Here is a 115343-nt window from a genome sequence, read left to right as displayed (position 1 = left end):
GTTGGGCTTGCTGCCTGCCGAGAGTTGAAACGTCGCGTTATTGAACCGTGGTGATTCTGGAGCGGACTGATGCCAATCTATTACTGTAACAAGTGCGATTGCGAAACGGAAACAACCTCGCCGTGGGTGTCGTGTAGTCAATGTAAAAGTAAACAGTTTCTCGTTGTGATATCCAGAGAAAAACAAGCGCTGAACACGAGTCGACGTGAGGCGGCCGAGAGAGAAGCTAACCGGCTGAAGGAGGTTGCAGAGGCTAACCGGGAACACAATAAATTGCAGCCAATCGGACAATTGCCAGATCACCTTCTGGAGATGATTTTCGATTTTTTTGACGAGCGAGCGCTGGCGTTGCTGACTCTGGTCTGCCATCGTTGGCCGCCCATCATCGAGCTTATCCGGCAGAGATACATTCCCATGATACGGGCGTATGGATCAACCTCCGGTACGCTCAAGGATGTACTGATCGGGCAAGCGGGTCTTTTGCGGGACAAGACGTCGCTCCAGATGGCGGTTGATCAATTTCCTTATCCTGCCAGTTATAAAGGAAGTATTCTGAAATTCATTCTTGATACAAAAATGAAGGTCAGGCTTTCGTTAGGCACGGAAGACTCGCGAACGATCGCGATTCTATCGAAGAAGGAGAATCAGGCGAAGCTGGTTCGTGGTTTCGATAAAATGCATAATAAAATATGGATTCTGGATGGAAAGGAGATCATCCTGGGATCACCCAATGTCAGCTTTTCCGGGCTGGAAGGCGGGAATCTGGAAAGCTTTATTCTAATCAAAAGCGCTCGTCTGGGAGCGCTGTTCGGCCGATATCTAAAAATGCTGAACGATTCGACGAAAGCTTCCGGGGTGCCTCGTGAATTATTTAATGAAGTTCGTCGGGATTTAGGCATCTACAATAGCGAGCCGCATGGACTGAAAGTTGCGCTGGCGCCGATAATCAATATTACGGATTTTGTGGTTGAGCAATTGTCAGGTGCGACAAAAATTACCGTGCGGCAGTTCCTCATAAGTCATAAGCACTGGAAAGATAGAACGGACTCTTACGATATTGTCGACGCGCTTGCTGATATGGCAAGAAGTGGTGTTGATATAGATATTGTTATTGATGAGGGTTCATTCGACAAGCAGCCATTCGTCAGGCAGGCTGCGCGCACCTTGTATAAGGCAGGGTGCAATGTCTACGTTCAGCAGCCCGTTGCAACGGTTGCTACTCGCGAAACATTGATGCACGATAAATTGATTCTGGCTGAAATGAGTGGCGGCGTAAAAAGAACCTTGATCGGCAGTGCTGGCTTCACTACCAGTGTTATAGAAAACACCAACGCTGAATCATTTGTATCGATTGATTTCGATCACGTCTTTGAAGATCTTATGAAACATCATCGACGCGCAGACGAACTCTACCCAATGAAGCAAATTACATGGACTGCATAAAAGCGTCCGCCGACAACGCTGTGGCTGACCGTGTGTGCCCCGGGCAGTTGTTAGTCGACCATGACTGGCGTTCCCGCTCGAAGGTGCGCCTGAGCTTTCTTTTTCTTCGCGCACTTCCCACGAATGGAGCCGAATTTTTGGTCATCGCCAAAATTTCGGCGACGAATTCAGAAGAGGGCGCCGAGGACACGGCGATCCTCAGCGTGGTCGATCTGTTGCACTCAGCCGTGTTGCCTGGGTTGCGGCATCCTTGCCAGCCGCAATACGATCAGAAAACCTATGAACATCATCACGCCGCCAGCCACCAGGCTCGCGCCGATTGCGGCCCGATAGACCTCCACGATCGAGGCTTGCTGAGCGTGCGGCAACGCGGCAATCGCGCTCAGTCCGTGATCGAGAAAAGCGCGCACATCGAATGTCGTTCCCAGCGTCGCCAGCTTCGCGTTCAGCACGAAGGCCATCACACCGCCCGAAACGGCCGCGCCCAACGAGGCGCCCAGCGAGCGCACGAAGGACATCGTCGCTGTCGCGGAACCGCGGACCGCTTCGGTCACTGAATTCTGCACGATCACGGTTGCGGTGGACATCCCCATGCCCATTCCCGATCCGAGCACTCCCATCGTCAGGAGAAAATAGCCGACTCCGGCGCCCCTGTGTGCGAAGAGGGCAAGCAATACGAGTCCCGCACATTCAAGGCCCACGCCGATCACCAGAATCGAGTTGAGACGTTTGCTGCTACTGGCGAAGCTGCCGCCGAGAATCGACGTCAGCATCATCATGGCGACTTGCGGAAGCGTCATGGCGCCGGATTGAGTGGGCGTTTCGCCCAGCACGAGCTGGTAATAGAGCGGCATAAAGACGAGCGACCCCATCATTGCGAACGACATGATGCCGGATGCGGAAACACAGGCCGCGTACGGCACGATGCGAAAGAGCTTTAGATCGATGATGGGTTGGCGCGCGCGGCGCTCGACAAGGAAAAGCAACGCAAATGCGCCGATTGCTGCCACACCCAGCGCCGCGCGCGCCAGAGAGCTGCCAAAGGCTGCGATATCCGACGCGTTGAACAGCAGCAAGAGCGCAGAGGTAGCGGCGGTGATCAGCGCCGCGCCGGCGTAATCGACCGTGGCGTCGCTTGCGCGAGCGGCGCGCGGCAAGGCGCCGAGCACGAGCAAAATCGACACGATACCCAATGGCAGATTCATCAGGAAAATCCAGCGCCACGACAGGTGCGTCGTGATAGCGCCGCCGAGCAGCGGCCCAGCGACACTGCTGACCGCAAACGTGCCGGTAAAAAAGCCCTGATAACGCGGGCGGTCACGCGCCGGCACGATGCTGGAGACGAGCGTCTGCGAAAGCGTCATCAGTCCGCCCGCGCCGATTCCCTGCAAACCGCGCGCGAGCACGAGCGCGATCATCGAGTGAGCGACGCCGCAGAGCAGCGAAGCGCCCACGAACAGCACGACACTCAGCGCAAAAAAGGGCTTGCGCCCGTACAGGTCGGACAGCTTGCCCAGCAGTGGCGCACTGACCGTCGAGGTCAGCATGAACGCCGTGACGACCCAGGTGAGGTGGGCGAGTCCGCCCAGCTCGGTCGTAATGACGGGTAGGGCGGTCGCAACGATGCTTTGGTCGAGCGCGCCCAGAAACATGGCGAGCAGCAGGCCGATAAAGACACGCCGACGACCGGCAGGTGGCAGAGGCGCGGCTACTGCTGGCGCCTCCAGATTTGTGTGACTGGATTTAGATGATTGCGATGACATCGATATGGGCAGACGACATGGAGTTGGGACTTTAACGCAACCGCCTTCAGACTCGTTCATTCCAGGTGATCGGCCACGCTGGTGTCGCTCGAATCAGGTAAGCAAATGAAAGGAATGAGTTCGGTTTTTGGCACGCGCCGTGCTCCCACAGTTGGTGACGTTAGCGGGAACTTGACGTCGACTGGCAACGCGTTTTTCTTCAAGGGAAATTCAATGAAACGAATTCTGACGGCATTGGGACTCGTGCTCGGCATGGCCTGTCTCCACGTGAGCGCTTTCGCGCAAGAGGCACCACCGCACGATGCGCCACCCCCACCTCATCCTCCCGCGCATCATCATCGCCACCATCATTCGCCGCCACCACCGCCACCGCCGTCGCACCACGATTAACCGGCTGGGCGCTGAAGGGCGCACTTTAGCGCCCAGCCTTCACATGGAAAATTTTTCTGGTCACCTCAATTAAAGGAGCCATCATGCGACCTTTAACCTTGCTTTTCCTTCTTTTTGTCACGTTAATTTCAGGCTGTGCGGCTTATCGAACACATGAAGCCCGCAGAGATACCGGCGAGTTGATTGGATCGAACGTTCTCGACATCATCGCTGCCGTTGGCATTCCTGATAAAACAATGAAACTCGTGAATGCCAATTCACCGGGCGACCGCATGGTGTTGCAATGGAACTTTTCCAATTCGGATTCTGCTTTCGAGATGAACGTGATCGTGCTGGATCTAAAACTCGGTGGGGCAGGTAAATGCAGTATGACGGCCACCGTGGATCGCTGGGGCGGAAAGGTTCTGTCGGTGAACTTCCCGCAGGCACACTCCGACAGCATCAATTCCGACTACAGCGCCTGCGAGCCGCTGGTCGCGGAGGCGCTATCGCATCGGGGCCATACGCCCATCGATTCTCGCTTCGATTCGTTCAAACTGGTGGACGCCTCGAAATGAGCGCTGCAGGGTAACGAGGTCGGCCAGTGATGGAGTTGCAGCAGCGCAAGGCTTGTGACCGCGTGTCGGGCCGCTCGTGTACTGTGGACATGATCGGCTTGCCCCGTGCTGCTGTCTGGGCGCGTCGAGACGAGACTCCCGCGTTACAGTGAAGGGAAAGGCGCAGGCATTCGCCCGCTAGATCGCATTGACGCAATGCTCTTCGACCCAACCCTTTGCGCGCTCACGCGCAAATGAAAGCGCTTCGTTCTCGTCGATGAAATTTTCGTCGAGACAGAGTTCGTGGACATCGTCATCAAACGAACCGTCCGACGCAGGGCTGAAGATCCTCGCGTTCGCGATGATTCTACCGTCTTCGATACTCGCGCACGTGCTGATCAGGCAGGAATGGAACATGAATTGCATGGCGGTCTCCGTAGCGTCGATCGTTCGACGACATCCGCGTGAGCAATTGCCATGCCGGGTGCGTCGCTACACGCAATATGGCCCTGTTCCCGTCGGACTTTGCGCTTTGTCCGCCTGATCAGGTTGCCAAGGTCGACAAGCAGGTTTTTCGTGGAGCGTAGTGATGGTGTCAGCGCGTGATCCAGCATCCCGTCGTTTATCTGGCTACAGGGACCGGCGAGATTTCGATGTCACCCCTGAGCCGCCTGCGTCAGCTGAAGGCGCGAGCGCGCACGATGCGCCGCGCTTTGTCATCCAGAAGCATTGGGCGAGCCGCCTGCATTACGATTTCCGTCTCGAACTCGATGGCATCCTGCTTTCCTGGGCCGTGCCCAAAGGACCGTGCTACGACCCGACGGTCAAGCGGATGGCCGTGCATGTCGAGGACCATCCAGCGGACTACGCCGGTTTTGAAGGCAGGATTCCGGCGAAACAATACGGCGCAGGCGATGTGATTGTGTGGGACCGCGGAACGTGGGAGCCGGTTGGCGATGCGCGCAACGGCATGGAGACGGGCAAGCTGGTCTTCCGCCTTCACGGGGAAAAGCTCGCCGGGCTGTGGGAGCTGGTGCGCATAGCGAAACCTGGCGAGAAGCAGGACCAATGGATTCTGTTCAAGAAACGCGACGAGTGGGCGAGGCCGCTTGCCGAATACGACGTCATCAAGGCAATGCCGGACAGCGTCGTCTCGCACCCGCTCGGGCTTGTGGAGGAACGTGAGCCGAGGGCGGCGCCCACTGTACGTCGCGGTGAACAAGCATTTGATCTGTCGGCCGCCGTGCGCGCGCCAATGCCCCAAAAGTTCGAACCGCAACTCGCGACGCTTGCGCCATCACTGCCACCCAGCGGCGACTGGATAACGGAAGCCAAGCTCGACGGCTATCGGTTGCTGGCGCGTGTCGAGAAGGGCCGTGTGCGACTTGTCACGCGCGGCGGCAACGATTGGACGGCGAAATTCCCGGCGCTCGCGCAGGAGGTCGAGGCACTGGCCATCAAGAGCGCGTGGCTGGACGGAGAAATCGTCGTGCTCAAGGAGGGAATACCGAGCTTCGCCGCGCTCCAGGACGCGATAGAGGGACGCGCCAACCAGGAGATCGTCTATTTCCTCTTCGACCTGATGTATCTCGACGGATTGGACCTCACCAAGGTGCCCTTGTGGGCACGTCGCGCACGGCTCGCGCAACTCGTAGCGAATGCAGGTGAGCGGCTGCGGTTCAGCCAGGATTTCGCGGCGCCGCCGGCTCAGGTGTTCGAAGCGGCTTCGGGCCTTGGACTCGAAGGTTTGATGCTCAAGCGGCGCGATGCGCCTTATGAATCCGGGCGGACGCAGACCTGGCTGAAGGCGAAGTCGCGGCTGCGTCAGGAACTGGTTATCTGCGGGTTCACTGCGCGCGGGGGCAAGGACGGCGAAGTGGGCAGTCTCCTGCTGGGCTACTACGCCCATGATGGTCTGCACGATGCCGGCAGCGTAGGAACCGGCTGGGATTCGCGCACGGCACAGGACCTCTGGAAGCGGCTCATCCCACTGGAAGTGGATGTGCAGCCATTCGATATCACCGTCGCCAGGTCGCGGCGCTGGCCTCGGCGCGCGGCGGGCAGCGAGCGATGGGTCAAGCCAACCCTCGTCGCCGAAGTCGAGTTCGCAGCATGGACGACGGATGGTGTGATCCGGCAGGCGTCGTTCAAGGGGCTGCGCCTCGACAAGCCGGCGAAAAGTGTCGTGCGCGAAGGCGCCACGGCGCACCCCCCAGCGGTACGCCCACAGCTGAAAATCACGCATCCGGAACGCGTCATCGATGCGAGCGCCGGCATCACGAAGGCTGACCTCGTTCGCTACTATGCGAGCGTCGCCGAACGCATGCTGCCACACCTCAAGGACCGACCCGTCGCACTGGCCCGCGCACCTTCAGGCATCACGGGCGAACTGTTTTTCCAGAAACATGCCGAGCGCACGGGCATGCCAGGACTCACGATTCATGACCACAAACTCTGGACGAATCATCCGCCGCTATTGAGCGTCGATACCGTCGACGCGTTGCTGTCAGCGGCGCAGATGAATGCGGTCGAGTTTCATACGTGGAATTCGATCGTGCGTCGCCTGGAAAAGCCTGACCGGCTGATCTTCGACCTTGATCCCGGTGAGGGCGTGAAGTGGAAACGGGTTCAGGAGGCGGCACTGCTGGTTCAAACGCTGCTTTCGGAGCTGAAATTGCGGGCCTGGTTGAAGACGAGTGGAGGGAAGGGGCTGCACGTCGTCGTTCCACTGACGCCGCGACTGGGATATGAACCGGTCAAGACGTTCTCACGGGCTTTCGTCCGACATATTGCGAAAACCATTCCAGAGCGTTTCTCGGCAATATCCGGACCTAAAAACCGCATTGGCAAGGTCTACGTAGACTACCTGCGCAATGGCATGGGGCAGACGACCGCCGCAGCGTTTTCTGCGCGCGCCCGGCCCGGTATGGGGGTTTCGATGCCGGTGGCGTGGGAACAGCTAGGCGAGCTCAAAAGCGGGGCGCAATGGAGCGTTCAAACGGCACGCGAATATCTCAGCTTTCAGTCGCAGGACCCGTGGGCGGATTACTGGTCAGCGCGGCAGTCGTTGGCAGACGCGATAAAGCTCCTAAAATAAATGGACCTGCGCTGCCGCGAGGGCACGCATCTTGCGCCGTAATCCGCTAATCGTTCGCGAGGAGATGGTCATGCCGGCCCGTTCAATCGCCTCCCTGTCCCTTTCCTTCGGGCTCGTCTCCATTCCGGTGAAGCTCTACACGGCCACGGAGAGTTCATCCGAGGTCCGCTTCCACATGCTCGCGCCTGACGGGTCTCGCGTGAAGCAGCAATATGTGTCGGAGAAGACGGGCGCGGTTGTTGACCGTTCGTCCATGAACAAGGGCTACGAGTTCGAAAAGGACCGCTTTGTCGTCTTCACCACGGACGAATTAAAGGCGCTCGAAGACGGCGCCAGTCATGTCGTGGAGATAATGGCTTTCATCCCGGAGAAAGCGATCAATCCGGTGTTCTACGACAAGGCCTATTTCATCGCGCCCGACAAGCGCGGTGGCAAGCCTTACAGCCTGCTCCAGAAAGCGTTGGCTGAAAGCGGACGCTGTGCGCTCGCCAAGTGGGCATCGAAGGGCAGGACCCGGATCGTGCAGGTGCGCCCGGAAGAGGATGGCCTCGTCTTCCAGCAACTGCTTTACGCGGACGAGGTCAGGTCGCTGGCGGACCTCCATATCGAGCGCGTCGAGATCTCCGCCTCCGAACTCAAACTCGCGCTGCAGATAATCGAGCAGGGCGCAGAGGACAATTACGATCCCGCTGCGTACGAGGACGAAGAGAAGAAACGCGTCCTCGCGGCCATCGACGAGAAGATTGAAGGCAAGCAGGTCGTCACGCACGAGCCGGCGGACGAGAGCGCCGCCGGTGGCCAGGTCATCGACCTCATGGATGCCCTGCGTGCAAGTCTGAAGGGCACGGCAAAGACAAAAGCCTCCACGGCGACGGCGCCGAAGCGCAAGCCAGCGGAACCGGTCAGCGATATCTCCGCTGCGACGCCACGCACGCGCAAACCCGCAGCACGCGCGGCTAAGGCGCCCGCTGAAACCCCTGCCAAGGTGCGAGCGCGCAAGTGATGCCAAACGCAGTTCCGAGGGAGATTTCGACGCGCGAGTTGCAGTCCATGCTCGGCGTTTCGCGCCACGTCGTGGCGGGACTGGTCGCTGCGGGGTTCGTGACGCCTTCGCGCGGGCCGCGCCGGCAATACCGGTTTACCTTCCAGGATGTGGTGCTGCTGCGCACCGCGCTGCGTTTGCGTGCTGCGAGCATTCCACCGCGTAAGGTCGCCCAGGCATTGTCGCGGCTGAGGGCCGAATTGCCGGATGAGCTTCCCTTAAGTGGTATTCGCGTTTCGGCAGTTGGTAATGACGTGGCTGTGAGAACCGGCCCGGCGCAATGGGATGCGATTACCGGTCAGATGCTGCTCGATTTCGAGGTCGCCGAAATCAAAGGCGACGTTGTGTTTCTCGACACGGCGCCCGCGCCGCAAGACCTTGCCCAGCAGGCGCAGGAATGGTACGACCTCGGTGAGCAGCTCAGGGAATCCGATCTCGACGGCGCCGAGCGCGCCTACCGGAAAGCCATCGTCCTGTCGCCGCAGCCGTTTTACGCTGCTTACATGGACCTCGGTGCACTCCTGTGCGAGCGTGAGGGTCGATGCGCCGATGCGCTGGATGTGTTCGACAAAGCGCTGACGCATTTTCCCGAGGATGCAGCACTCCATTTCAATCGCGCCATTGCCTATGAAGATCTGGGGCGACTCGATGCGGCGGAAGATAGCTACAGACGATGCCTGGCCATCGAACCTTCCTATGCCGACGCCCACCATAATCTGGCCATCCTGCTGGAAAATCGCGGCGACAAACAGGGATTGGTGCGCCACTTCAACGCCTATCGGCGACTGACGACGTGAGCGCGGAACCTGATCGGAAGGAGAAGAGAGCACCGGCGTGCCGATGCTCCGCGCAACGTTTTGGCCTCAAGGGACGTTATTTCGCGATCCGAATTAGTTTGTGACGTATCCGGTAGCGCATTCGTCGTGCCGCGCGAGTGCGAATGCCGAAATGGCGACGGGTTGAAATCCGCATGTCATGGACGCTTGCGCCACAGCGGGTGATTGATCGCCCATTGCAGCGGCGCACCGGCCCAGCATGCTGTCAAAGCCGGTGCGCGAGGCGAGCATCACTTCGAATGCTTTTTCGGTATCTTCGCTCCCGATTTGCGCGCCTCATTCAGCGCAATCGCCACCGCCTGCTTTTGCGGTTTGCCATGCTTCATTTCTGTTTTGATGTTCTTCGAGATGGCCTCTCGTGATTTCCCTTTACTAAGTGGCATGATCAGTCTCCAGTTGAGCAACGCCATCTTTAGCGCAGGGCACATACCCGCCAGGCTGGCTCCCAAGGGTAGAATGGCCCGGCGATGCACGCCCGACGCGTGGCACCGACACTACTGATACCAAGCGGAGACACGATGAGCCAACTGGACTGGTACTTGACAGCCAATTTGAAGGCGCGGCATCTGAGACTGATCGTTGCAGTCAACGATTTTCGCAATCTGAGCCAGGTTGCATCGAACTCTTTCATTACCGTTCCTGCGGTATCCAAGTCGCTGAGCGAAATTGAAAATGCACTCGGTGTGAAGCTGTTCGAGCGTACGGCAAACGGATTGCGGCCCACGGCGTATGGCGAGTGCGTCGTGCGTCACGCACGCACCGTGCTGAGCAATCTCAATCGCGTGGCCGAGGAAATCAAGGCACTACAGACGGGGCAGGCAGGCAAGATTCATATCGGCGTGCTGCCCAGACTGATCGCAACGTTATTGCCGCAGGCGCTCGCGCGTCTGAAACAGGATTCGCCGCACACCAACGTGTCCATTGCCGAAGGCAGAATGACGACGCTGATTCAGGATCTACGTCGTGGCGACCTCGATCTCATCGTTGGCCGCTTGCCGAATCAGTCGGTGATGGTCGGGCTCGAAGAGAAAGTGCTGATGAACGCCCGCGTCAAACTGGTCACCGGCCCCAACCATCCACTGGCCGCAAAGCGCACCGTGACATGGGACGATCTCGCTGGTTTTCCATGGGTGCTGCCGCCTCCCGGATCGTTGCTCAGGGAGCCGATCGAAAGCCTATTCGCGCGCAACGGTCTGCCGATGCCATTGAATTACATCGAGACATTGTCGACGCATCTCATTCGCGCCTACATTCAATCCAACGACGCCATCGCGCTCTACACGGCGGATATTCAATATCCGTACGCCGCTGCCAACCCGATCCACGTCTTGCCGCTCGAATTGAGTTTCGGCAGGCGCCCGCTGGGTGTCATCTGGAGAGCCGACAAGCCGCTCGTACCTAGCGCAATGTTCCTGCTGCGCAGTCTCGAAGAGGTCGCTCCGTCTCTCGTTTCCATCGAAGTGCCGGACGCAGCGAAAGGTATGGACGCCGCGCTGAATTAACTCGTCCGCATGATCCATGCGGGACGCCGGCTCGCTGGCGTGAGCGCCCATCCCGCCCAGAATGCGCCTTGACCCCGATTTTTCGGCTGTAGATCGCGCATCTCGTCTCCCACTATCCCCGCTGGATTTCCTCATCGAATCCCCCCATCAGTGGGCATGCCGGCTTCGGCGTGCCCGCACGATCGCGGTTTCGAAGCCCGCCGTACCTTTACCGGTTGGTTAAGGCAGACACGAATTTACTCAATCGACTGACGCAGGTCCCACTGGCAAGATCGCAACTCAACAGGCAGTCAAGCAGGGGAGACAAGTCACACTCGATGATGCCCGGTCGCCAGGCCTTCCGGGCGCGCTCCCCTTTGACGCGCGTTGCCAGCGCCCGCTTGCGCGCCGGCATCGCCGCTGCTCGCCTTTCGTTGGCCAATCATCAGGAGAGAAAATATATGTCCGGAAAAGTCCACCTCAAGATCGCTATCGCCGAGCATCCGCATACGGCCGCGATCCGCAACGGTTCGATTCCCATCGAGGGCGTCGATGCGGAATTCATCACGGTGCACCCCCAGATCGGTGCGTTCCGGCGCATGGTTCGCGACCTCGAATTCGACGTCTGCGAACTGGCGCCGACGACTTATATCATCGCGCGCGCATACGGCGCCCCTTTCGTCGCGCTGCCAATATTCGTCGTGCGGCGTTTTCACCATGCCGGTTTGCTGGTTCGGCCCGATGCGGGCATCAATACGCCGAAGGATCTCGAAGGCAAGAAGGTGGGCGTACGCGCGTACTCGGTGACCACCGGCGCGTGGACCCGTCAGGTGTTGATCGACGAATTCGGCGTGGACGTGTCGAAAGTGACCTGGGTCGTCGACGACGAGGAACATGTCACGCAACTGAAGCTGCCGCCGAACGTCATTCATGCGCCAGCCGGCACGTCGCTTGCCGACATGATGGCCTCGGGTGAACTGGTTGCGGGCTTCGGTGCGAATGCCGGGATCGGGCGCACCGGCGACCCGACGGGCGGCTGGAAGGAGGTCGAGGCGAACTATCCGGACCTCATGCCGAATGCCGCCGAACTGGAAGCGGACTACTACGCGCGCACGGGCGTCTATCCGATGCATGGCACGATCGTCGTAAAGGACTCGGTGCTCGCGGAACATCCCTGGATTGCCCGTTCGATTTACGAAGCATTCGATCGGGCGAAGCAGGAATGGCTGAGCCGTCTCGATGCGGGCGACGTGGGGCCAAAGGACAAAAAATATCTCGCGCTGCGCAAGATTGTCGGTCACGACCCGCTGCCGTACGGCATCGAGGAAAACCGCAAGACGATCGAGGCGCTCGAAGCGACCGCATTCAAACAGGGCCTCACGCCGCGACGCATGAGTATGGATGAATTGTTCGTCGATCCCCGCGTCTGAAACCTGCACGGAAGTCCAACATGATTATCGATTGTCATGGTCATTTCACGACCGTTCCGGCTTCATTTCGCGCATGGCGCGCGAAACAGATTGAATTTGCGGACGCCCCACTGAGCGCGCCGCCGCGCTCGGACGCACAGGTGAGCGACGACGAAATCCGCGAAGGCGTCGGCAATGGGCAATTGCGCTTGCAGAAGGAGCGCGGCGGGGACCTGACGTTGTTCTCGCCCATCGCGGGTCTGATGAGTCATCACCTCGGCAACGAGCGAACGAGTCTCGAATGGGCCGAAATCTCGAACGATCTGGTGCGGCGCGTGTGCGACCTTTACCCGGAGAACTTCGTGCCGGTTTGCCAGCTTCCCCAGTCGCCGCTTGCGCCACCCAGCCATAGCGTGCCGGAATTGCGGCGCTGCGTGGAGGAAATGGGTTTTGTCGGCTGCAATCTGAATCCCGATCCGAGCGGCGGCTATTGGCGCGGAACGCCGGTGACGGACCGCGAGTGGTATCCACTTTACGAAGCCCTGTGCGACCTCGACGTGCCCGCGATGATCCACGTTGCAGCATCGTGCAACCCGTGCCATCACGGCACGGGCGCGCATTATCTGAACGCCGATACCTCGGTCTTCATGCAACTGCTCCAGAGCGATCTGTTCAAGGATTTCCCCACGCTGCGCCTGGTTATTCCGCATGGTGGCGGGGCCGTGCCGTATCACTGGGGCCGCTACCGCGGAATGTCGCTGGAACTTGCGGAGCGTCCGCTGGAAGGACTGTTCAACAACATCTTCTTCGATACCTGCGTCTATCACCAGCCCGGCGTCGAACTGCTCACCAAGGTCATTCCCACGAGCAATGTGCTGTTCGGGTCGGAGATGATCGGCGCAGTACGCGGGCGCGATCCGGATACTGGCGAATATTTCGACGACACCCGACGCTATATCGAAGCCTGCCCGGCATTGACCGATACGGATCGGCAAGCGATTTTCGAAGACAATGCGCGCCGCGTTTACCCACGACTCGACCAGCACCTGAAACGCAAAGGTCTGTGACCGGGAGGACGACAATGAAACTCATCGACATTCATCCGCATATCATTTCGGATGACGAATCAAGCTATCCGCCGGCACCACTGTTTGGCAAGCGCTCCGAGTGGTCGCAGGAACGCCCGAATACGGTCGATTCGCTGATCGAGGCCATGAACGCGGCGGGTGTGGAGAAGGCCGCTGTCGTGCATTCCTCGACGACCTATGGATTCGACAACCGTTACGTCGTCGATAGCTGCCGGCGGTATCGCGACCGGCTCGTAGCTGTGGGTTCCGTCGACATGCTGGCCGACGATGTCACGAGCGTGATCGGCAAGTGGGCCGATGCGGGCCTCGCGGGCTTGCGCATCTTCACCGGCGGATCGACAAAGGACTTCGATCCAGGCGAACTGGAGAATCCGAAATCGTTCCGGGCGTGGGACATCCTCGCGGAGCTGAAACTGCCGATGTGCATCCAGACGGGCCCCATCGGACTGCCGCAGGTTCGCATGCTCGCCAGGAAATACCCGGGCGTCGACATCGTGCTCGATCATCTCGCGCGGCCCGATGTGCTCGACGGCGCGCCGTACGCGAATGCAGCAAGTCTCTTTGCGCTGGCCGATCTCCCCAACATCTATCTAAAACTCACGCCGCGCATTTTCGGCGACGTGAAGAAGGGCAACGCACGCGCGGAGACTTTCTTTCCTCGAGTCGTAGAGGCGTTCGGTGCGCAGCGTATGGCGTGGGGCTCGAACTTTCCGACCTCGCCCGGCACGCTGACGGAGATCGTCGCAGAAGCGTTGCAGGGGCTCGATTGCCTGAGCGAAGACGATCGCGCGTGGGTGTTTGGCAAGACCGCACAAAAGCTCTATCCCGCATTGGGTTGATTGCGCATGAATTCCATACGAAGAGAGATTGAACGATGAGCCACACCCGTCTGAACAGCATCATTGGGGCGTTCGAAACCGGCAAGCCGGCTTTCACCGCATTCTCCAAACTCGACAAGCAGAATGCGATCGAGATGAGCGACGCGCCTTACGACGGCATTGTGTTCGAAATGGAACACAACCCGTACGACGTTTCGGCCCTGGGCGACGCGCTTCAATACATGCTCAACCGCAAGCAGATCGCAGAGTCGGCTTCGGTCGCGCCGCGTGTGACCCCCATCGCCCGCATTCCGGCGAACGGCATCGAGATGAATCAGGCCTTCGCCAAGCAGGTGCTGGATCGCGGTGCCTACGGTGTCGTCTGGCCGCATGTCGCGAGCGTCGAACAAGCCTATAACGCCGTGGCGTCGTGTCGCTACGCGCGACCGAAACATGCGCCGCTTTACGAACCGAAGGGCGTGCGCGGTGACGGTCCGGCGACGGCGGCGCGCTACTGGGGCCTCTCGATGGCCGACTACTATCGCAAGGCCGATGTCTGGCCGCTCGCGCCGGAGGGAGAACTCCTCGTGGGGCTGATGTGCGAGAGTACCCAGGCGATCGACAATCTCGACGACATGCTGTCGAATGTGCCCGGCATCGGCTTCATCCTGATCGGCGAAGGCGACCTGAGTCAGGAACTCGGCTTGCCGCGCCAGTACGAGCACCCCGAAGTGCTCGATGCGATGCGCAAGATCGTCGCCACGTGCAGGAAGCATGACGTCGTGGTCGGCCATCCGCACGTCACGAGCAAAAATTACCGGCGGCTGCTGGAGGAGGGCTATCGCTTCCTCATGTCCGCGCCGTCACGCAGCTATGGCGTGGTTGGCGAGGCGCGCGAACTGGCTGGCTATTGAACTCAGGCCAATGAATCTGGACATAAGGAATGGCATCGATGTCTACGACACTTTCCGGTGTGCCGGTGTTGCGCACCAATCTGGCTGACTATCCGGTCACGAAGGCGTTGCGAGAAGGTCGCATTGCATCGGACCTCATGAAGCTCGACTTCTGTGGACCGACGCCCGCGCACAACGGCTTTAAGGCCATGGTGCGCGAAAGCGCCTTTGACGCCGGCGAACTGGCGATCGTGACCTTCCTGCAGGCGAAAGCATACGGCAAGCCTTACGTGCTGCTGCCCGCGCCCATTTCCGGCCGCTTCCAGCACCATTGCGCGGGCTACAACCTCGACTTCGGCCATCTCGATCCGAAGGATATCGAAGGAAAGCGTGTGGGTGTTCGCACCTACACGCAGACGACGGCGCTGTGGATTCGCGGCATTCTTCGCCACGAATACGACGTGGACCTGGACCGGGTCACCTGGATGACACTTGGCGACGGGCATCTCGCGGAGTACACCGATCCCGTCAACTGCGAGCGCTTGCCCAAGGGTTCGTCGATCCCGCAGATGATGCTCGACGGTGAACTGGCGGCTGCGCTGCTTGGCGAAGATATGCCGAAAGACCCGCGCGTTCGCACGCTGGTGCCCGATGCCCAGCAAGCTGCAAAGGACTGGTTTGCCAGGGAGGGCGTGGTCCCCATCAATCACATGTTCGTCGTGCATCGCGATTTGTCGCGCACGCGGCCGGACATCGTGCGTGAACTGTACGCAATGATCGCCGACAGCCGCGCTGCCGCCGAGGGCGTACCCGCGGTGTTTCCACCACTGGGGCTGGAAGCCAACCGCAAAGGCATTCAACTCGCCATCGACTGGGCACTCGATCAGAAGATCATTCCGCACCGCTTGAGCGTCGATGAATTGTTCGACGATGTAACGGGCAGCCTTGCCTGATGCCAATGCGGCCTCGTTTCTCAACGAGGCCGCATTGGCGAAACGATCCGGCAGACATTCGGCCCGCTTGATCAAGAAGTACACGAAAGACAACGTGATTGCCTGACGAAACAGATCCGCTTCGAAAATCGCGGACTTCGGCAATCGCGTCATACAAAATGGAGACTGCTGCGGCTATGAAATTCAGGAGCGTTATCTGCGCCGGCCTGGCGCTGACGTGCGGTACGCCCGTTTGGGCACAGAGTTCGGTCACGCTATATGGCTTGATCGATCAGGGTATCGAGTTCGTGAACCACGCAACGAAGGGGCAGGGTGAGGGATACCGGATGGGCGACGGTACGGCGACTTCGTTCTTTGGCATGCGCGGGACCGAGGGTCTGGGCGGCGGACTCAAGACGATCTGGGACTTGCAGGGCGGCTTCTCTCCGTCGACGGGCGTCTCGCGCCAGGGGCCACGCCTGTTTGGCCGGCAGGCATACGTCGGTCTCGATGGCCGCTTTGGTCGCCTGACGTTCGGGCGGCAATACACCATGCGGTTTTTCGGCACGTCCTTTATCAATCCATTTGGCACCGGTGCACAGGGGCTGACCACGCTGGACAATGGCGTCGCCAACGCGCGGGCCGATAATTCGATCAGCTACCGTTATTTTCTCGGTAGCTTCGAGGCCGGCGTCAATTACAGTTTCGGCCGCGATGGCGTCAATGGCGACAGCAGCGTCGCCACCAATTGTCCGGGACAGGCCGGCGACTGGAAGGCGTGCAAGGAGTGGTCCCTGCTGCTCAAATACGACGCCCATACGTGGGGCGTTGCCAGTTCCTATGAGCGCGACTACGGTGGCCCTTCAGTCACGTATGGCGGCCTGACGTCGGCCAGTCTGACCGATAGCCGTTTCACGCTGGGCGGATATGTGCAACTCTTCGGGGCGAAATTCGGCCTGGGCTGGCTCGAACGTATCAATGAGGCCATTTCGACTCCGCGCAGCAATCTGGTCTGGTTGACCGGAACCGTACCAGTCGGGCCGGCCTTTTCTATCGACGGCATGCTCGCGCAGATCAAATACGAGCATTCGCCGAACAAGGCGGTAGCGATCGTCCTGCGCGGCGAATACTTTCTTTCGAAGAGCACCTTCCTCTACGTGACCGGCGAACACATCAGCAATGGCGGAACGCTCGCCTTTGCCGCGACGACGCTCACGCCCGTGCCCACGCCGGCTCCCGGCGGCTCGCAGATTTCGGTCATCGCGGGCATCAGGCATACATTCTGAGCGCGACACGAAGGCGTCCATAACGAGAAGCGCAGGGCAGGCGGGGACATGCTGATGCCCCCGCTCTGGCGCGTTCAATCAGGCCAGTGCGCGGCGGCATGCGCCGCAGACATATCGGCTAACTCGTCGAAAGGCTGCTTGCGGCCGAGCGTGCCCAGACCGACGTACATGTCCTGCAAATAGTTCACGTCTTCATGACTCAAGGCGAGATTCCGGGACCAGGGGCGCTGCTGCTGGTTGAATGTCCAGACCGCCTCGGCCGATGCGGGTTGAAAAGGCTTTTGTGCCTGTGCTTGCGCTTGTTTGCGCGCCGCGAAGAACGCGTCGCGCGATTCGGCTGTCATCAGGAAATCGTACAGCGCCCCATACGCGGCCATGACGGCAACCAGTTGATCGTGTTGTTGTGCAATCGCGTAGGTCGATGCATAGGCGGTCTGATACACGCACTGGGGTAGCGCCTGCCACATGGCCGATTCGGGTATCGGCACGAGACCGCCGGCGGCATCGAGATGCGAAATGCTCGCGCAGCAGGCGTCGGCCTCGCCACGCACGACGGCGTCGTAGCACTCATCGTTGCTGCCTTTGTCGACGAAGCGAATGCGCTGTGCGTCGATGCGTTTTTCCTTGAGCAGTTGCAGGACCAACGTGTTCAACAAACCCATTCGTGGCCCAACGGCGACGACCTTTCCCTCCAGCCCGGCGAGATCGACGATTGCGTTTGGCTTCGCAAACAGCGTGAGATCGATCTTTCTCATGCCCGCACCAATGAGCTTGAGCGGGGCGCCTCGCTCGATGCGCTGTAGCACGAGGTTGTAGGCGGACACCATGCAGACATCGGCTTCTCCCGCAACGATCGCGTCGAATGGCCCCGCGGCGCCCGGCGCTTCGACAATGGTCGCGTGTGCGCCGAAGCGGCTGAAATAGCCTTGCTGCGTCATTATCGTGTTGAGCGTGGCGTTCTCGAGCCCGGGATTGCTGGCAATGCGGATTGCCTTCGTGGAGGCGCGAGCGACAGAAGGCGCTGCCACGGCGCCAGCCGCGAGGCCGAGGCCGACCAGACCGGCGCCGCACAGGAAACGCCGGCGAGCGTTGGGTGAATTCATGCGTTGTCTCCATGCGCCGTCATGTCGGCGCTCTTGTGTAATGGGCGGGTGAACGGGTTGGCGAACAGCCGTTCGCGACGATCTTGCCAGCGCGACGATCGGCGGTCGATTGAGTAAAACGGCATCGCACTTAACGAATCGGTCAACCCTGGCACTCGAGCGGTGTCGGAGCGTCTTAACCGTTTGCTCAAAGGGCGAGCCATTTTTCTCAATTGACCGAAATCTGTACGCTGGCAAAATTCAGTTCAAGACGTTCGACAAACACACGGAGACGACGTGATCCTCGATCGATTCGACTGGCGGCCCGATGTCGTCACGAAGCAGATCGCAAAGCGGATCGCGTAGCACTATCTGGAGATGTAAGCGCTCATGAATCGCAGAACCGCACTATGCACCCTGGCCGCCCTGGCGGGCGTGGCCACAACCGCGGTCGCCGGAACGTCATCGGCATCGGCTCAGACGGTCGAAGGGTTCTACCGTGACAAGACACTCACGCTGCTCGTCAGCGCAGACGCAGGCACACCAACGGATATCATCGCGCGCCAGTTCGCACGCTTTTTCGTGAAGTACATTCCGGGCCAGCCGCGCGCCGTGGTGATGAACGTGATCGGCGCGGGAGGCATGGTCGCGGCGGCGTCGCTGCAGTCACGCCAGCCGAACGACGGCACGGTGATCGGCTTTCTTCAACGCAACAACCTGTATCTTCCATTGCTCGATGAGCGCCAGAACCGCTTCGATCCGCGCAAGGTACGCTGGCTCGGCAGCCTCGACAAGGTCGAATACTGCATCGTCGCGATGACGCGCGCCGGGGCGACCCGCAGCGCCGATCTGTTCAAAAAGAAGCTGTATATCGGCGCAACCGGTTATGCCAACGAGGACCGCACGCTGCCCGAGCTCCTCAACACCTGGCTGGGTACGAAGCTGAGCATCGTGCCCGGCTACACGGGCCGAGGCGAGGTGTATCTCGCGATGCAGCGGGGCGAACTGGACGGCTGGGCTTCGACGATAGACGGGTTGCAACAGGGCGAACCGGCGCGCTTGCTCGCCGAAGGCAAGATGAAAGTGTTGCTGCATCTTGGCTGGACGAGTCCGGCGCCATTCGCCGACGTGCCGAATCTCAGCGCCTATATCACGCGGCCAGACGTCAAGGCGCTGTTCGATCTCTTTCTCGCACCGTTTGCGGCCGGACGGCCGCTCGCCGTGCCTGGTGACGTTCCTGCGGACCGGCTGGCCGCTTTGCGCTCCGCATTCGCCAAAACGATCGTGGACCCTGATTTCATCGACGTCATGACGCGCACGGGATATCCGATCGATCCGATCGACGGCAGCGCGGTCGAGCAAATCGTGACGCGGCTCTATGCGACGCCCCAGGCGCAAATCGTGAGCGCCCGCCAGATCATTTTTAGCGGCGGCTAGCAGGGTATAGCCGGCTTTTAGCCGGGCATCAGACGCGCGCGCCCGCGCGCGTATTCGACTCGTTTGAATTCCATACAGAACGTCTTTTACCTGACGTGGCTGCGTCACGTCTATTCGTCGCGAGGTTAATGCAATATGAAGCCCGAAATCATCGATATTCATCCCCACATTATTTCCACCGATACCGAGCGCTACCCGATCGCACCGCAACATGGCCATCGCTCGAACTGGTCGGCGAAGCGTCCCGTGACGTTCGAGCAATTGAGCGCCGAAATGGACGAGGCCGGCGTAGCCAAAGCGGCCATCGTGCATTCATCCACGACGTACGGGCACAACAACGCCTACGTGGCCGATTGCGTTGCGCAGCAACCCGGGCGATTCACCGGCGTCTATTCGTTCGACCTGTTGGCGGCCGACGCGCTAAAAACCTTCGACTACTGGCTGGCTCACGGCATGGGCGGGATTCGCCTCTTCACGGGTGGCGCAACGCATCAGGGAGACGGGAGCTGGCTCGTCAATCCCGCTACGTTCCCTGTCTGGGAGCGCTGCGCCGAAATCGGCATGACGATGGCGGTGCAGACCACGCCCGCCGGACTCTCGATGGTGGCGGAGCTCGCCCAGCGCTTTCCTGGCGTGAGTATCGTGCTCGATCACTGCGCGCGGCCGGTGATCGAAGATGGGCCGCCGTACGAAGCCTGCGCCGCGCTATTCGCGCTGTCGGCCTTCGATAACGTGTATATGAAAATCACGCCGCGCACCTTCGATCTGGCGCAGGCCGCGCCGGGCGGCGCCGAGCCCTTTTTTGCGCGCCTCGTCGAGGTGTTTGGCGCCGATCATCTCGCCTTTGGTTCGAACTATCCGGCATCGGCCGGGCCGCTCAAGACGCTGGTCGATCAAGGGCACGCATGCTTCGCCGGACTCAGCGACGAAGCGCGCCGCTGGATCTGGGGAGGGACAGCGCTACGCCTTTATCCCATGCTGGCTGAATCGACACCGCAAAGAATCAGCGCGGCTGCGCGGTGATCGTGCATGATGTGAGGCAAGAGCGTTTGTCGTAGTCGATAGCAGGTAAGAATGTGAACCTGCTGAGGTTGCCAGCTAATCAGGATGACTTATGGATTTTTTCAACGATGCAACACTGACGGCGGCGGGTCATGCGCTTACGACCCTTCTGCAGTTCAACCGGCTGATATTTCTCTGGTTCGGTGTGGCAGTCGGGCTCGCAATCGGACTGTTGCCGGGCATCGGCGGCCTCACCGGGTTTGCACTGCTGGTTCCTTTCACTTACACGATGGATCCTTACGCGGCGTTTGCGATGCTGCTCGGCATGGCGTCGGTCATCACGACCTCGGACGTCATCCCGGCTGTGCTGTTCGGCGTGCCCGGGCACGCCGCATCGCAGGCAACCGTACTCGACGGGCTGCCGATGACCCGGCGCGGCGAGGCCGCGCGCGCGTTGAGCGCGTGCTATACCTCATCGTTGTTCGGCGGCCTGATCGGCGCGCTCATTCTTGCCGTCTCGCTGCCGCTCGTGAGGCCATTCGTGCTGTCGATCGGCACGCCGGAAATGTTGGGCCTGACGATCTTCGGCATCTCGATGGTAGCGGCGCTGTCCGGTAATGCGCCGTTGAAAGGACTGGTCGCCGCGAGCTTCGGCATTCTGGTGGGCATGATCGGCACCAATGTCGAAACCGGGCAGATGCGCTGGACGGGCGGCCTGCTGTATCTGCAGGACGGTATTCCGATTGTGCCGATCATCCTCGGAATCTTCGCGTTGCCCGAACTATGCGAACTGGCAATTCGTCGTACTGCGATCGCCGAGGGCGTGCGCTTCAGTTCGCGCGAGGGCATGCGCCAGGGTTTCGTCGATAGCCTGAAGAACTGGTTCCTCGTGCTGCGTTGCGGCGGGCTGGGCGCCATTCTCGGCGCCATTCCGGGCATCACAGGCGCGGTCACCGACTGGATCGCCTACGGTCACGCGCTGCAGACCTCTAAAGGCGCGAAAGACACGTTCACGAAGGGGGATGTGCGTGGCGTCATCGCACCGGAGGCGGCCAACAACGCGCGCGAAGGCGGCAGTCTGGTGCCCATGCTGTCGTTTGGCGTGCCCGGCGGCGCGGCGCAGGCCATCCTGCTCGGCGCCATGATGGTTCACGGCTTCATTCCCGGCCCGGACATGTTGACCCGACATCTCGATGTGACTTATTCGATGGTGTGGTCGATCGCGCTCGCCAATATCTTCGGGGCCGGCCTGTGTTTTCTGCTCAGCGGTCAATTCGCGAAGGTCTCGACGTTGCGTTATACGCTGATTCTCCCCGTGATCATGCCGGTGATCTACGTCGGTGCGTTTCAGGGCTCGCGTAGCTGGGGAGATCTGATCGTATTGTTGATTGCGGGGCTGATCGGCTGGACCATGAAGCGCCTCAAGTGGACACGGCCGCCGCTGATTCTGGGTCTGGTGCTCGGCGTGCTGATGGAGCGCTATATGTCGATCTCCTTCATGCGCTATGGGGCGCATTGGCTCGCCCGGCCGGTCGTGATCGTATTGCTGTCGCTTGCCGCGATGGTCTTTCTCAAACCGCTGTTCAAACTCCTGCGTCAAGGCGGCCTGGCGCACTTGCGTCCGAGTGGGCGAGTCGTGTTCAAGACAGAAGACCTGGTGTATGTGTTTTTCATCGGCATAGGTCTTTATATGCTGGTGACGGCGCAGGGATGGATGTTGATGGCACGAATCGGGCCGACAGTTGTCGCAAGCATTCTCGTCCTCGCGGGGAGCCTGAGCCTTGCCTATAAAGTGCTGGTGCTATCGGCGGAAAACGGCGTGGTACAAGCGGGCGGCATTCATATGGATATCTCCAGCGATCACGGCGATCCCTTGCCGAATCGACTGGTCTTGTTGCGCGCGCTAGGATTCTTCGGCTGGTTCCTCGGCTTTCTCGCGTCGATGTCCTTGATCGGCATGATCCCGACGGTGCCCATCATGATTGTCGCGTTCATGCGGGTGGAAGGCCGCGAATCGTGGCGGCTGAGCCTGATTCTCGCCGCGTGCGTGACGGTATTTCTGTTTGTCGTGTTCGACCAGATCATTCACATTCCCTGGCCGAGTAGCTTCCTCGGTCAATGGTTTCCCGCACTGGACGCCTGAAGCAATAACACCTTCCGCTGTCCAGTCGGCATCCAACCCGGCGCGCCCCGCTTGATTCGCTGTACGCAGCGCAGGTCGCGTCGCGTTTTTATCGCGCAGAAGCCATGGCTTCGTGCCGTCTGCGCTCATTTCATACCAAGGAAATTCAATGAGTGAGAATCGACTCGAACCGGTCGACGCCAACAAGGCGACCGATGCACAAAAAACCGTCATCGCACAACTTGGCGAGGGACGGGGGCGTATTCCCACGCCTTTCAACATCTGGTTGCACAACCCGCAACTGGCGAAGGGAATGGAAATCATCGGCACACACGTCGATCGTTCGCCGGTGCTCAGCGAAGCCGAAAGCGAGGTGGCGATTCTGGCGACAGCCGTATTCTGGAATGCGCAATACGTGATCGGCAATCATCGTCGTCATGCGTTGAAGGCCGGGGTGCCGCAAGCCGTCGTCGACGCGATCCTTGGAAAGCAGCGGCCTGCGCTACAGGAAGGACGATTGGGGACGGTCTGCGACGCGGTGCATGACATTCTTGCGGGCGCCATTGTGGGCGATGACGCGTTCGCGCATTATGTTGCTTCGTTGGGCCGTGCGACGATTGCGGAATTGCTCGTTACCGTGGGATATTTCACCTCCGTTTCGCTCGCGATGAACCTGCACGCGTTAGCGCCTAAAGATAAGCGCGATGACCATTAACCTCGGTCGCGATATGCGCAGCGCACGTGAGCTGGTGGAGCGTCGCGCAAAGCTGCCACGCGAGGTGCTGGTCGATCCACAGCAGACGTTGCGTGCGCTGGCAAAGGCCGCAATCTGAAACCCGGCGAAGCGTCCACCGGTACAAGCGTCGTGCGCGCCGACCCGTCTAAGCGACGCCAATGCGCCATTGACCGCCAGGCAGCGTGCCGTTCACCGCGAACTCGCCGACGATACGGTCCTTATAGATGCGCGGATTGTGCGAGGTGATCGTGCGCGCGTTGCGCCAGTGGCGATCGAGCGCTTGCGGCCGGAGCGTGGCCGAGGCGCCCAGCGCGTCGAACACGTTCGCGGTCGCATCGAGCACGAGTTGCGACACCACGGTCTGGGCCTGCCAGATCTCGATCTCGGCTTCTGCAATCGCGGCGCTTGCGTGCGCGTCGCCCACCGCGCGTTCGGCGCGTTCGAGCGCGCGCGCCGCCTGAGCGACTGCGGCGGCAGCCGTCCACGCGCGCGCGCGAATGCGGCCTACGACTTGCAACACCTGGGCGTCGTCGGCGGGCCGTGCGGCCGGCGCGTGGCTGTAGCTGCGCTTGCGCGACGCGACCAGCGCCGCCGCTTCATTCGCCGCGGCGCGGTTGATGCCCGCGAGCGTCGCCAGATGGACAAGCTGATAGAAGCCTTCCGAATAGTCGAAGGGCGCACGGCCCGCGACGATCTCGCGCTCGTCCACGGGCACGTCCGTGAAGCGGCTCGTACCGCTGGCCGTCAGGCGCTGGCCCATGCCGTCCCAGTCGTCGATCACCTCGACGCCATTTGCGCGCCGGTCGATCGTGAGCGAGATCGCCTCGCCGTTTTCGTCGCTCGCGCCCACGTGAATCCAGTCCGCGAACAGCGAACCCGTCGTATAGAACTTCGTGCCGTTCAACTGCCAGCCGTCGTTGGAACGCGTGAGGCGCGTCGAAAACTGCGCCTGTTTCGCCTCGCCGGTTTCGGACCACGCGGCGCCCACGATCGCGCCGTTCGCGAGCCGCTCGAACCAGACGGCCTGACGCTCGGGCGCGCTCGCGAGAATATGTTCGACGAAACCAAAATGCGCGCGCAGCGCCTGGGTGAGATTCGACTCCGCTGCCGACAATTCAATCAGCAGTTCGAAGAATTCGGGCAGGCTCAAACCCAGGCCACCGTGTTCACGGGGCACGCGTGCGGCGGTGAGGCGCGCGTCGCGCAGCCATTCGATTTCTTCGAAAGGCAGGGTGCGTTCGATTTCGCGTGCGGCAGCGCGCGCGTGAATGCGAGTGAAGAGCGGCCGAAACGAAGCGACCGTTTGCGCGCCATCGGCCGAAAGAGGTTCGCCCCAGGCGGGGCCGGTAACAATCCCGGGCGGTAACGACGTGGTGCGTTGCTGGCTCATGTCGATGCATTCCTTCAGTAGTTCGCGGGGGTTATACGTTGGACGCAGTGGCCGTCGCGGCCCAGGGGCGCAGACGCCGCGCCGGATGCCGGTCAGGCAGATGCGCGCCGTCGCGGAACAGCTTTTCGCGCAGCGTGCCCGGTGCGTACTCGCGCTGCATCAGGCCGCGCTTTTGCAGCAAGGGCACCACGTGATCGACGAACTCGCTCCACCAGCCGAGGGTCGTGACCGGCACGACATTGAATCCCGCGACACCCGCGGCGGCCCAGCGTTCGACTTCGTCGGCGATCTGCTCGGGCGTGCCCGCGAACTGCGCGGAAATGGTCTTGCGCAGGGCGTCGGCGAACGTGACCACGCCTTGCGGCGCGGCGTCGATGAACGCTCGCACACTGCCGCGCGTGCCGTTGCGCTCGCGCAGTTCGGTGAGCGGCGTGGCCGGGTCGATGGTGGTCAGATCGACGCCGATGCTGCCGCTCCAGAACGCTGCGAGCGCATCCAGGCTGAACGAATCGAGGATCTCGGCGCGGCGTGCCTTCGCTTCGGCTTCGGTGCTGCCGATCACGGGCGAGAGCATGACGATCGCGCGGATATCGTCGGCATGGCGACCGGCCGCCACCGCGCGGCGGCGCAGATCGGCGAGGTCGTTGGCGGCACTCTCGGGCGTGCGCGAGGGCAGGAAGGTGACTTCGGCGTGACGCGCGGCGAAATCTCGGCCCGCCTCGGACGAGCCCGCCTGGAACAGCACCGGCGTGCGTTGCGGCGAGGTGCGCACGAGATGCGGTCCCGCGACGCGATAGCGCGCGCCCGCGTGGTCGATCGCATGCAGGCGCGCCGGATCGACCAGCGTGTCGCGCGCGGCGTCCGCGACCCACGCGCCGTCCTCCCAGCTCGCTTCCCAGAGCTTGTAGACGACCTCGGTGTATTCCTCACCCCACACATAGCGCTCGTCGTGCGGCGGCAACTGGTCAAAGCCATAGTTGCGCGCGGTGTTGTCGAGATAGGACGTGACGATGTTCCAGGCCACGCGGCCTTCGCTCAGATGATCGAGCGTCGAGAGCTTGCGCGCAAAGCTGAACGGATGCTCCTGGATCACCGAACTCGTGACCGCGAAGCCGATGTCGCGCGTGGCGGCCGCGAGCGCGGAAACGAGCGTGGCCGGATCGTGCGACGGAAACTGCATGCCGGTGCGCACGGCCTGCTGCCATTGACCGTTCGAGGTCTCGTAGATGCCCGCGACATCGGCGAGAAACACCACGTCGAAGCAGCCGCGCTCAGCCGTCTTCGCGAGTTCGATCCACGGCCCGAGCTTGTGGAAGTCGAGTTGATGCTCACCTTGCGGATGCCGCCAGAAACCGTGGCTATGGTGATTGGGCGTAACGTGCGCGAACGCGTTGTAGATCAGCGGGCGTCGCGCGCTGTCCGAGTGTCGGTAGTGGCTCATTTTCCGGTCGCCTCCGCGATCTGTTGATGGTTCCAGGCTTGAACCGGCGTCTTTTGCCAGGCGCTGTATGGCACCGGTTCATCGACGACTTCGTGGCCGTTCTGAACGTGGCCCGCGTAAGCCCAGATGTTTTCCTGACGCGGCATACCTTCGACCGGCGCCACTGCCGTGAAGTCGATCGGATGCAGCACGTCGGTGGTGAACTGTTTGTCGTTCGCCACGTAGTCGCGGAAGCTGTCCACCGTCACGGCCGGCAGCTTGCGGGCGATCTGGGCGAAGGTCCACACGGCGAGCCAGTCGGTTGTGGTGGAACCGTCCGTCGGGCCTTTCACGTCGTGATTCGGGTCGTATTTCGCGAGCTGACGCTCATATTCGGCCCACGTCGGAAAGCGCTTCGCGTCTTCGCCTTTTTCGAGCGCGAGCGAGTTCGGGAACGGTGCCTTGCTCAGCGCGGCGATGGTTGCGTCCTCAATCACGTTGTTGCTGCTCACGAACGGAATCGTCACGCCTTGCTGCGCGGCGGCCTCGACCAGCAAGGTCTGCTGCTCGGGCGGATAGAGCATGCCGCCCCAGACGTCGGGCTTGAGCGCCTTGATCTTCGCGATGTAGGGCGCGAAGTCCGTGGTCGCGGGCGGCACCTCGACGATCTGCACGTCGGTCACGCCCGCCTGCGCGTAGCCGAAGCGCGCCGTCTGCTGATAGGTCTTGTTGCCGAGCATCGAGACATACACGGCGCGCTTCGCGCCGAAGCGTTTTGCGCCCAGATAGGTGCCTTGCGCCGCGCCCGCCGCGTTGAGCGCGGTGATAAACGAAAGCGGGTTGCGTACGTCGGACGGGTCGCTGCCCATCGGGAACCACGCGGCCATTTTCTTCGCGCGCAGGATCTTGTCGACGCCGTTCGCGCTGCTGCCGCCGATCAGCGTGACCGCGCCTTCGTCGGCGAGACGGCGCGCGCAGGCGAGGCTCGCGGCGGGCTGGCCCTTGGTGTCGCAGATTTCGACCACGAGCTTGCGCCCATTGATGCCGCCCTGATCGTTGACGGCGCGCGCGGCGATCTGGGCGACGCGGCCCGGGTCGGTGACCGCGAACGGCGAGCCGCTTTGCGCGATGATGAAGCCGACCAGCACGGGCGGTTGATCGGCGGCGCGGGCCGTGTCGATGGACGCGCCGAGCGTGGCGGTGGCGAGGCTCAAGGCGAGCGCGAGCGCGCGGCGGCGCAAAGGTCGTGATTTCATGCGGGCAAGAGCGGTAAAAGAGTGGACGGATGGACGGGAGGGCTCAGACATCGACGGCGTGCCCGAGATAGATCGCCTCGATTTCCTCGGCGCGTGCGAGCAATTCGTCGCGGCGCAGATGGAGTTTCACGACGCCCTCGGCGACGATGGCCGCGTGCGTCGCCATGCGTTCGGCGATATGGATGTGCTGTTCGACGGCGAGTACGGCGGTGCCATCCTGGCGCGCGCGCTCGACCACAGCATCGACGAGCCGCTTCGCCATCGCCGGGCTCAGGCCAAAGGTAAGTTCGTCGAGCAGCACCACGCGCGGGCGGCGCAGCAGCGCGCGCGCCACGGCGACCATCTGCTGTTCGCCGCCGCTGAGCTGACCGGCGCGCACGTGCAGGCGAGCTTCGAGTTCCGGGAAGATCTCCAGCAGGGCGGCGGGTTCGAGATCGGCGAGCCGCAGGTTCTGCGCCACCGTGAGCGAGGCGAACAGGCTGCGTCCCTTGATGACGAGGCCGGTGCCGCGCCGCGCGCGGGTATGGGGCGCGCCTGTGAGCGGCTGGCCGTCGAGCAGGATCTCGCCTTCGACCTGCGGCAGAAAGCCCGCGACGGCGAGCAGCGTCGTGGACTTGCCCGCGCCGTTGCGCCCCAGCAGGGCGACGATCTGGCCCGCGTGTACATCGAGCGTGACGTCGCGCAGGATCTGGCGGCGGCCATAGCCCGCGCGCAGTCCGCGCAGACTCAGAACAGGCGGGCTCATGCGAGGGCTCCTTTGTGCGTTGCGTGGTTGGCGTACGGAGCGCTCGTTGCCGTGGCCGCGACTTCGGCGCTTTCGTCAGCGTCGAGCGGATCGCCCAGATAGGCGCGCCGCACGGCGGGCAGACGCAGCACCTCGGCAGGCGTGCCGCGCGCGATCACGCGGCCCGCGTCCATGACGATGGCCGCGTCGCAGGTGGCCAGCACCACGTCGATGTTGTGTTCGACGAGCAGGATCGCCACGCCCAGCTCGCGCGCCGCGCGCCGGATCACGCCGATCGCGTGCTGACGCGCCTCGGGACTCAGCGCGGCGGCCGGCTCGTCCAGACAGAGCACGCGGGGCCGCGCAGCGAGCGCACGGGCGAGCGTCACGCGGGCCTGCCAGCCGAGCGAGAGCGTGTCGGCGGCGGCGTCGAGATGCTGGAGGACGCCCGCGACCTGCGCGCCCGCGTGCACGGCGTCGAGCGCGCGATGCGGCGCGAGGCCGAATGGCGCGGCGAGCCAGGCCCAGCCGTCCTTCGGCTCGGCGGCGGTCTCGAGGTTTTCGCGCACCGAGAGGTCTTCGAACAACAGATGATCCTGAAACGTGCGCGTGAGGCCGAGCGCCACGCGCCGATGCGGTGCGAGCCCGGTCACGTCGACGCCGTCCACGTGCACGCGGCCCGCGCGCGCCGGCACGAAACCGGTCAGGGCATCGACGAGACTGCTCTTGCCCGCGCCGTTCGCGCCGAGCACGCCCAGCACTTCACCCGGTGCGATCCGCAGGCTCACGCCGTCGACCACGACGGTTTCGCCGTAGGCGACGCGAAGGCCGTCGACTTCGAGCGCGGCGCGGGTGTTCGGGCTGGCATCGGCCAGTGCACTGGCACGCGTGTTCCCCAGATGTTCACGTAGCGCCCTTACATCGAGCGCGGGCAGAGAAGATGACTTGCGCGGCCATTGCACGAGTGCCCGCAGCGGTTTGCGCAATGCCTCGGGCAGATGCGTGACGCCGCGCAGAATCTGCGCGACTACGCCGTCCGGCTCGCTGATCAGCACGAACACGAGATTGAGCGCGAGCACGAGCGCGACCCAGTCGTTGATCGTGCCGCCGAAGGAGAGCAGTTGCGCGAGCGCGCCGCCTGGCGCGAACACGCCCGCGAGCACGCCGCCGAACAGATAGCCCGCGCCGGAGAGCACAGCCATGCTGAGCACCGCGAGCGAATCGGCCCATGCGTAGCCTTCGCCAAAACGCTGGCCACCCACCGTGCCGCTTTGCGCGGCCAGCAATGCACCCGCGAGTCCGGCAAGCGCCGCCGACATCACGAAGGCCGCGATCTTCGCGTGCGGCACGGCCACGCCGCACGCGGCGGCTGCGCGCTCATTGGAGCGCATCGCCAGGATGCGGCGGCCCGCGCGACTGCGGCGCAGCGCGGCCACCGCCAGCGCGGCGAGCGCCGTCACGGCCCAGGCGAGCAGGGCGAAGCGGCGCGGCGTGAGCGCGTTGTCGAACGAGAAGCCGAAGAGCGAGACATCGCCCACGCTCCAGCCCTGCACGCCGTTGACGAAGCGATCCGAGGTGAAGACCCAGGTTTCGAGGATGGCGGCAATCGCGAGCGTCGCGATCGTCAGGCCGATGCCGCGCAGACGCGCGCTCGGCAAGCCGATGGCAAAACCGGCCGCGCCCGCCGCCAGGGCGGTGCCCGCGAGCACCGCGCCGAACGGCGCACCGTGCTGGCCGAGCCAGCCCGCGAACAGCACCGATGCGCCGGCTATGCCGAGCGGCAGCAGGCTCACTTGACCCGCGTAGCCCGTCGAGACCACGACGGCGAGACCGATCAGCGCGAAGATTGCCGTGAGCGCGAGCGTGTCGGACCAGTAATCGGGCAGCGCGTAAGTGAGCACGGCGACCGTGAGCGCGCCGAGCGCGAGGCCGAACGGACTCACGCGGCCGCTGCCGACCCGAAAGAGGCGGGGCGTGTCGAAGGTGCCGCGCCCCGGCAGATTGCGTCCGCTCACCACGAGCGCGACGAGCGTGACGAGATAGGGGATCGACTTGCCCAGTCCTGGCTCGATCGACAAACCGATCGCCAGCGATTCCACCACGCCCGCCGCGACGGCCACCGCAAGCGCCACGCCGAAGCGTCGGAAGCCCGCGATCAGCGCCGCGCCTAACGCGGGAATCACGAGGCTGCTGAGCGAATTCGGACTCAGGGCCGTGATCGGCGAAAGCAGGATGCCCGCAAGCGCCGCCAGCAGTCCGCTGATGCCCCATGCGGCCGCGCCCCACGGATGCGGCGAATACCCAAGCGCCTGCGCGCCGAGCGGGCTGTCCTGCAACGCCGTGGTGGCGTGACCGAAACGCGTGCGCTCGAACAGCAGCGTGAGCAGGACCGTGAGGACGAGCGCCACGCCTATCAGCACGAGCGCGAGATATTGCACGTGCGCGCCGAACAGCGTCGTGCCGCCCGAGACGAGAAAGCTGTCCACGCGCTCCTGCTGATTGGTCCAGACGATGCGCACGCCCGCTTCCATCATCAGCAAGAGGCCGAGCGTGACGAGCGTTTTCGTGGTGGTCGATGCGCCCACGAGACGCCGCCCGACGAAGCCATAAAACGCGATGCTGATCGCCACACCCGCCGCGATGCCAAGGCCGATCGCCGGCCACAGCGGCACGCCGGCATGCGCATACAGTTTCCAGAATGCGTAGGCGGACACCATGCCGATGCCGCCTTGCGCAAAGTTGACGACGCCGGTGCCGCGATACACCGCGACCAGCCCGAGTGCGACGAGCGCATAGGCGCCGCCAGTGCTCAGTCCGAGCAGCGCGTAGTCGATGAGGGTAATGAGCGATTGCATGATCAACGCGCCAATGGAGCAGGTCGCGCGTTATCGATCACGACGGGACTATCCGCTTGCATGTCGAAATCTCCAGGTCAGCGCCGGAAGCGGCAGATTGAACGGCGTATTGCATGACATCTAAGCCGTGATGCCCGGCGGATCAGTCATTATGTTCAGCAAACGATTAATTACGAACCGTCGATTTCTGGGAAGCTAAAGACAGATCCACGCTTGGCCTGCGTTGCGGATTTGTGATAACGCGCGCAGGCATTGCACGGGCGAGGGCGCAGAGAAACGTCGTGTAATAAAAAAATCGCTGCATTTTCAGCGTCGGAATCGTGTGGCGTCACGGAGGAATTCGTGTATTGGCGAATCAATGTTCCGCTATAGAAGGCGCATGGTGTGTTTGAGCTTGCGTATCGCGCGTTTGAAATCAGAAGCAAAAATTCCTTCATTTGCATCGTAGATTTATTGATTTGGTCTGGGTCTTTTTTCCAATAACAATCCTGTCGTTTTTCCGGTTCATCAAACGAAACACATTGAACGATAGACAGGAGTGCTGGATTTGAAGCGAGCGATTTGGTGGGCTGCGTCGTTGACGACGCTGATGGCGGCAAGCGCCGCTCAGGCGCAAAGCAGCGTGACCTTGTATGGCCGCTTGGACACGGGCATCGAATACATGAATGGCGTGCCGACTAACAGCGGTAGCGCGTCGCGCTGGCGCGCCGAGAACGGCGACTGGAGCGCGAGCATGTGGGGGCTCAAGGGCAGCGAAGACCTGGGCGGCGGGCTGAAGGCGCTATTCCAGCTTGAAGGCAGTCTGGACGTCACGGATGGCGCAGGTGCCGGTGACGGCGAGTTGTTCAACCGGCTCGCATTCGTGGGGCTGGCCAGCGAGCGCTACGGCACGCTGTTGCTGGGCCGCCAGTTCTTTATCGCCAATGGCGTGTGGGATTTCGATCCGTTCGGCCAGTCGGCGTGGTCGTCGGGCTCGCTCGTGCGCGGCAGAAACTGGCCGTCGTCGAGCAATACGGTTTCCTACCAGTCGCCGAAATTCTCGGGCTTCGACTTTTACGGCCAATACGCACTGTCCAATGCCACCAACTGGAATGGCAACGGCACGACCGCGCAAGGCCGCGAAGCGGGCGCGCAAGTCACGTATACGGCGGCGCTCTTCCAGGTGCGCGGCATTTATGACGAGATTCGCGATCCGGCGAATGGTCAGTTTGACGATCCGTTCACGGCTTCGCGTGAATACACGGCGGCGCTCAATGTGTTCCTCGGGCCGTTCAAGATTCAGGGCGCGTATCAGGCGATTCGCACCTCGGGCGGCAGCGCGACGGCGGGCGTCTCGCCCACCACGCTCGATCACGAATGGGGCGGCGTGACGTGGCGCATTACGCCGGCAGCCGCGCTCATCGCGGCCGTCTATCACGTCAATGCCAACAAGGGCGGCGGCAATGCGACGATTTATACGGTAGGCGGTTCGTACAACCTCTCGACCCGCACGCTGCTCGATTTTCAGGTGGCTAGCGTGCACAACAGCAGCGGCGCGAACTTCTCAATCAATGCCAACGCGGCGGGCACCGGCGCCGCAAGCGGCAATCCAGCGGCAGGCGCTTCGCAGAGCGGCGTTTATGCGGGTATTCAGCACGTTTTTTGAGGGCGGTGCTGGCGGGTCGATGACTGCGCCGCAGTCAGTAAGCGCCAAACAATCGATCGAGCGCGGCAGTGATTCGCGCTTGATCGTTCTTGAGCGAACTGATCACCTGATCGTATCGCGTTCGAGCGGCAAACCATCACGTTCGATGCGCGTGTTCATCTCAGCGATGAAATCCTCGTGTGCTTGCGCCCATACCCGAGCCTCGGCTTCCTGGACCTCTTCACGCAAGCCTCGCTCACACGCCAGAGAGATATCGACTTTCAGTTCTTTTGCGCGCTCCAGCAGGTCTAATGGCAGTGAAACATGGGTGGGTTTTCGCGTTGACGTCGATCGAGGGTGTGCATGTGACATGTGCATCTCCTATGCGCATATTTTTTCAGTAGCCTATCAGACATGGATGCACCTCCCGGTCTGTTCCTGCCTGTGGTTGATGGAGTGTGGTACGCAGGCGCAGCGCATGTGCTGCAAAAACGAAACCCGCTGCATATTCGCATCGCCAGAAATCGGAGGATAGCGGCAGAACGCGGGCATCGTGCAGATCAATCAGGCCGTCGCGCAAATGGACCAGGTCACGCAACAGAACGCGGCGCTCGTCGAACAGGCCGCTGCTGCTGCCGCGTCGATGAGCGACCAGGCGAAAGCGCTGCGCGAAGTCGTGGGGGTGTTCCAGCTACGTAGTTAAGCGAGGTTGAGCGCAGTTGAGGACCTGCACCCGGCAACGCGGCATCGTGTCCGCGTAGCCGGGTGCACCTGCGTTAGTCCACGTGTGAGACGAGGCTGCGCAAAACGGTTTCCAGTTCTACTTCGACCTTGACGATGTCGGCGTCCTTGCCATCGAAGGTAATCCCCCCGTCCTAATTTCTTGCGAATTTGATTTGCATAATGCCGCAATCGGGCGTGGACCGCGCTCTTGGCATTGGGGCTTTCATTATGCAAATCCGGCTTTCGGCGCGTTGTCGCACGAGCGTCCTGTTTCTGGCTTGCACGCTGGCAGCGTGTTCGCACGACCCAAAGAGCGTGCAGAAAAAAGTACAGACCGTGTCCGTGGAAACGGTCAAAACCGTACCCTTCGCACAGTCTGTATCGATGCCGGGGCGCGCGACGTCGTTCCTCACGTCGCCGGTCACGCCGCAAGTGACCGGCGTGATCCAGAAGCGTTTGTTCAGCGAAGGCAGCGTGGTGCACGAAGGTCAGGTGCTGTATCAGATCGATCCCGCGCCGTATCAGGCGACCTACGACGCCGATAAGGCCGACCTCGAAAAAGCCCAGGCCGCGCTGTTGTCCGCACAACCCATTGCGGAGCGCGACCGCTCGCTCGCGGCCATCGACGCAATCAGCAAGGAAGCGCTCGAAGAGGCCGAAGCAACCCTCAAGCAGGACGAGGCGACGATCGACGCCGATAAAGCCGCGCTGGAAAGCGCGCGCATCAATCTCAACTACACGCGCGTGACTGCGCCCGTGACGGGCACGATCAGCGCCTCGGCGTATACGCCCGGCGCGCTGGTGACAGCGGACCAGACCACGGCGCTCGCGACGATCTACGCCTACGACCCGATGTATCTGGACGTCACGGAATCCAGCACGGACGCGCTCGCGCTGCGCAAGAAATTCGCGAGCGGCGCGTTCAAGACCGATGCCAACGGCAACGCCCAGGTCAAGATCACGCTGGAGGACGGCACGACCTACGCGCACGACGGCGCACTGCAATTCGCGGGTGTCGGCGTCGATCAGACCACGGGCACCATCACGCTGCGCGTCATCGTGCCCAACCCGGAGAAGCTGCTGCTGCCGGGCGAATATCTGCACGCCGTCATCGATCAAGGCATCGACGTGAACGCGATTCTCGTGCCGCAGCAGGCGGTCGCGCACGATCAGCGTGGCGACGCGACCGCGCTGGTCGTCGACGCCCAGAACAAGATCGAGCAACGCACGCTGACGCTCGGCGGCACTGCGCACAACAACGAGTGGATCGTGACCGGCGGCCTCGCGAGCGGCGAGCGCATCGTCGTGGCCGGATCGCAGTTCGTGAGCGTCGGCGAGACCGTGAAGGCCGTCGAAGCGTCCGGGCAGGAGGCCGTCGCCGATAACGCGGCGTCCGATGCATCGCCCTCGGCGAACTGAGGAGCGCCCGCATGCGTATTGCTCATTTCTTTATCGATCGCCCGGTTTTTGCGTGGGTGCTGGCGATTCTGGTGTCCTTGATGGGCGCGTTCGCCATCACGCAACTGCCGCTCGACCAGTATCCCGACATCGCGCCGCCGACCATCCAGATCACCGCGACCTATAACGGCGCGTCCGCACAGACCAATCAGGACGCGGTCGTGCAGGTCATCGAGCAGCAGATGGTCGGCCTCGACAATCTGATGTACATGTCCTCGTCGGCCAACTCCGAGGGCAATATCTCGATCAAGCTGACGTTCTCGGCGGGCACCAATCCCGACACCGCCCAGGTGCAGGTGCAGGATCAGTTGCAATCGGCCAACGCGCTGCTGCCCGAAGAGGTGCAGGAAAGCGGCGTGACCGTGCGCAAGGCTTCGCCGGACACGTTCCTCGTCTTCAACCTCGTGTCCGAGGACGGCAAGATGAGCAAGTCGGCCATCGCCGACTATCTCTACAGCAATCTGGAAGAGCAGATCGAGCGCCTGCCGGGCGTGGGCCAGGCGCAGCAATTCGGCTACGAATACGCGATGCGGATCTGGCTCGATCCGAACAAGCTCCAGAAGTACGCGCTGATGCCTTCCGACGTCGTCACCGCGATCGACGCGCAGAACACCGATGTCGCGGCGGGTGAAGTCGGCAACACGCCCGCGGTCAAGGGGCAGGAACTCGATGCAACGATCACGGCGCGCAGCCGCCTGACGACCGCGCAGCAGTTCCGCGACATCGTGCTCAAGACCGAGACCAATGGCTCGCAGGTGCTGCTCGGCGACGTCGCGCGGGTGGCGCTCGGTCCTCAGGCCTATACGGTCGAGACCAACTTCAATAACAAGCCTGCGTCGGGCCTGGGGCTGCAACTCGCGCCGGGCGCGAACGAGGTGCAGGTCGACAAGGAAGTGCACGACTTCCTGAACAAGCGCGCGGCGAGCTTTCCGGCCGGGCTGAAGGTCGAATATCCCTACGAGATGGTGCCGTTCATCAAGACCTCCATCGAGGAGGTGGTGAAGACACTGGCCGAGGCGATCGTGCTGGTGGTCGCGATCATGTTCCTGTTCCTGCAGAACCTGCGCACCACGCTGATTCCGGCGATTGCCGTGCCCGTCGTGCTGCTGGGCACCTTCGGGATTCTCGATGTGTTCGGCTACTCGATCAACATGCTGACCATGTTCGGCGTGGTGCTCGCGATCGGCCTGCTGGTCGACGATGCGATCGTGGTGGTCGAGAACGTCGAGCGGCTGATGACCGAGGAGCATCTGTCGCCGCGCGAGGCCACGAAGAAGTCGATGACGGAAATCAGCAGTGCGCTGGTCGCCATTGCGATGGTGCTCTCGGCGGTACTGCTGCCGATGGCGTTCTTCGGCGGCTCGACCGGCATCATCTATCGCCAGTTCTCGGTGTCCGTGGTGTCAGCGATGGCGCTCTCTGTGGTCGTGGCGCTGACGTTCACGCCCGCGCTGTGCGCGACGATCCTCAAGGACGGCCACGAGAAACCCAAGGGCTGGTTCTTCAGCCGCTTCAATCGCGGCTTCGATGCCTCGACGGGCAAGTATCGCCGCGCCATCGACAAGATGCTCCATCATCGCAAGCCCGCGATCATCGTCTACGCGTTGCTCGTGGTGGGCGCGGGGCTGCTGTTCATGCGCCTGCCCACGTCGTTCCTGCCCACCGAAGATCAGGGCGTGCTGATGGTGACGGTGACCGCACCGGTCGGCGCGACGCGCGAGCGCACCGAAGCGACGATGGCGAAGGTCGAGGACTATCTGCTCAAGCAGCCCGCCGTGTCCGAGGTGTTCAACGTCGCGGGTTATGCGGTCGGCAGTAACGGCCAGAACGTCGGCATGATGTGGGTGAAGCTCAAGGACTGGAGCCAGCGCACCGCCGTCAACGACACCGCGCAGGGATTCGTCGCGAAGGCGTCGCGCGATCTCGCGCAGCAGGTGCGCGACGCCAAGGTGTTCGTGCTGCAACCGCCGACGGTGCGCGGTCTCGGCATCAGTTCGGGCTTCGACATGCAGCTCGTCGATGAAGGCAGTCTCGGCCACACGGCGCTCGCCGCCGCGCGCGACAAGCTGATCGCGATGGCCAATCAGAGCGGGATCGTGCGTCAGGTGCGCTTCAATGGCCTGAGCGATACGCCGCAACTGTCGCTCGATATCGACGACCGCAAGGCGAGCGCGATGGGGCTCACGCTCAGCGATGTCAACTCGACCGTCGAAGACGCGCTCGGCGGCGAATACGTCGACGAGTTCCTCGACAACCAGCGCATCAAGAAGGTCTACGTGCAAGGCGACGCGCCGTTCCGCATGACGCCGGAGGCGCTGGAGCAATGGTATGTGCGCAATGCCTCGGGCACGATGGTGCCGTTCTCGGCGTTCGCGACCTCGCACTGGACCTTCGGGCCGCCCGAGCTCGACCGCTACAACGCCGAGTCGTCGTTCGAGATCGTGGGCGATCCCGCGCCGGGCGTGAGTTCGGGCCAGGCGATGGATACCATGGCGCAACTGGTCGCGAAGCTGCCCAAGGGCATCAGCTACGCGTGGACGGGGTTGTCTTATCAGGAGCAGCTCTCGGGCGGCCAGGCGCCGTATCTCTACGCCGTTTCGGTGCTGTTCGTGTTCCTGTGTCTCGCGGCGCTCTATGAAAGCTGGTCGGTGCCGCTGGCGGTGATCCTGATCGTGCCGCTCGGCGTGTTCGGCGCGGCGCTGGGCACCACGTTGCGCGGCCTGTCGAACGACGTCTACTTCCAGGTGGGGCTGCTGGTCACGGTGGGCCTCTCGTCGAAGAACGCCATCCTGATCGTTGAGTTTGCAACGATGCTGGAGAAGCAGGGCGCGAGTACGCTCAAGGCGATCGAGCAGGCCGTTGCGCTGCGCATCCGGCCGATCATCATGACGTCGCTGGCGTTCCTGCTGGGCGTCGCGCCGCTGGTCGTGGCGAGCGGTGCGGGCGCGGCCGCGCGGCAGTCGATCGGCACGGGGGTGTTCGGCGGCACGCTGGTGGGCACCGTGCTCAGCATTTTCTTCACGCCGCTGTCGTATTTCCTCGTGCGCAAGCTCAGTGGCAAGGGTGGCTCGTCTGGCGGCCCCGATGGGCGCGGCGGAGCCGATGCGCCCGAGGACGATTCGGGTTCGACGGGTGCGCAAGCGCAGGCAAATGTCCCCGAGCACGCGGCGCAGGAAACCGAAGAAGGCGCAGCGTATGCCTTGTCGGCGAACGGAGGTGAAGCATGAAGCGCATCGTCAACTGGATGCTGGCCGGAGCAGCCGTTACGGCGCTGAGCGCCTGTATCGACCTGTCGCCGAACTATCAGCAGCCCGCGGCCCCGGTGCCGGCATCGTGGCCAGATGCGGCTTCGGTGACGGGGGCGGCGGGTGGGGCGGCCGCAGCGAACACGCAGGCGTCGGGCACGCTCGCCGCCGATATCGGCTGGCACAGCTTTTTCGTCGATCCGCGGCTGCAACGCACCATCGCGCTCGCGCTGTCGAACAGTCGCGATCTGCGTATCGCGATCCTCGACATCGAAAAAGAGCGCGCGGAGTACCGCATCGAACGCGCTTCGCTGTTCCCCGAAATCGACCTCGGCGGCTCGCAGGACGCGGGCCGTACGCCCACTTCGGTGAGCCGCGCGGAGGCGGGCGAATCCGCGACCACGACCGGCGCGACCGGCCATACCTCGCAAATCTACAGCGCGAGTCTGGGCTTTACGTCGTACGAACTCGATCTGTTCGGGCACGTGCGCAATCTGAGCAAGGCGGCGCTCGAGACCTATCTTTCGACGATCGAGACGCGTCGCAGCACGCAGATCAGCCTCGTGTCCGATGTGGCGAGCGACTGGCTCACGCTTGCTTCGGACAAACGTCTGCTGGTGATCGCGCAGGAAACCCAGGCGAGCCAGCAGCAAACCTTCGATCTGGTGGAGCGCGAACACGCGCTCGGCGCAGCGAGCGCGCTCGATGTCGAGCAGGCGCAGGCGAGTCTGCAGTCCGCGCGCAACGACGTTGCGCAGGCGCAGACCACGGCCGCGCAGGCGCGCAACGCGCTCGAACTGGTGGTGGGCGCGCCCGTGCCCGATGCCGACCTGCCCGATGCGCAGGTCGATCCGGTCACGAGCATCACGACGATACCGGCGGGCATTCCGTCGAGCGTTCTGCAACGCCGCCCCGACGTGCTCGCCGCCGAACACACGCTGAAAGCCGACAATGCGGACATCGGCGCGGCGCGCGCGAACTTTTTCCCGACCATCAGCCTGACTGCCGCGCTGGGCTTCGAAAGTCCCGCGCTCGCGCAACTGTTCACGGGCGCCAATCGCAGCTGGGAGTTCGAGCCGTCGGCGACGATTCCGATCTTCACGGCCGGCCAGAATCGCGCCACGCTGGACGCCGCGAAGGTGACGCTCAAAATCGACGTGGCGACTTACGAGAAGACCATTCAGACGGCTTTCGAAGAAGTGGCGAATGCGCTGGCGACGCGCGCGACCATCGACGAGCAGCTCGATGCACAGACGCGCACCGTGCAGGCCGATCAGCACGCCTACGATCTGACGATGGCGCTTTACAAGCAGGGCAGCGACAGCCTGCTCGATGCATTGACGGAACAACGCCTGCTCTATTCGGCGCAGCAGTCGCTGGTTTCGACGCAATTGTCGGCGCAAACGAGTCTTGTCACGCTGTATGCGGCGCTGGGCGGCGGCGTCGATCCCGCCACCCCGGACGAGACCACGGCCTCGGCGGGCAAGCACTGACCGGCCGGGGCGTCGCCGGGCCAGGTATCATGGTTGTCCGATGATTGTTCGTGGTTCGTGCGGCCCGAAAGCGCGGATTCAAAAACAAGGAAGGTAAGCAGGCCATGTTTGCGGAAACGACGCCATGCCAGACGTGCTGAAACGGGCGATGCGCGGGATTCGTCGCGCAAGCCTCACCGGCAAGCTGTTTGCGGCGATGCTCGTCGTCAACGTGCTCGTGATCGGCGCGATGGCGCTTGGCGCGCGCCTGAGTTTCGAGCGCGGCTTCATCGGCTACCTCGAGCAGCAGGAAGTGAAGCGGCTGGAGTCGAGCGTCGGGCCGCTGGCGATGGCGTATCGCGACCACGGCAGCTGGAATTTTCTGTTGCAGAATCGCAGCCTCTGGCACGAGATCATGCGGCCCTATGCACCGGCGTCGTATCCCGTCTCGAGCCGCGCGCCATTGCCGCGCTTGCCGGTGTCGTCGCTGATCGGCACCAACACGCGCTTCACGCTGCTCGATGCGAACGGCGCCTATGTGTTCGGCAATCCGTCGTTCGCGGCCACCTCGCCGCGCAGGCCCATCGTGGTCGACGGCAAGACGGTCGGCTGGTTGTTAATGGTGCCGTTCGAGCGCGCCGCCGAAACGGGCGATCTGCGCTTCCAGAAGACCCAGCGCGAATCGAGCTGGATCATCACGATCGCGGCCACGCTGCTGGCGATACTCACGACCTTGTGGATGGCGCGCGCGCTCGCATCACCGCTGCGCCGGATCGCCAGCGCGACGCACGCGCTGGCGGGCGGCGACCTGGGCACACGGGTCCCGGCGGTCTCCAGCGGCGACATCGGCCAGCTCGAACACGATTTCAACCACCTTGCGCAAGCGCTGGAGAGCACCGAGCGCATGCGCTCAGCGCTCGTTGCCGACATCTCGCACGAACTGCGCACGCCGCTCGCGGTGATGAGCGGCGAAATCGAGGCGATCGAAGTGGGCTTGCGTCCCGCCAATGTGGAGGCGGTTCGCTCGCTCGGCGGGGAAGTGAAGCGCTTGAGCCGGCTGGTCGACGATCTCTACGATCTCTCGCTCGCCGACGTGGGCGCGCTGCGCTATCACCACTCGCAGATCGACGTGTGCGAAACGCTGCGCTCGGCGCTGCGCCGCAGCGCGCGGCGGCTTGGCGATGCCGGCCTCACGCTGCAAACCGATTTGCCCGATACGCCGCTGTGGGTACGCGGCGACGAGCGGCGCCTTCAGCAGGTGTTCACCAATGTTCTCGAAAACGCGCTGCGCTATGTGGATGCGGGGGCCGTCGTGCGCGTGGCGGCGCGCGAGGATGCGCGCTCGGTGCGCATCGACTTCGACGATAGCGGGGCGGGCGTGCCCGACGCGATGTTGCCGTCGCTCTTCGAGCGCTTCTATCGCGTCGAGGCATCGCGCAGCCGCGCGACCGGCGGCGCGGGTCTGGGCCTGCCGATCTGCCGCGGCATCGTCGAGGCGCATGACGGCCACATCCACGCCGCGCGCGCGCCGCTGGGCGGCCTGCGCATCGCTATCGAACTGCCGCGCAGCGAGGCAACCCCAACAGGCCGCCCGGAGGCGGCGCAATCATGAGTAACCTGCGAGTCGGACATGAGTGACGAAGTACCCATCGACATTTTGATCGTCGAGGACGAGCCCAAGCTGGCGAGCGTAATGGCGGAATTTTTGCGCGCGGCGGGTTTCACGACGCGCTGCGTGGCCGACGGACGCGAAGTGGCGAGCGAGGTGGAACGGCAGATGCCAGGGCTGATCGTGCTCGACCTGATGCTGCCCGGCCGTGACGGACGCGATATCTGCCGTGATCTGCGGACCTTCAGCGACGTGCCGATCATCATGGTAACGGCGCAGGTCGAAGAGGTGGATCGCCTGATCGGCCTCGAACTCGGCGCGGACGACTACATCTGCAAGCCGTTCAGTCTGCTGGAACTGGTCGCGCGCGTGAAGGCGATCCTGCGTCGCGCGCGCTTCGAACGCTTTCCCGAGAGCGCGCCGCTCAAACTCGACGAAGAAAAATTTCAGGCGACCTTTCGCGGCGTGACGATCGAATTCACACCGATCGAATTTCGCTTGCTCAAGACGCTCGTGATGCGCCCGGGCAGGGTGTTTTCACGCGATGTCCTGATGGACCGGTTGTACCCCGATGGTCGCATCGTCGAGGACCGCACGATCGACAGCCACGTCAAGAAAATCCGCCGCAAGTTCGAGGCGGTGGCACCCGATGAAGATGTGATCCAGTCCGTGTACGGGGCGGGTTTCCGGCTGGCTTTGTAGGTTCATTCGACGGCGTCGTGCACCGTCTCGTGCCTGCGCCCGTCAACTTCCCATTCCTTAATAATCATTACCCACACCTTCCGGGCACATCTGGCCCGCGACTCCCTTTGCCATTCGGCCATATTCAATGGGCGCCACGAATCGGCAACGAATTAGATTCGATATCGTTATTTTGAGCAATGGAATTTTTAAATGAAATCATTCCATTTGACTGGATTATGCCCGCCTAAATATAGTCGTTGGTTTGAGTAGTTGCCTACGCATCTTTCCAGAGAAACATACTACTCATCGTTATAGCATTTTTGACATCCGTAATTGCATCCGCCATTCCGTTACCGGCGGACTGCACGTAGAAGTTTAACGATTGACACAGGATGAACGTCGAAAGAATGGGTAGTAATCGAGTGCGATGACGTGCGATCAACCAGTCTCATGGATGCCTGAAGCGGCTGTATCGTTTTTCTGAACTGTCAAAACACACGATCACTGCTGCAAACGGGACGCGTTCATATAAAAACGATGGCCGAGGCGACTTTCCCGACCTCATTGACCTACTTGCGTCCCGCCACGGCGAAGGACGAAGATCTCGTGGCGCGCTTTCAGCCGGTATTCGATCGCATCGCCGAAGGCAATCTCGAACGCGAGCGCAAGCGTACCTTTCCTTTCGAGCAGGTCCAGTGGCTCAAGGATGCGGACTTTGCGCTGCTGCGCGTGCCCAACGAGTTCGGCGGATGGGGGGCGTCGCTCGAACAGACGTACTACCTGCTGGCCTTGCTCGCGGAGGCCGATCCCAACGTCGCTCACGTCTGGCGCAATCACCTGGCTTTCGTCGAAGATCGCCTCAACGCGAAGCCGTCGTCTGCCAACGACCGCTGGCTCCAGCGCTTCCGCGACCGTGAGTTTGTCGGTGGAGGCTGGACGGAGGCCAACAACGGCACGTATGCCACGATCAAGACCACGGTGACGCGCGAGGGCGACCGCTACAAGGTCAATGGCGCGAAGTTCTATGCGACCGGCAGCCTCTACGCAGACTGGCTGGATGTGATCGGCAAGGGCGAGGACGGTTCGCTCGTCACAACCCTCGTGAGTCGTGACCAACCGGGCGTGGTACTGAACGACGATTGGCCCGGCTTCGGGCAATGCACCACGGCCAGTGGCAGTGCCACTTACCGTGACGCCATCGTGCATCAGGGCGACGTTTTTCCGGCCAGCGAACGCGTAGTCTACCAGGGCCACTTCTACCAGACGGCGCTGCTGGCCGTGCTGACTGGCATCACGCGCGCAATCCTGCGTGACGGCATCGCGGCGCTCAAGACGCGCGGGCGCAACTACCCGCAAGGACTCGATCCGGTGCCGGCGCTCGACCCGCAATTGCTACAGGTGATCGGCGAAGTATCGGTACGTGTTTTCTCGACCGAGGCTGCGCTGCGTCGCGCCGCGCACTCGCTCGATCTCATCGCTGCGGCCCAGGCGGCAGGCGATGTCGAACTGCGCGACAAGCGCGCTCTCGCCGGAGAAGTGGCCGTGTCTCAGGCGCAGCTCACGATTATCGACGGCGTCCTGTATGCGGCCACCCATATCTTCAACGCGCTCGGCGCGTCCGCCACCTCGCAGGAAACCGCGCTTGATCGCCATTGGCGCAATGCGCGTACGCTTGCGTCGCATAACCCCGTCGCATACAAAGCTCGCATCCTCGGCGACTACCTGGTCAATGGCAAGTCGCCGGTGTCGAGCATCGACCGGTTAAGCCGTGGCGGCCAGGGCAATTAAGGAGACCGCACGATGGCAGCGCCTTACCTCGCCCTTGGCCTCGCAGGGCCGCACCTGCTGGAACTCACCACGAACCGCGCGCTGCTGGCTCGCTGGGACGGCTTGCCAGTCGCGTTTACCGTGCTGGGAATCGACCGCATCGATGGCAGCGCGCCTGCGGCCGCCACGCTGGCGAGCAGCGCCGCCGCCGCCACATTGGCGGGCGCGACGAAAGGCGGTCGCTTCTTCGTTACGGCAACGCCACAGCGCGATCACCCCTATAACATCGCGCGCCGCACAGCCTCCCTGGGGCACCTGTCGCACGGTCGCAGCGGCCTGTTGATTGGCGTGCGCGATGCCTATGCGCCGCCAAGCCCGACGCAAACGCTCGCCTGGGAAGACACGAAGCGCGGCGGCCGCACGCCGCTCAACGCCCAGACGGCCTTCGATGCGGCCCGCGCGGTGCGCGCACTGGAGCAAAGCTGGCCGTACGATTCCATCATCGGCGACCGGGACACGGGCATCCTCGTGCAGTCGAACCGCATCGTGCATGTCGATATCGAGACGAGCTTCTCGATCGCCGGCCCCCTGAACGCGCCTGAGCCGGCAACGGGCGCATCGGTGATCGCCTGGTACGCGGCGACGGTTGCCGATGCGCCGCCCGCGCACGCTGACAATCCGGTCGATCTCGTCCTCGGCGCCGCCGGTCCGGTGCCGGTGGTGAGGTTGGGCCAGGAGCCGCCGCCAGGTGCACACACGGGCGTCGTGCTGCGCGCCGGCCTCGACCAGTCAGTGAGCGAACTGCTCGACACCGCACAGCGGTGGCTTGCCGACGGCTTCGCTGCCGTCGCGCCCGGCGCATCGCTACGCGCCGCGCTTGATCTGCCTGCGCCGAAACCGTTGCCGTCCACCGCGCGGGCCGCCTTTCCTGTGCCACAGCCGCACGTCTCGCCTTAGTCAGGAAGATCCCCACCCATGACGAACAAACGATCTGGTCACGTGCTCCTCGGCATTAACGTATTGATCCTGGGTTATCTGCCGGCGGCATGGAAAACGCCGCTGCTGAAGAAGGATGCATTCATCGATCCGGAATACTGGACGAACCTGGGCAAGACCGCCGAGCGGGGCACGCTCGACGCGCTGTTTCTCGCCGACAGCCCCTTGCTTGGCGACCCAGCTTACGACGCGAATCCGATCCGCCTCGACCCCACGGTGCACTGGGGCCAGGTGGCGACGGCAACCTCGCGGGTGGGTCTGGTCGCCACCGCCTCGTCGACCTTCAACGATCCTTTTGAGCTGGCCGAGCGCCTTCTCTCGTGGGACCACCAGACCGGGGGACGCGCGGCATGGAACTGCGTCACCACGCGCAACGTGCCCGCAGCGCGCAATTTCGGCATGTCCGACATCCCAACGCGCGACGACCGCTACGAACGCGCTAGCGAGTTCGTCGATGTCGTGCGCGCGCTGTGGGAATCGGGGGCCACGGGTCGCGACGTGCATCACCACGGCGACTTCTTCGACATCGACGGCCGACTGCGCGTGCCGCCGTCGAAGCAGGGCAGGCCGATCATCTTTCAGGCGGGCGGCTCGCCTCAGGGGCGTGCGCTCGCGGGCCGCGTGGCCGAGGGCGTCTTTGCCGCCGAGCTCACCCGTGACCAGGCGATCGAGCACTATCGCCTGGTGAAAGGCGTTGCTCGCAGTCATGGCCGCTCGCCCGACGACGTCAAGGTCCTCCCGGGCCTGTTGCTGAGCCTCGGCAGCACCGAGGAAGAAGCGCGTCGCCGTAGTGATGAGCTTCATGACGCTGGCCCGGCTTCGTATTCGATTGGATGGCTATCGCAAGCGATCGGCTATGACGCTTCCACGCTTGAGCTCGACGCGCCATTTCCTGAAGAAGTCCTTGGCCCTGTCAAGGACACCAAACGATTTCTCGGCAGTCTCGGCTTTCGCGATTCGATCGTCGCGCAGATACGCAAGACCAACCCAACCGTGCGTGAATACCTCAGGCAGACGCGCTACACCGGCTCAGGCCATGCTGGATTCGTCGGCACGCCAGAGCAATTGGCCGATCACATCGAGAACTGGTTCCATGCGGGCGCCATCGATGGCTTCAACCTGCAACCCGACCGGCTTATCGACGGGCTGGACGTGATCGTCGATGAACTCGTGCCCATCCTGCGCAAGCGGGGTTTGTACCGTTACGAGTATGAGACGGAAACGCTGCGTGATCATTTACGGGCCGCCTCGCCAACGCCGGCCTTTCAGGGCTAAACCACTCATTGTGGAACCGGGTGCCGTCAGCAACTTGAATTACGCATCCATCAATCAATTACAAAAACTCTGTATTAGCAGCGATCACGACAACACGAGATAACGATAGCGGTTTTCATTCGTTGTCAATTAACAGTTGTGCCAACTAAAGTTAGCGGCCTTTATTTAATGGATCAGCGCATGGATTATTCACCCTCCGTTCTGGACGCCGCTCATCGGGCAAATCGCATCGGTACGTCAGAGCTTGCGCTGATCTTCGCACGCAAGGTGGGCATGCAATGAGCGTAGAGGTTCGGGTTCTGCGTTCTGGCGAAGAGTGGCTTGCCGCGTTCAGCGTGTTCAGCTCAGCCATGATTGGCTTGCCGATCCTCGCCGACCAGGATGCCCAGCGCCTCGCTGCCGCCAGCGAAACCGGGCGCGTCTACGGCGCGTTTTATGAAGGGCAGCTCACAGGTATGACGGAGTCGTATGCGGGCACGTTGACAGTGCCCGGAGGAGCCCGTGTGCGCCACGCGGCAGTGACGCATGTCGGCGTGAAGCCGGGGTGGGCTCGACGGGGCATCGTCAGCGCGCTGCTCGAAAGGCAACTTCGCGACGCGCGGGCAGGTGGCGACGTTCTCGCTTCGTTGCGGGCGTCGACTGCGGGGCTGTACGGGCGCTTCGGTTATGGCGTCGCAACGCACGCTGCTTCGGTCGAGATTGATGCCCGCCACGGGCGACTTCGTGTCGGGCAGCAGAGCGACGCGGTGACCCTTGTGGCCGTCAGCGCCGAATGGGAAACGATGCGTCACATCTACGAGCGACATCCCCCCGTGCGCGCTGGCGCGATCACCCGACCGGCGTACTGGTGGGAGCACGCGGCCATTCGCCAGCGCAACGCGGCGACGCCGTACTACGTCGCCGCCCATGCGGGACCCGATGGCCCGGACGGCTACGTGCGCTATCACGCGGGCCCGAGCGACGGGTGGTTCAGCGACCGTCAGCGCACGCTCGTCGTCGACGATTTCGTGGCGGGATCGGCACAGGCGTCGGTGGATCTGCTGGGCTATCTGCTGTCGCTCGATATCGCGCAGCGCATCGTCTTCTCCAGTTGCCCGCTCGACGAGCCGCTCGGCTGGCTGCTCGAAGATTGCCGGGATGCCACCGTAACCTCGGTATTCGACGAGACGTGGTTACGCATTCTCGACACCCACGTAGCGCTGAAGGCGCGCCGCTACAACGGTCTGGGCGAGGCGGTCATCGAGGTGACCGACCCGCTTCTTGCCGGCAACGGCGGGCGTTACCGGATTTCGGCGCGGGGGGCGGAGCCGACCGATCAAGCCGCGGATGTGACACTCGACGTCGATACGCTTGCCGCGCTCTATCTGGGCGGCACCCGCTGGTGGCAGATGGCGCGCGCGCAACGGCTCGACGTGCGTGCCGCCAGTGCGATCGCCGTGCTCGACGGGCTGTTCGCCTGCGAGTCGGCGCCGTATAGCGGCACGCGATTCTAGTGCCAGCAAGGTCAACTCATTTACCAACAACAATCACGAACATCAGCATGAAGTCGACATTTCTCTCACGCGCTGGACTGGCGGCAGGGCTCGCGGCATTCGCCGCGCTTTGTGTGGACGTCGGGGGGGCCAACGCCGCGTCTCCCGAGGTGGCGGTTCGGGGCGGCACGCTGCGTATTGCGTCGCTGGAGCCCGATATTGACGCGTTCGATCCGCAGACGGGCTACAGCATCGATTCATGGGAAATCCTGCGGGCGGTCACGCGGCAACTGGTGACCTATCCGGGTTCGACAACGAGCTTGAAGGACGATACGAAGCTGGTGCCGGATCTGGCGAAGTCCTGGGATGTGAGTGCGGACGGCAAGACCTACACCTTCCATCTGCGCGACGGTATCAACTACGCAGGCCCGACGCAGCGACCGATTGTTGCCAAGGACTTCGTGTACACGATCAAGCGGTTTTGCGACCCGAACCGCCAGGTAGCCGCGGTCAATTACTTCAATCTTGCATTCTCGGGCTTTGCGTCTTATTGCAAGGCGTTCTCGAAGGTGCCGACCGGCGACCTCGCCGCTGTGCGCCAGTTCATCGATACACATGAGATTGCAGGGGTCTCCGCGCCGGACGACAAAACGCTTGTGTTGCGCTCGGACACGCGCAACTACGACTTTCTGAACATCCTGTCGATGAACTTCGTGACGCCCTTGCCTGAGGAAGTGGCGTCGAAGTACTTCCCTGATTCGGCGGATTTCCGGCGTAATTTCCCGTCGAGCGGCCCGTACTACGTCGCGTCCTATGCGAGCGGGCAGCAGCTCACGCTTGCGCGGGTCCCGAACTACAACTACGCAAGCGATCCCGTCCGGCATGCGTACGCCGATCGCATTGTGATCGACTTCACGTCGAGCACCGAAGACGCGGTCGTGCAGAAGATCCAGACGGGCACTGCGGATCTTTCCCTGTACCTTGACGTGCCGCCGCTCGCGACGCTGCGCACCTACGAGTTGCAGAAGAGTCCGCAACTGCACGCGTCGAATAGCGGCGCGGCCGACTTCATCATCATCAATGCGCGTCCCGAGGCCGTGAGCGCAGGCGCGAACGCCCTGCGCAAACTGGCCGTGCGGCAGGCACTGGCCTACGGCCTGAACAAGGCGCATATCGTGCAGACTCAGGGCGGTTCGATCGCTGCGGAGCCGCTCGGTCAGATCATCACGTCGACCACGCTCGGCTATCAGAAGTTCGACCCGTATGCCACGCCGCAAAACCGTGGCGACGCGCAGAAGGCGAAGGCGCTACTCGCGCAGGCTGGGTACCCGAACGGGCTCGGGTTCGATCTCGCCTATCGTGCAAACGCGCAGTTTTCCGCTATCGCGGTGACGCTGAAAGAAGATCTCGCCGCCTCCGGCATCAAGCTCAATCTCCTGCCGATTCCGCCGACGCAGTTCCTGGCGTACCTCCAGGATCCGAAGAGCCGCTACGACCTGGCGCTTGGGCAATTCGCACCGGACTGGCAGGGACCGAGCACGCGGATGTTGCTGGGCGGTTGGCTCGACTCCGATGCGTCGCCGTGCGGCAAGGGCAACAACTACGCGATCTGCTACAAGAACGCACAACTGAACACGCTCGCCGCGAAAGCGTTCCCCTCGGACAACCCCGGCCCGATCTGGACCGAGGCGGATCGAATCGTTTCCGCCGATCTGCCGTGGGTGCCGCTCTTCGAGAAACGCAAGGTGGCGATCACGTCCGACCGTGTTACCCAGTGGGTGTGGTCGTCGCTCGCCGTGCAGGCAGACGTGACCAACATCGCGCTGCGCCAGTAAGCGCAAGGACGTCACCATGGCGCTTTTCGAAGTCAATGACCTGAGTGTCAGCTTTGGCGCGCGCGGTATGCGCACGCCGGTTGTCAACGGCGTCTCGTTCGCCGTTGACGCGGGGCAGACACTCGCGGTAGTCGGCGAGTCCGGTTCCGGCAAGAGTGTCTCACTGCTCGCGGCGACCGGCTTGCTGGGGCCTCGCGCGCAGGTCAGCGGAAGCGTGCGCTTCGAAGGCAGCGAGATCCTGCATCTTCCCGCCGCGCAGCTAAGGGCGCTGCGCGGTGCGCGCATCGGCTACGTGTCGCAGGACCCATCGAGCAACCTGCATCCGCTCAAGCGTGTCGGCGCGCAGATCGCGGAGGCGATTCGCGTTCATCGCCCGATGCGCGGCCGTGCGCTGCGCGAGCGCGCGGTCGAACTGCTGGGGGAAGTCGGTATCCGCGATGCCTGGCGGCATGTCGACGACTACCCGTGGCAGTTGTCCGGTGGAATGCGTCAGCGCGTGATGATTGCCATGGCGATTGCGATGAATCCCGCACTCGTGATCGCCGACGAGCCGACAACAGCGCTGGACGTCACGGTTCAGGCGTCGATCATGCGCTTGCTCCGCCAGCTTCAGGACCGGCATGGCACGGCGCTTGTGTTTGTGAGTCACGATCTCGCACTCGTCTCCGATATCGCACAGCGCATCGTGGTGATGCAACGCGGTGGCATCGTGGAAGCGGGCGACGCCGAGCAGGTCTACCGTCAGCCCGCACACCCCTACACGCGTGAATTGCTCGCGGCTTCGCTGCCGGTGGGCGCGCCACCGCCAAAGCCCAACGTGGAGGCGCCCGTGCAGGCGCGGCCACTGCTGCGGGTAGAGGCGATATCGCGCAAGCGGGTCAGCCGCACGGGCTGGCGCACGCATGAGCGGACCGTGCTCGACGAGATCTCGTTCGACCTGCACGAAGGCGAAATTCTTGGGCTCGTCGGCGAGTCGGGCTCAGGAAAGTCGACCATGGGTCGCATCGTCGCCGGTTTCGATCGTCCGGATAGCGGTCGTGTGAGGCTGGACGGGAAAACGTACGTCGAAGCAGGGCGCGGCTCGCCGCATCTCGATGCGGCCATGAGGCGCTCGATCCAGATGGTATTTCAGGACCCGTATGGTTCGCTCAATCCCAGGCAGCGCGTCGCGACCATTCTGGCTGAGCCGTTCGTCAACCAACGCCCGCCCCAGGCGGGGAGCATCGATGACGCGGTTGCGTTGCTGGCGCAACGGGTGGGATTGTCCGCCGACCTGCTCAATCGTTTTCCGGCACAGCTTTCGGGCGGCCAACGTCAGCGTGTCGCGATCGCGCGCGCGGTTGCGCTGCAACCGCGTGTCGTGGTGGCGGACGAACCGGTCTCTGCGCTCGATCTGACAACGCAGCGGCACATCGTGGCGTTGCTGCGCACGCTAAGCGACACATTGCGCGTCTCGTTCCTCTTCATTTCGCACGATCTGGCCGTGGTCAGCGAATTGTGCGATCGCGTGCTGGTGCTGGAGGGCGGACAGATTGTCGAAGCCGGACCACCTGACGAGGTTCTCGCGCGACCACAGCATGCGTTCACGCGCCGGCTTGTTCAGTCGATACCAGGCCGGGGCCGGCTGTTTCAGTCTGATTTACTGGAGGTTGACTATGTATAGCGGGGCATCTGCCGTTACGCCGCCGCCCAGGCAGGGCGAGCGCCCTCCAGGCCGTGTAGCGGTCATTGCGCGCAGCGTGTTGCGCGAGCGTGCCGTCGTAGTGGGCCTGGTGATCGTCGTCTGCCTCGTGGCAGCCGCGTTCGCGGCGCCGCTGGCGGCCGCCTGGCTCGGCCACGGTCCGACCCAGCAGTTTCGCGATACGGCGCTGTCCGATATGGGGCTGCCGGTCGGGCCCAGTCGCGGCTTTCCGTTCGGCGCGGACGATAGCGGCCGCGACGTGCTGGTGCGCACGCTGTATGGCGCACGCCTGTCCTTGCTGATCGCGTTGCCGGCCACCACGCTCGCGATGGTGATCGGCACGCTGATTGGACTCGTCGCTGGCTATCTGGGCGGCGCGGCAGACCGCATCCTGTCGCAGACGATCGACGTGGCGCTCTCGTTCCCGTTCATCGTCACCGCACTGAGCCTGATCGCGTTCGCACGCGGCGCGGACGGCGCGAGCAGAATCGACCCAGCCTGGCTCGTCATCATCGTCATCGCACTCTTTTCGTGGACCGGGTTCGCGCGGCTTGTGCGCGGCCTCACGCTGGAACTGAGGCAGCAGCCGTTTGTCGAGGCGGCGGCCATGTCCGGCGCGAGCCGCATCCGGATTCTCTGGCGCGAGATTCTTCCGAATATTGCGCCATCGGTAATCGTGTACTGGGCGATCCAGTTGCCGAACAACATCATTGCGGAAGCCACCTTGTCGTTTCTCGGAGTAGGGGTGCAGGCACCCACGCCCAGCCTCGGCAACATGCTTGCCGACGCGCAGCGCTCGTCGATGTATCAGGTCCAGCCGTGGTTTCTGCTCGGCCCCGGCATCACGCTGTTTCTGATCGTGGTGGGTTTCAACTCGCTGAGCTCAGGTTTGCGCGATCTGCTTGACCCGCATCGCAACCAGGACTGATCCGCATGCGAAATCTCTCTCTCCGGCTGCTCAGGACGGTCTCGACGCTGCTGATTGTATTGCTGGCGACGTTTTTCATTACGCGCATCGCCTATCAGGATCCGGCCGTGATGCTCGCGCCGCGCAACGCTACGCAGGAGACGATCGACGCGGTAGCGCACGCGCTGCGACTGGACGAACCCTGGTATCACCAGCTCTGGTACTACGTCTACCGGGGGCCGGACATTCTTGGCGCACCGATGGGCCTCGCGCACTGGCCACCGGCGCTGGGCTATTCGTTTCGCCATCAGGCGCCCGTGACGGATCTGATCCTTGCCAAGGTGCCGGTGACGCTGTCGCTGGCAGCGGGTGCGCTGGTCATCTCTGTGATCTTCTCAGTCGCACTCGGTGTGCTGGCCGCGCGGTTCGCCGGTTCATGGCTCGATCGCGGGCTTGCCGTGTTCGCGTACGGGGCGCTGTCGGTGCCGACTTTCCTGAGCGGCATGCTGGCGTCTTACTTCCTGTTTTATCAGTTGTCGCTGCGCGGCATTCATGTCTTTCCGGGCGGCGGCTATGTGCCCCTTGGCGAAGACGCAGGCCAGTGGGCGCGGCATCTGATCTTGCCGTGGCTCACGCTGTCGATCGCGGAGGTCGGCATTTTCCAGCGCATCGTGCGTGCATCGATGCTCAACGTATTGAGTGCCGACTATGTGCGTACGGCGAGGGCCAAGGGCGTGCCGGAATGGCAGGTCCAATTGCGGCACGCGTGGTCGGCTGCGTTGAATCCGGTGCTCGCGCTGGGCGGCCTCGAATTCGCGGGCGTCATGGGGGGCGCCATTGTGACCGAACAGATGTTTGGACTCGATGGCGTGGGCAGGCTGGCGGTCACTTCGGCGCTCGACGGTGACTTTCCTGTCGTGATAGGCACGACGATCTTTGCGGCTTTTGTCTTCGTCGTGTGCACGCTCGCTGTCGATTTGATCGTCCGCTGGCGCGATCCGAAAAGTGCAGTCTGATGGGCCAGACAGGGCGGGGCAGTGGGCGCACGTCCTGTACGTTGTTGCTAATACGAACTACATTTCTTTCACGAAGATATAAAAATGAAGAAAGCCTTTTCCGTCGGGGTGGTTATTTCTTGTGCCCCGCTCTGCGCGTTCGCGCAAAGCTCCATTAGCCTTTATGGCACCCTCGATGAGTCGATTCAATACGTTCACAATACAGATGGCAAAAGCACAAAAATAGGCCTTCAAGGCAGTCAGTATTCTTCAAATAAATGGGGATTGACGGGTACGGAGGATCTTGGCGGCGGCCTGTCCGCCATTTTCAAGCTGGAAAGTGGCTTTGATATCAATAGCGGAAAATCAAGCAGCGGCTTGCTGTTCTCCAGGCGAGCGTATGTTGGCATCAAGTCGGATACCTATGGCTCAATTACATTCGGCCGTCAATTCGACGCGCTCTCGGATCTGGTGACCGAAGTACAACCCAACTGGTATCAGTATTACTTCACCGCACCCGGCGACGTCGACAATGCAGACGGCAGCATTACCGTCAACAATGCGGTGAAATGGACCAGTCCCAATTTTCACGGCCTTCGAGTCGTATCGACTTATTCGTTTGGCGGCGTTGCCGGTTCGACCGGCTCTGGGCAAGCGTACACTGCGGCCGCGGCTTATACCTGGAACAAGGCTGAATTCGCAGCAGGTTATATGCATATCGACAACGGCAACGCTGTGCTTTCGAGCCGGGGCACAACAGCTGTGACAGGACTCTTTTCGTCCGTTGTCAATTCTGCCTATTCGTCAGCGAGCAGCATCAATATCGCCAGAGCCGGTGCGAATTACAATCTCTCGCCGTTCATCATCGGCGGTTACTATAGCTACTCGGAATATCTTGCCGATGGTCACTCGACATTTCATACGGCGGAGCGATACAGCAACGCATCGGTCTACGCGGTCTATCAGTTGAACCCCGCTGCACAGTTCGAGGTCGGCTATGATTTTCTGAAGTCGCATGGGGATTCGTCTGCGACCTATCATCAAGTCTCGATCTCAGGCGACTACCTCATCTCGAAGTCGACTGACTTTTACCTGTCCCTTGGATACGGCCATGCTTCTGGAAACAACGGATATGGCACAGCGCAGGCTGTTATCGCCGACTCGTTTCCTGACGCGGGCAAGAGCACGCAAGAACTGGCGATTGTCGGCATGCGGCATCGCTTCTGAGCGGCGTTTTGATGATTCCGGCTAGCCCCGCGTAGCCGAGGAAAGACCCGAGGCGGGCAACCCGACGCTCCGGTCTTTCCTTTACGCGCAGTCTGGCGCGCCGCCCCCGCAACGCGAAACGCTATTTCGCGGTGATTTGCGACGCAGGCGGCACAAAGGCCGGCATCGAGTCTTCCCAACGGCTGTCGGTCAGCATTTGCTTGTCGGAGCCGTCCGGGTTCATCGACCACACCTGTCCGTATGGCTGGAAGGAATTGTCGTAAAGCGCCGCTTCGTCCTTGAAACCATATTCACTGCTGTTCCACAGGATCTTCTTGCCGTCCCAACTCCAGACAGCGTGCGCATCGGATGCCGGGAAATGGGTCACGCGGCGCAGTTCGGTGCCGTCCGACTTGATCGTGAAGATGTCGAAATTGCCATCCTTTTGCTTGCGCGTGAACACGATCCGGTCTTCCACCGGCGACCAGCCCGGCACGTTGTCCCAATCGTTCGTGAGCACGCGCACCTTGCGAGTTTCGAGGTCCATGATGCGCAGGCCCTCGTCGCCTTTGGCCCAGGACCGGAAGACCATCTGCTTGCCGTCAGGAGAGACACTGGCGAACCCGGTGTTCGACGTGGGAGAGGTCAAATCCTGTACACCCGTACCATCGCGATTGATCAGCTTCACGTTGGCCACGTTCTGGTCGCGGGTTCGCCAATAGCCGCCGAAGCTGAAGACCAGCGACTTGCTGTCCGGCATCCATGACGGCGCCAGTGCGACACCGATCATGTCGCCGCACGGGCCGGAGGGGTTCTTGCCGGGCGCGCATTTGGTGGTCGACTGAAACACCAGTTTCTTGTTGGTGCCATCGGCGTTCATGATCACGAGCGACGTGTCGTCATTCTTGTCGGACAGGGCCAGCGTGCCGTCCCTGGCGAACATCGGGAAGACGTCGGTGTAACGGTAATCGTAGTGGGGATTCCAGCTGTACAGCGGCGTGTTCTGCGCCAGCGGGCGATTCTCGATTCGTTCGTAGACGACCTGTTTTCCATCATGACTCCACGACGGGTCGCGCAGATTCGCAGGAAACGGTTTAGGTCCGTCGGAATACATGATTCCCGTTGTTTGCGCCGACTTGGTGCTGTAGCCAAAACGACCGTCCGGCAAGAATTGCGGATTGAGCTTCATGCCAGAGCCAGAAGTCAGTGCCGTGGATTGCCCGGTTGCCACATCGATCGCCACGATCTGCGAGGTGGCCTTCATCGACAGTTGATCCACGCGAGCCAGCCAGCTCACCTCAACATCGCCTTGATAGGCAATCAATTGATTGCCGTCGGCCGACCATTTGGGCGATCCGGTTGTCACGCCTGCTGGCGACAGACGCTTGAAATCGCTGCCATCGGGATGCGCGATATAGACCGACAGTTCCTGCAAATGCTCCCAGGCAACGCCCTTGTCATGCGATTTCCATTCCGTGTTGCGATCGGATGTGAAGGCAATCCACTTACCATCGGGCGACCACGAAGGGCGATAAAAACCATCGGGTTTCATCGGGTCCCCTTGAATCGACGCCGTACCGGTCAAATTGGTCAGCTTGCGCGTCTTGAGATCGAGAATCCAGATATTGGCGCGATGCGAACCCCGATCCGACATGAAGGCCACATAGCGATTGTCCGGCGACATTGACGCCTGATCGTCCACGGCCGGATCGTCAGTGAGGCGTTCGAGCGCCGTGCCGTCCGCTTTCACGCGATAGATGTCGGACTGACCACGTCCTTCGCGCTCCGAAGTAAAAACGATCCATTGACCATCATCCGAAAAGCGCGCGTTGTAATCGAATCCTGGCGTGCCCAGCAGCTTGTGTTCTCCGGTGCCGTCGGCATTGGCTACGTACAGCTCGGAGCCGGTTGGCGCGATACGATTGAACAGCAAGGTGTCTTTGGCAACGGCCGGAACCGAAGCCATCACGCCGACCGAGCAGGTGAGGCTTATGAGCAAATTCTTTTTATTCATCGGGACAAACTCTTTTGGGGTGACGGGACGTCATGCTGAAATGCACGGATTGATTTCGTCGGAATGGTTTTCGACGAGGAGATGACTCACCGACGATTTCAGATACGGATCGTTAATGAGGGGAGATTGAATTGAGGTAATGCGGAAGGTGTCTCTACTTTCATTGTTGTTTCGATATGTCTCGGTAGGGCACTACTCTGCACGTACGGAAGGCCAATTCCCTTGTACAAAATGGCTATTGAGCAGGACGTTTTGGGTGGATTGGCTGCAATCTTGATTTAACGCAAGTAACGCTGAAAAACCGATGGTTCGGTTAGCCCGATCTTGATCTACAGCGACAGTCGGGCCAAAAGCGGTTGCAACTCGCTGAATTCGAGCTTGGCGCGCTTGTATGGACGCGCTTTCCCGCCCACGAGCCGATCGGCTAAACGAAGCCAGGCGGCGAGTTCCATTTTCGTAGCCGATCGGATACGAAATGTAGTCAAAGAGAGTGCTTATGGATTTCTCGTTCCCGATCGGGAACGAAGGCGTCATAGAACGTGGATTGCCTTGATTTCGTACCCGAGCGGAACTTTTTCCCGAATCGGGCTGGCCGGTCTGCTACCATGTTCCCGATCGGGTACGAAAAGGGCACATCGTGGAAACATCGGATTTCGCCGTTGCGGACGTCGCGACGCTTGGGACCATCGTGCGCGCGGCTCGCATCGCCCAGGGGCTCACGCGCGACGATCTGGTCAATGTGACGGGCCTGTCGCCAAAGTTCATCACGCACGTTGAGGCCGGCAAGCCAACCGCGCAGATAGGCAAGGTTTTTGTCCTGCTGACTGAACTCGGCATCATGCTGCGCGCGCAGACTGCCGTGCCGATTACGGCAAAGGTGGCCGAACGGGCGCGCCGCGTGCGAAGGAGCCCAAATGCCGCGTAGAGAACTGGTGGCGTGGGTCAATGGCGAGCGCATGGGGGTCGTGGCTGACACAGACGATATCTGGTCGTTCGAGTACGACGCAGGGTGGCTCGCCTCGAACCATGCGTTCCCGCTCTCGCCGGCGTTCCCGCTGCGCCCGGAGCCTTTCGTCGACGGCTCAAGTAACCGTCCCGTGCAATGGTTTTTCGACAACCTCCTGCCCGAGGAGGGCATGCGTACGGCTCTCGCGAGTCAAGCGAAGGTCGATGCCAGCGATGCGTGGGGCCTGCTCGGGTATTACGGCCGGGAATCCGCCGGGGCGCTGACGCTGCTTGAGCCGGGGCAGTCCGAGCCGCCGGGCGCGTTGCGGCCGCTGTCGTTCGGCGACCTCGACGCGCGTATTCGCGCGATGCCCGAGCGGCCGCTCACGGCCGATGCGCCGAAGCGGATGTCGGCAGCAGGGGCCCAGCCCAAGTTGCTCGTGACGATGCGCGGCGAGCCGCCGGCAGGCGAACTCTTCGAGCCCGAAGGCAGCGAACCGTCGATGCAACTGCTCAAACCCGACTCACGCGTGGCGGCGTATCCCCATTCCGCCATCAACGAGTTTTTCTGCATGCGTCTTGCGCGAGCCGTGGCGCTGCCGGTGCCGCCAACGCATTTCATCCGCGTTCCGGCGCCGTGTTATCTCGTCGACCGGTTTGACCGCAACCCCACCGTGCAACCGACGCAAAGGTTGCACGTCATCGACGCGACACAGCTACTGAACCTGTCGAAGTCCTATAAGTACGAGCGCGCCAATTCGGCGACGCTCGCAGAGGCGATCGACAAAACGCGAGTCCGGGCCAATTCGCGACTGGAGATTTTCCGGTGGGCCGTCTTCAACGTGCTGGTGGGCAATGCCGACGCGCACCTTAAAAACCTGTCGTTCTTTGTCACGCCGCTCGGCTATCTCCTGGCGCCGTTCTACGACATCGTGAGCACGGTGGTCTATCACACCCGGACGTATCACGGGCAGCGCTCCGATTACTGGCCGAACTGCGAACTGACCATGCGAGTGGGCGAGGCTAGCCACTTCGCAGACGTATCGAGACCCAACATGCTGCTGCTGGCGGAGCAGCTTGGGCTACCCAAAAGAGGCGCAGAGCGGCTGCTGGACCAGATGCTCGAATCCGTACAACAGCGTTTCGACGAGACGTTCAACGCGATTGTGGACCTCGCAAGGCCAGACGCGGGAGAGATGCGCTTGCTCAACTCGATCCGCGCGATGCCGGTCGCGGAAATGTCACGGGCGCTCGCGCGCTGATCCCACGGCAACAGGATTGCCGTGTGACGGGTTTCTCCCGTAGAATCACGCTTCTTTCGGAGATGGCATTCCTCCCGTAACCGCCCCGCGTCCTTGCGGCGGCTGATGATGCCTACGAATTCCTGGGTGCAGGAGGTCGTAGGCCGTCTATGCGACGCCCCCTGTCGCCCAGGTTTGACGCACACTCAAACCTGGATCGCAATGAAACACCTGAAGTCCTTCGAGCAGTTCGCGATGCTGCCTTATCTGGCACGCTGGCTGTTTCTTTCGAGCCTACTTGGCGCGCTTGCCGGTACCGCTTCGGCTGTCTTTCTCTATGCGCTTGATCGCGCAACCGATTTCCGCCTCGATCATCCCTGGCTGCTATGGTTCCTGCCGCTTGCGGGCTTTGCGGTGGGATGGGTCTATTACCGCGTCGGTCAGTCTGTGGAAGGCGGCAACAATCTACTGATCGACGAGATCCACGATCCCCAGAAGATCGTTCCCAAGCGCATGGCCCCTCTGGTTCTGGTCGCAACGGTCGTCACCCACCTGTTTGGCGGCTCGGCCGGCCGGGAAGGGACCGCGGTCCAGATGGGCGGCGCGCTGGCCGATCGGGTGACCCAACTGTTTGGGCTGGACCCGCAGGAGCGGCGCATTCTCCTCATGGGTGGCATCGCGGCGGGCTTTTCATCCGTGTTTGGTACGCCGTTGGCAGGTGCTGTATTCGGTCTGGAGGTGCTGGCCATCGGCCGCCTTCGTTACGATGCACTGCTCGCCTGCATCGCGTCCTCCGTCGTCGCCGATCAGGTCTGCCGCCTCTGGGGCATTCACCATACGGTCTACAGCGTCCCGCATATTCCCCCGGTGACGGCCGTGGGGCTGGGCTCGGTGATTCTTGCGGGCATCGCATTCGGTGTTGTCGGCATGCTGTTCGCCGATTCAACCCACGCACTTGGCGGGTTCATCAAGCGCAAGATTGCCTACGCACCGGCACGACCGATCCTCGGCGGGGCGATCGTCGCCGTTGCCGCCGTCGTGCTCAACGTCCCGCAGTTTCTTGGGCTGGGCATTCCCACGATTGTTCAGGCTTTCAACGGCCCGCTTCCGGTGTACGACTTTGTCGGCAAATTCGGCTTTACGGTCGTCACGCTGGCGTCGGGATTCAAGGGGGGAGAGGTCACGCCGTTGTTCTATATCGGCGCCACGCTGGGCAACGCACTCGGGCACGTGCTCGCGCTGCCGATCCCGGTGCTGGCCGGTTTGGGCTTTGTAGCGGTGTTTGCGGGGGCTGCGAACACGCCGATTGCGTCCACCATCATGGCGATCGAGTTATTTGGTGCGGACATCGCGGTCTACGCCGCGCTGGCCTGCGTCGTGGCCTATCTGTTTTCTGGCCACACCGGCATCTATCGCGCGCAACGGGTCGGCCACGCGAAACATCCGTTGCTGCCTGCCGGCATGCGGCTTGCCGACCTGCCGGCGCTGCGCCGGGCACGTCGTTCCGCAGCGGCTACGCCAGGCGAGTCGTGACGTCGAAGACCCGTTAGGTACGGAGATGCCCGTGAAGGAAGCCGAGGCGACCAACAGTCTGGCCGATCGGGGCTGCGACGTGCTGACATGCCACGTCGACAGTCCGAAGGGCGTGATCGAAACCGCAGAGAAGCGCGGCGCGATGGGCTGCGGTTATCACGCGAGCCAGGCCGCGCCAGCGCCGAAGGCGCTATCTCACGGGTCGCGCGAGCTCGACGTCGGCGCGGTGGCGATCGCGGGCAAACGCACAATAGAAAAGCAGCGTGCCTCGCCGCCTATCGAAACGCCTGCAACTGCCCGCTCATCATTTGCAGCATCTTGTTCGCCGCGACCGAGAGCCTGCGCCCGACGCGCGTGACGAGATGCGCCTCTGCGTTCTCAAGGATCGGATGCGCGATCCTCACCGCGAATACCTCCATCGCCCGCAACTCGGTGGCCGCCGCGAACGCGGGCATGACAGCAATACCGAGGCCGGACTTCACGAATTCCTTGAGGATCGCGAATGAATTGGTCGTCACGCTCGGGACGAGCCGGACATGTTCCGCGTACTCGACCGCTTCGAGCATTTGCCGGATGCCGTACGACGGGTGCGCGGCCGCAAGCGGGAATGTCGCGAGCTGCTGCACCGAGAGCACGGGATAGCGATCGCGCTCGAAGCCGGGGCCGACGATCGCCATCATCGGCTGCGGCTTCGATGCGCGCGAGACGAGCTTGGGTTCGGCGGGCGGATTGTAGACGAGGCCGATTTCGCCTTCGTCGTTGACGATCTTGCGGATCACGTCGTTCGTGCCCGCCACTTCCAGGTTCACGCGGATGCCCGGGAACTGGCTGCAGAACTGCTGCATCGGCCCGGAAAGCATGTCGGAGACGAAGCCCTCGCCGAGCACGACGTCCACACGCCCCGTTTTCAGGCCACGCAGCTCTTGCAGGTGGGAGAGCAGGTCGTCGCGATGCGCAAGCTGCTCGCGGAAATACTCGATCACGTAGCGGCCAGCCTCGGTGGGCGTGACGCCGCGCGCGTGCCGCTCGACGAGCGTCGCATCGAGTTCCTTTTCGAGCAGCGCGATCTGCCGGCTCACCGCGGACGGCGCGACGTCAAGCCAGTCGGCTGCCGCGCGGATCGTGCCGCAGCGCACCGCTTCATAAAAGTAGACGATCCGGCTGTCGGTCAGCGTGTTGCTCATGATCAATCCTGCGAGCGTTCTAAAAAAGTGAACACTTTTAATAATGGCGTTGATTGATTATACGGCGCGGCCGGTCGAAGATGACCGCCCGTCCTTGCCGCAGGCGTGCGAGGGCGGTGAACGACACCTGGCCTTAAATGGGGCCTTATGCAACAGGAGACTGGGATGGCGCAAGCAATGGGGATCGGGCGCGAAGTGGCCGGTGGGGCCGAGGGGACCGCGAAGGTGATGCTGTATGCGGCCGGCATCCTGCTCATCGCGCAGGGCATCGGCTCGTTTACGTTCACGATCGGCCCCGGCAAGGTCGTCTTGCTGCCGATGATCTGGGCACTGCTGCTCGGCGCCGCACTCGGCCTCTTCAGCGCGCGCTGGAAAAGCCCGGCAAGGCTCGACACGTCGAATCAGTTTCTCGCGGCGGCGATCCTGCAACCGGCCTTGCTCCTGTTCGTCGCGAAGCTCGGGCTCATGGTCGGCAGCGCGTTGCCGAAACTTGCGGCCGCCGGCTGGGCGCTCGCATTCCAGGAGTTCGGCCATTTTGTCGGCACGATTCTGCTCGGCTTGCCACTCGCTCTGCTGCTCGGCATCAAGCGCGAGGCGATCGGCGCGACGTTCTCCGTGGGCCGCGAGCCGAGTCTCGCGATCATCGGCGAGAAGTACGGCATGGCGTCTCCCGAAGGGCGAGGCGTGCTCGCCGAATATCTGACCGGCACCGTGTTCGGTGCGGTGTTCATTGCGGTTTTCGCGGGCTTTGTCGCGAGCCTCGGCATTTTCGATCCGCTTGCACTGGCGATGGGTTCGGGCGTCGGCTCGGGCAGCATGATGGCCGCGGCGTCGGGCGCGATTGCGGCGCAGCAGGACCCGGAGACCGCGAAGTCGGTGCTCGCGTTTGCCGCCGCCAGCAATCTGATCACGACGACGATCGGCACGTATTTCACGCTGTTTATCTCGCTGCCGCTCGCGGTTTTGGGCTATCGCGTGCTCGAACCGCTGATCGGGCGCACGACGAAGGCCTCGACGGACGCGGCCGCGACAACGAGCCCGGCGCTCGGCGACGTGCAAACCGAGGCACCCGCACTCGGCTACGGCATGCGCTTGCTCGTGTGGGTCGTGACGGCCGCGATGACGCTCGTCTGCGACTGGATCGCGCATGGCACGACGCCGCTCGTCGGGTTGCCCGGCATGGCGTTCACGGTCGGCGCGACGGTCATCGGCGATGCGGTTGCGCGCATGACCGGCAACAGGATTCCCGCCGTCTGCTGGGTTTCCGTGGTCGCCATGCTCCTGACCTCGCCGTGGTGTCCCTGGGCAGGGCAAATCACGGCGTACGGCGCGCACAACGATTTTCTCAACGTGACGACGCCGATGCTCGTCTTCGCGGGCCTGTCGATCGCGAAGGACATTCCGGCGTTCCGCCGGCTCGGCTGGCGCATCGTGCTGGTCTCGTTCGTCGCCAATGCCGGCTCGTTTATCGGCGCGGCGCTCGTCGCGCAACTCTTTCACGTCTGATGGGCCTGTCCATGAAATTGATTGAATCCATCGAGGCCAACGCCGACGAACTGCAGGCCATTCGCCGCGATATCCATGCGCACCCGGAGCTTGGCTACGACGTGCACCGAACGGCCGCGCTGGTCGCCGCACGGCTTGAACAGTGGGGCTTCGCTGTCACGCCCCACGTCGGGCGCACGGGCGTGGTCGGCACGTTGACGCGCGGCGCGAGTTCGCGTGCGATCGGTCTGCGTGCGGATATGGACGCGCTGCCCGTGCAGGAGGCGAATGCGTTTGCGCACCGCTCGACGGCGCCCGGCGTGATGCACGCCTGCGGCCATGACGGTCACACGGCGATGCTGCTCGGCGCCGCGCGCCATCTTGCGGAGCAGGGCCGTTTCGACGGGACGGTTCACGTGATCTTCCAGCCGGCCGAAGAAGCCGGCGGCGGCGCACGCGCCATGATCGAAGACGGGTTGTTCACGCGCTTTCCTTGTGACGCGGTGTTCGGGCTGCACAACTGGCCCGGCATCGCGGCCGGCGACTTTGCCGTGCGGCCCGGCGCGCTGATGGCCTCGACGAGCCTGTTCAAGATCGCGCTGCGCGGCGCCGGGTGTCATGCCGCGATGCCGCACCTGGGCCGCGACCCGGTGCTCGCCGCCGCGCACTTGCTCACGGCCTTGCAAGGGATCGTCACGCGCAACCGCAACCCGGTGGAGGGGGCCGTGCTATCCGTTACGCAGATCCACGCCGGCGAGGCGTTGAACGTCGTGCCGACCGACGCATGGCTCGGCGGGACCGTGCGCACATTCTCGGAGGAGACGCTCGATCTGATCGAGCGGCGCATGCACACGATTGCGGCGTCGGTCGCGTCGGCGTTCGAATGCGAGTGCGAAGTCGATTTCGAACGCCAGTATCCGGCGACGATCAACGATCCCGAGCAAACCGCGCTGGCCGTCGAGGTGATGCGCGAACTGGTCGGCGAGGCGCATGTGAACGCCTCGGTGGAGCCGACCATGGCCGCGGAGGATTTTTCGTTCATGCTGAACGCGCGACCTGGCTGCTATGCGTTTCTCGGCAACGGCAGCGGCGATCACCGCGTGCCTGGGCACGGCGCCGGGCCGTGTCTTTTGCACAATGCGAGCTATGACTTTAACGACGCGCTGCTGCCGGTGGGCGCGAGCTATTTTGTGAAGCTTGTCGAGCGGTTCTTGCGTTGACGCCGCGGCGGCGCGGTGTCCGGCTTGAGCCGTGCCTCGGTCACGGCCTGGATGACCTTGAGTCGGTCAAGCTCTCGCATGGTCAGTGTCACCAGTTCGGCTGGCTGCATGGCTGGCTCCGCAGTTCGCAGGAGCCGACCAGCATGCCAGCAGTCAAAAACACGACATCTGTAAATAGCCAGAACACGACATTAGGATACAGCCGCTACATTAAAAACTGCGATAAATTTCCTTATGTAAAATTATGAATCCGACAACATAGGTTCCAGCAAATCCGCCAGCGCATGAACGGCGTGCTTCGATGCTTATCAGCATTGCTTGGTTGGTGTCGATCACCACGGGTTTTACAGTGCTCGTTTCGCCTCTTCACGCTGCTCGCCGCAACGGACCCGATATGTTCTCCAGTGCCCGCCGCCGTTTCCTCGCTCATGCTTCGCTGATCGGCGCTGGCGCCGTGCTATCGCGGTCAGGCCTTGCGGCGACGGCCACGACGACGGTACGCATCGGCTACCAGAAATCGTCGACGCTCATCACCGTGCTCAAGGCGCAAGGCAAGCTCGAAACGGCGCTCGCGCCGCTGGGCGTCGACGTGAGCTGGAGCGAGTTCGCAAGCGGGCTGCCGCTCACCGAAGCCCTCAACGCCGAAGCGATCGACTTCAGTGCCGATGTCGCCGACACGGTGCCGATCTTCGCCCAGGCCGCCCACGCACGCTTCGTCTACGTGGCGCAGGAAGCGCCTTCGCCTGGCGCGCAGGCCATCGTGGTCAAGCGCGCGGGCGCGCTGCATTCGGGCGCCGACCTGCGCGGCAAGGACATCGCCGTGACCAAGGCGGCGGGCAGTCATTACCTGCTGCTCGCGGCGCTCGCGAAAGCGGGCGTGCCACCCGACGCCACGCGCATCCACTACCTCACGCCCGCCGATGGACGCGCCGCCTTCGAACGCGGCAGCGTGGATGCCTGGGTGACGTGGGACCCGTATGTGGCGTCCGTCGATCAGCAGGCCGACGTGCGCATCCTCGCCAACGGCAACGGCCTCGCCTCGTATCAGCGCTACTATCTCGCCTCCACCCGTTTTGCCGAAGCGCGCCCGGACGTGGTCGCCGCGATCTATGCGCAGTTGCGCGAAGCGGGCGAATGGGTGCGCGCCTCGCCGCAAGACGCCGCGCGCCTGCTCGCGCCCGTCTGGGGGCTCGACGCCGCCACGATCGAGCGCGCGAACGCACGTCGCAGCTACGCCGTACGGCCGGTCGAGGCGGCGAATTTCGACGAACAGCAGAAGATCGCCGACACCTTCCTCGCCGCCCATCTGCTGCCCGCCGCTGTGGACACTTCCCGCGCCCAACGCTGGGATTTCAACGCGAAGCGCGCGGTGGCGATTGGCGCGTAGTTCGAACGGCTCACTTGTCACGCGCGCGCCAACGTAAAATCACGTCGGCCAGACAATCAGAAGGAGCGCGTAGTGGCGATCATTGGCGTAATGGGTTCCGGCAAAGCCGAATGGCCGGAACTGTCCGTACCGCTGGGAAAATGGATTGCCGAACAGGGCTTCGATTTGCTCACCGGCGCGGGGCTGGGCGTGATGTTGTCGACGGCGCGCGCGTTTTCGACGACGCCCGCCCGCAAGGGGCGTTCGATTGGCATCGTGCCGAGCGAAGCCCATGCTCAGCTCGGCTTCGTCGCCCTGCCCGGTTATCCGAATCCCTATGTCGATCTGCCGATTCTCACACCGCTGCCGCGCAAGCTCGCTGACGCACCCGACGACGCGCTGAACCGCAACTACGTGAACGTGCTGACGAGCCACGTGGTGGTCGCGCTCCCTGGCAACCAGGGCACTCTCGATGAGATCCGGCTGGCGACGCGTTTTGCCAAACCGCTGATTTGCGTTGGGCCTTATTCCGCTTTCGAAGGCGTCCCGGCTGGCACGAACATCGTCGGCGACCTGGAGGACGTATTCGCGTTTGTGCTCGCCAGCATGCATGCCGAATAGTGGCGCGTCGATCGTTCAAGGCTGCTCGCGTGCGATTTGCATCCGACGATGCGAGCACCTGGACATATTATTTTGATTCGACGTGTTTAGAGGAGACGCGATATTTATCGCGGCCCTCTTAATCGCCACGGAAAATGTTAAATCGCCCGATAAAACCGGCGTCGGCAATATTTTCTCATCATCGCCCTTTTATTTATTCTATACAGAGAATAATTTTCCTGTATTTCATAAATTTGACAGGGTTTCGGCATCCTGATAATTTAATTTGTCATTCTTCGTAATAATTTAAAGAGCATACTCGCCACGCGAATAAGAACGACGCGCGAGTGATGCATTTTGCGTTAATACGTATTCTGCATCCGGGGAACACGCCGTGAATTATCCGATCCCGCGCGTCTTTATCGGCGCCCTGCCTTCGCAGGAAAGCCGCCCTTTTCGCTTGTACTGGAGCCGCTCTCAAAAGTCGCTGGCGGGGCTGCTGCTCGTACAGCGCATCGATATTCGCGAAGCGCTGGGCAGCGGCATCGAGGGCCGCTTGACCTGCATCTCGACGAGCGTGGGAATACCGCTCCAGACCTTCCTCGGTCAGCCGCTGACGGTGCAACTGGTCACGGACCAGGGCGCGCTGCACTCGATCTGCGCCATCGTGACCGACGCGTACGAGGGCGAGTCCGATGGATCGCTCGCCACCTACCAGCTGATGATTCGCGATGCGCTGTCGATCATGGAACGGCGCACCAATACGCGCATTTTCCGGCAAAAGAATGTCGTCGATATCCTCCAGACGCTTGTGAAGGAATGGCGTACCCGCAGCACGACGCTGGCGGGGACTTTCGATCTGGACATCTCGCAACTCGATTCCACGAAATATCCGCCGCGCGAGCAGACCTTGCAGTTCAACGAATCCGATGCCAGTTTCGTGCGGCGCTTGTGCCGGCGCGACGGCATTAACTGGTTCGTGAAGGCCGGCGGCAACCAGGCAAACGACAGCGCCGCGCAGCCGTTTCACACGCTGATGCTGTTCGAGGACGCAGCGAGTCTCTCGCGGGCGACTGTGGGCACGGTGCCCTATCACGCGGATGCCACCATCGGCGCGGCCGATTCGATCACCCAGATGTGCTTTGGCCGTCAGATCGTGGCGGGGGCGATCCGGCGCACGAGTTGGGACCTGAAGCCGGCGCGCGTCGACGAGGTTCAGATTCCCACGAGCGTCGATCAAGGCGCGGCGGGCAACGATCTCGCGCGCTTGCTTGCGGACTCGCGCATCGACTCGCCGCATATGGCGGATTCCTGGAACGACTATGACCGCCTCGGCGTTGCGCGGCTGAACGCACAGAGTGCCCGTTCGGTGTGCGTCGACGCGGCCAGCGGCGTGCGCGATCTCGCCGTCGGCTTCTGGATCGCCGTGTCGGGGCATCCCGAACTGGACCCGCTGCCCGAAGAGAAGCGCAGCTTCGTCGTCACAGCCCTGCACCACCGCGGCGAAAACAACCTCCCCAAAGACCTCAGCGATCGCGCGCAGGCGTTGTTCGACGCTAGCCGATGGTCGTTCGGGATCGTCCCGCCAGCGGTCGATACGGCTGCACGCCCCGCCGCCGTCGACGGCTCGACGCCGGGCCGCTACGAAAACACCTTCAGCGCCGTGCCGCGCGGCACCCCGCTCACGCCTGTCTACGAGCCGCGTGTCGATCTGCCGCCGGTGTATCCGATCGTCGGCATGGTCACGGCACCAGACGGCGAAGAGGTGCATTGCGACGAATACGGCCGAGTGAATGTGCAGGTCCAGGGACTCGATCCGGACGATCACACGCACGCGAATGGCGCGGGCACGAGTGGCACCCCCACGGACAGCGCGCTCGTGCGCGTGCTGGGCAACTGGGCGGGCGACACTTATGGCGCACAGGTGCCGCTGCGTGCAGGCATGGAAGTGCTGCTGGATTTCGTCGGCGGCGATCCTGACCGGATGTATGTCGCGGGCGTCTTCACCAATGGCCGCAACATGCCCGCGTCGATGTTCAGCGGCAAGGGCGCGTTACCGGGCAATCGCTATTTGTCGGGGCTGCGCTCGAAGGAAATCAAGGGGCAGCGCTATAACCAGTTGCGTCTGGACGACACCCCCGCGCAGATCAGCGCGCAGCTCACGAGCCAGCATCAGTTTTCAGAGCTGAATCTAGGCTATCTCACGCAGCCTCGCGACAACGGGCAAGGCGCCAATCGAGGCGAAGGCGCGGAGCTACGCACGGACGCGGCGGCAGCCCTGCGGGCCGCTCAGGGGATGCTGCTCACGACCTATGCGCGGACGCAGGCGAGCGGCAACCAGCTCGATCGCGACGAACTGATCCAGTTGCTCGGCGAATGCACCGAGCTGTTCAAGTCGCTTGGCGATTACGCGGGACAGCATGGCGGTCAGACGATGGATACGGCCGGCCAAAGCGCACTGGCGTCTGCCTTCAAGGGCTGGCAGGCGCCGGGCGGAGAGCCGCTGATGGCGTTCGGCGCCCAGGCCGGGGCCGTGCACGTGACGCCAAAGACGCACGTGACGTATGCGGGCGAGAACATCGATCAGGTGGCGCAGCAGCACGTCCAGGTCACCAGTGGTCAGCGCATCAATCTGCAAGCCGGGCATGGCGTGGCGCTCTTCGCCCAGGCTGACGACATTTCGGCTGTCGCCAATCAGGGCAAGGTGAAACTACAGAGCCAGGCCGACGATACGCAGATCGATTCGGCGAAGAACATTCAGTTGACGGCCGCCGGCGGCAAGCTCACGGGCGCGGCGAGCGATCAGGTCGTGCTCGTGACCTCGGGGGGAGCCTATTTGAAGTTGCAAGGCGGCAATATCGAGCTCGGCTGCCCGGGCAATTTCACGGTCAAGGCGGCGGGACACACGTGGGCCGGTCCTGCCAGTATGAGTGCGGATATGCCGAAGTTCGACCACGCTCCGCTCGGGCGCGTGCCGCAACTCGTGCGGGCGACGGACGGACAAGCCGCGAGCGGCTACGAAGGCGAGGTGCGCAAGGCCGCGGGCGACATCGTCAAAGGGCAAACCGATGGCTCGGGCCAGCTACCCGCGATCAACGGCAATCAGTTCGAATCGCTCGCGGTGAATTTCTTCAAGAAGATGAGCTAACCGCATCGTGAGAATAAAAAAAACATGACCGACTCCTTTCTCGATCCAACGTCTTCGCAGGCTGGCGCTGCAAGTCAGGCTGCAAATGTGTCCGATGCGGGCGCTGCACCGCGCATCCTGGTCGGCGGCGGCCAGGGCCCCACACTCTTCGACGTGCAGAGCAAGCTCGTTTGCGTCAAGCAGATGCCGTTGCCGGGCGTCGTCATCTTCGTGCATGGCGTGAACTCCGAAGGCGAATGGTTCCAGGCCGCCGAAGAGGGCCTGTGCAAGGGACTCAACCGGCGGCTGGGGCGACTCGATGACCAGATGGCCTACACGGGGGTCGAGGGCGGGCAAATGTCGCCGGTGAGCTATACGGGGAGTTTGACTGCGGATGGATACATCAATCCCGTACTGACGTCGAGTACATACATCAAGGACGCGCCCTCCTTCTCGCCGGTGATCCACTTTCGCTGGGGCTATAAGGCGAACAAGCAGGACATGAAGGACTACGGTCCCAACGTCTTTCTCAATGAGCAGAATTACTGGGGAGGCGGTCCGTTCGCCAATGGATGCACCAGTCTGGCCGACCTCTGGAACGTGGGCATCGACGACCGTGTGTTTGGCTGGATCACCGTCCAGGCGATGAATCCAACACCGCGTCTTGTCTACCGGACCCCGCCGCGGCCGTACATGGTGATGGGCGCGCTGCGTCTTGCCAAACTCATTCAGTCGATTCGCCAGAAGCAGGCCGACGTCCCTATTACGGTTGTCTGCCACAGTCAGGGCAATATGGTCGGCATGGCGGCCGCGTTCCTCGGCGATCGCATGTCCGATGTCACCGATCCGTTTCAGAAAACGGGGAGTTGTGTGGCAGACGCCTATGTGCTGGCCAACGCGCCCTACAGCCTCGTCGAAAAGCTCGGCATGGACAACTGGACGCAACGCGAAGCGAAGGATGCGCAAGGCAATCGGGGGCGGGAAACCTTCACCGCGCGCGCGCAGACGCTGAAGAATCTCTTCGAAATCCTGCGCAAGCGCGCGGCGCTCGAACCGGACGCAAGCGAAGTCGACAAGGAGATGGCCAACACGCGGACTTCGGAGAGCGGCGGCAAGCCCTACAGCGCGTCGCAGGACCGGACCGATCACGGCGTGAACGGACACACCTATGGTCGGGTCACGGTGTACTGCTGTCCGCACGATCAGGTGATTTCCGCTACGACGGTGCAAGGGATCGGCTGGCGCGGGATGAGCGCGCAGGAAATCGACAAGACCGCCGGTCACGGCGTTTTGACGCAGCGGGTGTTTGCGACCCACTTCAAGGTCGGCGACGCGGGCAACACGACGTACAACTACCGGAACAACGACTGGCGCGCGAAGGTGATCAATGAAAAGGGTTTCTGGTCTCCGCCATCGCCACCGGCGAAGTTCGGACTATCGAAGGCCCTGCGCGGAAACCGCACGATGTTCGGCAAATTCGGCACGCTGACCACCGCCCCGCTTCTGTATCTCGCCACGCTGCTGGTCAAGCTTCCCGTCAACGAAGATCCGCCGAAGGATTGGGAGGTGCCGGTCAATGCCCCGGTTCTGGACGAGCCGTTTTGTCCGGCTTCGAAGCGCTACGGCAAGGAGGTCGAATACAAGGCAGATGGTTTCGTCAGCAACTTCAACGAGGGATACGACCCGCCGTCGGCGGCACGCAACGCGCAGAAAGCCGCGAGCGACACTCAGGCGAGTGATCCGTACGATGCCTTCAAGCCCGATGCAGCGATGGTCAATGGGCAGATCAAGGCGAGCGATCTGGAGGCGCAGGGTACGCTGGATAGCGAGGCTTCGCAGCGCTATGAGGATCACGCCATTTTGCGCCAGGAGGCGCGCCGCAACGCTCAGCAAGGTGATACGAACGGCTGGGTCGATGACGATGGCAAGGTGACGGGCGAGGATGATGCCTCGAACGCAACACAGGGTTACCACGACTGGCACAACGACGAAATCAACAAGATCCTGCGCGACGGCGTGAATAACAATCCAACGAACCACTCGATCACCATGACGAATGCCGACCATGCGCAATTCGCGCTGGCGTACGACGTGGCGATCGGGCCGTGTTATTTGACTGCCGAGGACCTGAGTGACCTGCGTAAGGAGGCAGACTGGCGCTTTGGGAAAGGAATGGAAGATAACAACCCGAATAAAAAGTACTCGGAGTACTTTGCGACCGGAAAATACAAAGATCAACTACTGCAGGACTGGGCTCATTCTGATCCCGAGGCAACGTTGCCGAGCGACAAGATTCACGACCAGCGCGAAGGAGAGCTCTTCCTTGGTGTGGGGGACGTGGTATGAGCGCACTGATCGGCACGTGGCCGCGGCGACTCGGTCTCTCCATTTTCGTAATGGCTTTGGTTTCTGCGCTGATGTTGGTCTCAATGAGTTATGAAGGACGGGCGGTGCCCGGAAATTTGGCGACAGGAGAGGTAATGAAACGACTGGTAATCCTGCCGGGCTTGCTGGCATTTGCAGTGTTCGTGCTGTCAGCGGCGTTTGCGCCGACGGTCGCGAACGCGGCTCAAACCAACGAGTCTGGATCAGTAAGCCCGGGGGAGAATGCGACAAAACCCTTCGTTGCGCAGGTAGTCGGACTTGAATGGCTAAACCCGCTGCAACGCCGCGATTACCCGACTGAGTGGCAGGTCCTGTGGGCCATGGGACTGTCAAGGGCAAATACGAACGACGATATGGTTCGCAGCGATCCCAAGAGCTTTACAACACTTCAGTCCGTCGCAGGAATCGCAGACGGAAACAACGGCCGTGAAACCTTCAAGGGATATCACCACAAATATATCGATGAGCTTTTACCATTGTTCGCCGACCGCTATGCGATGAATGGTAAATATTTCTATACAGTGCAGCCTCGTGATAAAAAATTGTGGCGCGAACTGGCTGGCATTCATATCGAGTATGCCATTCCGACAGGGCGACTTGATCCAGTGGAGGCGAAATCCTATCTCCGCGACCGCATGAAGCTGTATTTCGAAATCGGCAGTAAGTCATCCCCGGATCTCTGGAGCAAGGACACGCCACCGGATGTGAGCGTGATTCCCGGAGGCCCCAACGCAGGTTTCACATCGCTGAACAAGGCGCTGGATTATCTGCAAGCAAATCCCGACAAAAGCGTATGGGTAATGAATTGGGACGCGCCGAGCTTCCCGCCGAAAGACGGCCAGATCAACGAGAACATGGTGCTTCTGATCCTGGCCGGACCCGACATGAAGACCGAACGTGCCCCGCTTGCCTGGATCGGCAAGGCTGCCATGGGGAACGTACAGGACTTCGAGGCAAAGGCTGGTACGACGCGGGCAGTCGAGTCGTGGAAGGCCACCATTGAGGCTGCGGCGCACAACGCCAACGTACCCGCGACCAAAATAAACTACGTGATCCACGATGCGGGTAAAGGCAGCGACGCCGCGTCATCGCGTATCGGCTCGCTTGGCCGAACGCTGACCGAATCCCTGCCGGAGTTCGACTTCCAGAAGCAGACGTTCAATACACCGGGGCTGTTAGGCGAAATGGGCGCGGGCACGGCGCTCACCGATGTCGTGCTGGCGATTGGCCGGGCGAACCATCTGGGCGAAACCGTACTTGTTGCGGGCACCACAGACGCCGAGCATCCTGTTGCGGTCGTGGTTGCCCCCCCGGCCCAACCCTTGCCAATCGATCCGGATGCAGACTGGTTCCGCGCACGCGGCGAAAACAATGCGTATCTCCCGTGGTGGGGCCGCCGTTACGACACGAAGTACAACCAGCAAGGCTGGTCGTGGTGACTTCGGAGCGCAGGCCATGAGAGGCATCGTTCGTGTGGGGGACGCAACCAGCCACGGCGGTCGGGTCGAGACCGGTAGCGGAGTCAGCGAAGTCATGGGACGCGCGGTCGCCCGATTGGGCGACCGCTGCATCTGCCCGATTCAGGGACATCAAAACTGCGTGATCGTCGAAGGAGATTCCGCTTTCATCGTCGACGGCCAGCCCGCTGCGTTCGATGGCCATAAGACCTCATGCGGCGCGACGCTGATCTCAAGCTTGTCGTCTTCCGGGCGGGAATGACTCAGCTTTTCCGTGAGCTTCGTTGCGGAGCCGATTCTGGCTACCCAGAGCGCGAACAATGAACGAATGTCTGGAACGACGTGTGATGTTGCGAGGCTTGCTGGGATTCGCTTCGCTTGTGCTGGCAACGCTGCTTGCGTCGACGCTCGCGGATGCTGACGAACTGAATGAACCTGGATCCGCGGTAGCCGGAAACGGTGCGCGCGGGCCCTTCGTCGCGCAGGTCGTGGGACTCGAATGGCTCAACCCGTTGCAACGCCGCGACTATCCAACCGAGTGGCAAGTGTTGTGGGCTCAAGGACTCGTGAGGCCCAACAGAAACGACGACATGGTGAGAACCGATACCAATGGTTTCTCGACGCTAAAATCTGTCGCGGGGATCGCTGACGGAAACGGCGGCAGTGAAATATTCAGTGGCTTTTACGAGAAGTACGTTGACAAGTTTCTCATCTTGTTCAGTGATCGTTATGCCTTGAACGGCAAATACTTCTACACCGTCCAGCCGAAAGACAAAAAACTGTGGCGGGAACTGGCCGGGATTCACGTCGAATTCGCGATTCCAGCTGGCCGTCTTGATCCTGTTGGCGCGCAAACCTATCTCCGCGATCGCATGAAGCTGTATTTCGAAATCGGCAGCAAGTCGTCGCCGGACCTTTGGAGCAAGGACACGCCGCCGGATGTACGCGTAGCGCCCGGAGGCCCCAACGCAGGCTTCACATCGCTGAACAACGCGCTGAGTTATCTGAAGTCAAACCCCGATAAAAGCGTCTGGGTGATGAACTGGGACGCCCCGAGCTTTCCGCCGAAAGACGGACAGATCAACGAGAACATGGTGCTTCTGATCCTCGCCGGACCCGACATGAAGACCGAACGTGCCCCGCTTGCGTGGATCGGCAAGGCGGCCACGGGAAACGTACAGGACTTTGAGGCGAAAGCTGCGACGGCGCGCGATTCGTGGAAGGCCACCATTGAGACTGCGGCGCACAACGCAAACGTACCCGCAACCAAAATAAACTACGTGATCCACGATGCGGGTAAAGACAGCGACGCTGCGTCATCACGTATCGGCTTGCTTGGCCAAACGCTGAGCGAAGCCCTCCCGGATTTCGACTTCCAGAAGCAGACGTTCAATACCCCGGGGCTGCTCGGCGAAATGGGCGCTGGCACGGCGCTCACCGATGTCGTGCTGGCGATTGGCCGGGCGAATCACCTGGGAGAAACCGTGTTAGTTGCGGGCACGACGGACGCTGAGCATCCAGTCGCCGTTGTGGTTACCCCCCCGGCCCAACCATTGCCAATCGATCCGAATGCAGACTGGTTCCGCGCACGCGGCGAAAACAACGCCTATCTGCCGTGGTGGGGACGCCGTTACGACACGAAGTACAACCAGCAAGGCTGGTCATGGTGATCGTCGACGGCTACCTGGCCGGAGCAGAGCCCTTAAACACAAAAAACACGCGCACGCAGACAACCGCCTCGCCCCAAACTCAAACATAGTCAACCTGGTGCCGGCTCACACGCACCCCCGCCAATTCATCCCGCACACGCAGATGCTCGGCATGCGTCCCATAGGCCTGCAACGCCTCGTGATCGTCAAACTCGGAATAGAGCACGACGTCACATGCATAGTCGATACGGCTAACGTCGATGCCTATCTCCAGCTTGCGCATTCCCGGAATCTTTCCGTTCAGGCCTTCGAACGCTTCCTTGATAAGCGTGGCCGCCGCGGTCTTTTGTTCGGGCGACTCCCCGCGAACGTTCCACATGACTATATGTTTGATCATGGTTCTACCTATGGTTTGTCGAATGATTCAGTAGCCTTGGTACGAAGCGCGGCCATTTGTTAGTTAGCAATGCGTATCTAAATGATCGTCTATTCAACAGCCGCCCCGCTGCCGTCCACCGGCGTCAGCACAAAGTCGAACGGCGAGCGCCAGACCGTGTTGCCATCGCTGGCGCGCTCGAACGGCGCGACCAGCGACGCCTTGACGCCAAATACCGCATCGGAGTTCAGGTACGTGTCGTCGCCCGCGAACGTGTGCGTCACGATCTTCTCGAAACCCGGCGCGGTCACGATGAAATGCATGTGCGCGGGCCGGTACGGATGCCGCCCGAGCGCGGCCAGCATCTTGCCCACGGGGCCGTCGTCCGGAATCGGGTACGACACCGGCTTGATGCCGATAAAGCGGTAACGCCCATCCTCGCCGGTCGTAAAGACGCCGCGGTTGTTCCATTTCGGCTGGATGCCGGGTTGCTGGACGTCGTAGAAGCCGTCCGGGTTGTCGGACCATACGTCGATTCGCGCACCGGCCACCGGATTGCCGTGGAGGTCGACCACACGCCCTTCGAACGCGCAAGTTTCGCCCTTGCCGTCTAGCGTGATGCTCGCATCCATTTCGCGCTCAGGCGCGTTGGCGACATGGAACGGCCCGAGCACGGTATTTTCGGTTGCACCAGCGGGACGGCGATGGTTGATCGCATCGACCAGCATCGACGCACCCAAGGTGTCGCTCAGGAGAATGAACTCCTGGCGCTCGTTGCCGCAGATCTGCCCGGTCTGGGTCAGGAAGCCGATGGCGGCCTCCCACTCTTCATGCGTGAGATGGACGTCCTTGATAAACGCGTGAAGGTGCTTCACGAGCGAAGCCATGACGGTCTGCAGACGCGGTTCGACGTCCGCGCCCATGCGCGCGTTGACGGCCTGGGCCGAGCCTGCTTCGGTAAAGAACTGGGACATGTTGCTGATTCCTTTGAATGAATGGACGCAAAGCTGGGCGTTACTGCGGCCGCGCACCTTCCCACGCGCGCTGTAGCAGTGCGCGGACGGCTTCACGCTCGACCGGGCGCGGATTCCAGTACGGATTTTTCACCGCGAGGTCCGCCGCCGCGTCGAGCTGCGACTCCTTTAGTCCGAGGTCTTTCAGGGCGAGCGGCGCCCCGAGCGAACTGGCGAAGTCGTAAAGCCCGCCACCGATCGAGTCGCCGAACAGATCCGCGAGCGGTTGCAGTTGCCGGGCGGCTGCGTGGGCGTTGTAGGCCGCCGAATGCGGCAGCACGATGGCGTGGGTTTCCGCGTGAGGCAGATCGAAGCTGCCGCCGAGCGTATGGCAGAGCTTGTGATGCAAGGACATGCCGACCGTGCCCAGCACCGAGCCACATAGCCACGAGCCGTAAAGCGCATCGGATCTGGCCGCGAGGTCGTCCGGGTGCGAGACGATCACGCGCAGCGCATCGCGCAACGCCCGCACGCCTTCGACGGCCATCAGCGACGTCACCGGATTCCGATCTCGTGCGTAGACGCCCTCCACTGCATGGGCGATCGCGTTCAAACCGCTCGTCACGCTCATGGCAACCGGCAGGCCGAGTGTGAGCGCCGGATCATAGATCACGACTTCGGGAAGGATTTTCGCGTCGCGGACGGTCGTCTTGATGCCGTTCTCGGTCTGGCCGAGGATCGGCGTGACCTCCGAGCCCGCATAGGTCGTCGCAACCACGATCTGCGGGGCGTCGTTGCGCCATGCAATCGCCTTGCCAAGCCCGATCGTCGATCCGCCGCCAAGCGCAATCAAGCAATCCGCGCGCGTCGCCTCGAAGGCGGCCATCGCCTTGAGCGTCACGGCAACCGGCGTATGCATGGCGGCTTCGCTGAAAACGCCCGCCGCTAGCGGACCGATCTGCGCGGCCAGTTTCTGCGCGTCGGCGTGCTGCGAGGGTGTCGAGAGTATCAACGCGCGTTTTGCGCCGAGCCGCGCGATTTCGCCAGCGACGGCTTCGAGGGTCCCGGAGCCGAACAGCACACGGCCCGGATTGATGTCGTAGGTGAAGCTTGCAGTCATGGACGGACTCCGTACTCAGGCGGTTTCACTCACTTCGCCAACGCGAAGATGGAGCTTCGCGACGACCTCGTCGAAACGCTCACGCAGCTGTTCCGCGCTCTTTGCAGTGGCCGCGACGTAAAAGTCCGGGCGCAGCACGACATAGGTTGCGTCGATGCCCGCGAGCCATCGCTGATACGTGCCTTCGCTATCCACTGCGTCGCACGATGTATCGGTCGTGCCCTGCGTGCCAATGCGCGCAGTCCGGCCTTCGAGCAGCGCCAGTCGCTCCAGCCGCTCGCGGCCCAGCGCCGCCGCCGGGTCGGCATCCAGACCGATCACAAACCAGCCGTGACCCACCGCCTGGTCGAAGCGGTCCCGCGTGCCGTTTGCCTCGACTACGCCCTGCACCGACAACTCGCCCGCGTGCGCCGATTCGTTGGACCAGGCACCGTGGCCCAGACTGCACACATCGGTCGGCACCGGCTGATGATGGCGGGCTTCGAGTTCGGCCTTCATCCTTACGTCACGCTCGGCGGCTTCCTTTTCGTCAGCAATGCAGATGATCTTGCCCAGCTCCTGGCTGAATTCGATGTAGTGCTTCGCATGTTCGAGACGCTCGCTCGTGTAGCTGTCGAGCACGGCGTCGGTGAGCCTGCCCTCGAGGATCGCGTTAAGACGCCAGCCCAGCGCGAACGCATCGCGCAGACCTGCACACATGCCCTCGCCCGCAAACGGCGGCATCAGATGCGCGGCATCGCCAGCGATCACGCAACGGCCACGGTTCCACGTTTTTGCCCAGCGCGCCTGAAAGCGATAGACGGCGCTGCGCTCCAGTTCGGCGTTGTCCGGCGTCATGCCCCACGGTTCGAGCAGCTCCCATGCGCGCGTGGGCGTCTGAAGTTCCTGCGCCGATTCGCCGGGCAGCACCATGAACTCCCAGCGGCGTCGGCCCGGGCCGCCCGGCACGATCGTCGTCGGACGCTTCGGGTCGCACAGTTGCCACTGCATGGGCTGCGCAACGTATTGCTCGCGCGGAATCAGGTCGAGAATCAGCCAGTCGAAGAAGTAGCCCCTGTCCTCATTCTCGATGCCGAGCGCTTCGCGCACGAAGCTGTTTGCTCCGTCGGCGCCCACTACGTACTTCGCGCGCAGCGGGCGGGTTTCGAGCGACGCGCCGTCCGCGCCAGCTTCCTGCGGATTACGCGTGAGCGACACCGTCACTCCCTCGGCATCCTGCACCAGCTCCGTGCCGTCCCAGCCGCGCAGTTGCGTGACGTTCGGCAGGCCATCGACGATATGGGTCAGGCGCGCTTCGAGATCCGGCTGATTGAACCAGTAACGCACGCGCCAGCCCGACGCGGACTGACTCTGCCAGTCGACGATTTGCAGATTCTCGCCCTGCACGTCTTTCCAGTAGTACAGCTCGTCGTGGTACGCAATGGCCGGATCGCGCTCCGAATCGATCCCGAGCGTCGCAAGGATGCGGGCGATTTCGTGGTCGTACGTCACCGCGCGCGGACGGCCATACGCCTGTGACCAACGCTCGACCAGCGTGACCCGCTTGCCACGCTGACCGAGCAGGATCGCGAGCAGCGTACCGACAGGACCGCCACCGATGATGGCGACATCGGCGTCAAAGGGGGTGTTTTCGCTCGAAGCTGTGGCATTCATGATCTGTCTCCTTGATTTCGTGATCGAGTGCGAAGCGCGTGGGTGGCTCGGCGGATGACTGCCGCCTCGTCCCGGGTCGGCCTGCTGACCTCGCTTGAAACAGAATGTAGATCAAAACTGAATGTTCGTCACATATGGTAAACACTCAATATCGGTCGATGATCATTATTTAATGGGGACGCAGCGTGTGGTGCGCCAGAGCGGGCTAGAATCCGGATTTGGGCAATATGATTCGTATTAGAATGGTCGTCATAAATGAATCCGGGTGGACTTCGATGAACGCATCGACCAAAGAGAACGAGCAGGAAGGACGCGTTGCGCGTCGTCAGCGGCGCAACCGTGAGGCGCTGATCAAGGCGGCTGGCACGATCATGGGCGACAAGGGGATCGACGCGGCGACGATGCTGGAAATCGCAGAGCTCGCCGACGTGGGCGCCGGGACGGTTTACAACTACTTCAAATCCAAGGACGAACTCGCCATCGCCGTCCTTGAAGAAATGATGCATGAGCTGGCGCTGCGCATCGAAAGGGCAACAGCTGGTCTGGCTGACCCGATGGAGGTCTACGCCTTCGGCATACGCACGGTGCTTGAGGCCGCAACGACCGATGCCCGCTGGAAAGAAATGTTGTATCGATCGGAGGTGATCGCCGACGCGCTGTTCCGGCGCATGGGCCCATTCGCGATTCGCGACCTGCGCAACGCCATCGGCGCGGGGGTTTTCAGCATGGCGGAGCCGGAACTCGTATGGCACCTGACGGCGCATGCCATCGTCGGCGCCAGTCTCGCCATTACGACGGACCGGCTTTCAGGCGGCCTCAAGGATGAAATCGTGGGCCGCCTGCTGTGCATGACCGGCATCGGCATCGATGCGGCCACGGAAATTGCCGCGCGTCCCCGGCCTGCGTCCGTTGTCATCTAGCGATTCGTCGGCCATCGCGCTACGGTAACAACGCCGCCATCGGCAACGCCGAAACGGCTTCGGAAAAGCAGTCGATCAGGTAGTCGCACGCGGCGGTATTCAAGGCATCTCGCCGCGAAATAACACCCACGACAACGCGCGGCAAGGGCTCCTCCACCGGCACGGCGACTACCCGCTCATTGAACCACGCCGATTCCAGAAAGCTCTTTGGGCAACACGAAAGCACATCGCTGTTTGCCGAGAGCGAGAAACTCGCACTGAACGAACTACATTCGATCACCACGCGCGGGGCGTCGGCGCCCATCTCCACGAAGTAATCCTGCACAACGCGGCCAATGCTTTCGGGCGTCGTATTCAACATCCAGTCGGCGCCGGAGAGTTCGAAGATGGATTTCGCGTTGGCGAGCGGATGCCCCTTGCGCGCCGAGATAATCAGTTCTGCTTCAAGAAGCGGCCGGAACTGGAATTCGGCTGAAATCTTCGCGTCATTGACGATGGCGATTGCGAAGTCGAGCGTGCCGTCGCGTACGCCCGCGGTGGCGTGGGTCAGGAAGCCTTCCTGAACCGAAAGCCGGGTTGTCGGCATGCGCTGCCGAAACATGCGCATCGCGCGCGGGAAGTATTTGAGCGAGATGAGCGGCGTGACCGCGCAAGACACCACTCCCCCTTCCATCCCCGAAAGCCGGCCGATGTCTTCCCGCGCGTGCTGCATCTCCGCAAGAATAAGTTTCGCGCGCGCGTAGATGGCGCGGCCGAATGGCGTGAGTTGCGCACCACGCGCGTTACGCGTGACGAGCGGCACACCCAGATCCTGCTCGAGCTCACGAATGGCCTTGGTAAGCGCGGGTTGCGACAGACAAACCGTTTTGGCCGCGGCTCTCAAACTGCCGTGCTCGGCAATCGCGACAAGCGCGCGTAGCTGATTGTGTTTCAAGGGTGGAGTCCCGCATCGAATATCGGAGGGCCGCAAGCCTTGGGGCCGGGCGCGTGCCTGCGGCGATGCTACATCGGACGAAATAGTGTCGCTATGGGGCGAAATCCCGATCGGTGCCGCTACGCGCGAACGCGATAACCCCGCGTTATCACAATAAGAAAAAGCAAATCGGCGGCGCTATTTTGTCTCTCTAGACTGATTCTGTCGTCATGAGCGCGTCATGCGCGCTTCTTATCTAAGCGACATCCCGACGAACGATTCACTCACGACAGGAATGCCGTTCATGAAGTCCCCCACTATGCGTAGCGCCCCGCTAGCTACCGCCGCATCCCGACCCGCCATTTCGACACGCAACCTGATCATCGCCACCACGATCGGCAATGCGTTCGAATTCTTCGACCTCACTGTCTACAGCTTCTTCGCCATACTGCTTGGCAAGCTCTTTTTTCCCCTGGCCTCCGCGCAGCAGCAACTCCTGCTTTCGGTCGGCACGTTCGGCGTAGGCTTCGTTGCGCGTCCGTTGGGTGGCGTCATGTTTGGCGTGATCGCCGACCGCTACGGTCGTATTACCGCGATGAACCTCACGCTGCTGGCGATGGCGCTGGGCACCGGCCTGATTGGCTTGACGCCAACCTATGCGCACATCGGCATTGCAGCGCCGATCGTGATTTTGATTGCGCGACTGCTGCAAGGCTTTTCGGCAGGCGGTGAAGTGGGCGTCGCCACCACGCTGCTGGCCGAGCGCGCCAGCGCCAGCCGGCGCGGCTTCATTACGAGCTGGCAATTTGCGAGCCAGGGCGCCGCCGCGCTTGCGGGCTCGCTCGTGGGCTTCCTGCTTTCGCATTTTCTCGATCGGGGTTCACTCGAAAGCTGGGGCTGGCGCCTGCCGTTTCTGGCGGGCATCCTGATCGCGCCGCTCGGCCTCTATTTGCGTTCGCGCATCGGCGATGATGCACACGAGCTGCCCGAACCCGCGCAAGGCTCGCACGGCTTGCTCAAAACGGTTTTCACGCGTGACGGCAGGCAACTCCTGTTCGCGTTGATGCTGGTGATCGGCGGTACGTCGGCGCACTTCATCGTGCTCTATTACATGTCGACCTATGCGATCAAGTATCTGCATCTACCGATGGATACCGCCATGTGGAGCGGCGTGCTCGCGGGCGCTGTGATGCTGGTGATGTCGCCCATCGGCGGGATGTGGTCGGATCGTTACGGACGCAAACGTGTGACCTTTGTGTCGCGTGTTCTGCTTACCGTGCTGATCTTGCCCGGCTTTCTGGTCATCACGCATCAGCCTTCGATCCTCACTTTCAATCTTGTCGTTTGCGTGCTCGCCGCCCTGCATTCGATCAATGCGGGCGCCACCGGGCCGCTCTTGCCCGAACTGTTTCCACGTAGCACCCGCGCAACAGGACTTTCGCTTTCCTACGCGGCGGGCGTGTCGATATTTGGCGGATTCGCGCAGTTCATCGTGACCTGGCTGATCGGCATCACCGGCGACCCAACCGCGCCGGCCTGGTACGTGATCGTGTGCGGCGCGCTCTCGCTTGTGCCACTGGCCTTCGTTGCCGAACGCGCCCGCGAAGCTATCTGATCTTTCGCGCTTTTGCTTCACCCTAAGTTCCATCGGACGGATCACCATGTACGACATTTACACACAAGATTCCACCACCTCGATCGATTCGTTATGCGAATCATCTGCGACGACCTTGATCGAACTTCAACGCAAGCGCGAAGTGAGCGCACTCGAGATTCTCGACGCCCATCTCGATCGCATAGCGGCGGTCAACCCGAAGGTCAATGCGCTCGTGACCATCGGCGACACGGACGAGTTGCGCGCCCGCGCCCGCAGTATTGACTCGCGATGGGCGCGCGGCGAATGGCAAGGCGTGCTGCATGGCCTGCCGGTCTCGCAAAAGGATTTGACCGCGACGCGCGGCGTGCGCACGACGTTCGGTTCGAAAGCGTTCGAGCAGCACGTACCCACCCATAGCGCCCTGATCGCACGGCGTTGCGACGCTGCCGGGGCGCTGATGATCGGCAAATCGAACACGCCGGAGTTCGGCGCGGGTTCGCACACGTTCAACGATGTATTCGGTGTGACCCGCAATCCCTGGGATCTCAGCAAGTCCGCCGGCGGCAGCAGCGGCGGCGCGGCCGCCTCGCTCGCCAGTGGGATGAATCCGCTTGCCTGTGGCAGCGACATGGGCGGCTCGCTGCGCAATCCCGCCGCCTGGAACGGCGTCGTGGGCCTGCGGCCATCGCCCGGCCGCGTGCCGCGCGCACCCGATCTCAACGGCTGGGCCACGCTAGGCGTAGACGGCCCGATGGCCCGCAACGTCGCCGATACCGCCCTGCTGCTCAGCGCGATCGCCGGCCCGAGCGGCGAAGTCGCCACTGAACTCGGCGAACCGGGAGCGCTATTCGCACAGCCCCTGGAGCGCGATTTCCGAGGGGTGCGGGTGGCGTTCTCGTCCAACCTGTGCAACTTGCCGGTGGACCCCGAGATCCAGCGCACGGTGCAGGCTCAGGTTGCCCTGTTCGAAGCGATCGGCTGCGAAGTCGTTTTCGCTGATCCCGACCTGGCCGACGCGGAAGACATCTTCAGAATGGAACGGGCGTGGATGATCGGCACCCTCTTCCAGCAACTGGATGCCGATCAGCAATCGCTCCTCAAGCCTGAAATCGTGGAGGAGTGTCGATTGCACCAGTCGATGAGCGCCGCTGATCTGGGCCAGATGTTCGTGCGCAAGACGGCGCTGTTCCAGCGCATGCGAACCTTCATGGACCAGCACCCGTTTTACGTACTACCGGCCACGCAGATGCATCCGTTCGACGCCATGCTGCGCTGGCCGGCGTCGTTCATGGGCGAGCAGTACACCACGTACATCGACTGGATGCGTATCTGCTGGTATCTCTCAGCGACGGAATCGCCGGTGCTCGCCGTGCCGTGCGGCTTCAGCGCTTCGGGGCTGCCTATTGGGATGCAGATTGCCGGCCGCTATCGCGACGACTGGGGCGTGCTGCAACTCGGCCATGCCTACGAGCAGGCGGCAGCGCATAGCTTGCGGCGACCGCCCGTGCTCAACACGTAGTGCCTGCATTTCGCGCGACGCCCTGATCGCGCGTTTCCCTCACTTTTCCTCCCGGGCGGCAACCTGACTGCCGCCTGGTGGTTGGCGCGCCCGCGTCGCGTGGTGCGTCATTGTTCGTGCAATTTCAAACTGACCGTCAAAACCTATGAAAAAAGCGCTTCTCGCCATTTGCGCCGCGGCTCTTGCACCCACATGCGCACATGCACAAAGTTCCGTCACCTTGTACGGCATCATCGACGAGGGTCTAAGCTATTTCAGCAATGCCGCCACGACCAATGCCAGCGGTGGCGTTTCCGGCCACAGCGCGGTGCGTTTATTAAGCGGCGTCATGCAGCAGAGCCGCTGGGGGCTGCGAGGCTCAGAGGATCTGGGCGGCGGTTTCAAAACGATATTCGTACTCGAAAACGGCTTTGACGCGAGCACGGGAAAGTTGGGCCAAGGTGGACTGTTGTTCGGCAAAAAGGCTTTCGTGGGCATGACCACGCCCTATGGAACGATGACGCTCGGACGCCAATATGACACGAACGTCGACATGGTCGGCACGATGGAAGCAGGCGGCCAGTGGGGAGGCTATATGGCAGCGCATCCCGGCGACCTCGACAACATCAATAACACCAACTCGACCAATAACGCGATCAAGTTCACCAGCGCCACGTATGCGGGTTTGACGGTCGCAGGCATGTTCAGCCCCGGCGGCGTAGCCGGTAACTTCGCGCGCAATCGCATCTGGTCGGTATCGGCGGGCTATGCGAGTGGTGCACTCACATTGGCCGCGGGCTATCTCGACGTACAGAACCCCAACACCGCCTTCTTCGGCAGTGGCGGCAGCCCCGCCGCCGTGGTCAATGGCGTACCTGGCAACAATATGGCGTCGCCGGTCTATTCGGGTTACGCATCCGCGAAATCGATGAGTGTGCTCGACGCAGCGGCTGCCTATACGATCGGTTCCGCGACCGCAGGGGTCGTTTATTCGAACACACGGTTTCGCGATCTCGGCGATCTTTCGTCGGGCTCCGATCCGCGCGGTCTGAGCGGAACGGCAATCTTCAACAACATCGAAGTGAATTTCCGCTATCAGCTGACCCCGGCTTTCCTGTTGGGCGCTGCATACGATTACACGCACGGCAATTCGATGGGCGGAAGTGGCGGAGCCACCTATAATCAGTTCGCCACGGGCGCGGATTATTTGCTTTCCAAACGTACCGATGTCTACGTGATCGGCGTCTATCAGAAAGCGTCGGGCGTGGATTCGACTGGCAAGGCGGCCGTAGCGGCTATCAACGGCCCCTCGGCATCGGCCGATGACAAGCAAGCGGTCATTCGAATCGGCATTCGTCACAAGTTCTGAGACGACCAGTGCGAAAATGCCCGGCGTGAAGCAGTCGTTCCCATGACTGTTTCATGCCGGGTCGAGAATCGGGACTTTTTCAGTTAAAGCGCGATCGTGACCGTCTTTTCGCGCAGATACGCTTCCAGCGCACGACGCGATAGATCATGGCCCAGTCCGCTATCTTTATGACCGCCCCAGGCGAGACGCGGGTCCAACGGACTCCAGCAATTCACCGCAACCGCGCCGACGTCGATCTGTCGTGCGAGCCGGTGTGCACGCGAGACATCGCGTGTCCACAATGACGCCGACAGTGCGTATCGCGTCGAGTTTGCGATGCGCACGGCTTCGTCTTCGTCATCGAAAGCGAGGATGACCCCCACCGGGCCGAAAATCTCTTCTTGCGCGAGCGTACTATTCGGGTCGTCGTGCGCGAATAGCGTTGGGCAGACAAAGTTGCCGCGATCGGGCATGACGCGCCCGCCGGCGATCATTCTTGCCCCTTCGCTTTTGCCTCGTTCGATATAGCTATCGACACGCGCCTTATGGCGCGCATTGATGAGCGCCCCCATTTGCGTGTCCGCGTGAAGCGGGTCGCCCACGCGAATCGCGTTCGTTGCCGCCGCCAATGCTTCCGATATCGCCTCGCTAATCGAGCGGTGCACGAGTATGCGTGAACCTGCCGCGCAGGTTTGCCCTTGATTCGCGTACAGGCCCATCATCAAGCCGCCGACGGCCTGCTCGATGTCAGCGTCCGCCATGACGATCTGCGCAGCCTTGCCACCCAGTTCAAGCGTGAGCGGCTTGAAACTCCCTGCAAGGTCGCGGGCAATGGCGCGACCCACCTCGGTGCTGCCGGTGAAACTCACTTTCGCGACGTCCGGGTGAGCAACGAGTGCGCGCCCCGCCGTCGGTCCAATACCGTGGAGAAGATTCACGACACCTGGCGGAATACCAGCTTCTGCAATCAGTCGCATCAAGTGCGACAGCGCGACGGGCGCGTCCTCCGAGGGTTTGATCACGACCGTACAGCCCGCCGCAAGCGCAGGCGCCAACTTCCACGCGCAGATCATCAGCGGCGCGTTCCAGGGGATCACCTGGGCGACCACGCCAATCGGCTCCAGCTCGGTATAGTTGACCGTCATGCGGCCCATGCTGCCCGCCGTCGGGACCGTGCGACCTTCGAGTTTGTCCGCCCAACCCGCGAAATAGCGCAAGGTGTCGACGGTCATGGGGACGTCCATCATGCGCATTTCGATGGATGCACGACCTTGCTCGCGCGCCAGCAGATTGACCAGTACTTCCGCGTCGCGTTCGACGAGATCTGCGAGACGCTGAAGACATTGACCACGACGCACCGCACCGATATCGCGCCAGCTCGTTTTAAAAGCACGTTGAGCCGATGCAACGGCCGCATCCACATCGTCTTGTCCAGACGCCGCTACGACCGCTAGTTCCAGCGATGTTGCTGGCTCGAGCTTGATAAAGGTTTCCCGGCTGATTGCGGGTTGGAAAGCGCCGTCGATAAAGTTATCGAGCCGATACGTCATAAGCCGTCTCCTGAATATTGAACATAAAACCGCTTCAGGAGGGCATGGTAGGCATTTCAGAAAAATCACGATCTGGCCATTTGCGCCAGTGTGTTGATAAAGTACGCCAATCGGCCGATGAGTTTTTAATTGCCGAGTCTTTTAACCCCGACTCCATTGGCGCTTCGCACGCCACAGAACCGTGGCATCCGTATAGCCGACCGCATGGGCAATTTCCGAATTGGTCATCCCTTCGCGTTCACCCAACACGGTGACACTCCGTTGCCGCTCTTCGCGAATAATCTCTCGCACCGATGTTCCGGCATCGGCTAGATGCCGTTGCAAAGTGCGATTCGACAAGCCGAGATCGCGTGCAATATCGCTAATGACGAGTTTCTCCCGGGCGAGCCGTCGCATCACCAGATCGCGGACCTGATCGACGAGACCATTCGGCGTCGCCTCGCGAGAAATGAGATCCGTGGCGTGGCGCTCCATCAGGCTCGCGAGTTTCGTATCGGCACTGGTGAGTGGCAGATTCAGATCGTGTGAATGCAACACGACGCCGTTCACCGGTTGCCGAAATCTGACCGGCACGCGAAACATTCGAAGATACGGTTTGATATCGGCCGGCGCGGCATGCTCAAAGTGAATTTCAACGGGGACCCATTGCGCGCCGCACACCAGGCGAATCATGTGACACATGGAACTCACCGTGTATTCCGCATCTTGCCGACGCGGCCAGATATCTGAACTCGCAATGCGATAGCGCCACATTGGCCACTCGCCATCCCGCGAGAGATCGACGAGCGCCGCACTCTGCCAGGACTCGAACGTCTCGCTGAATCGCCGGATCGCGACGCCGAGTTTCGATGAGGAGGTGAAAATCAGGCCGGCGGGACCGAGTTCGGAAAGCGGTGTTTCCCTGCCTAGCCTCAGCCCGATCCAGGGATCGTCAAGCAGTTGCGAGGCCAGCTCGAAGGCCTCGACATAACGCCTGAGCGGGACGATTTCATAAGGATCGGCAAGCTGACGCCGGCTAAGGCCGAATTCCGCAAGCAGCGCGTTGCAATCGAGTCCACCCGCATCCAGTGCTCGCACAATTGGGCCCATTACGGCGCCCCGAATCATCGGAAAGCTGGTATTTCGATGGGCTGAGTTCATGTTCGTCTCCGGTCAAGCGATGCACATCGGCCGCATCGCAATTTGGCGCACTCTATCTTTACTTTTGCGCATTCGGCAAGCGAACAAAATCTTTTGAAATCGGCCAGGGCACACCCATTCGCGATTACCGGGTTGACTGCTCCGATTACTCCGAAAATCGTTCAATCCGATAAGGTGACGGATCGATAATGGGCGTATTTCCCGCCACCAGGTCCGCTGCGAGATGCCCGGCCGCCGGCGCGGTGCCAAAGCCATGACCCGAGAAACCCGTTGCGATCGTCAAGCCCGGCAAGCTCGATACGGGGCCAATCGCGGGCAAGGAATCGGGCGTGATGTCCATAGCGCCCGCCCACACTTCCTCGACGACTGCGTTCTCGAAGATGGGCCACGCAGCGGCCAGATTTCGCATGGCCTCTGCATTGATACCCTCATTGACTGGGGGATCCATGGTTCGCACTCGCTCGAACGGCGATATGTCATTGCCTTTCCAACGACGAGGCAAAGCCAGATCGCGTGCGAATTCCTTCCCCAACGACAGCCGCAACGCCTGCTTCTGATGTTTCAGTGCAGGTAGATATCGCCGTCCGATTAACAAGTGGTCGAGGAGTAAAGGCGCGCCCAAAGCAGCTCGATGGGTAATGGTGAAGCCGCCATCGAGTCGCTTTCGAAACGAGAAATCCGGCCCACCGACCGCAATTTCAGTCGGGCCCGTCATCGGCGCAGTACGAATCGCGTAACAGATGAGCGGCAAGGTCGGCAATGAAACGCCTAGATTCCCCAGGAACCGGCGCGACCAAAGGCCGCCCGTCAGCAGCACCTGATCGCAGCGGATTTCTCCTCGTTCAGTGATCACACCGCTGACCTTCCCACCGGAGCGCGTGAGCGTACGCACGGCGCACTGTTCGACGATGATCGCCCCACGACGCATGGCGGCAGCCGCAATCGCACTGGAAGCCAACGTCGGTTCCGCGCGTCCGTCCGATGGCGTGTGGATGCCGCCGGCCCACGCACCTCGCCCGCCTGGGACGGTGGAATCGATCTGGTGCTTCGTCAACAATCGGGAGTCGAGTTCCAGATGGCCAACGGACTTCGTCCAGCCCTCGTGCATCGCCATCTCGGCTTCGGTGGCGGCGACATACATGATCCCGGCTTGCCGGTAGCCGACATCGACGCCCACGCGCGCGGGCATGGCCGCCCACAAGCGATCGGCTGCCAGCGACATCGGTACGTCGAGCGCGGCGCGCCCCATCTTGCGCACCCAGCCGAGATTGCGCGAGGACTGCTCCCCCGCGATACGCCCCTTCTCCAGGACCACCACCTGGATGCCCTGCTCGGCCAAAGTGAGCGCTGCCGACAGGCCGACAATGCCGCCGCCGATCACCACGACGGTCGTGCTGGAAGGAAAATCCGTCGACGTATCGACGGGTTGGATTCTGGGGGCCACGGGCTAATCCTCAAGCAATACGCGCAACGACTGACACAACGGCCAGTCGCCGCAAATGTTTACAGTGAAACGGTGCGTCGTTCAATGTCGGCGCTCGATGCGCCACGGAAAGCCGTCACTTCGATTTCGACCTTATAAACCGTCGAACCCAGTGGCGGACAGGTGACCGTACTGGCTGGGTCGATGCCGCGAAACTTCTCGCCGACCTTCGTCATGACGGCGTGCGTGTCGGCGGGATCCTGGATAAAGACGCGGGATGCCACCACATCGGCCAGCGTCGCACCTACCGCAGCCAGTGCACCTTCGATATTGGCAAAGACCTGTGCGGTCTGTTCGATCACGTCGTCGGGGATCGTCTGTGTCTGCGGATTTCGTCCAGCGGTATTCGACACATAAATCCAGTTGTCGACGCACACGAGGCGCGAATAGCTGCCGATTTCCTCGAACTTCGAGCCCGTCTTGATCTTCACTACCTTGGTCATACCCTCTCCCTAAAACGGCGGGAACGGAAGATAAAAGCACGCGTTGCCTTTTCCACCGCGCCCGCGTCAGCCATTCAGTTAGCGCAATACGGGCACGTCCCACAGATTCAGCTTGACGCCGATCCCGCGTTCGACCGCATTCCGATAAACCACCGTGCCCCAGGCCACATCCTCTACCGGCATGCCGCCGACCGACATAATGATGATTTCCTCGTCATTCAGCCGGCCGTTCGATTCGCCCGCGACGATTTTTCCCAGGTCCTCAAGCTGTTCCTTCGCCATCTTGCCTTCGGCAATCATGTCCATGAAACGCACGCCAATCACCGGTACATGTGTATGCGCGGGCTTGGGCAGTTCATCGAACCAGGCCTCGTAGAGGCCGGTGTTATCGACCACCTTGCGCACGTCCGGCTTCTCCATGTCGTCGTCGATATTGCAGGAAGCCGGCATCACAAGGAACGTCCCGGGCTTGACCCACTCGCGTTTGACGAGCGGATATTGCGAGGGATCGCCTGTCGCGCCGGAACTGCAATAGGTGACGATGTCGGAATCACGAACCACCGCCTCGACCGTGTCCACGATCGTGACCGTGGTGATCTGCGGGAAAGTTTGCGCGAGCCAGCTCTGGAAGCTGTCCAGACTCGCCTGGCCTCGCGCCTTGATTTTCACAGTGTCGATCTTCGGGCAAACCGCCATCAACGCCATCAACGTGGTCTTGGCCATCACGCCGGGGCCGACGATGCCCACGACGCGCGAATCCTTGCGGGCAAGATGACGCGCACCGACGCCAGGAATCGCACCGGTGCGATAGGCCGAAAGCAGATTTGCCGACATGTAGGCAAGCGGCGCGGCGGTGTCGGCATCGTTCAACACGAAGGTGAGGATCGAGCGCGGCAAGCCCTTTTCCCGGTTCTCGATGTTCGAGCCATACCACTTCATGCCCGCCGTACGGAAACGCCCGCCGAGGTAAGCCGGCATCGCCATGAAGCGGCGATCAGCGGTAGGTTTCGGCATATCGGGGAACGGCGAGTTTTCAGGGAAAAATACCGCGGCGCCGTGCGAGTCGTTGTTTGCGCCGGCCATCCGGTAATCGCCGTGATACAGAAGGCCAAACATCTCCTCCATGGTGTCGACGCACGCCGGCATGTCGGTCACACCCGCGGCAATCATGTCCTGCTCGGACAGGTAAATGAAGTCGATATTCGTGTCTCGTTTCATTTTAGGAATACTTAGCTTGATGAATGGGGTTGTTCGGTCACGGTGCGCTTAAAAGCGCTTTCACCACACGAACTGGCTGGTTTCGACATCCGCTCCCGAACGTGGGATCGGGTTGTGATCGGTTGGGCATTTTCAGTATCGGCCACACGCACCGCCAGGAACCATCACGCGATGCGCCATAAACTCGATAAATTGCGCCATTCGTGCTTCGCGAACGATGCCGGGAATACCTCTGATCAATCGCCCAAGATATCAGCCGCGCAAATTTACCTTATCTATTTTCATCAATTTGCCGGATTGCCAAGGTGTCGATATGCTGCCGCAATACCGCCCCCGTGGGCTCTCAGCAAACGTCATCCCCATCCGGTGCAATCATGCAAGCCAACACGTTCAAAGTCCGCGTCGATAGTATTCGTGACGAAGCTCACGGCATTCGTTCGTTCCGCATCACCCGAGTGGACGGTCAGCCATTCGACAATTACGAAGCGGGCGCGCACATCGACGTGACGGCGCCCTCGGGCATCACCCGTCAGTATTCGCTGTGTAGCGATCCGGCACTCAGCGACTTCCAGCTTTTCGCGGTCAAACGGGAGCCGGAGTCACGCGGAGGGTCGCGCTCGCTGCACGACGACGTGGCTATTGGATCTGAACTGGTGGTCGGGCAGCCGCGTAACTTGTTCCGCCTCGTTGACGACGCTCGCGCGCACGTGCTGATCGGCGCGGGCATCGGCATCACACCGCTACTCTCGATGGCCTATCAGCTGGCGGCTAACGGCAAGCCGTTCGTGCTGCATTACTTCGCGCGCAGCGAAGCCCATGCCGCGTTCCTTCCCGCACTCTCGCAGGAGCCGTTCGCGGCAAATGTCCAGTTTCACTATGGTCTTGGCAGCGACGATCTGGCGGCTGCGCTTCGAGGCTGTCTTGCTGACACTGCCAGCGGCACCCATGTATACACCTGTGGCCCCGCGCCCTTCATGGATGCCGTGGTCGCCGTTGGCGAAGCCACGCCGACAATCGCCGAAGTTCACCTCGAACGCTTCAGCGCCGATCCAGCCGCAATGGATACGGGCGCCGCGCTCGACGAATTCGACGTGAAAATCTCAGGCAGCGGCCAGGTCGTTCACGTCAGCAAAGGTGAAACGATTGTCAGTGCACTCGCCACCATCGGCATAGAAATCGATACGTCGTGCGGCGAAGGCGTGTGCGGCACCTGCATGGTGGATGTGGTCGAAGGCGATCCCGAGCATCGGGATCATTGCCTGAGCAAAGCCGAACGGGCGAGCAACAAGGTTATTTGCTGCTGCGTTTCCCGGTCGCGCTCCCCGCTGCTCGTGCTGGACGTTTGACGGATTTGACGGCGGTCTTTTTGGCGGCGCTGCTGTGGGCGCCGGCCGGCCCGGCGAAGCGACGCATGATGTTGCCGAGCAGGTCGCGCATCCACGCAATGCCTTCGTCTTCGTGAAAATGCTCGTGCCAGTGCATCGTCACCGCCGCTGACGGTATCTGCACCGGCAGTTCGAATATCTCAAACCCGCCGCCTCGTGCAAGCAGTTCGGCCAGGCGGCGCGGCAAGGTCGCGATCAGGTCGGTCACCGCAAGCACACCTGGGAGTGCTACGAAGTGCGGCACTTCCAGGCCGATGTTGCGGGCAACGCCCTTGGAGCGCAACGCGTCGTCGAGCGCGTGATGGCTATGCTCGACCGAACGGATCAGCACGTGCGTGCCTTCGACAAATTCTGAAAGTGTCAGTGTGTCGCTTCTCGCCACGTCGGGCCGACGTCGGCGCACGCAGACGTATCCCTCCTCGAATAGCACCTGATGGCGCGTGCGCGACGTGAGTTCCGGCAGGTTGCCGATAGCGAAATCGAGCTTGCGGGAGCGCAGCGCCTCTTCGATCTGCCCAACCGGCAGCGGCTCGATGCAAATCTTGATGCGTGGCGCGAGACGCTTCACCTCCTCGCATATCGACGGCAAATAGGCCATCTCCCCAGCGTCGGACAACGACAGCCTGAACGCGCGCGTGCTCACCGTGGGATCGAAACGCTCCGCATACCTTAGCGCTTCGCGAACCGTGTCGAGTGCGCGCGCAACGATCACGGCCAGTTCCTGCGAAATCGGCGTGGGCTCCATGCCGTGCCGGCTCCTGACGAACAAAGGGTCGTCGAACAACGCACGCAAACGCGCCAGCGAATAACTCATGGCGGGCTGGGAGAGTTCGAGACGCTCACCCGCCTTCGTCAAGCTCTTCTCTTCAACGATCGCCAGGAAAACGCGCAGCAGATTCAGGTCCACGCCTTCGAGCGTTTGCATGTGATATCCATCCGATTTATGTCTCGACTAATTTTAGATCAATTTGACGCATGAAGCGAGCGCAACGACACTTCCAGTACGCACTCGAATTCACCGCGAATCACGCATACAACCCCGCATTTACCTCGATACCCTCACGATCATGAGCGAAACCTGGCAAAGCATTGACACGAGCTCGCTGCGCGGCCTCGCCAAGGCCGACCGCATCGCGCCGTCTCTCTACTACGATCCGGCGCTGTTCGAAGCCGAACTCGAACGCATCTTCTACAAGACGTGGATCTGGGTGGCGCACGAAAGCGAGCTGCCCAATCCTGGCGACTTCCGCACCACCACCATTGGCCGTCAGCCAGTGATCGTCGTGCGCGACAAGACCGGCGCCATCAACGTGCTGCAAAACCGCTGCCGCCATCGTGGCGCGACGGTGTGCGAAGAGCACAAGGGCAACGCGAAAGGCTTTACGTGCCCCTATCACAGCTGGTCCTATGCGCTGGACGGCACGCTGCGCGCGCTGCCTTATGGCGACGGCTACGAGGGCGTCTGCGAAAAGGGCGATCTGCCGCTGGAAAAGCTGCGCGTCGGTGTCTATCAAGGCCTGATTTTCGCTAGCTTCAATGCGGAAATCGAACCGCTCGAAGACTTCCTCGGTGGAGCCAAGCCGTGGATCGATCTGTTCATGAAGCAAGGCGCGGGTTATCCGGTCAAGGCGAACGGCGAACACAAATTCCGCTTCAAGGGCAACTGGAAGATCCAGCTTGAAAACACAACCGATCTGTATCACTTCCCGGTCGTGCACAAGTCGTGGCTCAAGTCGATCGACGAAGAAACCACGAAGGTCATCACGAGCTTCATGACCAGCGATGAAGCCTTCTGCCGCTCGCTCGGCAACGGCCACAGCCTCGCGGTCCTCGTGCCCGAACTCGTCGATCTCGACGAAGACGACGGCGCACCGCTGCCCGAACGCTTCGACGCCCTCGCCGCCACGCTTTCGGAGAAGCATTCGCCCGAGGAAGTGCGTCGCATCGTGCGTTCGCTCATGGGCGTGGGGTTCAACCTCAACCTGTTCCCGAATCTCGCGCTGTCGATGGCCTTCTTCCGCGTTCTGCGGCCGATTTCCGCCGACGAAACCGAGATTCGCCACGTCGCACTCGGCATGGATGGCGGCCCGGAAGAAGCGAATCGTGTGCGCCTGCGCATCCACGAACATTTTCAGGGTCCATTCGGATTTGGTAGTCCTGATGATGCAGAGGCATGGGAGCGCGTACAACGTGGCTCACATGCAGGCCCGAACACGCCGATTCTCGTCAACCGCGGCCTGAATCGCGAAACGACGGCGCCGAACGGCGAAAAAACCGCGCACTCCACCGACGAAACCGGCATGCGTGAAGCTTATGCGCAATGGCGCAAGATGATGGAGGCATGATGGACGATCGCAACAAGCTGATGTCGCAGGATACGTTTTCACGCGCGGTACGCTTCATCTGGCGCGAGGCCGAAATGCTCGACCGCCGCGACTATCACGAGTGGCTCCAGTTGTGGGACCCCGAAGGCTTTTACGTCGTGCCCATCGATCCGGCCACGACGGATTTCGCCGCGACGCTGAACTATGCCTATGACGACCAGGAGATGCGCGAGAAGCGCGTGGAGCGCATGACCTCGGGCTACTCCGCTTCCGCCTCGGATGCGGCTCGCACGGTTCGCACCGTGTCGCGCTTTACGTTGGCAAGCGATGAAGCGAATCTGGTCGAAGTGCAATCGGCGCAGATCATCGTGGCCTATAAGCGCTCCCTGCCGACGATTTTCGCTGCCGACCTCACGCATCGGATTCGCTTCGAAGGCGACGAGCCACGTCTCGTACAAAAGGTGATCCGGTTGATCGACTCGACCGACGCCCTGAACGCCATCGGCTTCCTGCTCTAACCCTACAATGGCCCCGGTATCGCACCGGGGCCATCTCACTTCTGGTTGATTCCATGCCCACACTTGAGGTGTATTTGCCCGCAGGCCGCGAAGAAGCGCGCAAAGCGGCGCTGATCGAGCAACTCACGCAGGCCACGGTCGATGCAATCGGCGCACCGGCGGAATCGGTACGTATTCTGTTGAGCGAGTTGCCTGCCAGTGACTATGGCATTGGCGGGCGGGCGGCGTCAGAAGGCGCGCCTGCTTCGTTGCCCGTCATCATCGCTATTCTGATTGCGGGTCGCACCGACGAGCAGAAACGCGCGCTCATCCACGCACTTTCCAAAACGAGCGCCGCCATTCTTGAAACACCCGTGAATGCCACGCGCGTCATGATCAAGGATATTCCGAATACCGACTTCGGTCTTGGCGGCAAGACAGCGAAATCGCTCGGCCGTTAGCGTGATCGTTCAAGGTCGCGGATGCGTTAGCTCGCCGATATCCCATCGGCGAGTGGCAACCAGAATCGGCATTCAAGGCCGCCCCCTTCGACTGGAAACGCACGAATCTCGCCGCCATGCCTTTCGACGATGCTTTTGCACAGCGACAAGCCAATGCCGTTGCCGGTCTCCTTCGACGAGGAAAAGCCGTCGAACAGGCGCTCGTGCCCTTGTGCGATGCCGGGCCCGTTGTCGCGCACAAATACAAGCGCCCGACCTTCATGCCGGCTCGCACCGATGACCAACTGCTTTTGCGGCCCCGGCCCCGAGGACAGCGCATCAATGGCGTTGAACGCGAGGTTCAGCACGACCTGCCCGATCAACACGCGCTCGCATTCGACCCACAGCGGCCCATCGCTGGATTCGACATGAACACTCACGCCCGCGTCGCGCGCACGCACCTGCACGAACCAGGCGGCCTCGGAAAGGATCGCGCACAGATCCGCGACTGCAATGTTCGGGTCGCGCCGCGCGACATATTCCCGAACGCTCTTGATGATCGTTGCCGCGTGCTCGGCCTGCCGGTCCGCCGCGCGCAAACCCCAGATCGCCGATTCGAGCGGCGCCGCTTGAGAGAGCCTCTGAATCGCGCCTTCCACGAAGTTCCTGATGGCCGCCACCGGCTGACTCAATTCGTGCGCGATGGCCATCGCCATTTCGCCCATCGCGTTGTAGCGCCCCGCGTACTCGAGCATGCGCGCTTCTTCACGGCGTGCCGCTTCGGTTCGCACGAGGTCGGTAACGTCGCGAAAGTGAATCAGCACGCCGCACAAATCCTCTTCGCGCTCGATGCGCCTGCACGTGATGCGCAGCCAGTGCTCGCCGTCGACGCTGCGATAACGGCTCGGGCTGGACGGGCCGTCGGTAGGCGCATGCGCGAGTTGTTGCAGAAGCCGCGGCGCTTCTTCGCTGGCCGTGTGATTCACGATGGCGCCGGGCGCGTCGTGCGCTGCAAGACCCAGCAGACGCCTCCCGGACTCGCTGATGTACTGGATTTCAGCGGCGTCATTGAGCAGCGCCACGCCTTCGCTGAGATCCTGCATGAATTCGCGCAGCCGCGCTTCGTGCGCACGCAACTTGCGTTTGATGCCCTCTTCGGCGCTGATGTCGCGAAACTGAACCATCACGACATCGCGCTCTTGCAGATGGACCGTGGTGGCGATGGCTTCGGAAAGCATGTCGATGCCGGCGCGCGAGCGATAGCACCATTCGTAGACCTGCGGACCCTCTGTTGCCGAGCGGTTCATCGCCGCAATCGCCAAAGCCCGATCGTATTTGGGCTCCGGTCGTGTCATGTCGACGGCCTTTAGCGGAATCAATTCGTCCACGCTGAAGCCCAGTGCTTCGCAGGCGGCGCGGTTCGCCCAAACAATGGCCTTGCTTTGCGCATCGTGCAGCAGCACGCAAAGGGTCAATGCATCGAGCAAGCGATGGAAGTCGGATTCTGCCAGGGACGTCATGTGCAAAGTTCTCTCGAATCAGCCGGATTTCGGCCTGAATTTGGCCCGATGGCGTCCCTGGAACGATATCACTGGCGGACCACCGCTGGAACCTGAAGATTTCTTTAGATAGCCACAGGATTTCACCCGTTTTTCGAGTCTGCGCCCCAATTGCTGGCCAATTTTGTCGTTTCTAGACTGATCCACAAATCGGACGAAGCGCATTCCGGCAGGTATGCGACGCCCGCAATACAGAGTCAACACTTGCCGCCCACTATTCAGGAGATGCTTCATGCGCGCTACCGCGACCGCCATTTCGCCGCAGGTCGGCCAGATTCCGCCCGCGATGCAAGACGCCGCCCGTCACGACGTGGTCATGGATGAGCTAGTCGAAGTCATCGTTGCGCGCCGCGATGAATTCGAGCGGCTTTCTCATGTGCCTCGCGACGTCATCGACATGTTCAAGCAAGCCGGTATTTATCGCGCGGCCACGCCGAAGCGTTTCGGTGGCGATGCGCGCCCGCCTGCCGAATTTCTGCGCATGATCGAGCGCATTGCAACGGCTGATGGCTCCGCTGCATGGGTCGCCAGCTTCGGCTCGGCGAATATCTATCTGGCCGCGCTGCCGCTCGAAACGCAGGCGAAAATCTACGCAACAGGCCCCGATCAGGCGTTCGGCGCCGGGCTCTTCCCGGTTCAGAAAGTGCGCCCCGCCGAAGGCGGCGGCTGGCACGTCGAAGGCACCTGGAAGTTCGCGAGCGGCTGCAAGGGTGCGGACTGGCTCGGCGTGGGCATCGATACCGGCGCCAACGATGGCGGCGCGCCGGGCAAGCCTCGCACCGCTGTATTCCGTGCCTCCGATATCGAAATCGTCGAGAACTGGAGCGTGGTGGGCATGCAAGGGACCGGCAGCCACGATCTGCGCCTCAAGGGCAACGTGGTCGCCGACGAATGGACCTTCGTGCGCGGCGGCCCCGCTACCGTCGACGAACCGCTCTATCGCTACCCGACCGTTGCCTATGCGGCGCAGGTGCTGGCCGTGGTGAACCTGGGCCTCGCGCGCGCAGCACTCGACGTCGCCAATCAGATGTCGGGCGGACGACGCACGACCACAGGCGCGCCGCAACTCGCGGACCGCGCCTATTACCGCATCGAACTGGCGAAGGCTGAAGCGCAATTACGCTCCGCCCGTGCGTTCTTCTACGACGCTACCGAAAGCGTGTGGGAGTCGATTGCGGCCGGCAACAGCGCCACGCCCGATCAGGTGAGCCTGCTGCGTCTCGCGGCGACCCAGGTCGCACGCGAAGGCGCGGACGTCGTCATGCGTGCCTACCGGCTGGGCGGCACGATGGCGATCTACCGTTCGCATCCGCTCCAGCGTCTCCTGCGCGATTCGATCGTGGTCACCCAGCACGCCTTTCTTGCCGAAGGCAACTACGACGGCGCGGGCGCGGTTTTCGTCGGCGTACCGCCGATCCCCGGCTATCTGTAACGCGCGCTATTGCATTCGCGCATTTCAATCATTCATTCCGATTCAACAGGACACACTCCATGACCAACACAAACAAGCTTCCTCTGCGCGTGCTCTTTTGCTGCGGCGTCACCCAGAACTTTTTCGACTTGCCGCGTGAACAGATCGGCACGGTGTGGCAGGCGTACGGCAAGATGTTGTCCGCGATCGACGCGATGGAAGGCGTGCAGGTGCTCGGCATCATGGATGACGACCGCCTCACCGTCGGCCAGTCGGACGGCGCGCCGTGGACCTTTTACATCATGGCGGATGTCGCGGACTTCGACACGGTCACCGCGGTCTGCAACCTCTATCGCACGACGCCGGTCGGCGAATACAACCTCTGGCGCTACGGCAAGATCGAAGCGCGCGTGGGGCGCGAGCTGGTCGTGCCGCCGGCCGCCAACGCGTGAGGCCATGCCATGACCGACGCTGACGCCCGTATTGCGGCACTAGAAGCACGGCTCGCCGATCTCGAAGCGGAGCGCGCCGTGCGCCACACGTTCACGCGCTACATGGCCTTGTGCGATGTGCCCGCGGCGGTACTCAACGGCGAATCGCTGGGCGCGCTTTTTACCGAAGACGCCGTCTGGGAAGGTGTCGGCACGCATTACGCGCAAACCTTTGGGCGTTCCATCGGCCGCGCGCAGATCGTCGCCATGCTCTCGCGCTATTTGCCGCCGACGCCGCATTTCACGACCAACGTTCATTTCGTCACCTCCGAAACGATTCACGTAGACGGCAAACAGGCGACGGGGCGATGGATCATGATGCAAGCGTCCGGCTATATCGACGGTAGCGCGGAGTTGATCGGCGCACGACTCGTGGTCGATTTCATTCCATCGGAAGACGGTGATAACTGGTTGATTGCCCATTTCCGGACGGAGCGCCTGTTCGATGCACCGTGGTCGGTCAAGCCACGCGCCGCCCTTGTCTCGTCAGATCAGGAATATTCAGCATGAGTGCGTTGCTTCAACAACTTTCTATCGGCGGCAATGGGCCCGCTAGCCCCACGATCGTCATCAAGGACAGCATCGATATCGCGGGATATCGAACCAGCGGCGCGAGCCGCGCGCTCGCCGATGTGGCGCCCGCGCAGCATCACGCGGAGGTCGTCGAACGATTGATCGGCCGTGGCTGGAAAATCGTCGGGAAAGCCAATATGCACGAGCTTGCCTTCGGCATGACTGGCATGAATGAATACACTGGTACGCCAGTCAATCCGCAGGATGCTTCACGCATTCCGGGAGGCTCGTCGAGCGGTTCGGCCGTTGCGGTCGGTGCGGGCATGGCCGATGCAGCACTGGGAACGGATACGGGCGGCTCCATACGCGGACCCGCTGCCTGTTGCGGCGTGATCGGACTGAAACCCACGTTTGGGCGAGTTTCCCGCATCGGTGTGGCGCCGGCCCAAAGCACGCTGGATTGCGTCGGTCCGTTCGCACGCGATATGCGTACGATTGCGTTGGCCATGAGTGCGATAAGCGAGGGTTTCAACGTTCTCGTCGCGCAAAACGGCGCACCCGCGGCGCGCGTCGGCATCGTCCGTGCCGATGCCCGCCGTGATATTTCGGAGGCCGTCGAAGCAGCGGTGCGCAAGGCCGAACTTGCGATGACGTCGCTCGAACTTGCGGGCCTCGCCGATGCATTCACCGCCGGGCTCTCGATCATCAATCGGGAAACTTCACGCGCATTCGGCCATCTCGTCGAAACAGGTCATCTTCAGCCTGACCTTGAGGCAAGGCTACGGGCGGCGGCCAATACCAGCGACGAGGACGTGGCGCGCGCGGAGCAGGTAAGAAGGCGTTTTACGCAGAACGTCGACGAAGCGTTGAAGGATCTCGACGTCCTCGTCATGCCGACCCTTCCCGATTTCCCGATCACGCTGGAACAGGCGCGCAACGGGACATCGGTTATCGCCATGTCGTCGCTGATCCGGCCGTTCAATCTCAGCGGGCATCCCGCGCTGAGTCTGCCGGTTGCCGTCCCCGGCACGACGCTTAAAGCGGGCTTGCAGATCGTCGGCCGGCATGGCGCCGACGAACTCGTGTGCGCCGTCGCTTCCCGTATCGAGGCCGCGCTGGCCGCCTGAACATCAAGCGCACGATAAGGCGCCAACTTTTCTGGAGTTTATCCGTATGACAACAAGAGTCGCGCTCGTGACAGGTGCAGCCCGAGGCCTGGGCGCCACCATTGCAGCGAAATTTCATGCCGCGGGCTATCGCGTTGCTTTGGCCGATCTTGCGGTCGATGCGGCGCGCGACGTTGCTGCCTCGCTCAGCCCCGACGGTACGACCGCTTTTGCCGTGCCCCTGGACGTCACATCGAAGGCGGACTTCGACAGCGCGTTGAAAAGCGTGGTCTCGCGCTGGGGCCAGGTGGACGCGCTCATCAACAATGCTGGCGCATCGAAAGTCGTTCCCGTGATGGAAATCACCGGCGAACAATTCGATCAGGTCATCAACGTCAATCTAAAAAGCGTGTTGTTCGGTTGCCAGGTATTCGGCCAGTATTTCGCCGATCGTGGCGAAGGGCGTATCGTCAATATCGCCTCGTTGGCGGGACAAAATGGCGGCTCCGCGACGGGCGCGCACTACGCTGCAGCAAAAGGCGGGACGCTGACGCTAACCAAGGTATTCGCGCGCGACCTCGCGGCCAAAGGCGTGACCGTGAATGCCATCTCGCCAGGACCGCTGGATTTGCCCATCGTTCACGAAAGCGTTCCGGCGGATAAGCTCGACAAGGTCATTGCGGGCATTCCGGTCGGCCGCCTGGGCAACGCTGAATATGTCGCCGATGTGGCTATTCTGCTGGCGTCGGGCCAGGCCTATTTCGCAAACGGCGCATGCTGGGACGTCAACGGCGGCCTGTATATGCGCTAACGCGCGCTCCTGGTGCGTGGATCGCGCTTGATTGTCAGCCTCGTTCATCGCGGCTGACAATCTCGAACGTTAGGACCTGATCAAACCTTCTCCGCGCCGTCGTCGGGATTCCACACGGCGACCACATCGCGCACAAGCATCGCAATGGATTCCGCGCCGAGCTTGTCCTTGATGCTCGCGCGATGAACGTCAACCGTCTTCACGCTGATCTCCAGATCGGCGGCGATGCGCTTGCTACCCTTGCCATCGATCACCCCACGCAGCACCTCTTTCTCGCGTGCCGTCAGCGACTGGATTTTCTGCCGCAACTCGACGCGCTTCATGTCTGCTGCGTGACGCTGGCCGGCAATCTTCAGCGCGCGCTGGACGCGGTCGAGCATCTGCTGCGAGTTATAGGGCTTTTCCACGAAGTCGATCGCCCCGTTCTGCATGGCGCGAACCGACATGGGAATATCGCCGTGTCCGCTCACGAAAATGATGGGCAACGTGGCGCCACGCTGATTCAATTCGGACTGGACGTCAAAGCCGCTTCGCTCGGGCATGCGCACGTCGAGGATCAGGCAGGCCGGTATCTTCGCGTTGAAGGCCGCGAGGAATTCCGCCGCGCTGCCAAACCCCTCCGAGCGAATCCCAACCGAATCGAGTAACCACGCAAGCGAGGTGCGCATGCCACTGTCATCGTCCACGATATAGACGACTTGAGCAGGGACCGTCATCTGCTCTCTCCAAATAAAGTTAATGCGGCTTCGACCCGCGTGACTGCCAGACTCGACAGGTCGATTGCAGGCGCTGCCAGAAACAGAAAACCCGCCTTGCGCGAACGCATCATCGTATCCGAACGAAATTTTGATGGAAACCAGGTATTGCGCTTAGGTGAGAGCCGCCCCGCACAGGAACCCAGCCTAAAGAAATCTTTAGACGGGTGGGGACAAGCGCCTAATACGCGCGCATTCGTGCCGATACATTTCAAAAATCGCGTGGCGTAACCTGAACATATTGCTCTTGCGGATTGCTCACCGCACCCGACGCCTCGCTCATCATCACTTCTCTCTCGCCCATTTCCGGAACTGACGTATGCCACACACTTCCACGCACTTATCCACGCCCGTTGACGACGCACGGGCCAACTTCCGGCAAGCGATGGCTCACCTCCCGGCGGCCGTCAATGTAATCACCACGGACGGCGCTTTCGGCCGTTGCGGCATCACCGCGAGTGCGGTCTGCTCGGTGACCGATTCGCCGCCCACCGTGCTGGTTTGCCTCAACCGGTCGAGCGCGATGCACTCGGCCTTCGAGGGCAATCGACGTGTCTGCATCAACGTGCTGCCGGGCGAGCACGAAGACCTTGCGAAGCATTTCGCGGGCATCACTAAGCTGCCGATGGACGAGCGTTTTGCACTGCCGGGCTGGGCCGATGGCGATTCCGACGTGCCCGTCCTGCGCGATGCGCTGGCGAGCATTGAAGGCAACATCGTGGAGATGAAGGAGGTGGGCTCCCATTCGGTGATGTTTGTGGAAGCCACGCGCATTCGTGTGCGCAGCGATGGCGACGGGCTGGTGTATTTCAGCCGGAATTTCCATCGGATCGCGCGTCCGGCGGCGGCGTGATGAACCGATAAAAAAAGCGCCCAGGCGGGCGCTTTCTTGTAACGGGGTCGGCAGTATCAGGCGTGCTTGCGTAGTGCGCCGTCCAGCTCAGGCGCAAGCCCTAAATGATCCAGCAGCGCACCAAACGACTGGACGCGCCGATGCACGTAATCGGGCACATCGACATCCGCGTAATCGTAAAAGCCCCTGCGCGTACGCAGACCGTCGCGGCCTTGCTCCATATTGTCGATGACGGCCTGCGCCGGTTCGAAGCGCGGCGCGATTTCGCGCGCGAGATAGTGCGAAGCGTAATAGAGAATATCGCAACCGCCCCAATCGATGAATTCGAGCAAGCCGAGCACCGCGAAGCGCAGCCCGAATCCTGTGCGTATCGCCGTGTCGATATCCTCGGCGCTGGCGACGCCCTCTTCGACCATGCGCGCCGCTTCGTTCATTGCGAGCGCCTGAATACGCGGCACGATATAACCCGCAGACGGCGCGCAAACGATCGGCCGCTTGCCGATACGCTTGAGCAGATCCGTCGTCAGCGCGACGGAATCATCGTGAGTCGCATCGCTGCGGCTGACCTCAACGAGTGGAATCAGATGGGCGGGATTGAGCCAATGCGCGTTGATGATGTGTCCAGGCCGCGCGCTAAAGGCCTGCAATTGCGTGACCAAAAACGTGGAAGTTGTCGACGCAATGACGGCGTGTTCAGGCAGCGCGCTTTCCATCCATCGCAATGCTTCGGCTTTCACATCGAGCACTTCCGGCACGGCTTCGAATACCAGCGTCGCCTCGCGCAATGCCGTCAAGCCATTTTCACGGTTGACGAAGTCGATGCGGGCCAGCACGCGCGCGGCCTGATCGGCAGTCAAACGCCCGAGCGCTGTGAGCGACTGCAATTGATCTCCGATCGATGCGCGCGCCTTCTGCACAAACGCGTCATGCTCTGCGAGCGTTCTCACCTTGAAATCGATGAGCGTCGCGCGCAATCCCGCGAACGCAACGGCAAGCGCAATGCCCTGGCCCATGCGACCCGCGCCGACCATGTGCACGCGATCGATGCCTTGTGCCGCGCTCACGTGCGCACCCCGCTATCGAGCAGTTTATGCAACGCCGCTCGCGGCAGCGACGCGAGGCCCAGCGCTTCAAGCGTGCGCCCCTGCGCATACAAGTCTCGCCCCGTCACTGCGCTGGCCAGCGAAAGCAGGCCTTGTGCAACGGGCGTCGGCACACCCGCGTAACGCCCGCACGAAACGATAAACGAGAGTCCGAGTCGCGTGTCCTCCAGCATATAGCGATGCGTCTGCAAATCGATTTTTTCGCGCCAGTCGCCGCTATCGGTGAGCTTGCCGTGCGCGCCGCGTCCATACATCCATTCGTCGCCTTCGCTCGCATAGTGATCGGCAAGCGGGAAATGAGGCGCGCTATAGCCCAGTGCCTCGCGTACCGCCATGCGCTCCGCGTCGAGTGCATTCGTCACGCGGCGAATCGACGGTTGCGTGCCTTCGTTGTGAATGTCCCAGCTTTCGAAGTGTTCGAGCGGCCCGGCATTCATCAGAATCAGCGGCGGATGAATGACGGGGCCGGCGTTCATCAACGCCCCGGACAGCGCATCTTCAATACGCTCGATAGCCGGATAGGCGGCTTCGAGAATATCGAAGGCCCAACTTGCAGCGTTCGCGGGAAATACCCCCGTCGGCAAGCGCGTCGCGTAGGCGCTGATCACAACGCGATTCGCACCGTGCGTGCGCACCAGATAGGGCAGCGTGCCGGTTTCGGCGATGGCTACGCGGCTACGATTGCCGGCAGCGGCGAGTGCATCGGCGAACACCATGCTGCCAAACGTGCCGGGTGGCAGGTAGAGCACCTGGCCGTCCGTCAACAGCGGCGCAAGTTGCGCGGCGAGCGATTCATGCGTGATGGCGGGCAGAGGAATGACGATCAGTTGCGCGCCCTGCACCGCCTTTGCGAGCTCGTCGACGATAGCAATCGCGCCGGGTGTGCGCGCCGACGCCAGCGGCACGCGGCGAGTGCCGCGCCAATCCTGCGCTTCGAGTTCGCCGAGCGCGAGCAGCCTTTGCGCCGCTTCGCGATCGCGCCGCCACCAGCTTACGTCGTGGCCTTTTTCAAGCATATCGATCGCCGCAGCGTGACAGCCGTGCCCACCACCCAGAACGCAGACCTTCATGGTTTTTCTCCTGTTTCGCGCACTCAGCGCTTCAATTGCACCAGGACGAAATTACGCGCTGCGCGCCACGCTGTCGCTTCAATTCACGCAACACCAGTCAGAATCCGGCAAGCCCTGGTTGCGCACGCTTTTTTTCTCGCAGATCATGGATCCCGCAAGCACGCCCCATCGAAGAGACTGGCTTATGACTCCCGCGATATCCCGCATGAACCCCAATCTCCTTCACGCCACGCACGCGCACGCCGATGTCGAACGTACCGTCGCGCGTCTGCTCGGCCCGCACAGCATGCAGGCCCAGGGACGCGAGCCGTTGAACGCCGAGCTTTACGACGTCGCCCTCGCCCACGGCGGCCTCGCGGAACTGAGCTATGGGCGCGCCACGCGTATTGATTTCGCGGGGAGTGCCGGACAATTCCTGTTTCGCCTCACACTCGCAGGCGCGTGCGAATTGAGCTCGGGTCGGGAACACGCGGCGGTCACACGAGGTGCGATCAGCGTATCGTCGCCCGCGCGCGCAAGCCGCATCGAAACGAGCAGCGACTGCCGCAGCCTGTTGCTGCGTATCGAGCGCAATGCCCTCGAACACAAACTCGCGGACTTGCTGCAAGCGACGCCACGCACGCCTTTGCGCTTTGCGATGAGCGTCGATGCCGCGCATCGCGGCGCCGGTATCGTGCGCGAAACGCTGGGGCATCTGCATCGGATGCACGCCCAGTGCGATGGCGCGAGCGCTGCAACGCTGTTCGGCGGCGATCTCACACAGTGGCTCATGACCATGCTGCTGACACAACTACCGCACTCGCATAGCGACGCACTCATCCGCAGCGACACGCGCACACCGTTGCCCGCCCATGTGCGCCGCGCGCGGGACCATATCGACGCGCATCTCGACACGCCGCTCACGCTAGCCGTGCTCGCGCGCGCAGCGGGTGTCTCGCCGCGCACCTTGCAGAATGGCTTTGCCCAATTTGTCGGCCAGTCGCCTGCCGCCTATGTGCGCGAGCGCCGGCTGGAAGCCGTCCACGCCAGGCTCACGCACGATCCGCAGGCCAGCGTCGCGCAAACGATGCTGGCCTGCGGCGTGCAGAGCTTTGGGCATTTCACGAAAGCCTACGTGCGCCGCTATGGCCAGGCGCCCTCGGTCACGCGCGGGCGGTCGGTATGAATCACACGATCAACGATACGACGCCGGCGGCAAGCGCCCCGGGTGCCCCGCTCGCGCATTCAGCCGCGCTACGCGTGCAGGACCTCGATCTCAACCTGTTGAAGACGTTCCGCGCCGTGTATCAGGAGAAGCACGTCGGACGCGCAGCACTGAACCTGGGCGTCACGCAGCCTTCGGTCAGCTACGGGCTCGGGCGGCTGCGCCTCATGTTTCGCGACGCACTATTCGTGCGCACCGGGCAGGGCGTCGAGCCCACGCCGCGCGCACGACGCCTTGCGGCTTCGGTCGACAAGGCGCTCGCCATTCTTCAGGACGTGCTGGACGATGGCGCAAGCTTCACACCTGAAACGACCGAGCGCGTCTTTCGCCTGCATATGAACGATTTCGCGGCGAGCGCCTGTTTGCCGACCCTGCTGGGCGCACTGGATACGCGTGCCCCGGGCGCCGTGGTGGAAACGCTGCATCTGGACGAACAACAACTCAATGTCGCGCTGGAAGCGGGCAAGATCGATTTCGCCATCGGCCATTTCAATCAGGCATCCGAACATTTTCAGCGCACGGAGTTGTTGAGCGAACGCTGCGTGCTGATTCTCTCCGAAGCCGCGAATCGCCGGCTCGGCCTTGCGGAAGACTTCGTACTCGACGCACGCGCGCCCGCCGGTTTGCGGCTGGTTGCGGTGATGTCGCATCCGCAGTCGATGACTCTGCTGGAGCGCCACGAACTCATGCCGCGCGTGCGCGCGTCGCTGCCCGACTTTCTCGTGCTGCCCTCGCTGCTGCGCAGTGCCGATTACGCGGCCATCGTGCCACGCACCATCGCACTCAGCTTCGCGGCGCAGCACGCCTGTGCAATTCACGAGATCGCCGACGCGCAAAGCTGGAGCGTGAATGCCTACTGGCATCGGCGCTTCGATGCCGACCCCGGTCATCGCTGGCTGCGCGCGCTGCTGGTCGAACTGTTCGGCATCGGCGAGCGCGAGCCGTTCGATACGTGGCTCGCGTCGCCGTGTGCGGATTACAGCGAAGTCGGCGACATGAGCGACGTTAGCGACCTCGACGACTAGAACGAGACGAGCATGCCTGCCACGAGCGAACTCGCGGTTGCGCCCGCCTTCGCGACCGCCACGCCGCCCCCGCCCGCGCCATTGATCGTAAACGATGCGTGGCTGCCATTGCGCACCATCGCCGCGCCCGTGTAGAGCACGGTGCGCTTCGAAAGCGGATAGTCGAGGCGCAGCGCGTACGAGTCGGCGTTACCGTCGCTATCGCCGGTCTTGCGATAGTGGCCGTAGCTGGCGAGCAGCTTCGCGCGACCGAGCGGCACCGTGGCGTCGATTTCGTACACATCGTGATGCGGGTACGCACTCAACGAGTCCACAGCCGTCTGCACGTCCGGTCCACCGCGGTGACGCAGATACAGCCCCGCCAGTTTGGCCCAGCCAAAGTCATACGACGCGCCCGCCACGAAATAATTGCCCTGCGCCGTGGGGCTTTCCGTATTCAACGAGGCGGCCGCGACCGGGCTGAACTTCTGCTCCATCCACGCGATATCGAGCGACACCGGACCACGCGCGTAATTCAGGCCTGCGCCATAGCTGTCGCCGAGCGTTGCCGGTTGGCCACTCGCGCCGTTGGCGCCGCGCGCAGCAATCGCGCGCAGCATGAATCCATTCCATTGCGCCGAAGTCAGACGCACTGCATTGTGCACGCGCAGATACGCAGGCCCGACGAAGTTATTGGTGGCGTTGCCCCATTCGAGACCCGCGCCATAACCCGGCAGCGCGTAGGTCACTAACACCGTGTGCAGAATCGTGTAAAGCTCGCCGATCTGCATGCCGCCGTAAGGGCTCGTAAGCCCCACCCATGCCTCGCGGCCAAACATGGCGCCGTTATTGGAGAAGGCGCCGTTCGCCGAATTAAAGCCGTTTTCGAGCTTGAAGATCGCTGCATAGCCGCCGCCCAGATCTTCGACCCCTTTCATGCCCCATTCGGTCGCAAACAGATTGCCGGTTCCCATGCGCACAACGTGGTTCGGGCCGAAGTTCGTGTATTCGAGCGAGGTATCGATGCGCCCGTACAAGGTAATGCTCGATTGCGCGAGAGCGACCGCGGGAAGCAGAAGTGCAGCACCGCATGCCGCGACCGAAAGGCGTTGAAGAGAGTGAAGTTTCATCTGTGTCTTGATTGAATGACCCGAAATCGGCGCTACCCAAAAAGGGCGGCATTTATCCGTATGGCGTAGCGAGTCTAGGAAGACCAAATTTCCAGGTCGATTAAACGCTCTCTATAACGCTTATAGATCGCATGCGCGGATGGCTGCGAATCGCCTTCCCACAAGCCTTTGCACACGTTTCATGCATGCGCGTATGGGTGTTTTCTTTACTTCTCCAAGGGAAACTCACTATCGCCGGGGTGATGCTCCCCATTTGTAATGGGATTTTGGCTGGATACATTGCTTTCGTTTGCCTATACCGTTCGCGTGCTCGCCGCACCGGATACCTCAACGCCCCCTTGGAGAATTCGTATGACCACTACGGCGGCCGCCGCTCGTCCCCGCAGACGCGACGCCTACGCATGGTATGTCGTGATCGTCTGCATGCTTGCGTATGTGTTTTCCTTTATCGACCGCCAGGTGCTCGTGCTGATGATCGAGCCGATCAAACGCGACCTGATGCTCAGCGACACGCAATTCAGTCTGCTAAGCGGTTTCGCGTTCTCCCTGTTCTACGCACTCATGGGACTGCCGATTGCCTTTCTCGCCGACCGCTACGCGCGGCCACGCCTGATTTCCGTGGGCATCGCAATCTGGAGCGTCGCCACCGCGGCATGCGGCGTCAGTCAGAATTTCGTGCAGATGTTCGTCTCGCGCATGGTCGTCGGCATTGGCGAGGCGGCGCTTTCACCGGCTGCCTATTCGATGCTCGCGGACTATTTCTCGAAAGAGAAGCTGGGGCGTGCGATTGCCGTGTATTCGCTCGGCTCGTTTATTGGCGGCGGCGTGGCATTTCTCGTCGGCGGCTATGTGATCGCGCTGCTCAAGCACGCGTCTTCATTCGCCGTGCCGCTCTTTGGGCAGATTCATCCGTGGCAGATGACGTTTTTTATTGTCGGCTTGCCCGGCCTCGTTGTGGCGCTGCTGGTGCTGCTCACCGTGCGTGATCCGCAGCGCAAGGGCCTGGCGCAGGATGGCAGCGGTAGCGCCGTGCGAATGACGACCGCGGATGCGCTACGCTTCGTGTTCCGTCATCGCGCCACGTTTGGCTGCCACTACTTCGGCTTTTCGTTCTACGCGATGACCTTGTTCTCGTTGATGAGCTGGACGCCTGCGTTCTATATTCGCCATTTCGGTCTCACGCCGGTGCAAGCGGGGTACACGCTCGGCACGGTGCTGCTGGTCGCGAATACAGCTGGGGTGTTCTGCGGAGGCTGGTTCAATGACTGGTTGCTGCGACGCGGCTACCAGGACGCACCGATGCGCGCGAGTTGTATCGGTGCTGCTTGCATGCTCTTGCCCGCCGCATTGTTCACGCAGATGCCGAGCCTTCATGGGTCACTGGCCGTGCTGGTCGTCGCGATGTTCTTCGCGTCGTTCCCGATGCCGACTTCCACCGCCGCCATGCAGACACTCGCGCCCAATCAGCTCCGCGCGCAGATTTCCGCGTTATTCCTGCTCATTCAGAACCTGCTCGCTTTGGGGCTTGGCACGACGATCGTCGCCCTGTTTACCGATAAAGTGTTTGCTTCGCCGCTTGCCGTCGGACATTCGGTGTCGATCGTGAATGGCTGCGCGGCATCGCTGGCCGTTGTGCTGCTGGGTCTGGGTTGCCGACATTATCGTCAGTCGCTTGCCCGCGAACAGGCCGGGACTGATAGCGCGAGGGAGCGTGATATCGACGCGTCGAAACTGGGTGCGATGACGCATTGAATCGATAGTCCAAAAGGAAAAGCGCCGTCGCAAACGGTTCAAACCTGCCGATATCGTTGGCTGCTACGAGCGCCGCTTGCAAATCGAAACCAGTTTCGGGGAGCTCAAGCAGCCAATGCTGGGTCTGAGTTGACCTTGCGCAGTCGTACCGTCGAAGGGGTGTATCAGGAAATCTGGGGAGCGTTGATCGCCTACAACCTGATTCGCCGCGAGATCGCTAGCGCCGCATGGGAAGCGAAGCTCGCACCAACCGATATCAGCTTCGTTCGAGCGTTCCATACCATTCAGCACGAAATGATGTGGGCAGCCCTCACGCCGGCCTACGCAAAACTACCCGTCTGCCTTCGGCGTCTGCGGGAGCGACTCAAGTCTCTTCCCAATGAAAAGCGACCCGGCCGCACATGCGACCGGGTCGTCAAGTCTCGTCCTTCGCGCTACTCCGTTCGGCACCTTAAAAAAGACCTTAACTGAACGGCATTAGCCGTATTGGGGCGGGTTCGCATAAATTCTGGACACTTTCCGAGTGTCCGAATAATTCGCGATATTAGACATTTTTGTCGAATGTCAAATCAGGCGCATCGCCGCACGGCTCGGAATTCGTTCGAGGGCGAAGTTTTCCGTCCGCCAGAATTTAGATTCATCCCTTAAATTCAGTCGAATCTGATACTTCTGAAATCCAATTCGCAGTTCACTGAGAAGTTAGCGGCGCGAGCGCGCTGCGCGTATCCGGTTGCCGTGTCGAGCCGGTCGTTTTCGTTGACTTCAAGGAGATAGGACAATGGCGGATCAGCAGAAACGCAAATGCAAGATGTATGCATTCGCAACGATCGGCGCACGCACGGCGCGCGGCGAATGCGTAACGACCGGTTCCAGGAGCGCCTATTGCGGTCTCGCAATCGCGCGCGTTGGCGATGTCGTGACGTATCGCGACGGTAGCGAAACGGTGATTATGGACGGCGCCTGGTTTGCCATGACGATTAATAACCGTCCCGTCGCCCTTGTCGGCAGTTCGCTTAGCAACGGAGATAGCATCATCCTGGATAGTGGCGATACCATCAACGATAGCCCGCATCGCGACGTAACCACTGCTAGGGGCCTTGTTCCTGTCGATCAACACGGCAACGTTTTGTCGCGTCGGTAAGGGGAACAACATGATGCGGCGAATTGCAGTTGTAGGCGATGAGTTGAGCGGCGGCGGACGGATTTTAGATTATGAACAAAGATTCTCATCCACGTATCACGGACATAAAACCGCGTTGCTCGGAAAGGAAGCGTTTTGCGAAACTTGCAGAAGCGCGGGCCGGATTGTGAAAAACGGCGAGGCGTAGCGATGGAATATTGATGGAACGGATAACGCACTAGATGGCGATATCGTTCTCTGCAAATGTTCCACGCCGCCCCGCATTACGGCCAGACTCGCGGGCGAATCCTGGTGCGCGGTGAAAACCGGCGCATCGGCCATCGCGGAAAGCGCCCGATCGACTAGCGTTACGGATTCGCAAATACCCATCCATGATGACCAGTTCGCGCTAATCGACGGTATTGGCCGCCCCTTATCCAATACCTATTACACGGTGCGCTATGCGGACGGTTCTACTTCGCACGGTGAGACAGACAATGCGGGCCGAACGATGCGACATCGAACCGACGGCGCGGAACATATCGCGCTCTATCTCGGACACAGGGAGGCATGATGCGAATCCCTGTTGTGAGAGATGGCGATCCAACAACCACGGGCGGCCAGGTGCATGCCACGCGCAAAGGTATCAGCGACGATGGCAAGACGATTGCATTGCATGACGATCGTGCAACATGCGGCAATTGCGAGGGAACGTGGCCTATCGTCGGCACCGGCTACAGGATGAGCAATAACGGCATACCCGTTGTTCTCCAGGGTGACAACGTGCTATGCCCGTGCGAAAAAAACCGCGCCATTGCTGGCCCGGATGCCAAGTGTTTTTATCATCGGCTCCCCGGCGAGAATGAGGCAAGGCCAACTACCGAAAATGCGGCGACACCCACGCCTCTCGCCCTAATCTATGACGAACAGTTTTTATTGCATGGCGGCGATGGCCAGGCGTTAGCCGATACGTACTACACGCTACGCCTATCCGATGGATCGCTCATCCACGGGAGTACGGATGCGAGTGGTCGCACTGCGCGACACGCGACAAGCGACGCGCGAACCGTCGCCGTGTACCTTGGCCATCGGGAGGAGTAGCCATGTTTGATCGACTGGTAACAGACGGAGACCGCACGTCAACGGGCGGCGAAGTGATTGGCCGTAGCGGCTTGGATGACGAGCGGGGCAAGATGTACGCCCGTAAGGGCAACAAGGCGACGTGCGGAACCTGCAAGGGAGCATGGGAGATTTACGGCACCGCTGGCGGCTGGATGGATGAAGGCTATCCGATGGTCAAAGACGGCGACCGCGTTCTATGTCCATGTGGGAATAACATCGTCTTTGCATATGGCGGGTCAAACGCTTTCTATTCGGAAAAACAGGAGGCAAAGCAGGCCGCTACTCCCGCGAAGCCGATCAAGGTGAAAACCTACGACGAACAATATGTGCTCACTGACGCACGAAGGGCACCGCTCGCCGATACCTACTACACCGCGCGTTTGCCTTCTGGTGAACTGCGCCACGGCGTAACGGATTCACAGGGCCGCACGGCGCGCTATCAAACCGATGGCGCGCTATCTATCAAAATCTACCGTGGTCACAGAAAGGAGACTTGAATGCCTGATGCACTTGCAACATCGGTAACGAACACTGATCCTAATTCCTGCGTATTCGCTCAAACAGGGCGTCTTTGCAAGCCGTGGAAGCTTTCGAATCAGGGTTATTCCTTCATGGCTGTATGCGAAAGCGGCATACTCAACGGAACATTTCAAGGAAAACCCGTTGTTGATGGGTTTATCTTAAAGGTCTATGACGACGGATATGGAAATCCTACTGTCGGTCTCGGGCATAAGGTGTTGCCGCAAGACCATCTGAGGATGGGGGATGTTGTTTCAGTAGAACGTTGTAGAGAGTTTTTTGCCGTTAATATTCGCCAGGCTGAAACGGCGATCAATAGGGATGTTAGAGTGGCTCTCTATCAATACGAATACGATGCACTTGTTTCAACTCTTTACACTACCGGACCAAGCCATCACGACGGCGATCCGTGGCCTGAGAGTCGATCCGGTCATTTAGCTGGCTATCTCAATGCGGGTGAGTATGACAGAATGCGCGATGTGATACGCGCGTTTATTGCAACTCGAATCCCTTGGCGTCGTCGGCTTGAAGCACGTCTATTCGAAACGGGAAATTATGATGCGCACCATTAAATTATTTATTATTCTATTTGCAATTTCAAGCGCCGCTCACGCTTCATCTTCAATATATGGCTCCGCATTTGACTACAAGAAGGCGAGGCCTACAAGTGCGTATTTTTCTGGAAAAAATCGCGATCAAATCACTGCCATATGCAAGAGTGAAAGATTGAGCACAATGGATTTATCCGCTTGCGCTCAATTTCGATACGAGGGGGCGGCGGAAGCTCTGAATAAGCGGATTTCAGAAGTTGAGAAGATTCTAAAAGAAGATGACAAGGAGAATGCGCAGTACGGAGAGCCCGCCGCACTCCCATTTTTCAAGAAAGCGCAATTAAACTGGTCGCTATACCGCGATAACGATTGCTATTCTAATACCTATTCTATAGGCCAAGCATCTTTGCGATTTGTCAATTTCTGGGATTGCATGGCCAGGATTTCGAAAAACAGGTTTGATGAATTGACTAAACCCAACGATGACTAATTAAGCCCTCCCCGTTTGGGCGGGGCTTTTCATTTGCGCGCCTACGCCAGCCCACAGCGCAGCGCGATCGCCCGCCACGCGCGAACGGGCCACGATGGCCGCGCATCATTGCACGCTTCGCGCAATTCCCATAGTCGCCGGTCAGGTCCGCACGCGCCTTGCATGCTGCGCATACGCTCGCACGTCCAGGGATAATCCAAGGCCACATGGCGCGGGGACCGCGGATGAAAGCACATTGGTGCGAGGCCGGTCACGCCTTTGGCGGGGCAATGCCCGCACGTCGCGCACGATCGCGGTTGAACGTCGTTCATGGTTGCGGCTCCCTTGCATTTGCATGTTCGCGTATCCAGTACAAGGCCAGCAGATGCGCCTTGCGATATGAGGGCGTCGGATGCGTGCCCGTCTCGAAGCCCTGGCGATAGGCGCGCCCGATCCAGGCGCGTAGATCGTTCGGCGAAGGGCCGATTGAAACCCGTATGGGGGCGCGCGTGACCCGCATCACTGAGGCGGCGGCGCAGTGGTTAGCGGAAAGGAGCGTGAAAAAAAAAGCCCGTCGATTGACGGACCGTTTGCGACGGCGTTTTTTTATGTATCGGATGCGAGTTGGACTCTACGCTGCGCTCACTCGCATCTGCTCTTCCAGCTTCGATCAAGCCGTAGCGGCGGCGCGCAAACGGTTCACGATCTGATTGTCCTTGCCCTGCACGAACGGCGTGAGCGTGACGTTGAACTCGATCGACTTGTACGCATCGTTCTTGAGGCCAAGCGCGGCGCCACCGGTTTTCTCGACAACGTGCGGAATCAACTCTTCACGCGTGGCGTAAGCGAAGTCGTCCCAGATCAGCGGATCGCCTTCGATATTGAACTGCGTGGTGAGCTTGCGATGGCTGTCGCTCGTGACGAAGAAGTGGACATGAGCGGGACGATTGCCGTGACGGCCCAGACCATTGAGCAGGCGCTGTGTGGAGCCATGCGGCGGGCAGCCGTAACCCACCGGCATGAGCGTTCGGAACTCGTATTGACCGTCCGGGCCGGTATTGACCGCGCCGCGCAGATTAAAGGCGGTCTGCGCGCCGGTCGGATCGAAGTGCGAGTAAAAGCCCTTCGAATTGGCGTGCCAGCATTCGACCACGGCGTTTGCAACAGGCTTGCCGTCGGTGCCCTTGACCGTGCCGCGAATCACGAGCGGGCCAGCATCGGCGTCTTCATTGAGGTCTATCTTCGAGACGCCTTCACGTACCGGCGCGCCGGCCACATAGAGCGGACCTTCGATCGTGCGCGGCGTGCCGCCGTCCAGGCCCACGGCCTTATCTTCGGCATCCATGCGGATGTCGAGGTATTTTTCCAGACCGAGGCCTGCCGCGAGCAGCGCCGCTTCGCCGTCCGAACCGAGCTTGTTCAGATAGTTGACGCCCGCCCACACTTCATCGGGCGTGATGTCGAGGTCGTCGATGGCCTTGAACAGATCGCCCAGCAGGCGATGCACGATCTGCTGGAAACGGGCGTTGCCGTTGTTGCCGTCGAGATTCGCTGCGGCTTTCAACAGATCCTGGACTTCGGTCGTTTCGAATACTTTGACGCTCATATCTTGTGTCTCCACACGTGTATTTTGGGGAAAATCGCTCTGAACGGCTCTACGGAACTCAGGCGTCGTCGTCGCGGATCGACGACGGGTGGCGACACAGCGGCGTCACCGAAATCTTCATGTACGGGAACAGCGGCAGCGCG

100 protein-coding genes, 2 pseudogenes and 1 riboswitch (1 of these 103 running past the window's edge) are annotated in these 115343 nt (G+C 61.7%); of the genes and pseudogenes, 70 read left to right on the top strand and 32 right to left on the bottom strand.

From position 1 onward, the window contains the following. On the top strand, positions 1 to 28 hold the 3' end of the coding sequence (tssA, locus tag U5782_RS12185; RefSeq protein ID WP_322044071.1) for a type VI secretion system protein TssA. 1058 nt of this gene lie to the left of the window's left edge; only the last 28 of its 1086 coding nucleotides appear in the window; its start codon lies beyond the left edge, outside the window; the stop codon is at positions 26 to 28. Positions 29 to 69: 41 nt separating this feature from the next. Then, a complete protein-coding gene (locus U5782_RS12180) occupies positions 70 to 1443 on the top strand; it encodes a phospholipase D-like domain-containing protein (protein ID WP_322044070.1) in 1374 nt (457 codons plus the stop codon). Between the two features lie 221 nt (positions 1444 to 1664). Here the strand turns inward: U5782_RS12180 and U5782_RS12175 are convergent, their stop codons facing one another. Both U5782_RS12175 and U5782_RS12170 read right to left on the bottom strand, forming a co-directional pair. After that, on the bottom strand, positions 1665 to 3107 hold the full coding sequence (locus tag U5782_RS12175) for an MDR family MFS transporter (RefSeq protein ID WP_322044320.1): 1443 nt from the start codon (positions 3105 to 3107) through the stop codon (positions 1665 to 1667). A 155-nt stretch (positions 3108 to 3262) separates the two neighbouring features. Further along, positions 3263 to 3460 (bottom strand): hypothetical protein, encoded by a 198-nt coding sequence (locus U5782_RS12170; RefSeq protein ID WP_322044069.1) that lies wholly within the window; start codon positions 3458 to 3460, stop codon positions 3263 to 3265. Between the two features lie 219 nt (positions 3461 to 3679). On the opposite strand from U5782_RS12170, the gene U5782_RS12165 reads away from it, so the two are divergent. Further along, positions 3680 to 4153 carry a hypothetical protein gene (locus U5782_RS12165; RefSeq protein WP_322044068.1) on the top strand — a complete coding sequence of 158 codons (474 nt, stop codon included), beginning with the start codon at positions 3680 to 3682 and terminating at the stop codon, positions 4151 to 4153. A 177-nt stretch (positions 4154 to 4330) separates the two neighbouring features. Here the strand turns inward: U5782_RS12165 and U5782_RS12160 are convergent, their stop codons facing one another. After that, complete coding sequence (locus tag U5782_RS12160; protein ID WP_322044067.1) at positions 4331 to 4558, bottom strand: hypothetical protein; 228 nt, start codon at positions 4556 to 4558, stop codon at positions 4331 to 4333. Positions 4559 to 4721: 163 nt separating this feature from the next. On the opposite strand from U5782_RS12160, the gene ligD reads away from it, so the two are divergent. The 3 genes from ligD (at position 4722) to U5782_RS12145 (ending at position 9068) form a co-directional block, all read left to right on the top strand. Next, positions 4722 to 7229: a DNA ligase D gene (gene ligD / locus U5782_RS12155; protein WP_322044066.1), complete on the top strand. Its 2508-nt coding sequence runs from the start codon at positions 4722 to 4724 to the stop codon at positions 7227 to 7229. Between the two features lie 70 nt (positions 7230 to 7299). Beyond that, entirely contained in the window at positions 7300 to 8232 is a 933-nt protein-coding gene (locus U5782_RS12150) for a Ku protein (RefSeq protein WP_322044065.1), read from the top strand. Continuing rightward, positions 8232 to 9068, top strand: coding sequence for a tetratricopeptide repeat protein (locus U5782_RS12145; RefSeq protein ID WP_415914308.1), 837 nt, complete (start codon positions 8232 to 8234; stop codon positions 9066 to 9068). Before U5782_RS12150 ends, U5782_RS12145 begins: the two co-directional genes overlap by 1 nt. Positions 9069 to 9337: 269 nt before the next feature. Here the strand turns inward: U5782_RS12145 and U5782_RS12140 are convergent, their stop codons facing one another. Then, positions 9338 to 9490 (bottom strand): DUF6496 domain-containing protein, encoded by a 153-nt coding sequence (locus U5782_RS12140; protein WP_322044063.1) that lies wholly within the window; start codon positions 9488 to 9490, stop codon positions 9338 to 9340. A gap of 135 nt (positions 9491 to 9625) precedes the next feature. On the opposite strand from U5782_RS12140, the gene U5782_RS12135 reads away from it, so the two are divergent. From U5782_RS12135 to U5782_RS12105, 7 genes are all read left to right on the top strand, one after another. Next, the gene (locus U5782_RS12135; protein ID WP_322044062.1) at positions 9626 to 10609 is read left to right on the top strand and encodes a LysR substrate-binding domain-containing protein; all 984 of its coding nucleotides are present in this window, start codon (positions 9626 to 9628) and stop codon (positions 10607 to 10609) included. Between the two features lie 440 nt (positions 10610 to 11049). Beyond that, on the top strand, positions 11050 to 12018 hold the full coding sequence (locus U5782_RS12130) for an ABC transporter substrate-binding protein (protein ID WP_322044061.1): 969 nt from the start codon (positions 11050 to 11052) through the stop codon (positions 12016 to 12018). Positions 12019 to 12038: 20 nt separating this feature from the next. Next, positions 12039 to 13064 (top strand): amidohydrolase family protein, encoded by a 1026-nt coding sequence (locus U5782_RS12125; RefSeq protein WP_322044060.1) that lies wholly within the window; start codon positions 12039 to 12041, stop codon positions 13062 to 13064. Between the two features lie 14 nt (positions 13065 to 13078). Next, positions 13079 to 13924 (top strand): amidohydrolase family protein, encoded by an 846-nt coding sequence (locus U5782_RS12120; protein WP_322044059.1) that lies wholly within the window; start codon positions 13079 to 13081, stop codon positions 13922 to 13924. Positions 13925 to 13959: 35 nt separating this feature from the next. Next, positions 13960 to 14817 carry an HpcH/HpaI aldolase family protein gene (locus U5782_RS12115; RefSeq protein ID WP_322044058.1) on the top strand — a complete coding sequence of 286 codons (858 nt, stop codon included), beginning with the start codon at positions 13960 to 13962 and terminating at the stop codon, positions 14815 to 14817. A 38-nt stretch (positions 14818 to 14855) separates the two neighbouring features. Further along, entirely contained in the window at positions 14856 to 15749 is an 894-nt protein-coding gene (locus U5782_RS12110) for a phosphate ABC transporter substrate-binding protein (protein WP_322044057.1), read from the top strand. A gap of 158 nt (positions 15750 to 15907) precedes the next feature. After that, positions 15908 to 17014 carry a porin gene (locus U5782_RS12105; RefSeq protein ID WP_322044056.1) on the top strand — a complete coding sequence of 369 codons (1107 nt, stop codon included), beginning with the start codon at positions 15908 to 15910 and terminating at the stop codon, positions 17012 to 17014. A 74-nt stretch (positions 17015 to 17088) separates the two neighbouring features. On the opposite strand, the gene U5782_RS12100 is transcribed toward U5782_RS12105, so the two are convergent. After that, positions 17089 to 18117, bottom strand: coding sequence for an ABC transporter substrate-binding protein (locus U5782_RS12100; protein ID WP_322044055.1), 1029 nt, complete (start codon positions 18115 to 18117; stop codon positions 17089 to 17091). 369 nt (positions 18118 to 18486) lie between these two features. On the opposite strand from U5782_RS12100, the gene U5782_RS12095 reads away from it, so the two are divergent. From U5782_RS12095 to U5782_RS12075, 5 genes are all read left to right on the top strand, one after another. Further along, on the top strand, positions 18487 to 19533 hold the full coding sequence (locus U5782_RS12095; RefSeq protein ID WP_322044054.1) for a hypothetical protein: 1047 nt from the start codon (positions 18487 to 18489) through the stop codon (positions 19531 to 19533). A 135-nt stretch (positions 19534 to 19668) separates the two neighbouring features. Beyond that, a complete protein-coding gene (locus U5782_RS12090; protein ID WP_322044053.1) occupies positions 19669 to 20556 on the top strand; it encodes an amidohydrolase family protein in 888 nt (295 codons plus the stop codon). Between the two features lie 91 nt (positions 20557 to 20647). Next, on the top strand, positions 20648 to 22678 hold the full coding sequence (locus tag U5782_RS12085; protein WP_322044052.1) for a tripartite tricarboxylate transporter permease: 2031 nt from the start codon (positions 20648 to 20650) through the stop codon (positions 22676 to 22678). 112 nt (positions 22679 to 22790) lie between these two features. Next, positions 22791 to 23372, top strand: a complete 582-nt coding sequence (locus tag U5782_RS12080) for a carboxymuconolactone decarboxylase (protein WP_322044051.1) — start codon at positions 22791 to 22793, stop codon at positions 23370 to 23372. After that, the gene (locus U5782_RS12075; RefSeq protein ID WP_322044050.1) at positions 23362 to 23490 is read left to right on the top strand and encodes an oxidoreductase C-terminal domain-containing protein; all 129 of its coding nucleotides are present in this window, start codon (positions 23362 to 23364) and stop codon (positions 23488 to 23490) included. Before U5782_RS12080 ends, U5782_RS12075 begins: the two co-directional genes overlap by 11 nt. A 48-nt stretch (positions 23491 to 23538) precedes the next feature. On the opposite strand, the gene U5782_RS12070 is transcribed toward U5782_RS12075, so the two are convergent. Genes U5782_RS12070 through U5782_RS12050 form a run of 5 tightly spaced genes read right to left on the bottom strand, consistent with a single transcriptional unit; the run spans position 23539 to position 31038 of the window. Continuing rightward, positions 23539 to 24783: an acyl-CoA dehydrogenase family protein gene (locus U5782_RS12070; RefSeq protein WP_322044049.1), complete on the bottom strand. Its 1245-nt coding sequence runs from the start codon at positions 24781 to 24783 to the stop codon at positions 23539 to 23541. A 31-nt stretch (positions 24784 to 24814) separates the two neighbouring features. Further along, on the bottom strand, positions 24815 to 26224 hold the full coding sequence (locus tag U5782_RS12065; RefSeq protein WP_322044048.1) for an NtaA/DmoA family FMN-dependent monooxygenase: 1410 nt from the start codon (positions 26222 to 26224) through the stop codon (positions 24815 to 24817). Next, complete coding sequence (locus tag U5782_RS12060) at positions 26221 to 27459, bottom strand: ABC transporter substrate-binding protein (protein ID WP_322044047.1); 1239 nt, start codon at positions 27457 to 27459, stop codon at positions 26221 to 26223. Before U5782_RS12060 ends, U5782_RS12065 begins: the two co-directional genes overlap by 4 nt. A 43-nt stretch (positions 27460 to 27502) precedes the next feature. Then, on the bottom strand, positions 27503 to 28204 hold the full coding sequence (locus tag U5782_RS12055) for an ABC transporter ATP-binding protein (RefSeq protein WP_322044046.1): 702 nt from the start codon (positions 28202 to 28204) through the stop codon (positions 27503 to 27505). Continuing rightward, complete coding sequence (locus U5782_RS12050) at positions 28201 to 31038, bottom strand: ABC transporter permease subunit (protein ID WP_322044045.1); 2838 nt, start codon at positions 31036 to 31038, stop codon at positions 28201 to 28203. The genes U5782_RS12055 and U5782_RS12050 overlap by 4 nt, the downstream gene beginning before the upstream one ends. 547 nt (positions 31039 to 31585) lie before the next feature. Between U5782_RS12050 and U5782_RS12045 the strand changes: the two genes are divergently transcribed. Beyond that, a complete protein-coding gene (locus U5782_RS12045) occupies positions 31586 to 32683 on the top strand; it encodes a porin (protein WP_322044044.1) in 1098 nt (365 codons plus the stop codon). A 102-nt stretch (positions 32684 to 32785) separates the two neighbouring features. Here U5782_RS12045 and U5782_RS12040 read toward each other — a convergent pair whose 3' ends face one another. After that, a complete protein-coding gene (locus U5782_RS12040; RefSeq protein WP_322044043.1) occupies positions 32786 to 33034 on the bottom strand; it encodes a type II toxin-antitoxin system CcdA family antitoxin in 249 nt (82 codons plus the stop codon). A gap of 181 nt (positions 33035 to 33215) precedes the next feature. On the opposite strand from U5782_RS12040, the gene U5782_RS12035 reads away from it, so the two are divergent. The 15 genes from U5782_RS12035 (at position 33216) to U5782_RS11965 (ending at position 54008) form a co-directional block, all read left to right on the top strand. Then, positions 33216 to 33365, top strand: coding sequence for a hypothetical protein (locus U5782_RS12035; protein WP_322044042.1), 150 nt, complete (start codon positions 33216 to 33218; stop codon positions 33363 to 33365). A 335-nt stretch (positions 33366 to 33700) separates the two neighbouring features. After that, entirely contained in the window at positions 33701 to 34804 is a 1104-nt protein-coding gene (locus U5782_RS12030) for an efflux RND transporter periplasmic adaptor subunit (RefSeq protein WP_322044041.1), read from the top strand. Between the two features lie 17 nt (positions 34805 to 34821). After that, positions 34822 to 38070: an efflux RND transporter permease subunit gene (locus tag U5782_RS12025; RefSeq protein ID WP_415914315.1), complete on the top strand. Its 3249-nt coding sequence runs from the start codon at positions 34822 to 34824 to the stop codon at positions 38068 to 38070. Next, positions 38067 to 39581, top strand: a complete 1515-nt coding sequence (locus tag U5782_RS12020) for an efflux transporter outer membrane subunit (protein WP_322044039.1) — start codon at positions 38067 to 38069, stop codon at positions 39579 to 39581. The genes U5782_RS12025 and U5782_RS12020 overlap by 4 nt, the downstream gene beginning before the upstream one ends. A 124-nt stretch (positions 39582 to 39705) precedes the next feature. Further along, positions 39706 to 41172, top strand: a complete 1467-nt coding sequence (locus U5782_RS12015) for an ATP-binding protein (RefSeq protein ID WP_322044038.1) — start codon at positions 39706 to 39708, stop codon at positions 41170 to 41172. An 18-nt stretch (positions 41173 to 41190) separates the two neighbouring features. Continuing rightward, the gene (locus U5782_RS12010; RefSeq protein ID WP_322044037.1) at positions 41191 to 41871 is read left to right on the top strand and encodes a response regulator; all 681 of its coding nucleotides are present in this window, start codon (positions 41191 to 41193) and stop codon (positions 41869 to 41871) included. Between the two features lie 519 nt (positions 41872 to 42390). Further along, positions 42391 to 43641 (top strand): acyl-CoA dehydrogenase family protein, encoded by a 1251-nt coding sequence (locus U5782_RS12005; RefSeq protein WP_322044036.1) that lies wholly within the window; start codon positions 42391 to 42393, stop codon positions 43639 to 43641. A 12-nt stretch (positions 43642 to 43653) separates the two neighbouring features. Then, positions 43654 to 44577 (top strand): hypothetical protein, encoded by a 924-nt coding sequence (locus U5782_RS12000; RefSeq protein WP_322044035.1) that lies wholly within the window; start codon positions 43654 to 43656, stop codon positions 44575 to 44577. Between the two features lie 18 nt (positions 44578 to 44595). Next, complete coding sequence (locus U5782_RS11995) at positions 44596 to 45891, top strand: NtaA/DmoA family FMN-dependent monooxygenase (protein WP_322044034.1); 1296 nt, start codon at positions 44596 to 44598, stop codon at positions 45889 to 45891. A gap of 278 nt (positions 45892 to 46169) precedes the next feature. Further along, complete coding sequence (locus U5782_RS11990) at positions 46170 to 47384, top strand: GNAT family N-acetyltransferase (protein ID WP_322044033.1); 1215 nt, start codon at positions 46170 to 46172, stop codon at positions 47382 to 47384. A gap of 47 nt (positions 47385 to 47431) precedes the next feature. Then, positions 47432 to 49198 (top strand): ABC transporter substrate-binding protein, encoded by a 1767-nt coding sequence (locus U5782_RS11985; RefSeq protein ID WP_322044032.1) that lies wholly within the window; start codon positions 47432 to 47434, stop codon positions 49196 to 49198. Between the two features lie 16 nt (positions 49199 to 49214). Beyond that, positions 49215 to 50861 (top strand): ABC transporter ATP-binding protein, encoded by a 1647-nt coding sequence (locus tag U5782_RS11980; protein WP_322044031.1) that lies wholly within the window; start codon positions 49215 to 49217, stop codon positions 50859 to 50861. After that, the gene (locus U5782_RS11975; RefSeq protein WP_322044030.1) at positions 50854 to 51807 is read left to right on the top strand and encodes an ABC transporter permease; all 954 of its coding nucleotides are present in this window, start codon (positions 50854 to 50856) and stop codon (positions 51805 to 51807) included. The genes U5782_RS11980 and U5782_RS11975 overlap by 8 nt, the downstream gene beginning before the upstream one ends. A 5-nt stretch (positions 51808 to 51812) precedes the next feature. Further along, the gene (locus tag U5782_RS11970) at positions 51813 to 52802 is read left to right on the top strand and encodes an ABC transporter permease (protein ID WP_322044029.1); all 990 of its coding nucleotides are present in this window, start codon (positions 51813 to 51815) and stop codon (positions 52800 to 52802) included. A gap of 84 nt (positions 52803 to 52886) precedes the next feature. Next, complete coding sequence (locus tag U5782_RS11965; protein WP_322044028.1) at positions 52887 to 54008, top strand: porin; 1122 nt, start codon at positions 52887 to 52889, stop codon at positions 54006 to 54008. Positions 54009 to 54129: 121 nt separating this feature from the next. On the opposite strand, the gene U5782_RS11960 is transcribed toward U5782_RS11965, so the two are convergent. Next, a complete protein-coding gene (locus tag U5782_RS11960) occupies positions 54130 to 56001 on the bottom strand; it encodes a hypothetical protein (protein ID WP_322044027.1) in 1872 nt (623 codons plus the stop codon). A gap of 329 nt (positions 56002 to 56330) precedes the next feature. After that, a complete protein-coding gene (locus U5782_RS11955) occupies positions 56331 to 56453 on the bottom strand; it encodes a hypothetical protein (RefSeq protein WP_322044026.1) in 123 nt (40 codons plus the stop codon). A gap of 185 nt (positions 56454 to 56638) precedes the next feature. Here U5782_RS11955 and U5782_RS11950 point away from each other — a divergent pair, with 185 nt between their 5' ends. From U5782_RS11950 to U5782_RS11935, 4 genes and pseudogenes are all read left to right on the top strand, one after another. Continuing rightward, positions 56639 to 56926: a transcriptional regulator gene (locus tag U5782_RS11950; RefSeq protein ID WP_322044025.1), complete on the top strand. Its 288-nt coding sequence runs from the start codon at positions 56639 to 56641 to the stop codon at positions 56924 to 56926. Then, positions 56916 to 58208, top strand: a complete 1293-nt coding sequence (locus U5782_RS11945) for a HipA domain-containing protein (protein WP_322044024.1) — start codon at positions 56916 to 56918, stop codon at positions 58206 to 58208. The genes U5782_RS11950 and U5782_RS11945 overlap by 11 nt, the downstream gene beginning before the upstream one ends. 49 nt (positions 58209 to 58257) lie before the next feature. After that, a riboswitch (Fluoride riboswitch) is annotated at positions 58258 to 58330 on the top strand. Positions 58331 to 58409: 79 nt separating this feature from the next. After that, positions 58410 to 59720 carry a voltage-gated chloride channel family protein gene (locus tag U5782_RS11940; RefSeq protein ID WP_322044023.1) on the top strand — a complete coding sequence of 437 codons (1311 nt, stop codon included), beginning with the start codon at positions 58410 to 58412 and terminating at the stop codon, positions 59718 to 59720. 25 nt (positions 59721 to 59745) lie between these two features. Next, positions 59746 to 59925, top strand: a pseudogene (locus U5782_RS11935) (BMP family ABC transporter substrate-binding protein); the annotation flags it as partial. A 70-nt stretch (positions 59926 to 59995) separates the two neighbouring features. On the opposite strand, the gene U5782_RS11930 reads toward U5782_RS11935, so the two are convergent. Beyond that, a complete protein-coding gene (locus U5782_RS11930; protein ID WP_322044022.1) occupies positions 59996 to 60904 on the bottom strand; it encodes a LysR family transcriptional regulator in 909 nt (302 codons plus the stop codon). Between the two features lie 165 nt (positions 60905 to 61069). Here U5782_RS11930 and U5782_RS11925 point away from each other — a divergent pair, with 165 nt between their 5' ends. The 9 genes from U5782_RS11925 to U5782_RS11885 all read left to right on the top strand — a co-directional run bounded on the left by U5782_RS11925 (position 61070) and on the right by U5782_RS11885 (position 74214). Continuing rightward, complete coding sequence (locus tag U5782_RS11925; protein WP_322044021.1) at positions 61070 to 62410, top strand: DUF3100 domain-containing protein; 1341 nt, start codon at positions 61070 to 61072, stop codon at positions 62408 to 62410. Between the two features lie 11 nt (positions 62411 to 62421). Continuing rightward, complete coding sequence (locus U5782_RS11920) at positions 62422 to 63609, top strand: M20 aminoacylase family protein (protein ID WP_322044020.1); 1188 nt, start codon at positions 62422 to 62424, stop codon at positions 63607 to 63609. Between the two features lie 394 nt (positions 63610 to 64003). After that, positions 64004 to 64996: an aliphatic sulfonate ABC transporter substrate-binding protein gene (locus U5782_RS11915; RefSeq protein ID WP_322044019.1), complete on the top strand. Its 993-nt coding sequence runs from the start codon at positions 64004 to 64006 to the stop codon at positions 64994 to 64996. Between the two features lie 72 nt (positions 64997 to 65068). Next, the gene (locus U5782_RS11910) at positions 65069 to 65596 is read left to right on the top strand and encodes a DNA-binding protein (protein ID WP_322044018.1); all 528 of its coding nucleotides are present in this window, start codon (positions 65069 to 65071) and stop codon (positions 65594 to 65596) included. Between the two features lie 373 nt (positions 65597 to 65969). Further along, complete coding sequence (locus U5782_RS11905; RefSeq protein ID WP_322044017.1) at positions 65970 to 68723, top strand: type VI secretion system tip protein VgrG; 2754 nt, start codon at positions 65970 to 65972, stop codon at positions 68721 to 68723. 87 nt (positions 68724 to 68810) lie between these two features. Beyond that, positions 68811 to 71048 carry a hypothetical protein gene (locus U5782_RS11900; RefSeq protein WP_322044319.1) on the top strand — a complete coding sequence of 746 codons (2238 nt, stop codon included), beginning with the start codon at positions 68811 to 68813 and terminating at the stop codon, positions 71046 to 71048. Further along, on the top strand, positions 71045 to 72526 hold the full coding sequence (locus U5782_RS11895) for a virulence factor (protein WP_322044016.1): 1482 nt from the start codon (positions 71045 to 71047) through the stop codon (positions 72524 to 72526). The genes U5782_RS11900 and U5782_RS11895 overlap by 4 nt, the downstream gene beginning before the upstream one ends. A 16-nt stretch (positions 72527 to 72542) precedes the next feature. Continuing rightward, entirely contained in the window at positions 72543 to 72806 is a 264-nt protein-coding gene (locus U5782_RS11890) for a PAAR domain-containing protein (RefSeq protein WP_042298657.1), read from the top strand. Positions 72807 to 72864: 58 nt separating this feature from the next. Next, the gene (locus U5782_RS11885) at positions 72865 to 74214 is read left to right on the top strand and encodes a virulence factor (protein ID WP_322044015.1); all 1350 of its coding nucleotides are present in this window, start codon (positions 72865 to 72867) and stop codon (positions 74212 to 74214) included. A 79-nt stretch (positions 74215 to 74293) separates the two neighbouring features. Here the strand turns inward: U5782_RS11885 and U5782_RS11880 are convergent, their stop codons facing one another. The 4 genes from U5782_RS11880 to U5782_RS11865 all read right to left on the bottom strand — a co-directional run bounded on the left by U5782_RS11880 (position 74294) and on the right by U5782_RS11865 (position 78295). Beyond that, positions 74294 to 74590 (bottom strand): Dabb family protein, encoded by a 297-nt coding sequence (locus tag U5782_RS11880; protein WP_322044014.1) that lies wholly within the window; start codon positions 74588 to 74590, stop codon positions 74294 to 74296. Positions 74591 to 74679: 89 nt separating this feature from the next. Then, complete coding sequence (locus U5782_RS11875; protein WP_322044013.1) at positions 74680 to 75543, bottom strand: intradiol ring-cleavage dioxygenase; 864 nt, start codon at positions 75541 to 75543, stop codon at positions 74680 to 74682. Between the two features lie 40 nt (positions 75544 to 75583). After that, positions 75584 to 76642, bottom strand: coding sequence for a maleylacetate reductase (locus tag U5782_RS11870; RefSeq protein ID WP_322044012.1), 1059 nt, complete (start codon positions 76640 to 76642; stop codon positions 75584 to 75586). Between the two features lie 15 nt (positions 76643 to 76657). Further along, positions 76658 to 78295 (bottom strand): bifunctional 3-(3-hydroxy-phenyl)propionate/3-hydroxycinnamic acid hydroxylase, encoded by a 1638-nt coding sequence (locus U5782_RS11865; RefSeq protein WP_322044011.1) that lies wholly within the window; start codon positions 78293 to 78295, stop codon positions 76658 to 76660. 275 nt (positions 78296 to 78570) lie between these two features. On the opposite strand from U5782_RS11865, the gene U5782_RS11860 reads away from it, so the two are divergent. Beyond that, entirely contained in the window at positions 78571 to 79215 is a 645-nt protein-coding gene (locus U5782_RS11860; protein ID WP_322044010.1) for a helix-turn-helix domain-containing protein, read from the top strand. A gap of 19 nt (positions 79216 to 79234) precedes the next feature. Here the strand turns inward: U5782_RS11860 and U5782_RS11855 are convergent, their stop codons facing one another. Further along, positions 79235 to 80149 (bottom strand): LysR substrate-binding domain-containing protein, encoded by a 915-nt coding sequence (locus U5782_RS11855; protein WP_322044009.1) that lies wholly within the window; start codon positions 80147 to 80149, stop codon positions 79235 to 79237. 283 nt (positions 80150 to 80432) lie between these two features. Between U5782_RS11855 and U5782_RS11850 the strand changes: the two genes are divergently transcribed. From U5782_RS11850 to U5782_RS11840, 3 genes are all read left to right on the top strand, one after another. Further along, positions 80433 to 81743, top strand: a complete 1311-nt coding sequence (locus U5782_RS11850) for an MFS transporter (protein ID WP_322044008.1) — start codon at positions 80433 to 80435, stop codon at positions 81741 to 81743. A gap of 46 nt (positions 81744 to 81789) precedes the next feature. Further along, positions 81790 to 83244: an amidase gene (locus tag U5782_RS11845; RefSeq protein ID WP_322044007.1), complete on the top strand. Its 1455-nt coding sequence runs from the start codon at positions 81790 to 81792 to the stop codon at positions 83242 to 83244. Between the two features lie 145 nt (positions 83245 to 83389). Further along, positions 83390 to 84592, top strand: coding sequence for a porin (locus tag U5782_RS11840; protein ID WP_322044006.1), 1203 nt, complete (start codon positions 83390 to 83392; stop codon positions 84590 to 84592). Positions 84593 to 84675: 83 nt separating this feature from the next. On the opposite strand, the gene U5782_RS11835 is transcribed toward U5782_RS11840, so the two are convergent. From U5782_RS11835 to U5782_RS11815, 5 genes are all read right to left on the bottom strand, one after another. Continuing rightward, a complete protein-coding gene (locus U5782_RS11835; protein ID WP_322044005.1) occupies positions 84676 to 86121 on the bottom strand; it encodes an aldehyde dehydrogenase family protein in 1446 nt (481 codons plus the stop codon). Positions 86122 to 86262: 141 nt separating this feature from the next. Further along, the gene (locus U5782_RS11830; protein ID WP_322044004.1) at positions 86263 to 87261 is read right to left on the bottom strand and encodes an AraC family transcriptional regulator; all 999 of its coding nucleotides are present in this window, start codon (positions 87259 to 87261) and stop codon (positions 86263 to 86265) included. Positions 87262 to 87406: 145 nt separating this feature from the next. Beyond that, complete coding sequence (locus tag U5782_RS11825) at positions 87407 to 88705, bottom strand: FAD-binding oxidoreductase (RefSeq protein WP_322044003.1); 1299 nt, start codon at positions 88703 to 88705, stop codon at positions 87407 to 87409. A gap of 59 nt (positions 88706 to 88764) precedes the next feature. Next, positions 88765 to 89187 (bottom strand): RidA family protein, encoded by a 423-nt coding sequence (locus U5782_RS11820; protein ID WP_322044002.1) that lies wholly within the window; start codon positions 89185 to 89187, stop codon positions 88765 to 88767. 78 nt (positions 89188 to 89265) lie between these two features. Further along, complete coding sequence (locus U5782_RS11815) at positions 89266 to 90405, bottom strand: tyramine oxidase subunit B (protein WP_322044001.1); 1140 nt, start codon at positions 90403 to 90405, stop codon at positions 89266 to 89268. Positions 90406 to 90779: 374 nt separating this feature from the next. Between U5782_RS11815 and U5782_RS11810 the strand changes: the two genes are divergently transcribed. Beyond that, the gene (locus U5782_RS11810; RefSeq protein WP_322044000.1) at positions 90780 to 91751 is read left to right on the top strand and encodes a PDR/VanB family oxidoreductase; all 972 of its coding nucleotides are present in this window, start codon (positions 90780 to 90782) and stop codon (positions 91749 to 91751) included. On the opposite strand, the gene U5782_RS11805 is transcribed toward U5782_RS11810, so the two are convergent. Next, the gene (locus U5782_RS11805; RefSeq protein ID WP_322043999.1) at positions 91696 to 92715 is read right to left on the bottom strand and encodes a LysR family transcriptional regulator; all 1020 of its coding nucleotides are present in this window, start codon (positions 92713 to 92715) and stop codon (positions 91696 to 91698) included. The two genes, U5782_RS11810 and U5782_RS11805, sit on opposite strands and share 56 nt — an antisense overlap. A gap of 142 nt (positions 92716 to 92857) precedes the next feature. Between U5782_RS11805 and U5782_RS11800 the strand changes: the two genes are divergently transcribed. The 3 genes from U5782_RS11800 to U5782_RS11790 are packed head-to-tail and all read left to right on the top strand — an operon-like array spanning position 92858 to position 95072. Beyond that, positions 92858 to 94135, top strand: a complete 1278-nt coding sequence (locus U5782_RS11800) for an aromatic ring-hydroxylating dioxygenase subunit alpha (RefSeq protein ID WP_322043998.1) — start codon at positions 92858 to 92860, stop codon at positions 94133 to 94135. Next, positions 94132 to 94632, top strand: coding sequence for an aromatic-ring-hydroxylating dioxygenase subunit beta (locus U5782_RS11795; RefSeq protein ID WP_322043997.1), 501 nt, complete (start codon positions 94132 to 94134; stop codon positions 94630 to 94632). Before U5782_RS11800 ends, U5782_RS11795 begins: the two co-directional genes overlap by 4 nt. 53 nt (positions 94633 to 94685) lie before the next feature. Beyond that, positions 94686 to 95072: a tautomerase family protein gene (locus U5782_RS11790; protein ID WP_322043996.1), complete on the top strand. Its 387-nt coding sequence runs from the start codon at positions 94686 to 94688 to the stop codon at positions 95070 to 95072. A gap of 26 nt (positions 95073 to 95098) precedes the next feature. Here the strand turns inward: U5782_RS11790 and U5782_RS11785 are convergent, their stop codons facing one another. Then, entirely contained in the window at positions 95099 to 96571 is a 1473-nt protein-coding gene (locus U5782_RS11785) for an ATP-binding protein (RefSeq protein WP_322043995.1), read from the bottom strand. Positions 96572 to 96896: 325 nt separating this feature from the next. On the opposite strand from U5782_RS11785, the gene U5782_RS11780 reads away from it, so the two are divergent. The 5 genes from U5782_RS11780 to U5782_RS11760 are packed head-to-tail and all read left to right on the top strand — an operon-like array spanning position 96897 to position 100942. Further along, a complete protein-coding gene (locus U5782_RS11780) occupies positions 96897 to 98042 on the top strand; it encodes an acyl-CoA dehydrogenase family protein (protein WP_322044318.1) in 1146 nt (381 codons plus the stop codon). A gap of 59 nt (positions 98043 to 98101) precedes the next feature. Next, on the top strand, positions 98102 to 98473 hold the full coding sequence (locus U5782_RS11775) for a hypothetical protein (RefSeq protein WP_322043994.1): 372 nt from the start codon (positions 98102 to 98104) through the stop codon (positions 98471 to 98473). Positions 98474 to 98482: 9 nt separating this feature from the next. Further along, positions 98483 to 99022 (top strand): nuclear transport factor 2 family protein, encoded by a 540-nt coding sequence (locus tag U5782_RS11770; RefSeq protein ID WP_322043993.1) that lies wholly within the window; start codon positions 98483 to 98485, stop codon positions 99020 to 99022. Next, entirely contained in the window at positions 99019 to 100152 is a 1134-nt protein-coding gene (locus tag U5782_RS11765; protein ID WP_322043992.1) for an amidase, read from the top strand. Before U5782_RS11770 ends, U5782_RS11765 begins: the two co-directional genes overlap by 4 nt. 46 nt (positions 100153 to 100198) lie before the next feature. Further along, complete coding sequence (locus U5782_RS11760; protein WP_322044317.1) at positions 100199 to 100942, top strand: SDR family NAD(P)-dependent oxidoreductase; 744 nt, start codon at positions 100199 to 100201, stop codon at positions 100940 to 100942. A gap of 80 nt (positions 100943 to 101022) precedes the next feature. On the opposite strand, the gene U5782_RS11755 is transcribed toward U5782_RS11760, so the two are convergent. Continuing rightward, positions 101023 to 101658, bottom strand: coding sequence for a response regulator transcription factor (locus tag U5782_RS11755; RefSeq protein WP_322043991.1), 636 nt, complete (start codon positions 101656 to 101658; stop codon positions 101023 to 101025). 358 nt (positions 101659 to 102016) lie between these two features. On the opposite strand from U5782_RS11755, the gene hpaC reads away from it, so the two are divergent. Continuing rightward, a complete protein-coding gene (gene hpaC / locus U5782_RS11750) occupies positions 102017 to 102550 on the top strand; it encodes a 4-hydroxyphenylacetate 3-monooxygenase, reductase component (RefSeq protein WP_322043990.1) in 534 nt (177 codons plus the stop codon). Positions 102551 to 102606: 56 nt separating this feature from the next. On the opposite strand, the gene U5782_RS11745 is transcribed toward hpaC, so the two are convergent. Then, entirely contained in the window at positions 102607 to 103614 is a 1008-nt protein-coding gene (locus tag U5782_RS11745) for a 3-hydroxybutyryl-CoA dehydrogenase (protein ID WP_322043989.1), read from the bottom strand. Further along, positions 103611 to 104723, bottom strand: coding sequence for an NAD/NADP-dependent octopine/nopaline dehydrogenase family protein (locus U5782_RS11740; RefSeq protein ID WP_322043988.1), 1113 nt, complete (start codon positions 104721 to 104723; stop codon positions 103611 to 103613). Before U5782_RS11740 ends, U5782_RS11745 begins: the two co-directional genes overlap by 4 nt. Before the next feature lie 184 nt (positions 104724 to 104907). On the opposite strand from U5782_RS11740, the gene U5782_RS11735 reads away from it, so the two are divergent. Next, on the top strand, positions 104908 to 105888 hold the full coding sequence (locus U5782_RS11735) for an AraC family transcriptional regulator (RefSeq protein WP_322043987.1): 981 nt from the start codon (positions 104908 to 104910) through the stop codon (positions 105886 to 105888). Then, entirely contained in the window at positions 105885 to 106952 is a 1068-nt protein-coding gene (locus tag U5782_RS11730) for a LysR family transcriptional regulator (RefSeq protein ID WP_322043986.1), read from the top strand. The genes U5782_RS11735 and U5782_RS11730 overlap by 4 nt, the downstream gene beginning before the upstream one ends. Here the strand turns inward: U5782_RS11730 and U5782_RS11725 are convergent. Further along, positions 106949 to 108061, bottom strand: coding sequence for a porin (locus U5782_RS11725; protein ID WP_322043985.1), 1113 nt, complete (start codon positions 108059 to 108061; stop codon positions 106949 to 106951). The two genes, U5782_RS11730 and U5782_RS11725, sit on opposite strands and share 4 nt — an antisense overlap. A 351-nt stretch (positions 108062 to 108412) precedes the next feature. Between U5782_RS11725 and U5782_RS11720 the strand changes: the two genes are divergently transcribed. From U5782_RS11720 to U5782_RS11690, 7 genes and pseudogenes are all read left to right on the top strand, one after another. Then, complete coding sequence (locus U5782_RS11720) at positions 108413 to 109813, top strand: MFS transporter (protein WP_322043984.1); 1401 nt, start codon at positions 108413 to 108415, stop codon at positions 109811 to 109813. A gap of 28 nt (positions 109814 to 109841) precedes the next feature. Continuing rightward, a pseudogene (locus U5782_RS11715) lies at positions 109842 to 110284 on the top strand (transposase); the annotation flags it as partial. A gap of 307 nt (positions 110285 to 110591) precedes the next feature. Further along, a complete protein-coding gene (locus tag U5782_RS11710) occupies positions 110592 to 110954 on the top strand; it encodes a PAAR domain-containing protein (protein ID WP_322043983.1) in 363 nt (120 codons plus the stop codon). A gap of 549 nt (positions 110955 to 111503) precedes the next feature. Then, the gene (locus tag U5782_RS11705; RefSeq protein WP_322043982.1) at positions 111504 to 112034 is read left to right on the top strand and encodes a PAAR domain-containing protein; all 531 of its coding nucleotides are present in this window, start codon (positions 111504 to 111506) and stop codon (positions 112032 to 112034) included. A 2-nt stretch (positions 112035 to 112036) separates the two neighbouring features. After that, the gene (locus U5782_RS11700; RefSeq protein WP_322043981.1) at positions 112037 to 112552 is read left to right on the top strand and encodes a PAAR domain-containing protein; all 516 of its coding nucleotides are present in this window, start codon (positions 112037 to 112039) and stop codon (positions 112550 to 112552) included. Next, entirely contained in the window at positions 112553 to 113146 is a 594-nt protein-coding gene (locus U5782_RS11695; RefSeq protein WP_322043980.1) for a lysozyme, read from the top strand. Next, positions 113130 to 113615, top strand: a complete 486-nt coding sequence (locus U5782_RS11690; RefSeq protein ID WP_322043979.1) for a lysozyme inhibitor LprI family protein — start codon at positions 113130 to 113132, stop codon at positions 113613 to 113615. The genes U5782_RS11695 and U5782_RS11690 overlap by 17 nt, the downstream gene beginning before the upstream one ends. A 649-nt stretch (positions 113616 to 114264) precedes the next feature. On the opposite strand, the gene catA is transcribed toward U5782_RS11690, so the two are convergent. Together catA and U5782_RS11680 are read right to left on the bottom strand one after the other, a co-directional pair. Next, positions 114265 to 115200, bottom strand: coding sequence for a catechol 1,2-dioxygenase (catA, locus tag U5782_RS11685; RefSeq protein ID WP_322043978.1), 936 nt, complete (start codon positions 115198 to 115200; stop codon positions 114265 to 114267). 58 nt (positions 115201 to 115258) lie between these two features. Then, positions 115259 to 115343 (bottom strand): muconolactone Delta-isomerase family protein (locus U5782_RS11680; protein ID WP_322044316.1); only part of this gene is annotated, 85 nt, incomplete at its 5' end.

The organism is Paraburkholderia sp. J67, from assembly GCF_905220265.1.
In the GTDB taxonomy this organism is placed as follows: domain Bacteria; phylum Pseudomonadota; class Gammaproteobacteria; order Burkholderiales; family Burkholderiaceae; genus Paraburkholderia.
Note: the sequence above shows the minus strand (reverse complement) of the source record. Positions and strands in the feature narration are given on the sequence as shown.

What these genes read in the sequence shown, in the direction of transcription:
- U5782_RS12120 (WP_322044059.1), top strand. Translation starts at nt 13,079, where the DNA reads ATGAAACTCATCGACATTCATCCGCATATCATTTCGGATGACGAATCA.
- U5782_RS11860 (WP_322044010.1), top strand. Translation starts at nt 78,571, where the DNA reads ATGAACGCATCGACCAAAGAGAACGAGCAGGAAGGACGCGTTGCGCGT.
- U5782_RS11795 (WP_322043997.1), top strand. Translation starts at nt 94,132, where the DNA reads ATGATGGACGATCGCAACAAGCTGATGTCGCAGGATACGTTTTCACGC.
- U5782_RS12150 (WP_322044065.1), top strand. Translation starts at nt 7,300, where the DNA reads ATGCCGGCCCGTTCAATCGCCTCCCTGTCCCTTTCCTTCGGGCTCGTC.
- U5782_RS12110 (WP_322044057.1), top strand. Translation starts at nt 14,856, where the DNA reads ATGTCTACGACACTTTCCGGTGTGCCGGTGTTGCGCACCAATCTGGCT.
- U5782_RS12040 (WP_322044043.1), bottom strand. Translation starts at nt 33,034, where the DNA reads ATGTCACATGCACACCCTCGATCGACGTCAACGCGAAAACCCACCCAT.
- U5782_RS12145 (WP_415914308.1), top strand. Translation starts at nt 8,232, where the DNA reads ATGCCAAACGCAGTTCCGAGGGAGATTTCGACGCGCGAGTTGCAGTCC.
- U5782_RS11785 (WP_322043995.1), bottom strand. Translation starts at nt 96,571, where the DNA reads ATGACGTCCCTGGCAGAATCCGACTTCCATCGCTTGCTCGATGCATTG.
- U5782_RS11940 (WP_322044023.1), top strand. Translation starts at nt 58,410, where the DNA reads ATGAAACACCTGAAGTCCTTCGAGCAGTTCGCGATGCTGCCTTATCTG.
- U5782_RS12135 (WP_322044062.1), top strand. Translation starts at nt 9,626, where the DNA reads ATGAGCCAACTGGACTGGTACTTGACAGCCAATTTGAAGGCGCGGCAT.
- U5782_RS11820 (WP_322044002.1), bottom strand. Translation starts at nt 89,187, where the DNA reads ATGACCAAGGTAGTGAAGATCAAGACGGGCTCGAAGTTCGAGGAAATC.
- U5782_RS12055 (WP_322044046.1), bottom strand. Translation starts at nt 28,204, where the DNA reads ATGAGCCCGCCTGTTCTGAGTCTGCGCGGACTGCGCGCGGGCTATGGC.
- U5782_RS11890 (WP_042298657.1), top strand. Translation starts at nt 72,543, where the DNA reads ATGAGAGGCATCGTTCGTGTGGGGGACGCAACCAGCCACGGCGGTCGG.
- U5782_RS11880 (WP_322044014.1), bottom strand. Translation starts at nt 74,590, where the DNA reads ATGATCAAACATATAGTCATGTGGAACGTTCGCGGGGAGTCGCCCGAA.
- U5782_RS11925 (WP_322044021.1), top strand. Translation starts at nt 61,070, where the DNA reads ATGGCGCAAGCAATGGGGATCGGGCGCGAAGTGGCCGGTGGGGCCGAG.
- U5782_RS11735 (WP_322043987.1), top strand. Translation starts at nt 104,908, where the DNA reads ATGACTCCCGCGATATCCCGCATGAACCCCAATCTCCTTCACGCCACG.
- U5782_RS12075 (WP_322044050.1), top strand. Translation starts at nt 23,362, where the DNA reads ATGACCATTAACCTCGGTCGCGATATGCGCAGCGCACGTGAGCTGGTG.
- U5782_RS11760 (WP_322044317.1), top strand. Translation starts at nt 100,199, where the DNA reads ATGACAACAAGAGTCGCGCTCGTGACAGGTGCAGCCCGAGGCCTGGGC.
- U5782_RS12170 (WP_322044069.1), bottom strand. Translation starts at nt 3,460, where the DNA reads ATGCCGAGCACGAGTCCCAATGCCGTCAGAATTCGTTTCATTGAATTT.
- U5782_RS11770 (WP_322043993.1), top strand. Translation starts at nt 98,483, where the DNA reads ATGACCGACGCTGACGCCCGTATTGCGGCACTAGAAGCACGGCTCGCC.
- U5782_RS11765 (WP_322043992.1), top strand. Translation starts at nt 99,019, where the DNA reads ATGAGTGCGTTGCTTCAACAACTTTCTATCGGCGGCAATGGGCCCGCT.
- U5782_RS12065 (WP_322044048.1), bottom strand. Translation starts at nt 26,224, where the DNA reads ATGAGCCACTACCGACACTCGGACAGCGCGCGACGCCCGCTGATCTAC.
- U5782_RS12020 (WP_322044039.1), top strand. Translation starts at nt 38,067, where the DNA reads ATGAAGCGCATCGTCAACTGGATGCTGGCCGGAGCAGCCGTTACGGCG.
- U5782_RS12070 (WP_322044049.1), bottom strand. Translation starts at nt 24,783, where the DNA reads ATGAGCCAGCAACGCACCACGTCGTTACCGCCCGGGATTGTTACCGGC.
- U5782_RS11920 (WP_322044020.1), top strand. Translation starts at nt 62,422, where the DNA reads ATGAAATTGATTGAATCCATCGAGGCCAACGCCGACGAACTGCAGGCC.
- U5782_RS12010 (WP_322044037.1), top strand. Translation starts at nt 41,191, where the DNA reads ATGAGTGACGAAGTACCCATCGACATTTTGATCGTCGAGGACGAGCCC.
- ligD (WP_322044066.1), top strand. Translation starts at nt 4,722, where the DNA reads ATGGTGTCAGCGCGTGATCCAGCATCCCGTCGTTTATCTGGCTACAGG.
- U5782_RS11815 (WP_322044001.1), bottom strand. Translation starts at nt 90,405, where the DNA reads ATGAAACGAGACACGAATATCGACTTCATTTACCTGTCCGAGCAGGAC.
- U5782_RS11710 (WP_322043983.1), top strand. Translation starts at nt 110,592, where the DNA reads ATGGCGGATCAGCAGAAACGCAAATGCAAGATGTATGCATTCGCAACG.
- U5782_RS11850 (WP_322044008.1), top strand. Translation starts at nt 80,433, where the DNA reads ATGAAGTCCCCCACTATGCGTAGCGCCCCGCTAGCTACCGCCGCATCC.
- catA (WP_322043978.1), bottom strand. Translation starts at nt 115,200, where the DNA reads ATGAGCGTCAAAGTATTCGAAACGACCGAAGTCCAGGATCTGTTGAAA.
- U5782_RS11840 (WP_322044006.1), top strand. Translation starts at nt 83,390, where the DNA reads ATGAAAAAAGCGCTTCTCGCCATTTGCGCCGCGGCTCTTGCACCCACA.
- U5782_RS11705 (WP_322043982.1), top strand. Translation starts at nt 111,504, where the DNA reads ATGATGCGAATCCCTGTTGTGAGAGATGGCGATCCAACAACCACGGGC.
- U5782_RS11945 (WP_322044024.1), top strand. Translation starts at nt 56,916, where the DNA reads ATGCCGCGTAGAGAACTGGTGGCGTGGGTCAATGGCGAGCGCATGGGG.
- U5782_RS11895 (WP_322044016.1), top strand. Translation starts at nt 71,045, where the DNA reads ATGAGCGCACTGATCGGCACGTGGCCGCGGCGACTCGGTCTCTCCATT.
- U5782_RS11980 (WP_322044031.1), top strand. Translation starts at nt 49,215, where the DNA reads ATGGCGCTTTTCGAAGTCAATGACCTGAGTGTCAGCTTTGGCGCGCGC.
- U5782_RS11690 (WP_322043979.1), top strand. Translation starts at nt 113,130, where the DNA reads ATGATGCGCACCATTAAATTATTTATTATTCTATTTGCAATTTCAAGC.
- U5782_RS11870 (WP_322044012.1), bottom strand. Translation starts at nt 76,642, where the DNA reads ATGACTGCAAGCTTCACCTACGACATCAATCCGGGCCGTGTGCTGTTC.
- U5782_RS11975 (WP_322044030.1), top strand. Translation starts at nt 50,854, where the DNA reads ATGTATAGCGGGGCATCTGCCGTTACGCCGCCGCCCAGGCAGGGCGAG.
- U5782_RS11800 (WP_322043998.1), top strand. Translation starts at nt 92,858, where the DNA reads ATGAGCGAAACCTGGCAAAGCATTGACACGAGCTCGCTGCGCGGCCTC.
- U5782_RS11830 (WP_322044004.1), bottom strand. Translation starts at nt 87,261, where the DNA reads ATGAACTCAGCCCATCGAAATACCAGCTTTCCGATGATTCGGGGCGCC.
- U5782_RS11990 (WP_322044033.1), top strand. Translation starts at nt 46,170, where the DNA reads ATGAGCGTAGAGGTTCGGGTTCTGCGTTCTGGCGAAGAGTGGCTTGCC.
- U5782_RS12130 (WP_322044061.1), top strand. Translation starts at nt 11,050, where the DNA reads ATGTCCGGAAAAGTCCACCTCAAGATCGCTATCGCCGAGCATCCGCAT.
- U5782_RS12085 (WP_322044052.1), top strand. Translation starts at nt 20,648, where the DNA reads ATGGATTTTTTCAACGATGCAACACTGACGGCGGCGGGTCATGCGCTT.
- U5782_RS12125 (WP_322044060.1), top strand. Translation starts at nt 12,039, where the DNA reads ATGATTATCGATTGTCATGGTCATTTCACGACCGTTCCGGCTTCATTT.
- U5782_RS11985 (WP_322044032.1), top strand. Translation starts at nt 47,432, where the DNA reads ATGAAGTCGACATTTCTCTCACGCGCTGGACTGGCGGCAGGGCTCGCG.
- U5782_RS11725 (WP_322043985.1), bottom strand. Translation starts at nt 108,061, where the DNA reads ATGAAACTTCACTCTCTTCAACGCCTTTCGGTCGCGGCATGCGGTGCT.
- U5782_RS11865 (WP_322044011.1), bottom strand. Translation starts at nt 78,295, where the DNA reads ATGAATGCCACAGCTTCGAGCGAAAACACCCCCTTTGACGCCGATGTC.
- U5782_RS11835 (WP_322044005.1), bottom strand. Translation starts at nt 86,121, where the DNA reads ATGACGTATCGGCTCGATAACTTTATCGACGGCGCTTTCCAACCCGCA.
- U5782_RS11720 (WP_322043984.1), top strand. Translation starts at nt 108,413, where the DNA reads ATGACCACTACGGCGGCCGCCGCTCGTCCCCGCAGACGCGACGCCTAC.
- U5782_RS11810 (WP_322044000.1), top strand. Translation starts at nt 90,780, where the DNA reads ATGCAAGCCAACACGTTCAAAGTCCGCGTCGATAGTATTCGTGACGAA.
- U5782_RS11790 (WP_322043996.1), top strand. Translation starts at nt 94,686, where the DNA reads ATGCCCACACTTGAGGTGTATTTGCCCGCAGGCCGCGAAGAAGCGCGC.
- U5782_RS11930 (WP_322044022.1), bottom strand. Translation starts at nt 60,904, where the DNA reads ATGAGCAACACGCTGACCGACAGCCGGATCGTCTACTTTTATGAAGCG.
- U5782_RS11780 (WP_322044318.1), top strand. Translation starts at nt 96,897, where the DNA reads ATGCAAGACGCCGCCCGTCACGACGTGGTCATGGATGAGCTAGTCGAA.
- U5782_RS11805 (WP_322043999.1), bottom strand. Translation starts at nt 92,715, where the DNA reads ATGCAAACGCTCGAAGGCGTGGACCTGAATCTGCTGCGCGTTTTCCTG.
- U5782_RS12095 (WP_322044054.1), top strand. Translation starts at nt 18,487, where the DNA reads ATGAATCGCAGAACCGCACTATGCACCCTGGCCGCCCTGGCGGGCGTG.
- U5782_RS11995 (WP_322044034.1), top strand. Translation starts at nt 44,596, where the DNA reads ATGACGAACAAACGATCTGGTCACGTGCTCCTCGGCATTAACGTATTG.
- U5782_RS12050 (WP_322044045.1), bottom strand. Translation starts at nt 31,038, where the DNA reads ATGCAATCGCTCATTACCCTCATCGACTACGCGCTGCTCGGACTGAGC.
- U5782_RS11700 (WP_322043981.1), top strand. Translation starts at nt 112,037, where the DNA reads ATGTTTGATCGACTGGTAACAGACGGAGACCGCACGTCAACGGGCGGC.
- U5782_RS11740 (WP_322043988.1), bottom strand. Translation starts at nt 104,723, where the DNA reads ATGAAGGTCTGCGTTCTGGGTGGTGGGCACGGCTGTCACGCTGCGGCG.
- U5782_RS11885 (WP_322044015.1), top strand. Translation starts at nt 72,865, where the DNA reads ATGAACGAATGTCTGGAACGACGTGTGATGTTGCGAGGCTTGCTGGGA.
- U5782_RS12005 (WP_322044036.1), top strand. Translation starts at nt 42,391, where the DNA reads ATGGCCGAGGCGACTTTCCCGACCTCATTGACCTACTTGCGTCCCGCC.
- U5782_RS11755 (WP_322043991.1), bottom strand. Translation starts at nt 101,658, where the DNA reads ATGACGGTCCCTGCTCAAGTCGTCTATATCGTGGACGATGACAGTGGC.
- U5782_RS11965 (WP_322044028.1), top strand. Translation starts at nt 52,887, where the DNA reads ATGAAGAAAGCCTTTTCCGTCGGGGTGGTTATTTCTTGTGCCCCGCTC.
- U5782_RS11960 (WP_322044027.1), bottom strand. Translation starts at nt 56,001, where the DNA reads ATGAATAAAAAGAATTTGCTCATAAGCCTCACCTGCTCGGTCGGCGTG.
- U5782_RS12015 (WP_322044038.1), top strand. Translation starts at nt 39,706, where the DNA reads ATGCCAGACGTGCTGAAACGGGCGATGCGCGGGATTCGTCGCGCAAGC.
- U5782_RS12115 (WP_322044058.1), top strand. Translation starts at nt 13,960, where the DNA reads ATGAGCCACACCCGTCTGAACAGCATCATTGGGGCGTTCGAAACCGGC.
- U5782_RS11875 (WP_322044013.1), bottom strand. Translation starts at nt 75,543, where the DNA reads ATGTCCCAGTTCTTTACCGAAGCAGGCTCGGCCCAGGCCGTCAACGCG.
- U5782_RS12060 (WP_322044047.1), bottom strand. Translation starts at nt 27,459, where the DNA reads ATGAAATCACGACCTTTGCGCCGCCGCGCGCTCGCGCTCGCCTTGAGC.
- U5782_RS11695 (WP_322043980.1), top strand. Translation starts at nt 112,553, where the DNA reads ATGCCTGATGCACTTGCAACATCGGTAACGAACACTGATCCTAATTCC.
- U5782_RS12160 (WP_322044067.1), bottom strand. Translation starts at nt 4,558, where the DNA reads ATGCAATTCATGTTCCATTCCTGCCTGATCAGCACGTGCGCGAGTATC.
- U5782_RS12105 (WP_322044056.1), top strand. Translation starts at nt 15,908, where the DNA reads ATGGAGACTGCTGCGGCTATGAAATTCAGGAGCGTTATCTGCGCCGGC.
- U5782_RS11955 (WP_322044026.1), bottom strand. Translation starts at nt 56,453, where the DNA reads ATGGAACTCGCCGCCTGGCTTCGTTTAGCCGATCGGCTCGTGGGCGGG.
- hpaC (WP_322043990.1), top strand. Translation starts at nt 102,017, where the DNA reads ATGCCACACACTTCCACGCACTTATCCACGCCCGTTGACGACGCACGG.
- U5782_RS11730 (WP_322043986.1), top strand. Translation starts at nt 105,885, where the DNA reads ATGAATCACACGATCAACGATACGACGCCGGCGGCAAGCGCCCCGGGT.
- U5782_RS12140 (WP_322044063.1), bottom strand. Translation starts at nt 9,490, where the DNA reads ATGCCACTTAGTAAAGGGAAATCACGAGAGGCCATCTCGAAGAACATC.
- U5782_RS11970 (WP_322044029.1), top strand. Translation starts at nt 51,813, where the DNA reads ATGCGAAATCTCTCTCTCCGGCTGCTCAGGACGGTCTCGACGCTGCTG.
- U5782_RS12180 (WP_322044070.1), top strand. Translation starts at nt 70, where the DNA reads ATGCCAATCTATTACTGTAACAAGTGCGATTGCGAAACGGAAACAACC.
- U5782_RS11915 (WP_322044019.1), top strand. Translation starts at nt 64,004, where the DNA reads ATGTTCTCCAGTGCCCGCCGCCGTTTCCTCGCTCATGCTTCGCTGATC.
- U5782_RS12100 (WP_322044055.1), bottom strand. Translation starts at nt 18,117, where the DNA reads ATGAATTCACCCAACGCTCGCCGGCGTTTCCTGTGCGGCGCCGGTCTG.
- U5782_RS11845 (WP_322044007.1), top strand. Translation starts at nt 81,790, where the DNA reads ATGTACGACATTTACACACAAGATTCCACCACCTCGATCGATTCGTTA.
- U5782_RS12090 (WP_322044053.1), top strand. Translation starts at nt 19,669, where the DNA reads ATGAAGCCCGAAATCATCGATATTCATCCCCACATTATTTCCACCGAT.
- U5782_RS11775 (WP_322043994.1), top strand. Translation starts at nt 98,102, where the DNA reads ATGACCAACACAAACAAGCTTCCTCTGCGCGTGCTCTTTTGCTGCGGC.
- U5782_RS12000 (WP_322044035.1), top strand. Translation starts at nt 43,654, where the DNA reads ATGGCAGCGCCTTACCTCGCCCTTGGCCTCGCAGGGCCGCACCTGCTG.
- U5782_RS12165 (WP_322044068.1), top strand. Translation starts at nt 3,680, where the DNA reads ATGCGACCTTTAACCTTGCTTTTCCTTCTTTTTGTCACGTTAATTTCA.